99 protein-coding genes, 5 tRNA genes and 1 riboswitch (1 of these 105 cut by a window edge) are annotated in these 114,211 nt (G+C 66.2%); of the genes, 50 read left to right on the top strand and 54 right to left on the bottom strand.

The window, feature by feature from the left end; genetic code table 11:
* The 5 genes from ACFRJ8_RS16365 to ACFRJ8_RS16345 form a co-directional block, all read right to left on the bottom strand.
* Nucleotides 1-44, bottom strand: partial view of a hypothetical protein gene (locus tag ACFRJ8_RS16365; RefSeq protein ID WP_377987204.1) — the start only. 184 nt of this gene lie to the left of the window's left edge; only the first 44 of its 228 coding nucleotides appear in the window; it begins with the start codon at nt 42-44; its stop codon lies off the left edge, out of view.
* A gap of 257 nt (nt 45-301) precedes the next feature.
* On the bottom strand, nt 302-1,069 hold the full coding sequence (locus tag ACFRJ8_RS16360) for an SCO1664 family protein (protein WP_377987203.1): 768 nt from the start codon (nt 1,067-1,069) through the stop codon (nt 302-304).
* Entirely contained in the window at nt 1,069-1,623 is a 555-nt protein-coding gene (locus ACFRJ8_RS16355; protein WP_377987202.1) for a DUF3090 domain-containing protein, read from the bottom strand. Before ACFRJ8_RS16355 ends, ACFRJ8_RS16360 begins: the two co-directional genes overlap by 1 nt.
* A gap of 24 nt (nt 1,624-1,647) precedes the next feature.
* On the bottom strand, nt 1,648-2,340 hold the full coding sequence (locus ACFRJ8_RS16350; RefSeq protein WP_377987201.1) for an MSMEG_4193 family putative phosphomutase: 693 nt from the start codon (nt 2,338-2,340) through the stop codon (nt 1,648-1,650).
* Nucleotides 2,341-3,000: 660 nt separating this feature from the next.
* Nucleotides 3,001-3,168, bottom strand: a complete 168-nt coding sequence (locus ACFRJ8_RS16345) for a hypothetical protein (protein ID WP_377987200.1) — start codon at nt 3,166-3,168, stop codon at nt 3,001-3,003.
* Nucleotides 3,169-3,421: 253 nt separating this feature from the next.
* Between ACFRJ8_RS16345 and ACFRJ8_RS16340 the strand changes: the two genes are divergently transcribed.
* Entirely contained in the window at nt 3,422-4,090 is a 669-nt protein-coding gene (locus ACFRJ8_RS16340; RefSeq protein WP_377987199.1) for a hypothetical protein, read from the top strand.
* 572 nt (nt 4,091-4,662) lie between these two features.
* Here the strand turns inward: ACFRJ8_RS16340 and ACFRJ8_RS16335 are convergent.
* The 5 genes from ACFRJ8_RS16335 to ACFRJ8_RS16315 form a co-directional block, all read right to left on the bottom strand.
* Nucleotides 4,663-4,839 (bottom strand): hypothetical protein, encoded by a 177-nt coding sequence (locus ACFRJ8_RS16335; protein ID WP_377987198.1) that lies wholly within the window; start codon nt 4,837-4,839, stop codon nt 4,663-4,665.
* Nucleotides 4,836-5,201 carry a hypothetical protein gene (locus ACFRJ8_RS16330; RefSeq protein ID WP_377987197.1) on the bottom strand — a complete coding sequence of 122 codons (366 nt, stop codon included), beginning with the start codon at nt 5,199-5,201 and terminating at the stop codon, nt 4,836-4,838. Before ACFRJ8_RS16330 ends, ACFRJ8_RS16335 begins: the two co-directional genes overlap by 4 nt.
* Nucleotides 5,202-5,294: 93 nt before the next feature.
* The gene (locus ACFRJ8_RS16325; RefSeq protein ID WP_377987196.1) at nt 5,295-6,098 is read right to left on the bottom strand and encodes a hypothetical protein; all 804 of its coding nucleotides are present in this window, start codon (nt 6,096-6,098) and stop codon (nt 5,295-5,297) included.
* 11 nt (nt 6,099-6,109) lie between these two features.
* Nucleotides 6,110-7,186: a DUF3644 domain-containing protein gene (locus ACFRJ8_RS16320; RefSeq protein ID WP_377987195.1), complete on the bottom strand. Its 1,077-nt coding sequence runs from the start codon at nt 7,184-7,186 to the stop codon at nt 6,110-6,112.
* A 50-nt stretch (nt 7,187-7,236) separates the two neighbouring features.
* A complete protein-coding gene (locus ACFRJ8_RS16315) occupies nt 7,237-8,595 on the bottom strand; it encodes an HNH endonuclease family protein (RefSeq protein WP_377987194.1) in 1,359 nt (452 codons plus the stop codon).
* Nucleotides 8,596-8,843: 248 nt separating this feature from the next.
* Between ACFRJ8_RS16315 and ACFRJ8_RS16310 the strand changes: the two genes are divergently transcribed.
* The gene (locus ACFRJ8_RS16310) at nt 8,844-9,293 is read left to right on the top strand and encodes a hypothetical protein (protein WP_377987193.1); all 450 of its coding nucleotides are present in this window, start codon (nt 8,844-8,846) and stop codon (nt 9,291-9,293) included.
* 550 nt (nt 9,294-9,843) lie between these two features.
* Here the strand turns inward: ACFRJ8_RS16310 and ACFRJ8_RS16305 are convergent.
* The 7 genes from ACFRJ8_RS16305 to ACFRJ8_RS16275 form a co-directional block, all read right to left on the bottom strand.
* Nucleotides 9,844-10,611: a hypothetical protein gene (locus tag ACFRJ8_RS16305; protein WP_377987192.1), complete on the bottom strand. Its 768-nt coding sequence runs from the start codon at nt 10,609-10,611 to the stop codon at nt 9,844-9,846.
* Between the two features lie 157 nt (nt 10,612-10,768).
* Entirely contained in the window at nt 10,769-11,785 is a 1,017-nt protein-coding gene (locus ACFRJ8_RS16300) for a hypothetical protein (protein ID WP_377987191.1), read from the bottom strand.
* 2 nt (nt 11,786-11,787) lie between these two features.
* The gene (locus ACFRJ8_RS16295) at nt 11,788-11,955 is read right to left on the bottom strand and encodes a hypothetical protein (RefSeq protein ID WP_377987190.1); all 168 of its coding nucleotides are present in this window, start codon (nt 11,953-11,955) and stop codon (nt 11,788-11,790) included.
* Between the two features lie 22 nt (nt 11,956-11,977).
* Nucleotides 11,978-12,364 carry a hypothetical protein gene (locus tag ACFRJ8_RS16290; RefSeq protein WP_377987189.1) on the bottom strand — a complete coding sequence of 129 codons (387 nt, stop codon included), beginning with the start codon at nt 12,362-12,364 and terminating at the stop codon, nt 11,978-11,980.
* Nucleotides 12,365-12,709: 345 nt separating this feature from the next.
* Entirely contained in the window at nt 12,710-13,771 is a 1,062-nt protein-coding gene (locus ACFRJ8_RS16285; RefSeq protein WP_377987188.1) for an AAA family ATPase, read from the bottom strand.
* Complete coding sequence (locus ACFRJ8_RS16280) at nt 13,764-14,519, bottom strand: bifunctional DNA primase/polymerase (RefSeq protein ID WP_377987187.1); 756 nt, start codon at nt 14,517-14,519, stop codon at nt 13,764-13,766. Before ACFRJ8_RS16280 ends, ACFRJ8_RS16285 begins: the two co-directional genes overlap by 8 nt.
* A gap of 68 nt (nt 14,520-14,587) precedes the next feature.
* A complete protein-coding gene (locus tag ACFRJ8_RS16275; RefSeq protein ID WP_377987186.1) occupies nt 14,588-14,794 on the bottom strand; it encodes a helix-turn-helix transcriptional regulator in 207 nt (68 codons plus the stop codon).
* A 93-nt stretch (nt 14,795-14,887) separates the two neighbouring features.
* Here ACFRJ8_RS16275 and ACFRJ8_RS16270 point away from each other — a divergent pair, with 93 nt between their 5' ends.
* Together ACFRJ8_RS16270 and ACFRJ8_RS16265 are read left to right on the top strand one after the other, a co-directional pair.
* Nucleotides 14,888-15,352, top strand: a complete 465-nt coding sequence (locus ACFRJ8_RS16270; protein WP_377987185.1) for a helix-turn-helix domain-containing protein — start codon at nt 14,888-14,890, stop codon at nt 15,350-15,352.
* A 110-nt stretch (nt 15,353-15,462) separates the two neighbouring features.
* Nucleotides 15,463-16,560 (top strand): tyrosine-type recombinase/integrase, encoded by a 1,098-nt coding sequence (locus ACFRJ8_RS16265; protein ID WP_377987184.1) that lies wholly within the window; start codon nt 15,463-15,465, stop codon nt 16,558-16,560.
* Between the two features lie 64 nt (nt 16,561-16,624).
* On the opposite strand, the gene ACFRJ8_RS16260 is transcribed toward ACFRJ8_RS16265, so the two are convergent.
* Nucleotides 16,625-16,711 (bottom strand) — tRNA-Ser (locus tag ACFRJ8_RS16260).
* Between the two features lie 127 nt (nt 16,712-16,838).
* On the opposite strand from ACFRJ8_RS16260, the gene ACFRJ8_RS16255 reads away from it, so the two are divergent.
* From ACFRJ8_RS16255 to ACFRJ8_RS16240, 4 genes are read left to right on the top strand one after another with little or no spacing between them, the layout of a single operon-like run.
* Nucleotides 16,839-17,900, top strand: coding sequence for a dehydrogenase (locus ACFRJ8_RS16255; RefSeq protein WP_377987183.1), 1,062 nt, complete (start codon nt 16,839-16,841; stop codon nt 17,898-17,900).
* 3 nt (nt 17,901-17,903) lie between these two features.
* Complete coding sequence (locus tag ACFRJ8_RS16250) at nt 17,904-18,302, top strand: 6-pyruvoyl tetrahydropterin synthase family protein (RefSeq protein ID WP_377987182.1); 399 nt, start codon at nt 17,904-17,906, stop codon at nt 18,300-18,302.
* 9 nt (nt 18,303-18,311) lie between these two features.
* Nucleotides 18,312-19,541 (top strand): glycosyltransferase family 4 protein, encoded by a 1,230-nt coding sequence (locus ACFRJ8_RS16245; RefSeq protein ID WP_377987181.1) that lies wholly within the window; start codon nt 18,312-18,314, stop codon nt 19,539-19,541.
* A 35-nt stretch (nt 19,542-19,576) separates the two neighbouring features.
* The gene (locus ACFRJ8_RS16240; RefSeq protein WP_377987180.1) at nt 19,577-20,881 is read left to right on the top strand and encodes a DNA glycosylase AlkZ-like family protein; all 1,305 of its coding nucleotides are present in this window, start codon (nt 19,577-19,579) and stop codon (nt 20,879-20,881) included.
* Nucleotides 20,882-20,891: 10 nt separating this feature from the next.
* On the opposite strand, the gene ACFRJ8_RS16235 is transcribed toward ACFRJ8_RS16240, so the two are convergent.
* Nucleotides 20,892-21,392, bottom strand: coding sequence for a nucleoside deaminase (locus ACFRJ8_RS16235; RefSeq protein WP_377987179.1), 501 nt, complete (start codon nt 21,390-21,392; stop codon nt 20,892-20,894).
* A gap of 104 nt (nt 21,393-21,496) precedes the next feature.
* Here ACFRJ8_RS16235 and ACFRJ8_RS16230 point away from each other — a divergent pair, with 104 nt between their 5' ends.
* The 4 genes from ACFRJ8_RS16230 to ACFRJ8_RS16215 all read left to right on the top strand — a co-directional run bounded on the left by ACFRJ8_RS16230 (nt 21,497) and on the right by ACFRJ8_RS16215 (nt 24,205).
* Complete coding sequence (locus ACFRJ8_RS16230; protein WP_377987178.1) at nt 21,497-22,351, top strand: phosphatase PAP2 family protein; 855 nt, start codon at nt 21,497-21,499, stop codon at nt 22,349-22,351.
* A 12-nt stretch (nt 22,352-22,363) separates the two neighbouring features.
* Nucleotides 22,364-22,999, top strand: coding sequence for a uracil phosphoribosyltransferase (gene upp, locus ACFRJ8_RS16225; protein WP_277526546.1), 636 nt, complete (start codon nt 22,364-22,366; stop codon nt 22,997-22,999).
* A gap of 59 nt (nt 23,000-23,058) precedes the next feature.
* A complete protein-coding gene (locus ACFRJ8_RS16220; RefSeq protein WP_377987177.1) occupies nt 23,059-23,436 on the top strand; it encodes a glyoxalase superfamily protein in 378 nt (125 codons plus the stop codon).
* 88 nt (nt 23,437-23,524) lie between these two features.
* A complete protein-coding gene (locus tag ACFRJ8_RS16215; RefSeq protein WP_377987176.1) occupies nt 23,525-24,205 on the top strand; it encodes an HAD-IA family hydrolase in 681 nt (226 codons plus the stop codon).
* A gap of 55 nt (nt 24,206-24,260) precedes the next feature.
* Here ACFRJ8_RS16215 and ACFRJ8_RS16210 read toward each other — a convergent pair whose 3' ends face one another.
* The 6 genes from ACFRJ8_RS16210 to ACFRJ8_RS16185 all read right to left on the bottom strand — a co-directional run bounded on the left by ACFRJ8_RS16210 (nt 24,261) and on the right by ACFRJ8_RS16185 (nt 33,583).
* Complete coding sequence (locus ACFRJ8_RS16210) at nt 24,261-26,330, bottom strand: ArnT family glycosyltransferase (RefSeq protein WP_377987175.1); 2,070 nt, start codon at nt 26,328-26,330, stop codon at nt 24,261-24,263.
* 6 nt (nt 26,331-26,336) lie between these two features.
* A complete protein-coding gene (locus tag ACFRJ8_RS16205) occupies nt 26,337-28,424 on the bottom strand; it encodes a glycosyltransferase family 39 protein (RefSeq protein ID WP_377987174.1) in 2,088 nt (695 codons plus the stop codon).
* Nucleotides 28,425-29,885 (bottom strand): glycosyltransferase, encoded by a 1,461-nt coding sequence (locus ACFRJ8_RS16200; RefSeq protein ID WP_377987173.1) that lies wholly within the window; start codon nt 29,883-29,885, stop codon nt 28,425-28,427.
* A 163-nt stretch (nt 29,886-30,048) separates the two neighbouring features.
* Nucleotides 30,049-30,861 (bottom strand): hypothetical protein, encoded by an 813-nt coding sequence (locus tag ACFRJ8_RS16195; protein WP_377987172.1) that lies wholly within the window; start codon nt 30,859-30,861, stop codon nt 30,049-30,051.
* A gap of 4 nt (nt 30,862-30,865) precedes the next feature.
* Nucleotides 30,866-31,051: riboswitch (cyclic di-AMP (ydaO/yuaA leader) on the bottom strand.
* Between the two features lie 144 nt (nt 31,052-31,195).
* Nucleotides 31,196-32,821, bottom strand: coding sequence for an ATP-binding protein (locus ACFRJ8_RS16190; RefSeq protein WP_377987171.1), 1,626 nt, complete (start codon nt 32,819-32,821; stop codon nt 31,196-31,198).
* 21 nt (nt 32,822-32,842) lie between these two features.
* Nucleotides 32,843-33,583, bottom strand: coding sequence for a response regulator transcription factor (locus tag ACFRJ8_RS16185; RefSeq protein ID WP_377987170.1), 741 nt, complete (start codon nt 33,581-33,583; stop codon nt 32,843-32,845).
* 241 nt (nt 33,584-33,824) lie between these two features.
* On the opposite strand from ACFRJ8_RS16185, the gene ACFRJ8_RS16180 reads away from it, so the two are divergent.
* From ACFRJ8_RS16180 to ACFRJ8_RS16160, 5 genes are all read left to right on the top strand, one after another.
* Entirely contained in the window at nt 33,825-34,868 is a 1,044-nt protein-coding gene (locus ACFRJ8_RS16180; protein ID WP_377987169.1) for a hypothetical protein, read from the top strand.
* Between the two features lie 541 nt (nt 34,869-35,409).
* Nucleotides 35,410-36,273: a winged helix-turn-helix domain-containing protein gene (locus ACFRJ8_RS16175; RefSeq protein ID WP_243181814.1), complete on the top strand. Its 864-nt coding sequence runs from the start codon at nt 35,410-35,412 to the stop codon at nt 36,271-36,273.
* A 478-nt stretch (nt 36,274-36,751) separates the two neighbouring features.
* Nucleotides 36,752-36,955, top strand: a complete 204-nt coding sequence (locus tag ACFRJ8_RS16170) for a dodecin family protein (protein WP_377987168.1) — start codon at nt 36,752-36,754, stop codon at nt 36,953-36,955.
* Between the two features lie 54 nt (nt 36,956-37,009).
* The gene (locus ACFRJ8_RS16165) at nt 37,010-37,537 is read left to right on the top strand and encodes a SixA phosphatase family protein (RefSeq protein WP_377987167.1); all 528 of its coding nucleotides are present in this window, start codon (nt 37,010-37,012) and stop codon (nt 37,535-37,537) included.
* A gap of 140 nt (nt 37,538-37,677) precedes the next feature.
* Entirely contained in the window at nt 37,678-38,268 is a 591-nt protein-coding gene (locus ACFRJ8_RS16160; protein WP_377987166.1) for a hypothetical protein, read from the top strand.
* 69 nt (nt 38,269-38,337) lie between these two features.
* On the opposite strand, the gene ACFRJ8_RS16155 is transcribed toward ACFRJ8_RS16160, so the two are convergent.
* The 5 genes from ACFRJ8_RS16155 to ACFRJ8_RS16135 form a co-directional block, all read right to left on the bottom strand.
* On the bottom strand, nt 38,338-38,976 hold the full coding sequence (locus ACFRJ8_RS16155) for a hypothetical protein (protein ID WP_377987165.1): 639 nt from the start codon (nt 38,974-38,976) through the stop codon (nt 38,338-38,340).
* Between the two features lie 8 nt (nt 38,977-38,984).
* Nucleotides 38,985-39,662 carry a TetR/AcrR family transcriptional regulator gene (locus ACFRJ8_RS16150; protein WP_377987164.1) on the bottom strand — a complete coding sequence of 226 codons (678 nt, stop codon included), beginning with the start codon at nt 39,660-39,662 and terminating at the stop codon, nt 38,985-38,987.
* Nucleotides 39,659-41,731: a YhgE/Pip family protein gene (locus ACFRJ8_RS16145; RefSeq protein WP_377987163.1), complete on the bottom strand. Its 2,073-nt coding sequence runs from the start codon at nt 41,729-41,731 to the stop codon at nt 39,659-39,661. Before ACFRJ8_RS16145 ends, ACFRJ8_RS16150 begins: the two co-directional genes overlap by 4 nt.
* On the bottom strand, nt 41,728-42,483 hold the full coding sequence (locus ACFRJ8_RS16140) for an ABC transporter ATP-binding protein (RefSeq protein ID WP_377987162.1): 756 nt from the start codon (nt 42,481-42,483) through the stop codon (nt 41,728-41,730). Before ACFRJ8_RS16140 ends, ACFRJ8_RS16145 begins: the two co-directional genes overlap by 4 nt.
* 164 nt (nt 42,484-42,647) lie before the next feature.
* Complete coding sequence (locus ACFRJ8_RS16135; RefSeq protein WP_377987161.1) at nt 42,648-44,183, bottom strand: dihydrolipoyl dehydrogenase family protein; 1,536 nt, start codon at nt 44,181-44,183, stop codon at nt 42,648-42,650.
* Between the two features lie 152 nt (nt 44,184-44,335).
* On the opposite strand from ACFRJ8_RS16135, the gene ACFRJ8_RS16130 reads away from it, so the two are divergent.
* Entirely contained in the window at nt 44,336-45,079 is a 744-nt protein-coding gene (locus tag ACFRJ8_RS16130) for a FadR/GntR family transcriptional regulator (protein ID WP_377987160.1), read from the top strand.
* Nucleotides 45,080-45,206: 127 nt separating this feature from the next.
* On the opposite strand, the gene ACFRJ8_RS16125 is transcribed toward ACFRJ8_RS16130, so the two are convergent.
* Nucleotides 45,207-45,280: transfer RNA gene (locus ACFRJ8_RS16125), tRNA-Arg, on the bottom strand.
* Nucleotides 45,281-45,555: 275 nt separating this feature from the next.
* Between ACFRJ8_RS16125 and ACFRJ8_RS16120 the strand changes: the two genes are divergently transcribed.
* Nucleotides 45,556-47,391, top strand: coding sequence for a phosphoenolpyruvate carboxykinase (GTP) (locus tag ACFRJ8_RS16120; protein ID WP_377987159.1), 1,836 nt, complete (start codon nt 45,556-45,558; stop codon nt 47,389-47,391).
* 139 nt (nt 47,392-47,530) lie between these two features.
* Here the strand turns inward: ACFRJ8_RS16120 and ACFRJ8_RS16115 are convergent, their stop codons facing one another.
* From ACFRJ8_RS16115 to ACFRJ8_RS16100, 4 genes are all read right to left on the bottom strand, one after another.
* Entirely contained in the window at nt 47,531-48,691 is a 1,161-nt protein-coding gene (locus ACFRJ8_RS16115; protein WP_377987158.1) for a globin domain-containing protein, read from the bottom strand.
* A gap of 255 nt (nt 48,692-48,946) precedes the next feature.
* Entirely contained in the window at nt 48,947-49,396 is a 450-nt protein-coding gene (locus ACFRJ8_RS16110) for an RrF2 family transcriptional regulator (protein WP_377987157.1), read from the bottom strand.
* A 19-nt stretch (nt 49,397-49,415) separates the two neighbouring features.
* Nucleotides 49,416-49,901, bottom strand: a complete 486-nt coding sequence (locus ACFRJ8_RS16105) for a hypothetical protein (RefSeq protein ID WP_377987156.1) — start codon at nt 49,899-49,901, stop codon at nt 49,416-49,418.
* 2 nt (nt 49,902-49,903) lie between these two features.
* Nucleotides 49,904-51,322 carry a phosphomannomutase/phosphoglucomutase gene (locus ACFRJ8_RS16100; RefSeq protein WP_377987155.1) on the bottom strand — a complete coding sequence of 473 codons (1,419 nt, stop codon included), beginning with the start codon at nt 51,320-51,322 and terminating at the stop codon, nt 49,904-49,906.
* Nucleotides 51,323-51,436: 114 nt separating this feature from the next.
* Here ACFRJ8_RS16100 and ACFRJ8_RS16095 point away from each other — a divergent pair, with 114 nt between their 5' ends.
* Nucleotides 51,437-53,617: a RecQ family ATP-dependent DNA helicase gene (locus ACFRJ8_RS16095; RefSeq protein WP_377987154.1), complete on the top strand. Its 2,181-nt coding sequence runs from the start codon at nt 51,437-51,439 to the stop codon at nt 53,615-53,617.
* Here ACFRJ8_RS16095 and ACFRJ8_RS16090 read toward each other — a convergent pair.
* The 4 genes from ACFRJ8_RS16090 to ACFRJ8_RS16075 all read right to left on the bottom strand — a co-directional run bounded on the left by ACFRJ8_RS16090 (nt 53,562) and on the right by ACFRJ8_RS16075 (nt 59,480).
* The gene (locus tag ACFRJ8_RS16090) at nt 53,562-55,049 is read right to left on the bottom strand and encodes an MFS transporter (protein ID WP_377987153.1); all 1,488 of its coding nucleotides are present in this window, start codon (nt 55,047-55,049) and stop codon (nt 53,562-53,564) included. The genes ACFRJ8_RS16095 and ACFRJ8_RS16090 overlap by 56 nt on opposite strands.
* A gap of 22 nt (nt 55,050-55,071) precedes the next feature.
* Nucleotides 55,072-56,697: a phytoene desaturase family protein gene (locus ACFRJ8_RS16085; protein ID WP_377987152.1), complete on the bottom strand. Its 1,626-nt coding sequence runs from the start codon at nt 56,695-56,697 to the stop codon at nt 55,072-55,074.
* Between the two features lie 260 nt (nt 56,698-56,957).
* Nucleotides 56,958-57,045 (bottom strand) — tRNA-Ser (locus ACFRJ8_RS16080).
* Between the two features lie 155 nt (nt 57,046-57,200).
* Nucleotides 57,201-59,480: a prolyl oligopeptidase family protein gene (locus tag ACFRJ8_RS16075; RefSeq protein WP_377987151.1), complete on the bottom strand. Its 2,280-nt coding sequence runs from the start codon at nt 59,478-59,480 to the stop codon at nt 57,201-57,203.
* Between the two features lie 84 nt (nt 59,481-59,564).
* On the opposite strand from ACFRJ8_RS16075, the gene ACFRJ8_RS16070 reads away from it, so the two are divergent.
* On the top strand, nt 59,565-61,739 hold the full coding sequence (locus ACFRJ8_RS16070) for an FAD/NAD(P)-binding protein (RefSeq protein ID WP_377987150.1): 2,175 nt from the start codon (nt 59,565-59,567) through the stop codon (nt 61,737-61,739).
* A 415-nt stretch (nt 61,740-62,154) separates the two neighbouring features.
* On the opposite strand, the gene ACFRJ8_RS16065 is transcribed toward ACFRJ8_RS16070, so the two are convergent.
* Together ACFRJ8_RS16065 and ACFRJ8_RS16060 are read right to left on the bottom strand one after the other, a co-directional pair.
* Nucleotides 62,155-66,714 (bottom strand): ExeM/NucH family extracellular endonuclease, encoded by a 4,560-nt coding sequence (locus ACFRJ8_RS16065; protein ID WP_377987149.1) that lies wholly within the window; start codon nt 66,712-66,714, stop codon nt 62,155-62,157.
* A gap of 390 nt (nt 66,715-67,104) precedes the next feature.
* The gene (locus ACFRJ8_RS16060) at nt 67,105-67,908 is read right to left on the bottom strand and encodes a VOC family protein (RefSeq protein ID WP_377987148.1); all 804 of its coding nucleotides are present in this window, start codon (nt 67,906-67,908) and stop codon (nt 67,105-67,107) included.
* Between the two features lie 352 nt (nt 67,909-68,260).
* On the opposite strand from ACFRJ8_RS16060, the gene ACFRJ8_RS16055 reads away from it, so the two are divergent.
* Nucleotides 68,261-69,205, top strand: a complete 945-nt coding sequence (locus ACFRJ8_RS16055; protein ID WP_377987147.1) for an endonuclease domain-containing protein — start codon at nt 68,261-68,263, stop codon at nt 69,203-69,205.
* A 197-nt stretch (nt 69,206-69,402) separates the two neighbouring features.
* On the opposite strand, the gene ACFRJ8_RS16050 is transcribed toward ACFRJ8_RS16055, so the two are convergent.
* Nucleotides 69,403-69,490: transfer RNA gene (locus tag ACFRJ8_RS16050), tRNA-Ser, on the bottom strand.
* 163 nt (nt 69,491-69,653) lie between these two features.
* On the opposite strand from ACFRJ8_RS16050, the gene ACFRJ8_RS16045 reads away from it, so the two are divergent.
* The 7 genes from ACFRJ8_RS16045 to ACFRJ8_RS16015 all read left to right on the top strand — a co-directional run bounded on the left by ACFRJ8_RS16045 (nt 69,654) and on the right by ACFRJ8_RS16015 (nt 76,336).
* Nucleotides 69,654-70,637: an NAD(P)H-quinone oxidoreductase gene (locus ACFRJ8_RS16045; RefSeq protein WP_277526514.1), complete on the top strand. Its 984-nt coding sequence runs from the start codon at nt 69,654-69,656 to the stop codon at nt 70,635-70,637.
* 167 nt (nt 70,638-70,804) lie between these two features.
* On the top strand, nt 70,805-71,341 hold the full coding sequence (locus tag ACFRJ8_RS16040) for a PadR family transcriptional regulator (protein WP_377987146.1): 537 nt from the start codon (nt 70,805-70,807) through the stop codon (nt 71,339-71,341).
* Between the two features lie 193 nt (nt 71,342-71,534).
* The gene (locus tag ACFRJ8_RS16035) at nt 71,535-73,814 is read left to right on the top strand and encodes a carbon starvation CstA family protein (protein ID WP_377987339.1); all 2,280 of its coding nucleotides are present in this window, start codon (nt 71,535-71,537) and stop codon (nt 73,812-73,814) included.
* Nucleotides 73,815-73,827: 13 nt separating this feature from the next.
* Entirely contained in the window at nt 73,828-74,019 is a 192-nt protein-coding gene (locus ACFRJ8_RS16030) for a YbdD/YjiX family protein (protein ID WP_377987145.1), read from the top strand.
* 174 nt (nt 74,020-74,193) lie between these two features.
* A complete protein-coding gene (locus tag ACFRJ8_RS16025) occupies nt 74,194-74,871 on the top strand; it encodes a bacterial proteasome activator family protein (RefSeq protein WP_377987144.1) in 678 nt (225 codons plus the stop codon).
* 7 nt (nt 74,872-74,878) lie between these two features.
* Nucleotides 74,879-75,346, top strand: coding sequence for a hypothetical protein (locus ACFRJ8_RS16020; RefSeq protein ID WP_377987143.1), 468 nt, complete (start codon nt 74,879-74,881; stop codon nt 75,344-75,346).
* A gap of 144 nt (nt 75,347-75,490) precedes the next feature.
* Nucleotides 75,491-76,336, top strand: a complete 846-nt coding sequence (locus ACFRJ8_RS16015) for an aldo/keto reductase (protein ID WP_377987142.1) — start codon at nt 75,491-75,493, stop codon at nt 76,334-76,336.
* Nucleotides 76,337-76,416: 80 nt separating this feature from the next.
* On the opposite strand, the gene ACFRJ8_RS16010 is transcribed toward ACFRJ8_RS16015, so the two are convergent.
* The gene (locus tag ACFRJ8_RS16010; protein WP_377987141.1) at nt 76,417-76,662 is read right to left on the bottom strand and encodes a hypothetical protein; all 246 of its coding nucleotides are present in this window, start codon (nt 76,660-76,662) and stop codon (nt 76,417-76,419) included.
* 36 nt (nt 76,663-76,698) lie between these two features.
* Nucleotides 76,699-77,730: a hypothetical protein gene (locus ACFRJ8_RS16005; protein ID WP_377987140.1), complete on the bottom strand. Its 1,032-nt coding sequence runs from the start codon at nt 77,728-77,730 to the stop codon at nt 76,699-76,701.
* A gap of 241 nt (nt 77,731-77,971) precedes the next feature.
* On the opposite strand from ACFRJ8_RS16005, the gene ACFRJ8_RS16000 reads away from it, so the two are divergent.
* The 3 genes from ACFRJ8_RS16000 (at nt 77,972) to ACFRJ8_RS15990 (ending at nt 80,507) form a co-directional block, all read left to right on the top strand.
* A complete protein-coding gene (locus ACFRJ8_RS16000; protein ID WP_377987139.1) occupies nt 77,972-78,235 on the top strand; it encodes a DUF4190 domain-containing protein in 264 nt (87 codons plus the stop codon).
* Between the two features lie 178 nt (nt 78,236-78,413).
* Entirely contained in the window at nt 78,414-79,991 is a 1,578-nt protein-coding gene (locus tag ACFRJ8_RS15995; protein WP_377987138.1) for a cellulase family glycosylhydrolase, read from the top strand.
* A gap of 219 nt (nt 79,992-80,210) precedes the next feature.
* Nucleotides 80,211-80,507 carry a hypothetical protein gene (locus ACFRJ8_RS15990; RefSeq protein WP_377987137.1) on the top strand — a complete coding sequence of 99 codons (297 nt, stop codon included), beginning with the start codon at nt 80,211-80,213 and terminating at the stop codon, nt 80,505-80,507.
* Between the two features lie 82 nt (nt 80,508-80,589).
* Here ACFRJ8_RS15990 and ACFRJ8_RS15985 read toward each other — a convergent pair whose 3' ends face one another.
* Nucleotides 80,590-81,309, bottom strand: coding sequence for a hypothetical protein (locus ACFRJ8_RS15985; protein ID WP_377987136.1), 720 nt, complete (start codon nt 81,307-81,309; stop codon nt 80,590-80,592).
* Between the two features lie 261 nt (nt 81,310-81,570).
* On the opposite strand from ACFRJ8_RS15985, the gene ACFRJ8_RS15980 reads away from it, so the two are divergent.
* Both ACFRJ8_RS15980 and ACFRJ8_RS15975 read left to right on the top strand, forming a co-directional pair.
* A complete protein-coding gene (locus ACFRJ8_RS15980; RefSeq protein WP_377987135.1) occupies nt 81,571-81,939 on the top strand; it encodes a hypothetical protein in 369 nt (122 codons plus the stop codon).
* A gap of 535 nt (nt 81,940-82,474) precedes the next feature.
* A complete protein-coding gene (locus tag ACFRJ8_RS15975) occupies nt 82,475-82,654 on the top strand; it encodes a hypothetical protein (RefSeq protein WP_377987134.1) in 180 nt (59 codons plus the stop codon).
* A gap of 139 nt (nt 82,655-82,793) precedes the next feature.
* Here the strand turns inward: ACFRJ8_RS15975 and ACFRJ8_RS15970 are convergent.
* The 4 genes from ACFRJ8_RS15970 to tmk form a co-directional block, all read right to left on the bottom strand.
* A tRNA-Thr gene (locus ACFRJ8_RS15970) sits at nt 82,794-82,866 on the bottom strand.
* Between the two features lie 114 nt (nt 82,867-82,980).
* Entirely contained in the window at nt 82,981-84,561 is a 1,581-nt protein-coding gene (locus ACFRJ8_RS15965) for an alpha/beta hydrolase (RefSeq protein WP_377987133.1), read from the bottom strand.
* Nucleotides 84,562-84,639: 78 nt separating this feature from the next.
* Nucleotides 84,640-85,782, bottom strand: a complete 1,143-nt coding sequence (locus tag ACFRJ8_RS15960) for a DNA polymerase III subunit delta' (protein WP_377987132.1) — start codon at nt 85,780-85,782, stop codon at nt 84,640-84,642.
* Nucleotides 85,779-86,435, bottom strand: a complete 657-nt coding sequence (gene tmk / locus ACFRJ8_RS15955) for a dTMP kinase (protein WP_377987338.1) — start codon at nt 86,433-86,435, stop codon at nt 85,779-85,781. The genes ACFRJ8_RS15960 and tmk overlap by 4 nt, the downstream gene beginning before the upstream one ends.
* Before the next feature lie 124 nt (nt 86,436-86,559).
* Here tmk and ACFRJ8_RS15950 point away from each other — a divergent pair, with 124 nt between their 5' ends.
* Both ACFRJ8_RS15950 and ACFRJ8_RS15945 read left to right on the top strand, forming a co-directional pair.
* Complete coding sequence (locus ACFRJ8_RS15950) at nt 86,560-87,756, top strand: trans-sulfuration enzyme family protein (protein ID WP_377987131.1); 1,197 nt, start codon at nt 86,560-86,562, stop codon at nt 87,754-87,756.
* A gap of 9 nt (nt 87,757-87,765) precedes the next feature.
* Nucleotides 87,766-88,119, top strand: a complete 354-nt coding sequence (locus ACFRJ8_RS15945; protein ID WP_079552051.1) for a DUF2516 family protein — start codon at nt 87,766-87,768, stop codon at nt 88,117-88,119.
* 37 nt (nt 88,120-88,156) lie between these two features.
* On the opposite strand, the gene ACFRJ8_RS15940 is transcribed toward ACFRJ8_RS15945, so the two are convergent.
* A complete protein-coding gene (locus ACFRJ8_RS15940; RefSeq protein ID WP_377987130.1) occupies nt 88,157-89,005 on the bottom strand; it encodes a class I SAM-dependent methyltransferase in 849 nt (282 codons plus the stop codon).
* Nucleotides 89,006-89,161: 156 nt separating this feature from the next.
* Here ACFRJ8_RS15940 and ACFRJ8_RS15935 point away from each other — a divergent pair, with 156 nt between their 5' ends.
* Nucleotides 89,162-89,908, top strand: a complete 747-nt coding sequence (locus tag ACFRJ8_RS15935) for a phosphoglyceromutase (protein ID WP_377987129.1) — start codon at nt 89,162-89,164, stop codon at nt 89,906-89,908.
* 153 nt (nt 89,909-90,061) lie between these two features.
* On the opposite strand, the gene phoU is transcribed toward ACFRJ8_RS15935, so the two are convergent.
* The gene (gene phoU, locus ACFRJ8_RS15930; RefSeq protein WP_377987128.1) at nt 90,062-90,724 is read right to left on the bottom strand and encodes a phosphate signaling complex protein PhoU; all 663 of its coding nucleotides are present in this window, start codon (nt 90,722-90,724) and stop codon (nt 90,062-90,064) included.
* Between the two features lie 207 nt (nt 90,725-90,931).
* On the opposite strand from phoU, the gene ACFRJ8_RS15925 reads away from it, so the two are divergent.
* Entirely contained in the window at nt 90,932-92,164 is a 1,233-nt protein-coding gene (locus tag ACFRJ8_RS15925; RefSeq protein ID WP_377987337.1) for a sensor histidine kinase, read from the top strand.
* A complete protein-coding gene (locus ACFRJ8_RS15920; protein WP_090953827.1) occupies nt 92,161-92,841 on the top strand; it encodes a response regulator transcription factor in 681 nt (226 codons plus the stop codon). The genes ACFRJ8_RS15925 and ACFRJ8_RS15920 overlap by 4 nt, the downstream gene beginning before the upstream one ends.
* Nucleotides 92,842-92,960: 119 nt before the next feature.
* Here ACFRJ8_RS15920 and ACFRJ8_RS15915 read toward each other — a convergent pair whose 3' ends face one another.
* Nucleotides 92,961-93,521, bottom strand: coding sequence for a hypothetical protein (locus ACFRJ8_RS15915; RefSeq protein WP_377987336.1), 561 nt, complete (start codon nt 93,519-93,521; stop codon nt 92,961-92,963).
* A 327-nt stretch (nt 93,522-93,848) separates the two neighbouring features.
* On the opposite strand from ACFRJ8_RS15915, the gene ACFRJ8_RS15910 reads away from it, so the two are divergent.
* The 6 genes from ACFRJ8_RS15910 to rlmB all read left to right on the top strand — a co-directional run bounded on the left by ACFRJ8_RS15910 (nt 93,849) and on the right by rlmB (nt 99,060).
* Nucleotides 93,849-94,331, top strand: a complete 483-nt coding sequence (locus ACFRJ8_RS15910) for a CarD family transcriptional regulator (protein ID WP_026266570.1) — start codon at nt 93,849-93,851, stop codon at nt 94,329-94,331.
* Nucleotides 94,332-94,527: 196 nt separating this feature from the next.
* The gene (gene ispD, locus ACFRJ8_RS15905; RefSeq protein ID WP_377987127.1) at nt 94,528-95,361 is read left to right on the top strand and encodes a 2-C-methyl-D-erythritol 4-phosphate cytidylyltransferase; all 834 of its coding nucleotides are present in this window, start codon (nt 94,528-94,530) and stop codon (nt 95,359-95,361) included.
* Nucleotides 95,358-95,864 (top strand): 2-C-methyl-D-erythritol 2,4-cyclodiphosphate synthase, encoded by a 507-nt coding sequence (ispF, locus tag ACFRJ8_RS15900; RefSeq protein ID WP_377987126.1) that lies wholly within the window; start codon nt 95,358-95,360, stop codon nt 95,862-95,864. The genes ispD and ispF overlap by 4 nt, the downstream gene beginning before the upstream one ends.
* Nucleotides 95,865-95,982: 118 nt before the next feature.
* Nucleotides 95,983-96,333: a hypothetical protein gene (locus ACFRJ8_RS15895; protein WP_377987125.1), complete on the top strand. Its 351-nt coding sequence runs from the start codon at nt 95,983-95,985 to the stop codon at nt 96,331-96,333.
* A 154-nt stretch (nt 96,334-96,487) separates the two neighbouring features.
* Nucleotides 96,488-97,936 (top strand): cysteine--tRNA ligase, encoded by a 1,449-nt coding sequence (gene cysS / locus ACFRJ8_RS15890; protein WP_377987124.1) that lies wholly within the window; start codon nt 96,488-96,490, stop codon nt 97,934-97,936.
* 122 nt (nt 97,937-98,058) lie between these two features.
* Complete coding sequence (gene rlmB, locus ACFRJ8_RS15885; RefSeq protein WP_277526486.1) at nt 98,059-99,060, top strand: 23S rRNA (guanosine(2251)-2'-O)-methyltransferase RlmB; 1,002 nt, start codon at nt 98,059-98,061, stop codon at nt 99,058-99,060.
* Between the two features lie 957 nt (nt 99,061-100,017).
* Here the strand turns inward: rlmB and ACFRJ8_RS15880 are convergent.
* Nucleotides 100,018-100,821 carry a carbon-nitrogen hydrolase family protein gene (locus tag ACFRJ8_RS15880; RefSeq protein ID WP_377987123.1) on the bottom strand — a complete coding sequence of 268 codons (804 nt, stop codon included), beginning with the start codon at nt 100,819-100,821 and terminating at the stop codon, nt 100,018-100,020.
* Nucleotides 100,822-100,936: 115 nt separating this feature from the next.
* Between ACFRJ8_RS15880 and glgX the strand changes: the two genes are divergently transcribed.
* On the top strand, nt 100,937-103,051 hold the full coding sequence (gene glgX, locus ACFRJ8_RS15875) for a glycogen debranching protein GlgX (protein WP_377987122.1): 2,115 nt from the start codon (nt 100,937-100,939) through the stop codon (nt 103,049-103,051).
* A 22-nt stretch (nt 103,052-103,073) separates the two neighbouring features.
* Nucleotides 103,074-103,430 carry a barstar family protein gene (locus tag ACFRJ8_RS15870; RefSeq protein WP_377987121.1) on the top strand — a complete coding sequence of 119 codons (357 nt, stop codon included), beginning with the start codon at nt 103,074-103,076 and terminating at the stop codon, nt 103,428-103,430.
* Between the two features lie 60 nt (nt 103,431-103,490).
* Here ACFRJ8_RS15870 and glgP read toward each other — a convergent pair whose 3' ends face one another.
* Nucleotides 103,491-106,109, bottom strand: a complete 2,619-nt coding sequence (gene glgP, locus ACFRJ8_RS15865; protein WP_377987120.1) for an alpha-glucan family phosphorylase — start codon at nt 106,107-106,109, stop codon at nt 103,491-103,493.
* 150 nt (nt 106,110-106,259) lie between these two features.
* Between glgP and ACFRJ8_RS15860 the strand changes: the two genes are divergently transcribed.
* The 3 genes from ACFRJ8_RS15860 to ACFRJ8_RS15850 are packed head-to-tail and all read left to right on the top strand — an operon-like array spanning nt 106,260 to nt 113,843.
* Nucleotides 106,260-108,332, top strand: coding sequence for an alpha-1,4-glucan--maltose-1-phosphate maltosyltransferase (locus ACFRJ8_RS15860; protein ID WP_377987119.1), 2,073 nt, complete (start codon nt 106,260-106,262; stop codon nt 108,330-108,332).
* Between the two features lie 5 nt (nt 108,333-108,337).
* Entirely contained in the window at nt 108,338-110,134 is a 1,797-nt protein-coding gene (gene treS / locus ACFRJ8_RS15855; RefSeq protein ID WP_377987118.1) for a maltose alpha-D-glucosyltransferase, read from the top strand.
* Between the two features lies 1 nt (nt 110,135).
* Nucleotides 110,136-113,843 (top strand): 1,4-alpha-glucan branching enzyme, encoded by a 3,708-nt coding sequence (locus tag ACFRJ8_RS15850; protein ID WP_377987117.1) that lies wholly within the window; start codon nt 110,136-110,138, stop codon nt 113,841-113,843.
* Nucleotides 113,844-114,211: the final 368 nt, after the last annotated feature.

Genomic DNA, 114,211 nt, shown 5'->3' with positions numbered 1-114,211 from the left:
GCTCGGCCGTTCGCTTCTGACGTGGGCTTTCCTTCACCGTTCATCTGGCTGAGACTACGTCGCTGAGTACATGCCCGCAAAGGGCCTTCCACAAAGGTGCCTTAAAGTATTTCATTGCCAACGAGTGCGTTCCAGACAAAACAAAAGACCCGCTTCCCTTTGTTTGCAAGGGAAGCGGGGCCCGGCTCCTAGGAAAATCGCCAGCCGAGCTCGCGCGCAGGAATGATGAGCTCCGTCGCCACCTTAAGATTCATGCCATCAACCTGACACAGCCTGCGCGGCCCGTAGCCGTAATTCCCCCTTAGAACAGCGGCCAGGGCAACGCCGGCATCTCACCGCTCGGAGCCGGAAACCGCCCTGCCAAGCGCAGCCGAGCGCAGCGCGCGGCGAGCGATGCGATTTCTTCGGCGCTGAGCAAGTCCGCCAGGTTTCGGCCCAGCCCACCGTGCAGTCCTTCGCTGACACGAACTATGCCGTCGCGTTCCTCGGCGGTCAGAGCGTCTCCCAACCATCCCCACAGCACTGTGCGCAGCTTGTTGTCACGGTGAAAGGTGAGCCCATGGTCCACGCCGTGCCTGTGTCCGTCCGTCATGGCAAGGATGTGGTCGCCTTTGCGGTCGGCGTTGTTGACCACCATGTCGAACACCGCCATGCGTCTGAGCGCTGGCGAGTCTTCGTGAACGAGGGCCACCATCCGTCCGTTCTCATCTCGTCCCTCGAGAACGTGTTTCCAGCCCGTCTCCGGCACGTCATCCCTCGCGACCAGGTCCACCGCGCTTTGGGCGGGGTCTTGCTCCTGCCAGAGCTGCACCATTCCTTCGCCCATCGGACCATCGCGCAGCCAGGTGTGCGGCACGACGTCCCAGCCGAAGACCTGCGAGACCAGGTAGGCGGCCACCTCCCGGTGAGCCAGGGTGCCGTGGGGAAAATCCCATAGCGGACTTTCGCCTGCTATCGGCTTATAGACGACCACCACGTCGCCGATGCTGCCCAGAAATGTAGCGTTTGAAGCCGTCGTGATGCGGCCGGTGAGCGTCAGCTCGGCCGTCACTAGGTCCGGCGCTGGCATCAGACCTCGGGAAGGGTGCAGATGTGCCCGTCGGCGTCTATGGGGTAACCGCAGAGCGGGCACGTCGGCCGCCCGGCGCCTACGATCTCACGGGTGCGCTTGGCGAATGCGCGGGCGGTGCCGACGGGCATTCGCACCAGCAGCATTTCGGGCTCGTTAGCGCCGTCCTCATCAAGCGATTCGTCGTTGTCATCAGCATCGACATCGGTGATGGGGTGGGCCTCTATTACGACCTGGGCCGTGGTTGGGTCCCATCCTAAGCTCATGGCGCCGGTGCGAAACTGCTCCTGGACGGCCTCGAGCTGGTCATTGTCGACCAGTTCAATGGGAGTACTCGTGGGAACGCTGAAGGGGTTGCCCTCGACGGTGCTGAGCTGGTCGAGAATTTCGTCGATCTTCTCCGCGAGCAGGGCCGACTGCTGCTTCTCCAGGGCAATACTCACGATCTGCGTCCCTGCGCGCACCTGCAGGTAGAACGTGCGCGCCCCTGGAAGGCCAATGGTGCCAACGACGACCCGATCAGGCCAGGCAAACTCGTGAACACGTGTAGGCATGTCAGTATTCTAGGCACATGAGGTTCATGGCGCCTTTTGCCCTGCACCGCCGCCCACCGGCGCATCGCCAGAGTGGATGCCGTTCGACAGCCACGACAGATCACCCGCGTCGGTGTTGGTCGCGTGGACGCTCGGCCGACTAGCCCCGTAGCTCACGATCGATACGGAGGCGGGGCCCACGGTAATACGCTGGAACAGGTCAAGGTGCATGCCGAACGCGTCGGCGAGGATTGACTTGATGATGTCGCCGTGACTCACCGCCACCCACACGGCCCCTGGCCCGTACTCGGCTTCGAAGGCTGCATCGTGGCGCCGAATCGCTGCCACCGACCGAGCCTGCATCGCGGCCATGGATTCACCGCCGGGAAAGACGACGGCGGACGGTTGCGACTGCACAACCGGCCACAAATCCTCGGTCGCGAGATCACTGAGCGTGCGGCCCTGCCACTGGCCGTAATCGCACTCGGTGAGATCGAGATCGACCGGCGCGTACGGCGTGCCAGCCTGGCGATCGAGGATGAGCTGGGCGGTCTGCTGGCAACGCTCAAGAGGGCTCGACACCACCCCGACTACGGGCACGGCCGCGAGCCGGTCTCCGGTCAGAGCTGCCTGGTCCCGCCCGATCTGGTCCAGGCTGACGCCGACGGCCCGACCGGCCAGCAGTCCAGTGGCATTGGCTGTGGTGCGGCCGTGCCGCACGAGAATAACTGTCGCCATCCACCCAGCCTAACCACCCGCTCGATGGCGGTGTGAACCGTACCGGGTCGCGCGTCGAACAGGCAGATAAAGCACTGGCGGAACCCTTCAAGCACGCCGACGCGCTCAAAGCCGCCCAGACGGACTCGGCACGCATTGGCCAGCTCATGGCCGACGCAGCAAAACCGGAAGAACCGGCACCAAAAACGATGTGGGAGAAGGGACGCTGGCCGGTCACCGAAGCCGCCCCACTCACCCAACTGTATAAGCGCAGCAGCAGCCCTTCTCCCAGAGACTGCGCGTCTGTTGGAGTACGAAGCCCGGTTCCGGCCGGCGTACTAGCGGCCGTAATCCGGCGGCGGGCGCGGCAACGCTGGTCGGCTTTCTCGGCCGTCGGTGCTGGGCGCCGCAACAACTTTGTTACTGCGGCGCTACTGCGGAGCAAAGTTCAGGCAAAGCAAAAGGCCCTGCTTCCCTTTGTTTGCAAGGGAAGCAGGGGCCTCGTTATCTGGCGGTGACGGTGGGATTTGAACTTTCGCAGAAGCATAGGCGGCAGAGCAAAATCGTTGAAAACTCACGAATTTCGATACTCCCTAAGCGCTAAAAATGTCTGCTGATCACGCAGCATTGCGCTCAAATCGTGCTCACATTGGAGGGAAGCCTGCCGGTACCGGCAACTTGCTAGGGGTGCTGGCTCTCCGGCAGCTCATGATTGTCCGGGCAGCGCCCCGACCAGACATCAATCATGATCTCTCCGTTTGCATTCTTTTGGAAGATGCGGGTCCAGAGGACGGTGCGCACCTGCCCACACTCCTGGCAGTGCTGGTTACGGCTAATCTCTGTCTTCATGCTCGTAGGGTAACCCCGGGAAGGGCCGCATGGGTAAACCCGTATGGGCAGGGCGCAGCGGGTTCATTTTCAAGCCGTCCCGTGGACATTTTCCGCTGCCACTGATTCAGCGGGTTTCGGCCACGGAAAGGCAAGGCGGCAGAGCGAACCCGTGTAACCCGCTAAACCCGTATGGAAACGGGTTGCTAGCCCGTGTACCCGTTATACATATACGGGTACGGGTTTGTAGCGGGATGACGATTATCTTAGACGTATGGACTTTCAGGTTTTGGTGCCGGCGCTGCTGTCTTTGATGGGTGCTGTGGTGGGCGCAGTATTTATTGGGAGGTTCTTCACCCCTAGGCTTGAGTCTCGGAAGGTTGCCGCAGTGGCAGAGAGCGAAGAGGCGGCAGTCTTCGCTCAACATCTCCATCTGCTGGCTGTCGACTTCCGTCTGGCCGACACTTACGAAGCGATGGCCCGTAGAGAAACCAACCCAGAGGAAAACACTGACAAGGTGTTGGGCATGCTGGAGGGCATATCTCGGCGGGCACACGAGGCTGCCAAAATTGCAAGGGCAGGCGAACGAGTGAGGTTCTCCGACGACCAACGCAAGTACGCCAGCTTGGTTGTTGGGGCAGTGCTTGCCTTCAGTGAAGGTCAGTTCCCGGCAATCCGAAGTGGCCAGGCGTATTTTTCGCGTCCCGTAGAGGACCGATACCTAGCGAGCATGGCTGAGCTGCTGGATTTCGCATCCAAGGTTTTTCAACCGACTCAACTCGTGTGGTTGCCGCTTCGCCGGTTGGACAAGAAGCTGAAGGCATTCCTGACGTCCATACAGGACGACCTCCAACAGGCGCATATGGCCAATCTGCACAAGCTCGGCCTCCAGATTGCCGAAGAGGCAGAGGAATCCCCAGGGGAAGTCGCTCCAGCGGGCTAGATCCCAACCCCTATGTACGGGAGGTCGCTCGCCGCTTCAAAAGCTTCTACGGAGGGCTCTTTACGTACTATTTTTGATTTCCCCAGACCCGTACACAATGTGAGCACCCGAACGCTCCGGGAGGATTTAGCTGCCCAGGGGAGGGGGTGTCGACCCCATGTCGTTGCGAGCGGCAAGACGTTCGGCAGACTCGCAGTGTGCATCGTCAGACGGCAGCAGGCGTCGCATGCATCATCACGCATCGATATGAAGGCACGCGGCGTCAGAGCGCAGCAGCGGGCACGTCATCGGTGGCGCGGCGGATAGATCACGGCGATATCGGCAGAGCGCAAGCACGCGGACGCAGACGTCGGGCAACACATCAATGCAATCGGTCATCAGTGAGCGTGTAAGCGAGTGGACAGGCGAATTGACACATTCACGCACAGCGCGATCGTTGGATCGTCAGGGAGCGCATTGCGGACGCGTCAGCGACAGATGCAGCGCGTCGGCATGATGCACGATCGCATTGGTGGGCGGCTGATCTAAGCGCGTCCACCACTAACCCCCGTTGCCGGGTGTGTGGGTTGAAGTTACGGGACGAGCGTCAGACGCGAGACGCTTTCGTGGTCAAAGGCGAAGAAGCCTTCGAGCGTTGCGTGTGGCGTGGTGATGAACGCGGAGCCATCGTCGTCGATGTCGAGATCGGCATCAGGGCCGAAGGACGCGTGCACGAAGTCGGCAGCGGCGATCATCTGGTCGCGGGTCATGCCTTTGCAGCCTTGGCGGCTTCGGCGGCCTTTTCACGGCGGCATGCGGCGCGGGCCTTCTTGCCTTCAGCGCCTGACTTGGCGTGGGTGCAGTTCGTGTGTGCGGTTGGTGCGGGAGCCTTCTTGGCTGGCGCTGCCTTCGGCGCCTTCTTCGGTGCCCTCCGCGAGCCGTTCGCTTCGGCTTCGAGTTCGGCGATGGCGTCGGCCACTTCGTCGGCGGGTGCCTCAACGTCCTGGGCGATCGATTCGGCGGCGGCAGCCTCGTTGGCGAGTGCCTCGGACGGCACCTCGACCATTTCCCCGGACAGCTTCATGGCGGGAGTGGCCGGCTTGCGGTTGGCGGGCGTTCGGCGTGCGGTCATCTTGATCAGTCCTTAGTTTGTCGTTTCGTCGTTCCTGGCGGATCGACGAGATGACGCTAAGAGACTTTCGCCTGCTGTCCCAAGGAGCGATGTCTATGCCTTCCCTTCCACGTCCAATGGTCGCCGGAGGCGTCCGACGAGGTCGTCAAGACGCGGGCCCTTCATTTCTCCGATTCCGAGGGCAAACACAAGCAGCCTTCCACTTTCGGTGAAGGTCTGGTCGGCGAGCTTGGTCGAAGGGAATTCGAGCCCCATGCTTTCAGTGGCCAACGTCTTTCCCATTGTGAGCCTCTTTTCTCCATCGCCAAGGTCGATAAGCTCCCGGTGAAGGGCCATACTGTCCCATGTCAAAGCAGGTTCGCCGACAGTCATCCCTTCCACATCGACTTCGTCGATACGGTTTACCAGAGCCAGCAATTCGAACTGTGTCCAGCTCAAGGACTCCGCAGTCTTGACGAGCCAATGGGCGCTAACATCGCTAATTTCAGGGCGGCAAGCGATGTAGGCAAACAGGTTGCCCATGTACGGAATCTTCTGTTCCTGAGGTTCCTTTTGAGCAGCCAGGAGTACTGCTTCAAAAACTTCCTGGCCAACCGGAGGAATATTGCCCCGCGCTCGCCAGAAGTCGTCCTCACGTATAGTCGCACCGTTAGCTTGAAGCACCCGGACTCTTTCCTGAGCATGCCCAACCACGGCGCTCACCCTGCGCCGGTCCCTGTAACCTAGCGCACGGGTCAGAAGCGATCGTAAGGTCTCCTCGGCTAGCACTCCAGCCATGCCCGCTGTTGCTGCCATTGCAGGATCCACGGCTGCTATCGATGCGCTTGTGAAAGCACCGAATAGGTTACTAGCCCCACTGATAATCTCGTCGGGCAGGGCCTGTTCTTGGTTCTCCAAAGACTTCTCCCTCACTTAGCCGTGTCTGCGTTGGTCTTGGCCTTGGCGTCCCGGCCCGTCACGGCCTTGAAACCCTCTGGGGTGGAGCACTTCTTGATCAAGTACTTTTGGTAGGCCGGCGTGTAGGTGTAGTCCTTATGGGCGGCGTCATAAACTACGAAGTCATGTCGAGTCTTCTCCGGTGCGGGGTCGCCGTTCGGGGGGCGAAACTTACCGACCTGATGAGCAGCCGTGAAGTGGTTCATATTGAAGACATACGGGATCGCGGCATGGACGTTCTTCCGAATGACTCCTGCTTTCATGTGTCCCAAGTTGGACACGGGAATCTGCTTTGACTGTGTGATCAGTACTCCCTTAGCGGCTGCATCTTCGATGGACTGCTGCGCGCTCTCGTCCAGGTCGTCCATGTTGATGAACTGGAGGGAGAGATCTCCCTTTCTGTTCCCCTTTTCGAGGACGACGCTCAAACGCAGGCAGTACCCAGGATCTCTGGATACTGCGTTGTTGAGTGTCTTGTCGTATTCAGCCAGAAAGGTTCGGAGGTCAGCGGGAAGGGAGTTGGTCAGCTTCACGATCGAGTCTTTGCCGTGGTCGGTGAAACCTCCGACGAATACCGGGAAACGCAGGACAGTTGCGAGCGAATCACCCTGACCCCCTACGCCTACGATGCCCTCCTCATAGTTAAGGAGTAGCGCGTGGCATTGACCGCTGATTACGGTGGACAGGGCGTCGTTGCTGCCGCTGTGCCTGTGCTCGATTTTGTTCCTCAACCGGATGAAGAACTCGAGATTTGCGCGAACGGCGGATCCGTCATTCCATTTTTCTTTTACGAACCAGTCAAGCGAAGGCGTTTGGTGCTCTCCATCGATCTTCTTGAACCAGCCTTTGTGCGTGGGGTCGGGCACACGATAGTCCTTCCGCGCCTTTGTCCACTCGGCTTGCAAAAGGTAGAGCCAAGCAAGGTGCATATGGACAACGAAAGCTTCAAGGCTGCGCTCCCCGGTTGGGTCGTTGAACAACTTGACTGCCAAAACAGCTTCTTCTTTGGACGCATCGAGCATCCGCCGCCAGCGAGTGAGTGGCGCCATGGTTTCCCCTTGTTAGTGCAATCGACGGATGCTATCGGACAGGAAGTCGTCTACGCACCTCTGCCGCGGTTGTGCGCCTGGCACAGCAATCGGCCGTTTGCCAGGGTTGTCTGACCCCCGTCAGCCCATCGGACGATGTGATCAGCATCTGCCTCCCGGAAGTTGGCGAAAACCACCTCGCAACGGACGCCGTCCTGCTCATGCTCACACCGCCGCCCGGCCCGTTCCCATAGGCCGATCTTCTGAGCCTCATTGAAGGTCCGGTTGTTGTCCTTGGTCGTCATGGTCGGGTACTTCTGCACAATGAAGCTCATGAGGATGTCGTGCCGCTCTCTGATCCGGCCCTCTGCGTAACCAGCGTTGCTCAACGCGGCAGAGAAATTGACCCAGGGGGTTTCGTTCTTGAGACGCTCACGCTGCGACTCAAAGTCACTGACAACTTCAACGAAGCGGAAGTTCGAGGGTTTGCTGTAGACCTTCTCGACCTCCTGCCACGCGCGGAAGAATGTCAAAATGAGAAAGGCGCTCTTGAGCTGTGGAAGTAACACTGGCTGGCCTTCGACGGACACTGTACAGGCATTCTGGAACTGATGAAGTCTAGTCTTGAAGGTTTCCTTCTCCGTAGCCAGAAGCGATGCCATCTTCTCGCGGTAGAGGTTTTCCAGCGAAGACCAATGCTTATTTGTGCCCGGGTAAAGGTGCTCGTGCAGCAGCACATCGCAAAGGTTCCTGTGTGCCTTCCGTACGTTGCGGATATTGACCCTCTTGAAGAAGTCGTGGTGCGAGCTAGGTTCGTCTTCGTCTTCGTCGTCGTCAGTCGTCGCCGACGGCGAGCTTGTGAGTTCGGTGACGAAGTCGCAAACGTTGCCACCGAGAGCCGCGCGGACTTCCGTCTTCGTCAGACTCTTGCCGCCCTGCAGCTTGATGAAGACGTCCATGGCTGTCTTCTCGTCTATCCCCTCTATCTCAACTATTTGAGGTTCGTAGTCCTCGAAATTCTCACGGTCACGGACGTCTAGTTGCTGATAAGTTCCTACATCCTCGGGGAGGAGTTTGAACTTGCGCTTGCGGTACTCCTCGGGGACTCCTGGAAGATCAGGTATTGCGGCAAGCCCCCTATAAAAATGGTCGATAGCCGTGAGGCGTTGCCGTCCATCGATAGGTACCCGGATGCCATTTGCATTAGTCCAGAGGATTATGAGGCCGATGGGATAATTCTGAAGAATGCTGAGAGCAAGAAGGCCCATTTCATCAGTCGTCCAAACGACGTTGCGTTGCCAAGGGGGAACCTCAGTATCTGCTGCAGAAATCGGTGTGACCCTGTCCTCGGGTTCCGGGTGCATCCTGTTCATTAGTTTCTTGAGTGCCTTGAACTCGACAGGACGTGGGCCATTCGAAATGTGCGGCATTGGTCGTCATCCCTCTTTACGCGGCACCTTTGGTGCAAATTTAACTTGGATAGACCCGGAGTATAGCTTCCCGGCGCCATCGTGTTTGGGCTTGGAGAGCCCACGCTGCGTGTCTTCACTGAAGAAATGTCACGGACTTGCATTAAGTTATGAGCATGATCCCGGATGACTATCTCAACTTAACTCCCGTTCTTCTGACGGGCCTATTTGCGTTCATCGGAACGTGGGCTGGCAGCAGGTTCTCTCACGTGAACGAGCACAACCAGTGGCTTCGCAACGAGAAGATGGCTGCCAGTTCTGAATTTTTGGCAGCGACAGAACGCCTTGTGAATTCAGAACTGCAGAGCCGTAGTCCAAGAGTGCTTGCGAACGCAGTTCAGGAAGCTCGCAATCTCAGTCATGCTCGGCTCACTCTCGTATGCCCGATGGATGTCGCCTCGTCCGCTCTTAAATTGCGGGAATCCGTTGTGGATGTTGCCACGTTACTGGCGGAGAGATCCAGGATCGGCCCCGACGAGGCATGGGACGAGCAGGTGAACGGGGCCTTTGCGAAGGCTTATCGATCAAAGATTCAGTTCGTCCTCGAATCAAGCAAGGATCTGAACAGTGGAATTTTCAAGGGACTTGGGCCATTCCGCGCAATCACGATGTCTATGCTGCGATGGAAGGTCCGGCTTTGGGAAAAGAAGCTCGTTTAGAGGATCTGCTGCTGGCGGAGACGAAGGCGCTCCCGCCTGGCCGCACGTTTCCCGAGTATCAAACGGTGGAGTGCGGGGTCCTGTGGCACCCGCATCATCTGTTCGATAGTGATCCCTGGGTCTTGGTCGAGATACTCGAGTTCCGGAGGGAAGTTCCAGGGGCGGCCGTCACTTGGACGAATGGGCCGGGGCTTTGGAAGCTGTCCCGCTAGTCGTGAATGTGCTCGAGCTCGTTTGGCGGCGTTGCGACATTCTCGCAGGGTGCAAGTTACAGCCCGAGTTTCGGGGAGAGGTTCCCCACAGAACTGACACCTGCCATCGCTACGTCCATCAAATGCAATCGTTCCCATGCGGCGACATTAGGAACAAAACCTGAGACGGAGCGTTCGGGAGAGCGCATCGCACAGGCGCGTCTGTGAGCGTCCCAAAATCGTTCGATGATCAATCACCCACGAGCGCACACGCTGGCGTCTGCTGGATCTGCTACAGGCGCTGTCGCAGCGTTTCCGCCTGTAATGATCGATTGCAGAGGTGATCCGAGGGCGGAGCACTAGGGAGTCACTCGATCTCGTTGCTCTTGCAGACGATCTCGTTTCCCTTGTAAACGATCACTTCGCTTTTGCAGTCGGTTCAGTTTTCGGCGCAGAAGCTGAAGCTGCACTTTTAGAGGAGCCACTGTGGCGACGGCGTGCATCAGGGCTGCTACGGCGTACCGCTTCCCGATGAATTGCCGGAGTGTATCGAAGATTTGACCGCCAGTTTCGGGGTCGAGTACGAGCTTTTGGAGAGCCCAGGAACGGCGGGCGTTCATCCTGACAGGGTTAACGAAGTCGCCAAGCTTCCTGGACTCAGCGAATGCGTGGGTATCGACCTTGGCCCTTCGTGCCTGAGAGTGAAGCTGGTAGGAGATATGAAAATCCGAACTCTTCAGTTTTCCGTGGTGCCACGCGAGAAGATATTCACCTGTGTCCGTAAGGATACGGTCTACATCCGTGCGGCAGGTCGCCGATGATTCCCAGCTATGGGAAGCAGCTTTGCGGCGCAACATTATGGCCACCGCCATCTCGTGCATCCACCAGGCCAGATACCGGTTCTTCCTAGCCAAACTGAGTTCCAGCACCTGTCTGCTAGTGAGTTCGTAGTAGGCGTATCGGGGCAGTAGAGGCGGCGTGCCAAAATCGTCAACCCACTTGGAGAGAGTCCGTAGCCAATCCTCCATAGCCTGCCGGTGTCTTTCCTTGCGAGCGGCGTTTCTGGTCAACAGTTGACCCAGGCAAAAGACAAGAACAGAAACGACGGCAGCAATGGCGGCTGGCATGGGAAATTCTGTCCCCGTTGCGAGCGCATCAGAAGGGGCCACGGAAGTGAGCATCACGCCCCTGATTCAACCACGGCTGAGTGACGTATCGCGTCCGGCTATCCACCACGAAACCCCGTACCTGCAAGTGGCACGGGGTATCGCGGTTTATAGACGGCTATGAGGACATTGCTCGGGCTCCTGCCTCACCCCAGGAGGCGCGTCGGACCTTGCGCTCAGTCTTCTCACCCGAGGGGGCATTTGTGTACTCAACCTGAGGCCGCACACCGATGACTTCGAAGTACCTGTCCCGGCCCGCTTCCTGTGCACGAAACTTGGCGTGATCGGTGACAGCGACCGCGAGATTAGCGGCGTCGAACGCGGCTCTGACCTCGGAGGCGGAAGGCACCCACGGTTCGGCCTTGGTCGCCAGCCACACCAGATAGTCCCAGGCGTTGGCAAGGTTCCCGCTGCTGTGGCTGCTCGGGACGGCCGATGTGCTGTGTTTGAAAGGCGCAGTTCCTCCCGCTACAAGCCAAGCTTCAAAGTTCCTGACGCCGGACAGTGAATCCTTGGCTGCCCGTGGACTGGATGCCTTCTCCCGCTTGTTGAGCCAGTAGTCGGAGAGTTCCAATGAATTGCGGATGTGTCCGACAGCAGTGATCTTGAAATTCTGTCCGTCGCCCAGACTCGGGGCAGTGAAGGCGTGCTGAAGACCGCGGATTTCGACATAGCGGGCGACGAGTTCCCCGGTTGCCCGCCAAGCCGAGAGCACCTGAGGGTCGTCGGCTGCAAGAACCTGTTCTGCCGTTCGAATGTTGCCGAGGGTTTCATGGTTTGCCCGTACGTTGTCCATCAGGGTGGTGAGTTCTGCCCGCAAGTATCCGAGCGCGGCGTCGGAGTTGTCCCTGATCAAATCGCGCTTCAGCTCCTGAACGGCTTTCAAGGCATCCTTGAGCATCTGTGCGCGAACTCCGGCATTCAGCCTTTCGGCCCTAATTTCTTCGTTGTGGAAATGAGGCTCCTTGGGGAAGTCCTCACCGGCCAGCGCCGCTTCGACGTAGTCCGTGGCGGAGATCGGGGCTTCGGGCTTGATGGTTCGGTTTCTTTTGATCTCTTCGTTGATGCGTTGCTCGGCCGTGGTGTGGTCGTCGAAGCCGGGGACGTGGGCATAGGCCTTTGCGGTGATGGTCATGATTACTGCTCCTTCTTCGCGGGGTACATGGATTCATAGAGATCGCGACCCTTTTGGATGCCACCTTCAGACTTGCGTTCCTTGGCCGTCTGGCGGCGCTCGGCGCCATCCTTAGCCTTCTTCTCAAACGTGCCGTCGCGGTAGGCGGCCATTGCTTCTCGGACATTCATTTGGTGCTCCTTTGTTTTGGGACTATTGGGTGTGGATGACGGGGGCAATATGGCGGTGCCTGCTGACGAACTGGCGTGAGGTGTCCGTCAAACGTGGGATGGCGGAGTAAAGCGCTGATGCGGCGTAGAGCTGACCTGTGCCCTTATCGATCACCAGAAGGTCCAGGTGTCGAGGATTCAGTTGCAGACGGCCGATAACCTCGAAACCGGGTTGCTGCACCAAGGACCAGCTGGCTTCCGGGAGCCGATGGAAGATGTCGGCAGTCAGAATCTCGCCGTTCAGGGAAAGCGTGAGAGTGCGGTCGTCGCGGACGTAAACGGTTGGACCGTTGACGTAGCCGTATGCAAAGACGATGGACGGGCGTTTGAATGCCCCGGCAGAGAAGTCGACCTCGATGATCTGGCTCACGATGCGGCTCCCGTCAGGATCAGCTGTGGCAGGGATTCAGAAGCATCGGTACTGCGGACGGGGCGCCCGTTCAAAAGCCCGAGGATTTCAACGACACCGTCCAAGCGCACCCAGGCGAGAGGCGTATCGATTCGCGCTGCTGTATCGAGCTGGGCGTACACGTCAGACGTCAGCGGGATGCTGCCCAACATGCCTGTCACCATGCCTTTGATAAGCGGCGACAGAGTCACAGGTGGGACTGACGCACCCTTCACGACACTGACGCGTGATCGTGGCCTGGGAGGCGCGTAGGGGGTTAGTTGGTCATTCATCGTGGTGCCTTTCGGGATGGATTGCATAGGTGGTTTAGTTGGGAATTGAGTAGCTCATGCCGCCGCCGCGTCCCTTACGCCGGTCTTCTTTGAGGGCGCTCGATTCGACGGCAAGTTTGATGGCAGAGGCGATGTCCTTGTTGTCCCCAGCGAGGGAGTCACGAATTTGCGTGAGGGAACTGCCGGGATTAACCGATACGTAGTCGAGGATGTCCTCAATCAGATCCACTGCGCGGGCATCCTTCCGATTCCCTTCTCCGAGGGTAAGGTGGCGACTCGCAGGGTCGTAAGAGAGCTGAGATTCTGGCACGTCGACGTCTCGCCCGAACGCAGAAAAGAACCTGGGTGAGGTTGGGTCATCCGAGGACTGGCGGATCAGTTTCCATGTTGCGTCGGGCCAGTCGAGGATTCGGGAATCGCCTCGAGATCGTTCGCCGCTGTGGCCCATGTGGTGGACGATCACGGCTTCCGAGATTCCAGCCTCGTACAGCAGCGCATCGAAGGCTGTCAGGAATCGGCCGGCCTGGGTGTTCTCGTCGAGGCCGAGGGCGTCGAGGACCGGACGCAGGCAGTCAAATACCAGTACATCGATGCCCTTCAGAGCCTCAGCCCACTTCGCCCGGATCGCATCATCCAAAATATTGAACGAAGCAACGCGACCACGCATGGATACGACGCTGACGCGACTGGTGTTTCTGATGCCTTGATCCCTCAGCCACGAACTGAGGGTGCGCGGGTCTAGCTCGTTGTCGAGAATGGCCACACGCTTGACGCGTTCAGTCTTGAACTGCCCCAGGAACAGGCCGCCATCAGCAAGGCACCTAACGACGTTCCCTACAAGAGTGGTTTTCCCGGACTTGTACTGCGCTGCGAGAACGATGCGCGATCCTTCAGCCATAAGCTCAGCAACGCGATACTTGACGTCCTCAGGCGAGACGGCCAGGAAAGCCTTGAGAGTTTGAACTTCAGGGAGAACAAACTCTTCGGCGGATTCATCCCTGATCCTGCGTCGCGCTTCCTCGTTTACAAGGGTTCGCCTGACGGCTTCCTCTACCCGGTCTTCGAAGTCGGTATCGACTATGGCGGTTTCAGCCACGTCGGCCACCGAACACGGAGGAGACGGTCTTTTCGATCTCTTGGTCGTCCAGGCCGATCATGCGGGCTTCATGACGAATCGCGCGGAGTGCGCTCTTCTGCTTGCGGGTGGTCATTTCAGCGGCACGGCACACGCACCAGTGCAGAACGTCGTTGCGGGTTCCCTCTTGGGCGTTTGCGAGCTTGAACACGATGCCGCCGAGGGAATGATTCTCGGTGCCGGTCACGCCGTCTGTACGTGCCCTTTGCGGCTCTGTCGTCGCGAGCATGGCGACGAGCCAATCGGGAAGGTCACGCGGTGGGACATTGACCAACACCTCATAGCCCGGTGTGGGGGGAGCATTTACGAAACCTCCCACGCCCCGGACGTCAAGATTCGGGGCAAGCTTGCTAACGCTGTTCCTGATGACCACACCCTCGATTGCACGGAAATAGAAGTGGTGACCACGAGGCGTCTTGACCGCGTACGTGCAGAGACGTCGGGTTCCTTCGTGCTTTTCCAACAGGTCGGCGAATGCCTTCAGCGCTGCTGGCGTGTCAGGGTCGATGACAACTATCCCGTTGCGCTCGCAGTCGATTCCGAATCCTTCGCCTGGGCGGAGTTTGATCTGGCTCGCTGGCGTGAGGTCAGTAGTACGCCAAGAGGGCACAGTCGGAATCTTGTTCCGGGTGATGAACCCGAGAGGGTCTAGCTTCGAGCGACCTGACGCACTCGTCTTATGTTTGTTGGGTGACGCCTTCACGGTCACGCTTTCCTTTCACGGCTGAGCTCGATACAGGCCGGGTATCTTGTCAGAGGTGCCCGGCATTTCGGCAGTTAGTGGACGTTCGCCTGAGTGTCGGTTCGCTGGAAGCGCCGGGACGCCTCGTACGTTTCGATGTCCTGCAGCTCATACCTGATCCGACCTCCGATCTTGGTGAAGATCGGACCGGTGCCCTGATAGCGCATGGTGGCCAGATTCTGCTTCGCCACACCCCATCGTTCCGCGACCTCGAGGGCCGTCAAGAAAGTCTTGTCTGACACGGATGTTCCATCTTTGGTAAGTTTTTGCTGTATGTTTAGTAGTACGGGTACATTCAAACATTGAAAATAAATTCTGGCAAACATGGAGATCCAATGGCTGGCAAAGAGATAACTGAAGGCGCAACCGGGCGGCAGGTTCGTGAAAACATCAAGCGAATTCGTGAGGCAAGGGATATGTCCTGGGCCCAGATGTCTCGCTTTCTGGAGCGAGCCGGTCGCCCGATAGCTGCACTCGGGCTGCGACGAATCGAAGACGGAAGCCGCCGTGCAGACGTAGATGATCTGATGGCCATCGCCATCGTTCTCGACGTGACGCCCAATGACCTGCTGCTGCCCCCCGCGGGATCGGGAGCAGGGGACGTGACGGGGATGGTGAGCCGCGACGCTGACCTAATTTGGGCATGGGCCGGAGGTCGCGCTCAACTTGATTCGGAGGAGCCTTGGGCCGGTTTCCGGTCGGGAAGAACGGATGACCCACTAGCGTCTACCGAGGTTCGTCTCGTCCTGTCGAAAGAGGATTTCAAGCTTGCGATTCGCGAGGCGTTGCGCGATGAGTAGCAGAGACCCGTACAGATTGCGTCAGGGCATCCGAAGGACGATTGCATTGGTGGGTGGGCATGATCACCCACGCGGGCGAACGTCGAGTGCAGCAGAGCCGGTGACGTGACATGGCTACCATCTCCAAAGATGAGGCACGCGGTACTTACACGGTCCGCTACCGGAAGCCTGACCGCACGACATCGATGAAGCGCGGGTTCAAAACAAAGCGGGACGCCGAGCTGTGGAAGTCGCAGAACGTCGTAGAGCAGGCGCGGGGCGAGTTCATCAACGTCTCTGCGGGCAAGGTGACAATCGCCATTCTCGGCGAGGAATGGCTGCAGAACCTCACCCACATCAAGCCGTCAACGCTCCGGCCCACTGAAAGCGCATGGAGGGTCCACGTTGAACCGAGGTGGGGCAAGACCCCCATCGCCGACATCCGGCACTCCGATGTGCAGGCCTGGGTGGCCAAGCTGAGCGCTGAAAAATCGGCCACGCTCGTCATCCGCTGTTACGGCATTCTCGCCAAGATTCTGGACATTGCCGTGAAGGACCGACGCCTGTCCTCGAATGTCGCACGCGGAGTGAAAATGCCCCGCAAGGTCAAGAGGGAGCACGTTTACCTGAGTCATCAGCAGGTGCACGATCTCGCCGCCGAGGCGAAGCACGGCACTCTCGTTCTCGTTCTTGCCTACACCGGCCTGCGCTGGGGCGAAGTTACGGCACTCCGGGTCAAAGACGTGAATCCCATGCGCCGCCGTCTCAACGTAGTTCTGAACGCCGTCGAAGTCGGCAGCAAGATTGAAGTTGGAACTCCTAAGACGCACAAGAGGCGCACCGTGCCGTTCCCGGCGTTTCTGGCTGATGCGCTCGCCGCGCAGATGGCCGGGAAACATCCTGATGACCTGTTGTTCCCGGGGGAGGATGGCAAGTACATGAAACGCGGCGGTACAAGCCAGACAAGCAGGGGCTGGTTCGTCTACGCCTTACGCCGCGCTGGGCTTGAACGGATGACGGTTCACGACCTCCGCCACACCGCCGCATCCCTAGCGATCTCAGCGGGCGCGAACGTGAAAAGTGTCCAGGCAATGCTTGGTCATGCCTCCGCAACAATGACGCTGGACACGTACGCCGACCTGTTCCCGGATGACCTGGACGCTGTGGCCGTCGCACTCGATGCGGCTGCATCACAACAGGTTGCGCTCAAAGTGCGCTCACGGGACTGAATTACAAAAAGCGAAGGCGCCTACTTCGCTGTGTTATCAACGATGTAGACGCCTTCTCAGTTCGCGGTGACGGTGGGATTTGAACCCACGTTGGCTTTTACACCAAACAACATTTCGAGTGTTGCACCTTCGGCCGCTCGGACACGTCACCAACCTGACTAGGGTACCGGAGCAAGGCGCCCATCTACAAAACGAGCCACCACGGCTTCCGCACAACGCCGCGCCCGCGCGTGGCACGCTTCCCCACGAACAGGGTGGGCACTAGATTCGTAAGCACAATGACTAATTTTGAACGGCACGCCACCGCCTATTGGACCGTCGGCCCGCAACAGGGCGAGCTCCGCAGCGAGGACCTGCCCGCCCCCGGCCCCGGCGAGGCGCTCGTCCGGACCCTGTATTCAGGCATCAGCAAGGGCACCGAACTGGTGGTCCACCACGCCAGCGTCCCGGCGTGCGTCGCCGATGCCATGGCCGCCCCAAACCAGGAAGGGGACTTCCCCTACCCGGTGAAATTCGGCTACCTCACCGTAGGGGTGGTCGAGGCCGGCCCGGAGGGCTGGGCGGGCCAGACCGTCTTCTGCCTCTACCCGCACCAAGACCGCTTCATCGTCCCGGTCGAATCACTCACCGTGGTTCCCGACGGCGTCCCAGCCCGCCGCGCGGTGCTCACCGGCACGGTGGAAACCGCCGTCAACGGCATCTGGGAGGCCGGGCCCCGGCTGGGCGACAGGGTTGCCGTGATCGGGGCCGGACTGGTGGGCGGCATGGTGGCCAAGCTCCTGGCCGGTTTTCCGCTCGCTCGGCTGCAGCTGATCGACGTCGACCCCGCCAAGCGCGCGTTCGCGGACGCCCTAGGCGTCGACTTCAGCCACCCCGACGACGCCCTCCCGGACTGCGACATCGTGATCCACTGCTCGGCCTCGCAGGAAGGCCTGCAGCGGAGCCTGCAGTTGGTGGGCGACGACGGCGACATCATCGAAATGTCCTGGTACGCCGACCGGACGATCTCGCTGCCGCTGGGGGAGGACTTCCATGCCCGCCGCCTGTCCATCCGGGCCAGCCAGGTGGGGATGGTGGCCCGCGCCCGCCGGCACCGCCGCACAAACGCCGACCGCCTCGCGCTGGCCGTGTCCCTGCTGCAGGACCCGGTCTTCGACGTCTTCCTCACCGGATCCTCAACTTTCGAGGAGCTCCCCGGCGCCGTCCAGCAGCTCGCCGACGGGACCCTGGACGCCCTGTGCCACGTCATTGAGTATCCGTCCGCCGGAGACCCGCCCTCCGAAGCCCGGCCCGCCCAAGCCTCATCCACCCAAGCCCAGCCCACCGAAGCCACGAGGTAGCCCGTGTTCAGTCTTACCGTCCGCCGTAACTTCATGATCGCCCACAGCCTGCCGCGCGAAGCCTTCGGCCCCGCCCAGGGCCTGCACGGGGCCACGTTCGTCACGGAGGTGACCTTCCGCCGTCGTGAGCTCAATGACGACGCGATCGTGCTGGACATCGGCGCGGCGGGGGACGTGCTGGACGAGGTCCTCGAGGGGCTGAACTACAAGAACCTCGACGAGCACCCCGACTTCGCCGGCAAGCTGAGCACCACCGAAGCCCTGGCCCAGTACATCGCCGACGCCGTCGCCGCGCAGATCCGCGTCGGCAACGACGGGCGCGAGCTCGCCGGGCTGGACGTCACCTTGCGCGAGACCCCCGATGCCTGGGCAAGCTTCTCGCTGGACTTCGACGCCTGCTAAGCACCGCAGATGCCTCCGGCCAGCCTTCGCCTCCGGTTCGTGGTGCCGGGCAACGTCCGGCACAACTCCGGCGGCAACGTCTACAACGCGGCGCTCGCACGGGAACTGGCGGCCCTCGGCGCCGCTGTGGAGATCTGCCCGCTCGACGGCGACTGGCCAGGCGGCAGCGCGGGGGACCGGCGGCGCCTGGCCAGGCTGCTGCAGCAGGCTCCCTCCGCAGACGGCTCGGCAGCCGGCGCCGCCATCGCGGGGTCCGTAACCTTGGTCGACAGCCTCCTCGCCTGCGGTGCGCCCGATGAACTGGAGGCTGCCGCCGCGGCAGGGCGTCAGGTCTGGATCCTGCTGCACATGCCCCTCCGGGATCGTGCGGAGCACGAACGCAGGGCCCTGCAGGCCGCGGCCGGTGTCATCTGCACTAGCGGCTCCGCCGCGGCGGGCATCCGCGCCCGGCACGGCCTGGACGGCATCAGGGTGGCCCTTCCCGGCACCGCACCCGCCCCGCTGGCAGCCGGAAGCCTGTCTACCGGCGTTCCGCACTTGGTCGCCGTGGCGGCGCTGCTGCCGAACAAGGACCAGTCGCTCCTGCTGGACGCGCTCGCCCGGCTCACGGATTTGCCCTGGACGGTGTCCCTGATCGGCTCGGACACCGCGGACCCTGTTTATGCCGCGCAGCTCCGGGACTCCGTGGAACAGCTGGGCCTGGCCGGGAGGGTCAGCATCCCGGGTGAACTCCGTGGGGCGGCGCTGGAGGCCGAATGGGATGCGGCCGATCTCAGCCTGCTGATTTCCCGGGCGGAAACCTACGGCCTGGTGGTCATCGAATCGCTGGCCCGCGGCATTCCCGTGGTGGTGCGCGAGGGCACCGGAGCCGTCGAGGCGCTCGCCGCCGGCAGCCTGCCCGCCACGCCGGTGCCGGGCAACCTGCCCCGCACGCCGGTGCCGGACCTGCCGGTGCCGGACCTGCTGCTGCCGGGCGCCGCCGTCGGGCTCGGAAAAGACCCCGCCCCGCTGGCGGAACTGCTCCGCCGCTGGCTGGGCGACGCCGGACTCAGGAAACGCTGGCGGGGCACGGCAGCGCACGCCCGGGGCCGGTTGCCCGGCTGGGACGCTACCGCCCGGACCGTTCTGGAGTTCCTATCGACGGCGGCCCCAGCAACCACCGCAACCCCGGAAACCCCCGCTACCCCCGAAACCGGCGAATCCGGGAAACCGGCGGCGCAGGTTGATACGGCTTCTTGATACCGCTGACAGAGAAGCTGTTGGAGAATGAGCCCATGAGCACCCACCCTGTCGCCACGCAATCGCCGTCGGTAGAAGAGCCCGTCAACCTGCCTGAGCCGCAGAGCCTGACCTCGGAGCGGCTCCGGGCGTGGGCCTGGCACCGGCAGGGCCTGGACGGCTCGCTGGCCGGCTGCACGGCGGAGCAGGTTCTGGCCCGGGCAGGCTGGGCCCGGTCCGTGGGCGGCGCCAACCCGTACCTCACGCTCTTCGCCCGGGCCGGCATCCGCCGCGAACAGGTGGACACCGACGTCCTCGCCCACCGGATCCTCGAACTGCCCGTCGCCCGCGGCTGCACCTACGTCCTGGGCAGGGAGGACTTCGCTTGGGCGCTCAAGCTGGGCAAGGACGCCGCCGAGGCCATCCGGGTGCTCGGCCGGCTGGGCGTGGAACGGGGCGAAATCACGCTCCTGGAGGAGCAGGTGCTGCACGTGCTGGCCGAGGCGGAGGGGCCGATGGATCCGCGGCAACTCAAGGAGGAACTGGGCGATTCGGTCCGGAACCTAGGCGAGGAAGGCAAGAAAAAGGGCGCCACCACCACGCTGCCCACCGCCCTGGGGATCCTGCAGTCGCAGGGCAAGATCCGCCGCGTCCCGGCCAACGGCCGCCTGGACCAGCAGCGCTACGCCTACGAGCCCTGGGGCCTGGCGCCCAGCGGCCTAGACGACGACGCCGCGCGCACCGAGCTGATCCGCCGCTACCTGGGCTGGACCGGGGGAGCCACCTTCAAGCAATCACAGTGGTTCACCGGGTTCACGGTGGCGCAAAGCAAGGCGGCCCTCGCCGCCGCCGGCGCCGTCGAGGTGCCCACGGCGCTGGCCCCGTCACAGGCCGAGACCGACCCGCTGTGGATGCTGCCCCCGGACGTCGGCCGCCTCGCCGCATTCGAGGAGCCGGCGGGTGAACAGATCCAGCTGCTCGCGGGAACGGACTCCCTGTTCCTGCTGCGCCGCAACGCGGCGGACCTGCTGGCGGAGGAAGACCAGCACAAACAGGCGCTGGGATCGCTCGCGCTGCAGGCGGATCTCCCGGACCACCCCATCCTTGACCGCGGCCGGATCATCGGGCTGTGGCAGTACGAACCGGCCCAGGAGAGGATCGTGCCCTGGCTGTTCCACGGCCCCACGCCCGCCGTAACGCAGCGGATCGCCGAGGTGGAAGCCTGGATCCGCGAGGACCTCGGTGATTTCCGCGCCTTCAGCCTGGACTCTCCGGCCTCCCGGCAGAAGCGGATCGATGCGCTCGCGGCATCTGCAGCAGCCTCCGCGGCAGGGTCATCGGCCGCCGGTACGGCCGGCTAGCAGGAACGGATCAGGCGCGGTGCCCGGCGAAGAAATCCCGCAGGAGTGCGGCGCACTCCCGCTCCCGGACGCCCGCAATGACTTCCACCCAATGGTTGAGCCGTCGCTCACGGAGGATGTCGAACACGGAACCCGCGGCGCCGGCCTTCTCATCCCAGGCACCGAACACCACCCGCGGAATCCTGGCGAGGACGATCGCTCCCGCGCACATCGAGCACGGTTCCAGCGTCACCACCAAGGTGCAGTCCTCCAGCCGCCAGCCGTCGTCGAGTTTGCCTTCCTGGGCACGGTGCGTCCGCAAGCGCGCGGCGGCCTGCCGGATGGCAACCATCTCGGCGTGGGCCGTCGGGTCCCCAAGGGCCTCACGCTCGTTTCGCCCGGCGCCCAGCACGGAACCGTCCGGTCCGATCACGACGGCGCCGATCGGCACATCCGCGGTGGCCAGTGCATTCCGGGCCTCGGCCAGGGCAAGGCTCATCCATTCGGCATGGCGCGGCTCAGGGGCAGTCATGGCTCAATGATAGTTTCGATCCTAAGCATGCTGTGCAGCTCCGCTGTGCAGCCATGCAGTCAATGAAGTTGTAGTTAATGAAGTCAAGTAGTCGGGAGACGGCCGTGACCACCGGAACAGAGACCTGGCTGGCGCGGCGCTGGGGCAAATGGGTGGTGCCCTACGCGGCCCTGTGGATCACCATGCTGATCGGCGGCGTGGTGGTGGTGATCCTGGCGCTGGTGAGTGCCGAGGTTTACGACAACGTGGTGGACGACGCCGGCCTCGCGAACCTGGACAAGCCGGCACTGGCGTTCATGGAACAGTTGCGCAGCCCCGGCCTGGACGCCTTTATCACCGGGTTCACCAACATCGGCGGCGGCATCGGGATGCCCATCCTGGGCAGCATCCTGACGGCGCTGCTGATCTACACCTCCCGGAGCTGGCGGCCGCTGATCCTGATCGGCGGCGCGGCCGCCGCGTCGGTGACTGCCACGACCCTGGGCAAGAAAATGATCGGCCGCGTCCGCCCCGACCATGCCGACGCCGTGCCGCCGTACGAGACCTCGCCGTCGTTCCCGAGCGGTCACACGCTGAACACCACGGTGGTGATCGCGCTCGTGGTGTACCTGGCCTGCCTGCAGATCAAACGGACCAGTGCCCGGATCGGCCTGATCGCCGCGGGTGTGATCTTCATCGTCGCGATGGGCCTCAGCAGGGTCTATCTGGGCCATCACTGGCTGACCGACGTGATCGTCGGGTGGGTCATCGGGCTCGCCTGGGTGGGGATTGTGATCATGGCGCACCGGTTCTTCCATGCGCTGCGGCGCCGGGAACACGCCGGGGAGGCGCCGACCTTCGAGCATCCCGCCCATCTCCATAACGGTGCCGCCGGCGCCGTTGCCGGCGGCCCCGCGCAGACCAACGCGGACGACGCCGATACCCCCGGCCCTGCGGGACGGCCCTCCGCCTCCGGGTGATAGTTTTGACCAATGCGCACTCTCGTTGTGGACCACCCGCTGGTCGCCCATAAGCTCACCGTTCTGCGGGACAAGAACACCCCGTCCCCGGTCTTCCGCCAGCTCACCGAGGAGCTTGTCACCCTCCTGGCCTACGAAGCCACGCGGGACGTCCGCACCGAACCGAAGACCATCGAGACGCCCGTCAGCACCACCATCGGCACTTACTTCACCAAGCCGACCCCTCTGGTGGTCCCGATTCTGCGGGCCGGCCTGGGCATGCTCGAGGGCATGACCAAGCTGGTACCCACCGCCGAGGTCGGCTTCTTGGGCATGGCCCGCGACGAAGAGACCCTGGACATCATCACGTACGCCGAGCGCCTCCCGGAGGACCTCACGGACCGGCAGATCTTCGTCCTCGATCCCATGCTGGCCACCGGCGGAACCCTGCGTGAGGCCATCAAGTTCCTCTTTAAGCGCGGCGCCTCCGACATCACGTGCATCTGCCTCCTCGCTGCCCCGGAGGGCCTGGCCAAGCTGGAGGAAGAGCTCTCCGACTCCAACGTGACAATCGTCCTGGCCTCGATCGACGAGAAGCTCAACGAGAAGTCGTACATCGTGCCCGGCCTGGGCGACGCCGGAGACCGCCTGTACGGCATCGCCGGCTAGGACCAGTTCCGCCCGGGAGTCCCTTCCGCATTGCCGCGGTCCGCGCTAGCGTGTGCGGAATGGATTGGAAACTTGAACTCGTGTTTGTGCCGGTGTCCGATGTGGACCGGGCCAAGGATTTCTATGTCAACAAAGTGGGCTTCAACGCCGACTACGACGAGCGGCCCATGGACGGCATCCGGTTCGTCCAGCTGACTCCGCCCGGCTCCGGCTGCTCGATTGCCATCGGCGAAGGCCTCAACGACGCCCCGCCCGGTACGGCTCCATCCCTGCAGCTGGTGGTCAGCGACATCCAGGCCGCGCACAAGCAGCTCAAGGACAACGGCGTGGACGTCAGCGACGTTGACGTCCAGGACTGGGGGCACTTCGTCTATTTCGCGGACCCCGACGGCAACAAATGGGCCGTGCAGTACATCCCCCACCGGCCCAACGGCTGATCCCATCCGACGGTCCGAGGCGGCTTCGCCCCGGACCGACGGGAGGTCCGGCCAGCGGTTGGACCGGGCCATGCGGCAGGATGGAGACATGAGCCTTCCAGCCCGTTCCAGTACTGCCACCCTGACCGCCCGCGCCGTCCTGTTCGACATGGACGGCACGCTGGTGGATTCCACCAGCATCGTGGAGCAGGTCTGGACCACGTTTGCCGGGCGCTACGGCCTCGATATCGGCGAGATCCTGCGCTCCTCCCATGGGGTCCAGGCCATGGACACGGTCCGCAGGTTTGCCCCGGCCGGTTCCGACGTCCACGCCCTCGCGGCCGAGCTGGGCCGGATGGAGCTGGCCGAGACCCGCGGCATTGTCCCGGTGCCGGGCGCACTGGAGCTGCTGGCCAGCCTGCCGCCGGATGCCGTGGCGCTGGTGACGAGCGCTTCAAGGGACCTGGCCGAGGTCCGGATGGCAGCTGCGGGGATCCGCGTCCCGGCCGTCTCGGTCATGTCCGAGGACGTCAGCCAAGGCAAACCCCATCCCGAGGGATACCTCCGGGCGGCGTCCCTGCTGGGTGTGGCCCCGGCCGATGCGGTGATCTTCGAGGACGCCCCGGCGGGCATCGCTGCGGGCATTGCCGCCGGCATCCGGACCGTGGCGGTAGGGCCCAACGCCGGCGAACTGCCGGACGATGTCCTTCACATTTCCGACTACGCCGAGGTCACCGTGACCACGCACGTCACCGGCGCCGGAGTGCGCACCCTGTTGTTCACCTTCTAGGCCCGGCCAGGGCCTGGCCCCTTCCGAGGTCCCGGCCCCCTAACCCGCCGCCCGCCTAACCGGCCAGTAGATACACGCTGGTCCCGCCCACGGTCTGCGCGGTGAAATGGCCCTGCACCCACGCGGCGATCTGCGCGGCGTCGTCGGATCCGCTCTCGCCCTGCATCATGCGCCCGGCGATGAAGTAGTGGATCTTGCCGTCGGCCACGTACTGCTGGAACTGTGCCAGGGTGGGCGCAGGGTCGGTGCCGTTGAACCCGCCCACGGCCATCACGGGCAGCTGCGTTGCCAGCTGGTAGCCGGCGGCATTGTTGGACCCGACGACGGCGGCGGCCCAGGTGTAGGCGCCCGCGTCCGTCCGCAGCGCGGTCACCAGGGCCGCCGACGGCGTGCTCGCCCCCAGCAGCCCGCCCATTCCGCCGGCCCCGCCCGCTCCCGGGCCGCGGCCAGTGCCGGTGCCGTTGACCGCCGTTGCACCGCCGAGGCCACCGCCGGTTGCGCCGCCGAGGGACGGCGGCAGCCCGGCCCCGCCCCGGCCGGACACGGCCGGCCCGGCACTGACAATCGAGCCGCTGTGCGCCGTGGACGCAGTGGAGAGTGAGTACGCCAGCGGTCCGGCGAGGGCCGCGACGACGGCGAGCGTCGCCGTCGTCCGCGCCATGATCCCGGGCACCTTCGTCCCAGGTCCCTTGACCCATTTGATCCCCGGGGCAGCGGCGGCCAGCACCAGGGCCGCGGCGGCGAGGGAACCGAGGAGCGCCACCCAGCGCAACCACGGCAAGTACCCCGCGGTGCGGCCGAGGAGTACGGCGGCCATGGCGCCTGCCGCCACGATCGCGACGGCGAGGACGGCGGCCGCCACGGGCTGGTACCGCCGCTGCCAGAGCAGGACGCCGCCGAGTCCGGCGAGCCCGGCGATCCCGGGAGCCAGCGCCACCATGTAATACGGGTGGATGATCCCGGCCATGAAACTGAACGTCAGGCCGGTGACAGCTACCCAGGAGCCCCAGATGACCACCGAGGCCCGCACTGCGTCGGTGCGCGGCGCGCGGCGACCCAGCCAGAGCAGCCCTGCTCCGAGCAGCAGCACCGAGGGCAGCAGCCAGGCGATCTGGCCGCCGAACTCGCTGTTGAAGAGCCGGAACAGTCCGGGCGTGCCCCAGCCGTTGCTGCCGCCCACGCTCCCGGTTTCATCGCCGTTCAGCCGGCCCAGGCCGTTGTAGCCGAGGGTTAGCTCCAGGATGGAGTTGTTTTGCGAGCCGCCGATGTATGGGCGGTTGGCCGCGGGAATCAGTTCGACGGCGGCCAGCCACCACCCGGCCGCGACGGCCATCGCCGCGCCTGCGCCGAGCAGGTGAAGGATCCGCCGGCCTGCCGTGGGCGGCGCCGCGAGCAGGTAGGCCACGGCGAAACCGGGGACCACCAGCAGGACCTGCAGCTGTTTGGTGAGGAACCCGAAGCCCAGGAGCACCCCGGCGAACAGCAGCCAGCGCAGGCGCGCATCCTCGATGGAACGCAACACGGCGTAGGCGGCCGCGGTCATCAACAACACCAGCAGGGCGTCGGGGTTGTTGAACCGGAACATCAGCACGGCCACCGGGGTCAGCGCCATGACCGCACCGGCCAGGAGCCCCGCGCGGTGGGCCAGGCGGGCGTCGGCCGTAGCGGGGGCCGCGGCCCGGCGGACGGCAAAATAGAGGAGCCAGACCGTGCCGACCCCCATGAGCGCCTGCGGCACGAGGACGCTCCAGGAGCTCAGCCCGAAGATCCGCACTGACAGCCCCATCACCCACAGTGACGCCGGCGGCTTGTCCACGGTGATGGCGTTGGCGGCGTCGGACGAGCCAAAGAACCAGGCCGCCCAGTCCTGCGATCCGGCCTGGGCCGCCGCCGAGTAGAAGGCGTTCGCCCAGCCGGAGGCGCCGAGGTTCCACAGGTACAGCACGGCCGTGGCCAGCAGCAGGGCCGCGAGTTCCAGCTTCGGCCGTAGCAGCCGGGCGGCCGGGACGGCGCGGGTGCCGCCGGCAGCAGGGGACTCCCGAGGCCGGCGACGTTCCGGGACGTGCGGCTGCGGCGGGCATGGCGTGCTGGCCGGCGCCGAAGTTGGGCTCAGGGTGTCAGTCATGGCGGCCTATGCTCCCAGCTTGTAGACGGTGGTGTTGCCCACGGTCTGGGCCTGGTAGTTGGCCGCGACCCAGGTGGCGACCTCGGAGTTGCCGCCGCGGCCCCCGCCCATGCCGCCCATGCCGCCGGAGATGAAGTAGCCGATCTCGCCGCGGTCCACCATCGCCTGGAACTGCGCGAGCGTCGGGTAGGGGTCGCCGCCGTTCCAGCCGCCGAGTGCGATCACGCTGGTGCCGGTGGCGAGTTCCAGACTCGCGGCCTGGGTGGCGCCGGAGACAATCGCGGACCACTTGGCGTCGGAGGACTTCAGCAGCGCTGTCAGCTCCGCCGAGGTCGTTTCCCCGCCGGGGCCGCCACCGGCCGCGCCGCCATCAGCACCGTCACTGCCGGCCCGGCCTGCTGCCCCGAAGCCGCCGCCCATCGCCGACGCGGTGGGACCGGACGTGGGGATCGAACCGGAATGCGGCTGGGCCACAGTCGCCAGCGTCCAGGCGGTGCTCCCGAGCCCGCCTGCGAGCAGCGCGAGGATCACAACCCCCGCCGTGGCGGCCTTGCGGAACCGCGCCGGCAGGGCAGCCAGGCTGTCTGCCCGCAGGAGCAAGGCCGTGGCCGCGAGCACGCCCAGGACCACTACGATCACCCGGAGCCCGGGAAGCCAGGCCGGATCGCGGCCCAGAAGCACGGCGGACCACACCGAGGTGGCCAGTACTGTCACGGCCAGGACAACCCGCGCCGGCCAGTAGGCCCGGCCCCGCCACAGTTCCAGGGAGCCGATGCCCGCCAAGGCAGCGATCGCGGGGGCCAGCGCCACGGCATAGTACGGATGCACGGTGCCGCTCATGAAGCTGAAAATCCCGGCCGTGATCACCAGCCAACCGCCCCACAGCAGGAGCGCCGCACGGGTTTTTGAAGTCCGGACCTCGCGCTGGGTGAACCACAGCCCGGCCGCCAGCAGGATCAGGGCCGCCGGCAGCAGCCAGGACACCTCGCCGCCGAAACTGGTCCCGAACATCCGGGTGATCCCGGCCGTGCCGCCGAAACCTACGTTTCCGTTGCCGCCCGGGCCGCCGGCGTTCCCGCCAAAGTTCCCGCCCAGGTTGCCTCCGGCGGGCATGCCCCCGCCGGACCCGGTGATCCGGCCCAGGCCGTTGTAGCCGAACGTGAGTTCCAGGAAGCTGTTGGTCTCCGAGCCCGCCATGTAAGGGCGGACCGAGGTGGGGGTCAGTTGGAAGAGCACAAGGTAGCTTCCAGCCACCACGGCAATCCCGGCGGCCGCGGCCAGCAGGTGCAGGAGCCGGCGGCCCAGCGTGGTGGGCGCCGCCCACAGGTAGGCCAGCGCCAACCCGGGAACGATCAGGAAGCCCTGCAGCATCTTGGACAGGAAGGCCAGGCCGATCACGGCGCCCGCCGCGGCGAGCCACTTCCACCCGGCCTTCTCGATGGCGCGCGTGGTGAGGTAGGCGGCCAGCACCAGGCACAGGGTAAGCATCGCGTCCGGGTTGTTGAACCGGAACATCAGGGCGGCCACCGGTGTTAGCGCCAAGGCGCCGCCGGCAAGCAGGCCCGCAGCCGGTCCTGTCACCCGCTTGACGGTCAAGTAGAGAAGCCCGACGGCGGCCACTCCCATGAGTGCCTGGGGAATGAGCATGCTCAGTGCCGAGAAGCCGAAGATCCGTCCGGCGAGGGCAGGAATCCAGAGGGCGGCCGGCGGCTTGTCCACCGTGATGGCATTGCCGGCGTCGAGGGAACCGAACAGCAGCGCGGTCCAGTCCTTGGTCCCGGCCTGGATCGCCGCGGCGTAGAAGGAGTTGGCGTAGCCGGTGGCTTCCAGGTTCCACAGGTACAACGCCGCGGTGACAATCAGCAGCAGCGCCGCCGAGGGCCGCACCCAGCGGGCCTGCGGCCCGAACAGCAGGCGGTTCCGGCGGCTCTGGGTTGTTGCAGGAGGGTGGGTTGCGGACAAGTGGGCTGCGGGCGGGCGGGGCGCCGTCCCGGCGTCCCCTGCTACCGTGCCGGGCGTTTCCTGTGCTGCCGGCGGGCTGCCGGCCGGAGAGCCGGACTGGGCTCCGGTGGTGGGGCTGATGGTTGCCGTCATTTACTTGGCCTTTTCTGTGCGGGGGAGGGAAGCATCGGGGGCGCCGGGCGCCGGAACAGCATTCGTGGCGCCGGGCACGGGAACGGTGCGGCTGGGCCTGTGGCGGAAGACCACCAGCCGGAAGAGCAGGAATTTCACGGCTGTGGCGGCCAGGTTGGCGACGGTGACTGTGAGCAGTTCAAGCCAGCGGTCGGGTGCCGCTCCCGACGCGGCGTGCACCAGGGCCAGGGCGCCCGAAGTCAGGGCCAGCCCGATCCCGAAGACCAGCAGTCCCTCGAAATGGTGGCGTGCCGCCTGGCTGCTGCCCTGGATTCCGAACGTGAAGCGACGGTTGGCCGCAGTGTTGGCCACGGCGGTGGTGAGCAACGCGAGGAAATTTGCCAGCTGCGGGTCCATGATCCCGCGGCAGAGCAGGAAAATCGCCAGATAGGCCAGGGTGGAGGCGACGCCGATGCTGCCGAAGCGTACGAGCTGCCCGAAGAGGCTTCCGCCGGAGCTTTGTTCCTGGGTCCTTGAGGCGGCTGGCAGCGGTCCGCGGGCCAGGGCGGCGCGCAGTTCGGGCACCGGGACCCGGCCCGAAACCAGGTCCCGGCTCAACCGGGCCATTCCGCGCAAATCGGCGAGGGCAGTCTGGACGATGTCCACGCTGGAATCGGGGTCGTCGGTCCAGTCCACCGGGACTTCGTGGACGCGCAGGCCGCACTTTTCTGCCAAGACCAGCAGCTCGGTGTCGAAGAACCAGGCGTTGTCCAGCGTGTGGGGGAGCAGCTGCCGTGCCACGTCCGCCCGGATCGCCTTGAAACCGCACTGCGCATCGCTGAAGTGGGCGCCCATAAGGGACTGCAGCAGCAAGTTGTAGCTGCGCGAGATGAATTCGCGCTTGGGTCCGCGGACCACGCGCGAGTTGCGGGTTAGCCGCGTCCCGATAGCTAGGTCGGAGTGCCCCGAAATGAGCGGCGCGAGGAGCGGCCCGAGGGCGGCCAGATCAGTGGACAGATCCACGTCCATGTACGCCAGGACCGGCGACGGCGAGGCAAGCCACACTTTGCGAAGCGCGTTTCCGCGGCCTTTTTCGGCCATATGGACCACCTTCACTTCGCGCAGCTCGCGGGCTACGCGTTCCGCCGCCTTGAGCGTTCCGTCGGTGCTGGCGTTGTCCGCCACAGTGATTCGGAAGGAGTGCGGGAAGGCGCCGAGAAGGTACGCATGGAGCCGGCGCAGGCAGGCTTCGAGATCCCGTTCTTCGTTGAAGACCGGAATGGTGATGTCCAGCACGGGTGTGCTGGTACGCGTGTCAATGGCTGAGCGCCGGCCGCCGGGTCCGGCAAGTGGCCCGGCCGACGGGGCCGGGACGGGCGCGTCGGTCAGGGCGAGCCCCGACCGTGCAGCCGGTGCCGCCGGGCCGGCCGGCGTCGCCGTGGAGCGGGGCAGGGTTCCTGTGGCCTGGTCTGTGGATGTCATGGCTCAACTTTCCCGGCGGCCCATATGTGGGCTTTATGGTCAGGCTGTGCGGGTGCTGTGGAAGTCCGGCCAGTGCGGCAGGTCCGGCCGGGGAGACGCAAAAAGGGAGGCCCCGGATCCATGTGGATCCGGGGCCTCCCTTGGTGGGCCGGCTAGTGCCGGTTTAGTACCAGTTGTGCGCGTAGTGGAAGTTCAGTGCGCCGCAGGGGGAGCCGTAGCGTTCCTTGACGTAGTTCAGGCCCCAGTTGATCTGGGTCCGGTAGTTGGTCCTGTAATCGGCGCCTGCGCTCGCCATCTTCGAGGCGGGCAGGGACTGGACCACGCCGTAGGCGCCGCTGCTGGCGTTGGTGGCAGTCGTCTTCCAGTCCGATTCCTTGGTCCAGAGCTTATGCAGGCACTGCATCTGGTTAGGTGCCCAGCCATAGCGGCCCAGCTGGGCCGCGGCGTAGGCCTGGGCGCCGGCGGGATCGTCGATGGCGACCGGGGCCTTGGCGGGAGCGGGGGCCTTGGCGGGTACGGCTGCGCGAACCGGGGCCTTGGCGGGTGCGGGAGCCTTGGCGGGAGCGGCCGCATGAGCCGGGGTCTTGGCGGGAGCCGCTGCAGCCGGGGCGGTTGCTTTGGCGGGCTTAGCCGCCGGGGCCTTGGCTGCCACGCTGTGGTCCGCTTGAATAGTGGGCGCAACGATCTCGACCCGTTCGAAGTTGAGCTTGGCCAGCGGGTCGGCGCTAGTGGCCGTTTGGCTGCCAACCTTCGTCGTGTGGGCGCCCGGTTCTGCCGCCTGGGCGGCAGCGCCGCCCCCCACCAGCATGGCGCAGGCGGCGGTGATGACGGCGGCGCGGCGGCCGGTGATGCCGAGCCCGGTGGCCAGCCTGGACAGGGCGGATGCCTGCGTGGCCGGTTCGGCGCGGTGGCGCGACTTGGTGGAGCTGGAAGGGGAATCGCCGTCAGGGCGCGGCTGTACCTGGAATTCAGTCATGATGATGGCCTCTCAACGCCGGCGAAGTTAGCTGTCGGGTTCGGATGAGGTCATCCGGCCGCACGGAACATCACGTGTCGGCTTCACCCCGAGGGCGCATGAAATGCAGAATGCCCGGGAACTCTGGGTCCCCCGCCTCTGCCTGCTCTAGCGGAATCCGGGAAGCGGCAGAGTTTGGCGTCCATCCGGATATGCGGCACCAATGGCAGCGCACTCCTAAGACGCTACAGGACCCAAACGCTTAAGTCACATTTTGGTAACAGGAGTCACAGCGGCGGGGTGTCGGCTTGCGCCGGATACCCGGGGGATACCGACGTGCGGTTCGTGTGGCTGGCTACGCCGACGGCGGCGCCGCGGGCAGCCGCACGGCGAACTCCGTGCGGCCCGGCCGGGAGGTGACTTCGACGGTCCCTCCGTGGGCGTCCACGATGGACTGGACAATGGACAGACCCAACCCGCTCGTGCCCTCGGAGGTCGGCGCTGCAGTGGCCGTGCCCGAACCCCGGCTGCTGGCGGCCGGGCTGCCGGAAGCAGCACGGGAATCCGCGCCGGAAACCGAGCGTGCGGCGGCCCCGGACCGGGCCCCCGCCGTTACGACGGTTGAGTTAGCTGCGGCGTTGGCTGCGGGATTAGTGCGCGCCGCGTCGGCCCGGGCGAAGCGGGCGAAGACCTTGCCGACGAATTCCGGAGCGATGCCGTTGCCGTTGTCCGTCACGGTGACCACGGCGCTGCCGTCCGCCGAACGCATGACGCCTGTGACCACCTTGGTCCCGGGAGCCGTGTGTTTGCGTGCATTGGACAGGAGGTTGGCGAGGACCTGGTGCAGCTGGGTCGCGTCACCGCGCACCACCACGGGCTCCTCCGGAAGTTCCAACTGCCAGATGCGGTCCGGTGCCATGACTTTCTCGTCGCTCACCGTCTCGATGGCCAGCTGCGTGAGATCGACGTCGGAGATCTTGAGCGGCTGCCCCTCGTCCAGGCGCGCCAGCAGCAACAGGTCCTCCACCAACGTGGTCATCCGCTCGGACTGGCTTTGCACTCGGGCGAGGGATCTCGCGCCGTCGGGGGTGAAATGCTCGGTCATCCGCATCAGCTCCGTGTAGCCGCGGATGGCTGTAAGCGGGGTGCGCAGTTCGTGGGACGCGTCGGCGACGAACTGCCGCACTTTCATCTCGCTCTCCTGCCGGGCCTCGAGGGCACTGGAGACGTTGTCCAGCATCTTGTTCAGCGCATAGCCCACGCTGCCCACTTCTGTTCCGCGATGGGCCGCCGACGCCGGGACGCGTACCCCCAGCGCCACCTCGCCGGCGTCCAGCGGGAGGCGGGAGACCTGGGTGGCCACCTCGGAGAGCTGTTCCAGCGGCTTCATGGTCCGCCGGATCAGGGCCGTGCCAGCGAGCCCGATCAGCACGAGTCCGCCGGCGGAGACCACCACCATGGTCCAGATCAGCGAGGTCAGCGTGCTGTCCTTTTCTGCCAGCGGAAGTCCGGTGACAATCACGTCGCCATAGGGTGCCCGTACGGCGGTGAGCCGGTACGCGCCGGCCGAGAGGGTCCGGTCCACGGGCACACCGTTCGGGGTGAGCGCCAGGAGGACCGCGTTGTCGTCGGGGGAGAGGCTTTTGCGAGTGGCGTCCCCGGCCAGGAAGCCGGCTCTGCTGACCTCACCGTCCTCTATGCGGGCGTTCAGCGTTCCGACGCCCTGCCCCCGGGCTTCGAGGGGGTCGGGGCGGCCGGACGGGTTGCCGGACGCGGGACGGCCGAAGTCGCTTGAGCGGCGGGAAGCATTGCTGAGCTGGTCATCGAGCTGCCGCGTGAGGAACAGGTCCATCGAGGCATAGCTGAACAGCCCGATAGCGCCGCAGATGGCCACCAGCAGCGCCATGGCGACGAGGACCAGCCGGGTGCGCAAATGCCACGTGGACGGGTTGCGCCAGTCGCGTCCGGGGACGCGGGTCATGCCGGAAAGCGTGGGCACGGATCAGTCCGCCGGCTTCAGGACGTAGCCGGCGCCGCGGACCGTGTGGATCATGGGCGCGTGGTTGACGTCGACCTTCTTGCGGAGGTAGGAAATGTACAGTTCCACGATGTTGGCCTGCCCGCCGAAGTCATAGTCCCAGACACGGTCCAGGATCTGGGCCTTGCTGATGACTCGTTTGGGGTTTTCCATGAGGTAGCGCAGCAGCTCGAACTGTGTGGCGGTCAGATGCAGCTCCTCACCGGCCCTGGTGACTTCGCGGGTGTCGACATTGAGCACAAGGTCTCCCACTACGAGTTCGGCGGTGTCCATCGCGGCCACGCCTGAGCGCTGGACCAGCCGGTGCAGGCGCAGCAGCACCTCTTCCATGCTGAACGGCTTGGTGACGTAGTCATCGCCGCCGGCCGCGAGGCCGGTAATGCGGTCCTGGACGGCATCCTTGGCCGTGAGGAACAGCGCCGGCACCTCCGGTGCGAACGCGCGGATCCTGCTGAGCAGCTCGACGCCGTCGAACCCGGGCAACATCACGTCCAGCACCAGCACGTCGGGGCGGAAGTCCTTGGCAAGCCTGACGGCTCCGGGCCCGTCTTCCGCCACGGCCACGGACCAGCCGGCCATCCGCAGGCCCATGCTCATGAGTTCGGAGAGGCTGGGCTCGTCGTCTACCACCAGCGCACGGATGGGGGAGCCGTTCGGATGCGTGAGCTGGGGAAGGTTGTTAGTCATGGAGTGCGAAGTGGCCATGGGACAACTCTCCGATCTGCCGGTTAGGCGGGGCTTTGGGGACCCTGTGCGGCACCTGTGAATCCCAGCCTAGCGAGCTGGATGCCCTTACGGGTCCATGGAGGGTGCAACGGCTTCCCTCAATCCGGTTTTCCCGTCCTGCCCGAAGGTCACAGGCCCGCCTTTCGGCCCGCACAGCCGAGCCACAGGATCGCTCAGCACTCTGGGGTGGACATCGATCCGCACCCTAAGGAGACACACCATGAGCGGTCAGCATCCCGGAGCCGGTTCCGGACCAGCCCCCAAGCCCACCCCCGAATCAGCCCCCAACGCAACAGCGGCAGCAACGGTGCCTACGCCCGTGACCACCCCCCAGACGGCTGTGCAGTACAACGCAGGGCAGTACAACGCCGGACACAATGAGGCCGGGCAATACAGCGCAGGACACCCTGAAGCAGGGCAGTACAACGCCGGAACCTCAGAAGCAGGACACCCTGACGCCGGCAGCAATGACGCCGGACAGTTCGGCGCCGGGCAGCCGGCAGCCGGGGCTGCCTCCGGCTGGGGCGCGCCCCCAGTTTCGACAGTGCCGGCACCGGCAACCGCTTGGGGCATGCCCCGACAGGAGTCGCAAGCGACGGCGGCCGCCTCCGGCTGGGGCGCGCCAGGAGGCGCCGCCAGGACGGGCTCGGCTGCAAGGCCTTGGACCCTCACCCGGGGGCTCGCCGTCGCCGGGGCCGCAGCTGTCCTGGCAGTCGGCGCCGGGGTGGGGGTCTACGCCCTTACCTCAAGTTCAGCGGCAGCCAATGGTGCCGCCGGCACGGCCGCCGGTGGGGCGGCGGGCGGCGGGGTGGGCGGCCAGGGTGTTGCCCCGGGCGTGCCCGGTTCTGCACAGGGCGGATTCGCGGGAGGCGGCATGTCGGGCCAGGGGGGTCCCGGCGACTTTGCTGCCGGTGGAATGGGCGGCGGGCTTTCCGCGGCAGTCCACGCCGAATACGTCGTGCTGCAAGGATCCGAGTACACCACCATGGCCGAGCAGTTGGGCACCGTGAGCGAGATCAGTTCGTCTTCCGTCACGGTCAAGAGCAGTGACGGGTTTACGCGGAGCTATGCGTTGAGCGCCGATGTGGTGGTGAGTAATCTGCAACAGAGGCGCCAGCAGGCCGGCGGTACGGGCACCCAGCTGAGCGTCGCGGACATCGTCGCGGGCGGCACAGTGCGAATCGTGGCGGCCAAGGACGGGTCCGGCTACACGGCGTCGTCGGTCATGGTTGTGGCGGCGACCGCCACCGGCCAGTCCAACTGACGCCACCGCAGCCGCTATTGCCGCCAGCCAGGCCGCAATGGCGGCTGCCCACTCCGTGGACGGCCCCGAAGGCAACGGCGGACGGGCCCGGTTTCGCCTGCTTGCCGTGCTGTGAATGATTTCAATCGAATGGCAGGCGGGCCCGAATAATATTCGGCATAATCCATTTTCCGACCTTCCGGTCAGCAAAACACTTGTTATTTTTTTGCAGACTTAGAATTGTGACTTGCGCTACAATTTCACGATCTGTCTCACTATGTGGAACCTGAGATCCTTTGTTACTTGCACGTTCGCATTGTTACGTTGCACACTTCAATTGTGAACAAGAACTCAACAGCACCTGCAGCCGCAGCTTCCTGGATCAGCACACCCGCTGGTACCGAGATGCGCTGTTGTCGAATGCACGCCTAACTTTTACACCCCTGAGAGTTTCTAGGCATTCGCCCCTAGCCCAGAGTCGGGCGCCCCTCCCCAATTTCATTGCGGGGAAAGAAGCATTCGAGCCGCGATGACGGCCATTTCACATTGAGGTAAGCATTCCATGTCAGTTGCATCCGGATACGTCCACATCTCCGTCCGTAACGCCAGCAAGGCCGGCCAGGCCTCCGGTATCCGCCAGGGCTTTGGCGGCCGCTCCGCGTTCGCACCCGCCGGCTCCGCCGGCAGCTTCCCCGCCCCCGGATATGCAGCGCAGGGCTACAACCCTGACTCCTACGGCCAGCTCCGCGCCGTTCCGCCCGCCCCCGCCACGGCGCCCACCCCTGTGATTGCCCCCGGTGCCGGCAGTCCCGTCCGCCCGGCCCCCAGCGACAACGTGGCCCGCGGCTTCGTGCTGTACATGGGGATCGACGAGGAAACCGCAGCTGCGGCCGGCACGTCCATCGCCAAGCTTGCCCAGGAAATCCGAGCCTACGCACAGTCGCTCGTTGCCGGCGCCGAAAGCTACGCCGCCGTCGCCGTCGCGCCGGCCAGCGCCCCGGGTTCCGCGCTCGACGTCGTCCGCTCGACTTTCGGTGACCCCACCGCAGGGGCCCGCCAACGCACCGAGACCGCACGCCTGCAGCAGCCGCAGGATCCGCGGCCTTCCGGAGTGCTGATCGACCTCGCCCGCCGTGAGGTGCACCTCGACGGCGAATCCCTGAACCTGACATTCAAGGAGTTTGAGCTCCTGAACTACCTCGTGGAGAACGGCACCCGCACCGTGGGTCGCGACGAGCTCCTCGAAGGCCTGTGGCGGAACGCCGAGGAGGTCCCGAACGAGCGGACCATCGACGTCCACATCCGCCGCCTGCGTTCCAAGCTCGGCCGCCTCGCCAACACCGTGCGCACCGTGCGCGGCCAGGGCTACCGGTTCTACGAGCACCCCGAAGTAGTGGTCTGGGCCGCTCCGGAATACTCGATCTAGCTCTTAGCCCACGCAAAGCGTCCGTCCCTCTCATGGGGACGGGCGCTTTCGCTGTCTCCGGAAGCTTCAGCGGCTTTCCGCCGTGCCTTAGACACCTCCTTCGTTCCTCAGTGGGCGATGCGGCACTACGCGGAAAACCGCTTTCGCTTCCAGCCGGGCAGTCACGCTCGCCGCTTTCGCATTGGGCGCTTTGGGTGGGTTTGCTGACGGGCATGTGCCTCCGCGGCTGGTTTATCTTGTAGGTGCCTCCGTAACTTGTGGCGGCGAGGCCGGATCTTGGGGCCGCGGCGTGGCGGGCACCGCGGGGGGCCCACTGCCGCGAGAGCCCCGACTCGAGCTTGCGAGAGTTGGGAGCGGCTGGGGACGGGCACGGCCCCAAATCCGGCGAGCCGCCGTTGTGGGGTCGCTGTCGGACTCTTTTGCGTTTCTTGGGTCCGGCGTAGTCTCGGACCGTTGAGCCGACAATTGGGAGGAAGACATGTCTGTTGCACGGATTACTACCCTGAGCGCGAACTCCAAGACCTCGTTTGATGCCGCCATCAAGGAGGGCGTCGACCGGGCGAACAAGTCCCTGCGAAATGTCACGGGGGCGTGGGTGAAGGAGCAAAAGGTTGAAATCAGCGACGGCGCCGTGGTTGCCTGGCACGTCGTGCTGGAAGTGACCTTTGTCCTTGAGGACTGAGCGGCCGCTGGTGGCGTGGGCGTCTGGGAAGAGCCGCCGCACTAGGATTGGGGCATGAGCGCGCATCACATCAAACGGCTGGTGATCATGCGGCACGCCAAGTCCGACTGGCCCGGCGGGGTTGCCGACCACGAAAGGCCGCTCGAAGAGCGCGGCCACAAAGATGCGCCTGTCGCTGGAAAGTGGCTGCTAAAGCACGGCGTGGTCCCTGATTTCATCCTCTGCTCCAGCGCGCTCCGGACCCGCCAGACCTGCACCTGGGTGTGCCACGCCCTGGGGGACAAGGCGCCGACGCCCAAGCTTGAGGATGGCCTGTACGCCTCGTCCGCATTGCGCATGTTGACGGTGATCAACCACGTCCCGGACACCGTGACCACGCTCATGGTGATTTCGCACATGCCCGGGGTGCAGGACCTCGCCATGCATCTCGCGTCGCGCGATTCCGACCACGACGCCTATATGGATGCTGCCACGCGCTTTCCGACCAGCGCCCTGACCGTCCTAGAGACGGAAAAGTCCTGGTCCGAGCTGGACGGGCAGGACGCCAAACTGACCCACTTCAAAGTTCCCCGCGCCAAGTAGCCGCAGGTCCGCCCGGACATGGGTTGCTGAGACCATAGCTACCGGCCCAGTTCTGCGGTTTACTGTTGCTGTTTGCTGATGTGGTTTTTCCAGTGGTTTTCGGGGCAGGTTTAGTCACCTAAGAGAAAAGGCGGATCACCGTGGATTCAGGGCAGCTCATAGGAATTATCGTCGGCATCGTCGTAGTGCTCGCGATCGTGGCAGTCGCAGTCATGGTCAGCCGCAAGCGCAAGGTGGCTGCGGACCGGAACCGCGCAACTGAGATGCGTGAACAGGCCAAGGCCGATGAATTCGCTGCGCGGGAACGTGATGCCAAAGCGGTGCGTGCCGAGGCCGACGCGCAGGAGGCCGACCTCGAAGCCGAGCGCTTGCGGGAGGAAGCCCGCAGCCGCAAAGAAGAGGCAGAAAACGTCCGCTCCGGCGCGCAGGAGCAACTGCGCAAAGCCGACGAAGTGGATCCTGACGTGGTGACCTCCGAACGCGAAGGCGAAGCCAAGGAAATGCCGACCCGCGCAGATTTGCGCTCCGAGAGGGCCGCCGGGCAGCCAGGGACCGGCACGCCCGCCTCCGGCGACCAAGTGTCCGGCGACCAGCGCAGCCGGGACGGCGCGACGCGGGCCGACACCGCACAGGGCCCGGATACAGCACAGCGGCCGGATACGGCACAGGGCCCGGATACTGCACAGGGCCCGGACACGACCCCTCGGGAAGACAGGCCTCGAAACCTCTGACCCGAAACCCCTGAGCGCGAATCTCTGAGCGCGAACCCCTGAGTGACACGAGTGGGCGGGGCGCCGGCCTTAGCGCCGTGCGGTGGTCCGGGCCGGAGACTTGGCAGCGGGCGCCTTTACCGGCGGCTTGGCCGGTGCCTTGGCTGGTGACTTTGCCGCGGGCCTGGCCACCGTCCGCGGAGCCGCCGGCCGCGCCGCGGTTCCCCTCGGCGTCGGACGCGGCGCGGACGGGCGCGGACCCGCGGACCTGTTCCCCGTGCCACGTGCGGAAGGCGCCGGACGGCGCTGCGGGGTCCGGCCCGGGGCACGACGGCCACTGCTCCTGCCGGGCAGGACCGTGCCGGCGAACAGCAACAGCAACGTGACGGCCCCGGCTACCGCGGCCAGATAGAAGTACAAATCCGGATGCTCGGAATCGACGCGCGTGGACAGGGCGTCGGGATCGGGGTTGAAGGCCAGTCCCCACTGGCGCAGGAATGCGATCCCGAACGCGATGAAGAGGATACTGCCGACACCGCTCGCGGCCAGGGTCTTGTGCCGGCGCCTGACCACCACCTCCGCAACGCAGGCCACATAGGCTGTGGCGGCGGCCCCGACAAACCACACCAGCACCCACTCGTGCAGGGTGATTCCGGTCAGGACCAGAAGTGCCAGGGCAGCGAGGAACGCTCCGATGGCGACTTTCCCGCTGGTGCCCATGTGACGCATGTGAACAATCATGCCTGAGCGGGCGGCTGCTTCACGACGTAGCCGCGCATGGAGGCCATAATTGCGGCAACACTTTGCTCCCTGGTCCGCTCCGGGTTGTACGTCTGGCGGTCCAGGCCCACCACGAAGCAAGCCCCAAAAATTGCCGTTTCGAGGCTGCCCCGGGATACGGCGGGGTCCACGGGATAGGCGGTGGCGACACCGTCGATGGCGGAGCCGATCACGGCCAGCAGGCGCGCGCGGAGCTCGGCAAACGTGTCCTGCCATTCACTGGGCGTCCGCCAGTTTTCGCTGACCCAAAGCCGGGCAAAGGACGGGTACTCGGCCATGAAGTCCATGGCCTGGCCGATCATCTCCTCCATGGCCGCCAGAGGATCGGCAGAGTCGTCCCGGACGCTCAGGAGCCGTGCCATAAGGATGTCCACACCGTGGCGCAGCAGCTGGGCAATCAGGTCCGACTTGCTCCCGAAGTTGTAATACACCGTGCCCTTGGACACCCCGGCCGCCGTGGCGATCTCGTCTACCGTCACGCCGGCCGCGCCGCGCTCCCCGATCAGTTCCATGGACGCATCGAACAGTTTCTGCTTCGTGGCGTTGGTGCGGGCGGGCCGGAGCTTTTTCTCCGCGTCCCCGGGACCGGCCGGGCTGGGCTCTGCCGGGCTGCCGCCGCGTTGGCTGGTGGTCATACGGCGATCTCCGGTTTCAGTGTCTTGAGGGTCCAGTACTTGTTCTTCCGGACGGCAACGGTTGACATTGCCAGTCCCAGCAAAGTGTAGCCAACCAGTCCCAGCATGGTGGGCAGGATGATAGCGAGATCGGCGCCGTAGATCAGGTGCCGCATGCCGCTGACCACGTAGCCCATCGGCAGGATCTGGTGCACCACGTGCAGCGGCTCCGGTGTGGTCTGCCACGGGAACGTGCCGCCGGAGGACACCAGTTGCAGCACCAGCAGGATGAGCACCACGAGTTTGCCAGGCGAGCCCAGCAGCGCCACCACACCCTGGATGATTGCACTGAACGCCATCGCGGCCGCCAGCATGAGGAACCACATGAGCACCGGGTGGGCCGGGTCCAGTCCGAGCCCCACGTCCACCACCAGGGTCAGCAGGCTCGCCTGGACGGCGGACACCGCCAGGAACGGAAGCCAGCCGCCGGCGGCAATTTTCCAGGCCGGTGCGTTGGAGGCCAGCGCGCGCTGGGTGACCGGGCGCATGGCCTGCACCAACATGAAGATGCCGATCCACAGGGCCAGCGTCAGGAAGAACGGCGCCAGCCCGGCGCCGTATGAACCGGCCTTGGCCTGCGAGACATTGCTAACGGCGACCGGGTCCGCCATGACCCTGGAGAGGCTGTCCTTCTGGGCGTCGTCGGGGTTGGGGACCTTGCCGGCGCCCTGGGCAAGTTCTGTGGCGAGCGTTCCGGCGCCGTCGGAGGCCGTCGCTGCGCCACTCTCCAGCTGTGCCGCGCCGTCGTCGAGTTTCTGGGCACCCTGCACGAGTTTGCCGGCGCCGTCGACGGCGTTCTGCTGGCCGGCAGCGAGGGCCGCCGAGCCTGCGGCTAGCTGGTCCGCCCCGGCCGAGGCCTTGGCGACGGCGCCGCTGAGGGCGGGCGCGGCGCCGGCCAGTTGGGAGGCGCCGGCGCTGACGGCGGCGGAACCGTCGGCCAGCTTCTGGACCTGCGCGGCGGCGGCCTGCAGTTTGGCGGCGGAGGCAGAAGCCTCAGCAGAGCCCGCAGGCGGCGCAGTGGTGGCGTCGACGTCGGCCACCACCTTGTCGGCCTGCTCCTGGCTGAGGACGCCGGCGGCGACCAGGCGGGTTGTGGACGCTACGACCCTGGCCCGTTGGGCCTGCTGCGCGGCTTGTTGTGCAGCCGCGACTTGTCCGGGAATGGCCTGCACTGTGTTGTTAAATGCGGCGTTGAGCGCGGCGTTGCCCGCGGCCACCTGGGCCGCGCCGTCCGCCAGCTGTTGTGCGTCGGCGGGCAGCGCTGCGGTCTTGTCCTTGAGCAGGGTGAGGCCGCTGCTGAGCTGACCGGCCCCGGTGCTGAGCGAGGTGGCGCCGTCCCGGAGCTTGACCTCGCCGTTGTAAAGCTCGGTGGCGCCGGATTTGAGCTCGCCGGTGCCCTGGTGCAGGGCCACGGTGCCGTCGTGGAGCCGGGCCACGCCGTCGGCCAGTTGGCCTGCTCCATCGGAGGCCTTGAGCATCTGCGTATGGATGGTGCCGAATCCGGTGAGGAGCTGGTTGGCGGTCTCCTCGCCCACCTCCTTGGCGACCGTCGTGTGCACCGCGGTGGTCAGTTTGTCCACGATGGTGCTCAGGAGATAGTTGTTGGCGTCGTTGGTGGTGACATTGAGCATGGCCTGGTTGGCGGCGTCGAAGCTTCCGGGGGAGACCAGGTTCGCGGAAAAGTCCTGCGGGATTTTCAGGGCGAAGGCGTAGGTGCCGTTGCTGACGCCCTGGTCCGCTTCCTCCGTGCTGGCGACCGTCTTCCAGTTGAAGACGTGGCCGTCCACCAGGCTCTCGGCCACCTTCCGGCCGGCCTCCAGCCGCGTGCCGTCGGCGGACGCGGCACCCGAGTCCTGGACCACCAGGGCCGCATCGATCTGGTTCAGCTTGCCGTACGGATCCCAGTTGGCGTAGAGGTACACGGCGCCGTAAAGCAGCGGAACGAGCGCCAGGGCCAGGATGGTCAGCTTGGGCAGCAGCCCGCCGGTCATGCGTTTGAGCTCGGAGCGGGCCAGCCGCAGCACAGTCACTTTGAGTCCTCGGTTTCGGGGGAGGGGGATTCGGGCAAGAAAGTTTGGGGAGGCCCGGCTAAGTGAGCCGGGGCTCTGTCGGCATTGGCGCCGGCAGCATCGGGTTCGGCCGGTGCGGGTTCGGCCGGTGCGACGGCGTTGCCGATCGAGGCGGCGGGTCCGGTCCAGCCGTCCGGAATGCGGGTGACGGTGGCGACGACGGCGAGCGGCCGCCCGGCGTCGCGCGCCAGATCCTGCAATCGCGGCAGCCAGTCGGCAGCATCGCCGCTGTGCCGGTCGGGGGAGTCCACCACGAGGAGATCGGTGTCCGGATTGGCGAGGGCGAGCTCCGTGAGGAGCCCGGTCCGCCGGCCCGCTGGCAGCTGCTCGGTCCAAAGTCCGGCGATGTCTTCGAAATTGTTGAGCCTCAGCCAGGGCGTGCTGCGCGCGGCGCCGCGGTGGCGGCGCGGCACCAGGGCCAGATCCTCGGTGACGAGGTCGCGGACGCTCAGGTGCTGTTCGGGCTCGTTGACGCCCGGGGAATCGACCACGCTGCTTGCCTGCCGGAGCACCTTGATCCGGGCGTTTCCGTCCCAGCTCACCGTCCCGGCGGAGGGCTTCATGCGTCCGCTGAGGGCCAGGGCGAGAGCGGTGCGCTGGTCCTGGCGGACACCTTCGACGAGCAGGAGGTCCCCGCGTGCGGCCTCCAGCGAGGTGGGCGGCAGCAGGTCATCCCGCCGGCCGGTCACGGAGAGCTGTTGTACGCAGAGCAAGGTGGGCCTTTCGCAGAAACGATGTCCACTCAAGGCTAACTAAACTGACCAGTCAGTTCAAATAGGATGCGTGCGATGTGATGAACCAGACGTGCCGGCAGCGATGCAGCAGAGGCCGGGGCTGCTCGGTGCCGCGGCCGCGATGCCGGTGCGTCTCCGGCAGTTCAGAGGCCGTACTCCTCCAGCAGGCGGAGCCAGACTTCGCTGATTGTCGGATAGGAGGGCACCGCGTGCCACAGCCGGTCCAGTGGAACCTCCCCCACCACGGCAATGGTGGCCGCGTGCAGGAGTTCAGCCACATCCGGCCCGGCGAACGTGGCGCCCAGCAGCACCTGGCGGTCCTCGTCGATCACCAGCTGCGCCCATCCTTCGTAGTGTTCGGCGTGCAGGGCGGAGCCGGCTACCTGGATGGGAAGCTCCACGGCGGAGGCCCGGAAGCCGTCTTTCTCCGCCTGCGCCATGGTCCGGCCGACATTCGCCAGTTCCGGGTCGGTGAACACCACATTCGGCACCGCGTGCTCATACGCCGTCTGGGCAAAGCGGCTCCACGGGGCCGGCTCGCCGGTGAGTTCGCCCTTGGCCCGGGCGGCAATGGCATCTCCGGTGGCCCGGGCACCGTACTTGCCCTGGTGGGTCAGCATGGCCCGCCCGGCGGCGTCGCCAACAGCGTAGAGCCACGGATTGCCGGAAACCTCGTTGTCGCTCGCGCGGTGGACTAGTCCGGTGGAATCGGTGGTCAGCCGCAGGGTCTGGCCCTCGGGCGCCGCGAGCCCGACGCTGTCCAGGCCGAGCCCGTCGAGGGCGGGGTGCCGGCCTGTGGTGACCAGCAGCTTGTCCGCCGTGACCGTAGCTCCGCGGGCCGGGCCCTCGTCTGGGCCTGCGGCAGGGCCGGCGCCGGGACCATCCTGGGGGTCCGCTTGGGGGTCGCCGTCGAGCACGACTGTGAAGGAGCCGTCGTCGTTCCCGCGCACGCTCCGGGTTCCGGTATGCAGGCGGAGGTCGACGCCGTCGGCGCGCAACCCGGCCGCGACCAGGTCGGCGGCCTGCTCCGGGAAAGCGCCCAAGAGGCTGCCGCGGGCCACAAGGGTGACGGACGCGCCGAGGCGGGCGTAAGCCTGGGCGAGTTCGACGCCGGCCACCCCGCCGCCCAGGACCGCAAGCCGCGCCGGGACCGTGCGGGCGGACGTGGCCTCCCTGGTGGTCCAGTACTCAACGTCGTGAAGCCCCTCCACCGGCGGCTGATTGGGGGTGGATCCCGTGGCGACCACCACGGCCTGTCGGGCCGTCAGTGCGTAGCTGTTGCCGTCCAGCCCTGCCACTTCGACTTGCCGCGGGGCGGTGATCCAACCGTGGCCGCGGATCAGCTCGATCCCGGTGTCCTCCACCCACTTGACCTGGCTGTCGTCCTGCCAGTTCGAGGTGAAGTAGTCCCGTCGCTTCAGGACGGCTTCCGGATCCAAGGTGCGGGTGACAGCTTCCTGGGCGCCCGGGACTGTCTGTGCGCCGTGCAGTGCGGTGCCTGGACGCAGGAGCGCTTTCGAAGGCATGCAGGCCCAGTAAGAGCACTCGCCGCCTACCAGTTCCGCCTCGATGAGCACCGCTGTCAGGCCGCCCTGGACCACGCGATCCGCCACGTTCTCGCCCACGGCGCCCGCACCGATCACAATGACATCGAATTCCCGCAGAAGCTGTGCTGTCATGGCACCAGCCTACGCCGGGCCCATTGCCGGATCCGGGCGGGCGCCCCGGGCTCCGGCGATGCTGGGTCCCGGCGAAACATGCCTGCCGGAACGCTTTGCAGGAGGGGGGACGGTCGCTACTGTTGGGACCATACTTGGGGGAGGAGGCGGCCATGGCCGCACGCAACATGACAACAGGCACGGCCATGCCGCTGGCGAGGTTCAGTGCCCAGGCCCGGCTCCGGGCGCTGCAGTCGGACATCCTGGAGCTGATCCTGGAGCGTGACCTTGTTCCCGGGGACCCGTTGCCGACCGAGAACGAGCTCACTGCGTCACTCGGCGTCGGCCGCAACACCCTGCGGGAGTCCCTGAAGGCGCTCCAGGCCCTGGGCGTCATTGAGATCCGCCACGGTTTCGGCATGTTCGTGGCGCCAAACAATTTTGAGGCCCTGACCGACGGGCTCACCTTCCGGGCCAGGCTGTCCCTGCGCCACCACGGTGAGGAAGCCCTGCAGCTCGTGGAGGTCCGGCAAGCACTCGAATCCGGCCTAGTCGGCGCTGCCATGGACCGGATCAGCGCAGAGCAGTTGGCCGCCGTGGAGGAATCCGTGCACCAGATGCAAGAGCTGGCCGCTGCCGGGGAGCCGTTCATTGAGGCCGACGCGGAGTTCCACCGCAGGCTATTCGAGCCGCTGAACAACGATCTCTTGATCAGCCTGATGGATGTCTTCTGGAAGGTTTATCGCCGGATCCATCTCGAACTCGGAGGTCCGTACGCCGTCGACCTCGTGGCGACGGCTGCGCAGCACAGGGGGATCTATGAGGCTGTCGCCTCCGCGGACAAAGCCCTGGCAGCCGAACGGCTCAGCACCCATTTCGACGCCATCCGCGACATCATCGCCCAGACCACGGGCTGACCCCAGTCGCTGGGCAGCGGCGGGCCGCCGGCTGTGTACCTCTGGCTGCGTACTCTGCGAGTGCCGGGGGCTGCGCTTAAAGCAGAAGATCCGCTCCGGCGAACCGGAGCGGATCTTCTTTCTTCTGTGCGCCCAAAGGGATTCGAACCCCTGACCTTCTGTTCCGTAGACAGACGCTCTATCCAGCTGAGCTATGGGCGCATTCTCGGCTCTTGGAGAACTTCTCGCTCCCGAACCTCGAATTACTTTACGCGAGGCCGGGCCTAGTTACAAATCGAAGCGGGTGTAATTTGGCCGACTAGACCGGTCTATGTGACCTTAGTCACAAAACGAGTGCATTGCGGCTGACTATTTCCTTGAATTTCCGCGGTTTTTGATTTGTACCGGTCTAGTCATCCCATGTCCGGGACCGGAATGGACACCCTGCCGAGCCCTAGCATTTAGGCACACCACTGAACCCGAGGAAGGGAACCGTAATGGGAGATCTGGCGCGATTGCCGTTGCTTGAAAAAGCACCCACCACACATGCCGGGCTGCTGGCATGGGTAGAAGAGGTGGCTGAACTGACTCAGCCGGACCGGATCTACTGGGTTGACGGGTCGGATGCGGAAAACACGCGGCTCACTGACGAGCTCGTTGCCGCTGGCACCCTGACCCGGCTGAACGAGGACCTCTTCCCCAAGTCCTTCGCGGCGTTCTCGGATCCCGCCGACGTGGCCCGCGTCGAAGAGCAGACCTTCATCTGCTCCGAGAAGGAACACGACGCCGGCTTCACCAATAACTGGATGGCCCCGGCGCAGATGAAGGAAAAGCTGCGCGGCCTGTTCGCCGGCTCCATGCGCGGCCGCACCATGTACGTGATCCCCTTCGTGATGGGCCACCTCGACGCCGAGGACCCGAAGTTCGGCGTCGAAATCACCGACAGTGCCTACGTGGTCGCCTCCATGCGCATCATGGCCACCATCGGCACCAAGGTCCTGGACAAGATCACCGCGACCAACGCGTTCTTCGTCCCCGCGTTGCACTCCCTGGGCGCCCCGCTGGCCCCCGGCCAGGCTGATGTCCCGTGGCCCTGCAACCCGGATAAGTGGATTGTCCACTTCCCGGAGGAGCGTTCCATCTGGTCCTTCGGCTCCGGCTACGGTGGCAACGCCCTGCTGGGCAAGAAGTGTTACGCCCTTCGCATCGCCTCGGTAATGGCACGCGACGAAGGCTGGCTTGCCGAGCACATGCTCATCCTCAAGCTGACCTCGCCGGAGAAGAAGAACTACTACATCTCCGCCGCCTTCCCCTCGGCCTGCGGCAAGACCAACCTCGCCCTGCTGGATCCGACCATCGAGGGCTGGAAGGTCGAAACCCTCGGAGACGACATCACCTGGATGCGGTTCGGCAAGGAAGGCGAGCTCCGCGCCGTCAACCCTGAGGCCGGCCTGTTCGGCGTGGCTCCGGGCACCGGCTGGGGCACCAACCCCAACGCGATGCGCGCCATCGCCAAGGGCCACAGCATCTTCACCAACGTCGCCCTCACGGACGACGGGGGCGTGTGGTGGGAGGGTATGACCGAGGACGTGCCCGCGCACCTGACCGACTGGCAGGGTAACTCCTGGACCCCCGATTCGGACAAGCCCGCTGCCCACCCGAACTCCCGCTTCTGCACGCCGATCGACCAGATCGACATGCTGGCCGAGGAGTACTACAACCCGGACGGCGTGGAGCTTTCCGCGATCCTGTTCGGCGGCCGCCGCAAGACCACCATCCCGCTGGTCACCGAGGCGCGCAGCTGGTCCAACGGCATCTTCATGGGCTCGACGCTGTCCTCCGAGACCACTGCCGCGGCTGCCGGAGCCGTCGGCGTTGTCCGCCGGGATCCGATGGCGATGCTGCCCTTCATCGGCTACGACGCAGGCGATTACCTGAACCACTGGGTCAACCTGTCTGCCAAGGCCAACCCGGAGCGACTGCCCAAGATCTTCCTGGTCAACTGGTTCCGCCGCAATTCCGAGGGCGGCTTCGCGTGGCCCGGATTTGGTGACAACTCCCGTGTCCTGAAGTGGGCGATCGAACGCCTCGAGGGCAAGGCCGACGCCGTGGAGACCCCCATCGGGTTCGTCCCCACCGCCGACGCGATCGACCTCACCGGCCTGGACATGACCCCCGCCCAGGTTGAAGAGGCCGTCCGGGTTGATCCGGCCGAGTGGGCCACCGAGCTGGCCTCTATCGAGGATTGGTTCGCCAACTTCGGCAGTTCGCTCCCCGATGCACTGCAGGCCGAGCTGGAAGGGCTGAAGGCCCGCATGGCCGTCCAGCAGTAGATACAGGTCAGCAACAACGACGGCGGCCCCGCACTTTTCAAAGGTGCGGGGCCGCCGTTTCGCGTTGCGGCGTTCGATTGCTCCGCAACGGCCGTTTTGAGGGGCCAAAAGGGCCGTGGCGGAGCAATCGATGAGGTTCTTAGCCGGCGAGCCAGATGTCCGGGCCGAAGACCTCATAGTGGATTTTCGTGGCCGGGATGCCAGCGTTGATGGCCTCGCTGCGGATGTTCTTCATGAACGGCAGCGGACCGCACAGGTACAGCGACGCGTTGGCCGGGAGGTCCACCTCGCGCAGGGACATGAAACCTGCGTTGGAGCCGGCCTGCGGTTCTTCGAGCCAGAGTTGCAGGTCGGCGCCGCCGAGGCGTTCGACGTCGTCCGTCATTTGGGAGCGCAGCGCCCAGCTGTCCAGCGTGCTTTCCGCGTGCAGGACCAGGACCTGGCGGTCCGAGCCGGACTCGGCCAGGGAGCGCAGAATGGACGCCGTGGGCGTGCAGCCGATGCCAGCCGAGGCCAGGACCACGGGGCCGTCGCCGTCCTTGAGCGTGATCTCGCCGTAGGGGTTGGAGATTTCGAGGACGTCGCCCACCTGGACGCTGTTGTGCAGCACGGGGGAGACCTCGCCGCCGTCGTCGAGCTTGGTGGTGAAGCTGCGGCTGGTGCCGCCGTCGCCGGAGAGGGAGTACTGGCGGACCTGGCGCAGTCCGTCCGGGAGCGTGACCTTGACGCTGACGTACTGGCCGGGCAGCGCGGCGGTGATGGGGGTGTGGTCGGCCGGTTCGAGGGTGAAGGTCATGGAACCGGTGCCGGCCGGGGTCTTCGCGGCCACCTTCCAGGGTGTCCACATCTTGCCGTTGGCTTGGGCGGCGTAGAGGCCCTTCTCGAGCTTGATCAGGGCGTCGGCCATGAGCCAGTAGACCTCGGTCCAGGCTTCGGCGATTTCCGGGGTGATGACCTCGGCGAGGTCCTCGGCGATCGCGGCGAAGAGGTGTTCGTAGACCACCTGGTACTGCGGTTCGGTGATGCCGAGGGAGGCGTGGCGGTGGGCGATCCGGGACAGCACGGTCTCCGGCAGGGTGTCCGGGTTGTTCACTAGGTGGCTGGCGAAAGCGGCGATGCTTCCGGCCAGGGCCTGCTGCTGATTGCCAGAGCGCTGGTTGGAGCGGCTGAATAGGCCATCGAGCAGTTCGGGGTGGGCGGCGAAGAGGCGGGCGTAGAACTTGGGGGTGATGTCCCCGATGCGGGAACCGACCAGCGGCAGGGTGGCCTCGATGACGGGGAAGGATTTGTCCGAGAGCATACTGACTCCTGAGGTAGTGGCCCGGGGTCTTCAACCGGACCGCGATACAAATACTGTCATTAGAAATGCAAGTATTTATGCCTAAGTTCTACACGTGGTAGAAAAGTGGAGCAAATCGGCCGGTTGGGTTCGGTGGAGAGCGCGGGAGCCCGGCGGGTTTCGGACGAGGTCGAAGGGAACGCTGAGGAGCAGCCGAGCGCGATGGGGTCGGCTGGGTCGGCGGGGGAACAAGCGTCCGGGCCGACTATCCCGGGCCTAGAGCCCTGGGCGCAAGCCGATCGCCTCAAAGACGGGTGCCATCTGCCGCGGTGTCGGCAGCGCGGCGATCACGATCCCGTCGAGTTCGCGATAAAAGGCTTCGCGGGCCCGGGCGAGCCCGGCCCGGAGGCGGCACTCGGTGATGAGTGGGCACGTTCCGCCCGCGGCGATGCAGTCGGCCGGGTCCAGACGGGTGTCGAGTTGCCGCAGCAGCTGACCCACTGTGGCGGTCCGGCCGGCGATGCTCAGCCGGGAACCGCCGTTGCGGCCGCGTTCGACGTCGATCATGCCCAGGGCGCGCAGCCTCGCCATCGCCTTGCTGACATGGTTGTACGGCGTGCCGACGGCGTCGGCGATGCTCTGCGTGGTCAGGAGCCCGCCGTCCGGAACGGCGGCGAGCACCAGCAAAGCGCGCAGGCTCACATCGGCGAACGCATTGATTTTCATATCCCAGCCTAAGGGAGGTCTAGTCCACCCAAACGGCGGGCTCGTTGGTATCGGCGGCCAGCTGGCCGAACTCGAGTTCGTGCGTTCCTGCATTCGCGGCGTAGGGCAGGACCGCGGCGAACAGGGAGCCGTCCTGGTGCTCTGCGGCAACGTGGATGGCGTCCGAGTCTTCCTCGAGCAGCGTGATGTCACAGACGACGGCGGCGGCCCGGAACTCCTCCCGATGCTGCCGGAGCAGCTCGTGGAGGTCTCTGATCATAGCGTCCGCGTCGAAGTCTGCGTCCGATCCGTCGCTCGCATCCGCCGGGGTTACGGCAACCAGCCGGACTTCGCCGTCATTCTGGACCACCAGGGCGAAAGGCAGGAAGCCGCCGTTGCGCTCCAGCTGCTCCTGCGCGGCGCCGACCCCGGTGCCCAGCAGGTTCTCCAGATCCGTGGCGCTGGCGTCCGGCACGGACTCGCGCCAGGAGCCGGCGTTCGAGGATTCTTCCGGGTGTACGGCCACGGCTAGCCCCGGACCAGCGCCAGGACGCGGTCGCGGACGCGTTCCATGGTGGCAGTGTCCGTGGCTTCGACGTTGAGGCGCAGGAACGGCTCGGTGTTGGACGGGCGCAGGTTGAACCAGTAGCTGCCGTCGGCGGCGATAAACGTGCTGCCGTCGAGGTAGTCGACCTCGACGTCGTCGTCGTGGAAATCATTGCGGACCCGCTCCACTGCGGCGGTCTTGTCCTCAATTTCCGAGTTGATCTCGCCGGAGGACTGGTACGGCTCGTATTCGAGGCCGAGCTCGGAGAGCGGACCGTCCTGTTCGCCCAGGGCGGCCAGGACGTGCATGGCCGCCAGCATACCGGTGTCCGCATTCCAGAAGTCGCGGAAGTAGAAGTGGGCCGAGTGCTCCCCGCCGAAGATGGCTCCCTCTGCGGCCATCACGGCCTTGATGAAAGAGTGCCCCACGCGGGTGCGGACGGGACGGCCGCCGAGGCGCTCCACCAGCTCCGGGACCGCACGGGAGGTGAGCAGGTTGTGGATGACGGTGGGCGTGTCTTCGCCGAGGCCCTGGGCACGGGCGATCTCGCGGCGGGACACCATGCCGGTGATGGCCGACGGCGAGACGGGCTCGCCCTTTTCGTCAATCACGAAGCAGCGATCCGCGTCGCCGTCGAAGGCCAGACCGATGTCCGCGCCATGCTCGACGACGGCGGCCTGCAGGTCGCGCAGGTTTTCCGGCTCCAGCGGGTTGGCCGGGTGGTTCGGGAATGATCCGTCGAGCTCGAAGTACAGCGGCACGATCTCCAAAGGGAGCATGGGCAGCAGGGCATCGCCCAGCACGGCCGGGGTTGTGAGGCCGGCCATGCCGTTGCCGGCATCCACCACAACCTTCAGCGGCCGTGAACCGCGCAGGTCCACCAGGCTGCGCAGGTATTCCGCATAGCCCTTGAGGACGTCCTGCACGCCCACCAGGCCGCGGGTGCCGGCGGCGGGGATGGTGCCGGCGTTGAGGTATTCCTCGGCGCGGGCCTGGATTTCCATGAGTCCGGTTTCGGAGGAGATCGGCACGGCACCGGCCTTGGCCATCTTGATGCCGTTGTATTCGGCCGGGTTGTGGCTCGCGGTGAACGTGGCGCCGGCGGCGTTGAGGGCGCCGCACGCGTAGTAGAGCTCGTCGGTGGAGATCAGGTCAAGTAGCTGGACGTTGGCTCCGCGCGTGGCCGCGCCGTTGGCAAAGGCTTTGGCGAACTCGGGCGAGGAGGGCCGCATGTCCCCGCCCACCAGCACTGTCTGCCCCTCGAGTTCCAGGACGTCGACGAAGGCGGCACCGACGGCTTCAACGATCTCCGCGGTGATGGATTGCCCCACGATTCCGCGCACGTCATAGGCTTTGAACGAGGTCGAGAGGTCAAAAGTCTTTGTCTTGTCCGTAGTCACGCGTCCTATCTTACGTTGCGGCCCTGACGCCGCGGCCGGTGTCCACACCCTGGGATTGTGCACATAGCGGGCCCCGACTTCATGGCTGTCGGAGGGGGCTGGGATACTGAAGCAATGGCCAGTAACCAGAACGCCCTTTCCAGCACCGCCCTCGCCAACCCCACAGCCTCCACCCGGGAACAGGCCCAGACCGTGCTGCGCGAGCTCGTGGGCCACCCCGAGGCGCAGTTCCATGACGGCCAGTTCGAGGCCATTGAGGCCCTGGTCGACGGCGGCAGGCGGGCCCTGGTGGTGCAGCGCACCGGCTGGGGGAAGTCGGCCGTGTATTTCGTCGCCTCCCTGCTGCTGCGCCGCCGCGGCGCCGGCCCCACCCTGATTGTGTCCCCGCTGCTGGCGCTCATGCGCGACCAGGTCGCCGCCGCGGCGCGGGCCGGGGTGCGGGCGGTGGCCATCAACTCGGCGAACCAGTTGGAGTGGGACACCGTCCGCGAGCAGCTCGCCGCCGATGAAGTGGACGTCCTGTTGGTTTCGCCGGAACGCCTCACCAACCCGTCTTTCCGGGAGAACCAGCTCCCCGAGCTCGTGCGCCGGACCGGGCTGCTGGTCATTGACGAGGCCCACTGCATCTCGGACTGGGGCCACGACTTCCGCCCCGATTACCGGCGCATCGCGGATCTCATCACGCAGCTGCCGGACACCGTGCCGGTGCTCGCCACCACCGCCACGGCCAATTCCCGGGTGGTGCATGACATCGAGGAGCAGCTCGGCAAGGACGTGCTCACCATCCGGGGCGCCCTGGGCCGGGATTCGCTCCGCCTGGGGGTCCTGACCCTGCCCGATTCCCGTGAACGGCTGGGCTGGCTGCTGACCCACCTGCAGGATTTGCAGGGCAGCGGCATCATTTACACCCTGACCGTCTCGGCGGCTGAGGACACTGCCCGCCTCCTGGCCGAAGCGGGGCACGAGGTGCTCGCCTACACCGGCCGCACGGACCCCGCGGACCGGGAACGCGCCGAGCAGCTCCTGAAAGACAACCAGGTCAAGGCGCTCGTGGCCACGTCCGCGCTTGGCATGGGCTTCGACAAGCCGGACCTCGGCTTCGTGGTGCACCTTGGCGCACCGTCCTCGCCGGTGGCGTACTACCAGCAGGTGGGCCGCGCCGGGCGTGGCGCGGCGAACGCCGACGTCCTGCTGCTGCCCGGATCGGAGGACCGCGACATCTGGCAGTACTTTGCCACCGCGTCCATGCCGTCCGAGGAAAAAGCCGCCGCCGTCCTGACAGCCCTGGCCGAGGCCGGAACCGCGGTGTCCACGGTGGCGCTTGAGGCCCGGGTGGACCTGCGCCGCACCCCGCTGGAGCTGCTGTTGAAGGTCCTGGCCGTGGACGGCGCCGTCGAACGCGTCGGCGGCGGCTGGCGCTCCACGGGACAGCCGTGGAATTACGACGCCGAGCGGTACAGCCGAATCGCCGAGGCCCGGGTGGATGAGCAGGACTCGATGGTCATCTACCAGGACACTGCCGGCTGCCGGATGGAATACATCACCTCGGTGCTGGACGACGAAACTGCCCGCGCCTGCGGCCGCTGTGACAACTGCGCCGGCCGCTGGTTCCGGGCTGACATCGCCGAGGACGCCACGGAGGCTGCCGGGCAGACCCTCCGCCGGGCCGGCGTCGTGCTTGAACCGCGGCTGCAGTGGCCCAGCGGCATGGACCGCCTGGGCGTGCCGGTCAAGGGAAAGATCAAGCCGGATGAAGCACTCGCCGACGGCCGGGTGCTGGCGCGCCTGACAGACCTTGGCTGGGGCGGTGCCCTGCGCGAGGCGTTCGCCGCCGGTGCGCCGGACCGGGCCGTGGACCCTGGCATGCTGCAGGCATGCGTCCAGGTGCTCCGGGAATGGGGCACGGCAGATGCCCGGACCCCGGGCTGGAGCGGGGCCGGCCGGCCGGCCGCGATCATCAGCCTGCCCTCCCGCGGGAAGCCGCTGCTGGTGGACTCCCTGGCCCGCGGGATCTCCGAGATCGGCCGCATCCCGTATCTTGGCCAGCTGCAGCTCAACCACGGCGGACCTACCGGCGGCCGCGGCGGGAACAGCGCCTATAGGCTCGCCGGAGTCTGGGACCGCCTGGTGGTGGGCCCGGAGCTGGAGGAGGCCCTGGCGGGAATCCGTGGCCAGAGCGTCATGCTTGTGGACGACCTCGTGGACAGCCGCTGGACCCTGACCATCTCCGGGCGGGCCCTCAGGCTCGCGGGGGCCGGCGCCGTTCTGCCGTTGGTGCTGGGCCAGGCCGGCTGACCTCCGCGCCGGCGTGGCGGGGGAGGGCCAGGCTGTCCAGCGTGCTCAGCAGCATCAGGACCGTGATGGCCACGAACGCTGCCCGGTACGGCGCCGCCGGATCGCCTGTGGCGAGACCGGCCGCGACACCGGTGGCTCCTGCGGCCTGGCTGCTTGCCTCGAAGACCCGCAGCAGGAGCGCGCCGACAGCGATTCCTGCCGCGGTGGAGAGCTGCACGAGCGTGGCGGAGACGGCGTTGGCGGACGGCAGCTGGGCCGGGGCGACGTCGGCGTACTGGACGGATGCGTAGGCCGAGAATCCGATCGAGCGGAACGCTCCGCTGGCCACCAGCACGGCGACAATCAGCGGTTCCGGCGTGGCGGCGCTGAGCAGTGCGCATAGCGCAAATGTGGCCGCGGAGGCCAGCGACGCGAACACCAGAACGGGTTTGAAACCGAAGCGCCGGATCAGGGGCGTGGTGGCGGGCTTAATCCCGATGTTTCCCACGAACACGGCGGACACCATCGCCCCGGCGCGCAGCGGGTCCCAGCCGAAGCCGGCCTGGAACATCAGCGGCAGCAGGAACGGGACGGCGCTGATGGTCAGGCGGTACACAAATCCGCCCGTCGCCGTCGCGCGGAACGTCCGTGCGCCGAAGACGGACAAATTGAACAGCGGTGTGCTGGTCCGTCGCATCCAGGCCGCGGCGGCGGTCAGGAACAGCAGGCCCGCCACGATCCCCGCGGCTGCCAGCAGCCCGGCGTCCCGGCCGCCGATCAGTTCCAGACCGACCAGCAGGGAGCCCACCCCGAGCGTAGTCAGGGCCAGGCCGATCCAGTCGAGGCGCCGCGTGCTGTCGCCGCCCACTGCGGGGACCAGGCGCAGCGCGGCCAGGAACGCCGCCAGGCCCAGGGGGAGGTTGACCAGGAAGATCCAGTGCCAGGACAGGTACGTGGTGAGCGCTCCGCCCACGAGCGGGGCAAGGACCGGGGCAAGCAGACCAGGCCATACCAGGAAGGCGGTGGCCCGCAGCAGGTCCTTTTTCGGGGTTCCGCGAAGCACCACCAGCGTGCCCACGGGGACCATCATGGCGCCGCCGGCACCCTGCAGGACGCGGCTCAGGGTTAGCATGGTGAGGTCCTGGCTGAGCGCGCAGAGCAGCGACGCGGCCGTGAAGATCGCGATGGCGGGGCAGAAAACCCGGCGCGCACCGAGCCGCTCCGCGAGCCAGCTGCTGAGCGGGATGCCCATCGCCACCGTCATCAGGTACGCCGTCATGGTGATGTTGACGTCGGCGGCCGGCACGGAGAAATCCGCGGCGATGCTGGGTATGGCCGTGGTCAGGACGGTCCCGTCGAGGAATTCCATGAAGAACGTTGCGGCCACCAAGAGCGCCAGCCGCGGGCTCCAGCTGCCCCCGGCCGGGACGGCGCTGCGCGGGGAGGCCTTCATTCGCGTTTCTCCGAGTTCCGGTTCACCCATTGCGGCGGGGTGGTTCCGATTCCAGCACGGCCATGGCGGCGTTGTGACCGCCGATGGCACTGACGGCGCCGCCGCGGCGGGCGCCGGAGCCACAGAGCAGGATCTGCGGATCGTCCGTCGCGACGCCCCAGCGGCGCGCCGGGGTGTCCAGCGGTTCGCCGTCCTCCACAAACGGCCAGTCGAGGCCGCCGTGGAAAATGTTGCCCCGCGGCATGCCGACGGCGCGCTCAATGTCCAAGGTGGTCTTGGTTTCGATGCAGGGCTGCCCGTCCGGATCCGCCAGGAGCAGGTCCTCAATCGGCTCCGCCAGCACGGAGTTCAGCGAGGCCAGGACGGCCGCCTGCAGTTCGGCGCGGCGGTCCTCGTTGTTCTCGGCCGTGACCAGCCGGTCCGGGACGTGCAGGCCAAAGACGGTCAGCGTCTGGGCGCCGGCTGCCTGCAGTTCCGGGGACAGGATGCTGGGGTCCGTCAGCGAATGGCAGTAGATTTCGCACGGCAGCGGCGAGGGCACTGATCCGGCGGTGGCCGTGCCGTAGGCGGTGTCGAGCTGGGACCACGTCTCGTTGATGTGGAATGTCCCGCCGAAGGCGGCCTCCGGGCTGACGGACCCATCCAGCAGCCGGGGGAGCCGCTTGAGCAGCAGATTGACCTTGACCTGGGCGCCCTCGCGGCGATGGTTCGGGTTGCCGGCGGCGTCGGAAGTGGCGTCGGCGGCAGGCCGGCTGCGCAATCGGTCGAGGACGGCCGGCGCCACATTGGACAGCACCCACCGGGCGGAAGACGAGTGGTCTTGGCCATCGTGGCGGTAGTCCACGACGCCGCCGGGCCGGACCGCAGTGACGTCCGCGGAGGTCAGGATGGTCGCGCCGGCGTCGCGGGCGGCCCGCTCCAGCTCGCCGGACACCGCGCCCATGCCGCCGACCGGCACGTCCCAGTCGCCCGTCCCGCCGCCGATCAGGTGGTAGAGGAAGCAGATGTTTTGTTGCAGGTCCTCGTCGTCGGCCCGGGCGAAGGTCCCGATCAGCGCATCCGTCAGCACCACGCCGCGGACCAGATCGTTGCCCAGTTCCGTGCTGATGGCCTGCCCGATGGGATGTTCGATCATGGCCTCCCACGCCTCGGCGGCGCCGGCCCGGGCGGCGAGGGACCGCGCTTCGGACCGCGGAAGCAGCGGCGAGGTCATGGTGGGCCAGAGCGCCTCGGTGAGCTGCCGGCAGGCGGCGTAGAAAGCGGTGAAGGCCTGGAATTCGCCGTCGGGCGCCCCGACTGCCGCGAAGGACGCCGCGGTGGCGGCCTCGTCCCCGTTGTCCACCAGCAGGGCCCGGCTGCCGTCCGCGGGGTCCGGGGTGTAGGAGGAATAGCGCCGCCGCGCCAGCGTGATGCGCAGGCCGAGGTCCTTGATGATCTGCTGGGGCAGGAGGCTGACGAGGTACGAGTAGCGCGAGAGGCGGGCGTCGACGCCGTCGAACGCGTGCGCGGATACCGCGGCGCCGCCGGGGTGCTCCAGCTTTTCGAGGACCAGGACCTCACGCCCGGCCTTGGCCAGATACGCGGCCGCGGCCAGGCCGTTGTGGCCGCCGCCGACGATGATGGCGTCAAATTCCTTGTTGCTCGACATGGGCCTATCCTGCCATCCGGATCCGCCGGCGGGCGCGAGGCGTCCGGCCACCGGACGGGAGCCGGGCTGGCTGCCGGCCGGTGCCGGTGCCAGCGGCGTCGCAGCGCCTCTCAAGCGTCTCCCGGGCAGATCAGGGCGGATGAACGACGCCGGTCCGCCCTGATCTGCCCGGGAGCAGGCTCGGCGCGGGCGAGGCCAGGCTCCGGAGCCGGAGTGCCCGGGAACGCAAAAGGCCCCGGTCCAAGGACCGGGGCCAAACGCGGAGACGGGGGGATTTGAACCCCCGGTGGAGTTGTGCCCCACACTTCATTAGCAGTGAAGCCCATTCGGCCGCTCTGGCACGTCTCCAATTGCTATTAACTAGCCAACCAAGGATACGCAGAAGGTGCCACGCAGTGCAAAACGGCCCGCCCGGGACTTCGCGGGGTCACTCCCGGCCCATGACGGGCGCCGGATCGGCGCGCCGTGACCCCGTGTTGCGTGCCGCTTCCGGGGCTTCTGGATCAGGCCTCCCGGCCGGCCAGGGCACGCCACAGGAAATGCTGGCTGCGGCTCTGCAGGGCAGCAGCCTGCCGGTTGTCTGAGGCACCCGCGTGGCCGCCCTCGAGGGCTTCGTGGAACCAGACATTGGGGATGCCCATGGCCTGCATGCGGGCCGCCATCTTCCGTGCCTGGACCGGGCCTACCCGGTCATCCGAGGTGGCCGTCCAGATAAAGGTCTCCGGGTAGTCCACGCCGTCTTTGAGCAGGTGGTACGGGGAGAACGTCCTCAGGAATTCCCACTGCTCCGGGACATCGGGGTCACCGTATTCGCCGATCCAGGAATAGCCGGCCGACAGTTTGGTGTACCGGCGCATGTCCAGGAGCGGGACCCCGCAGGACACGGCGCCGAACAGGTCCGGGTACTGGGTGAGCATGTTGCCCACCAACAGTCCGCCGTTGGAGCCGCCCACGCAGCCGAGCCGCTCTCGGGACGTGACACCGCGGGAGATCAGGTCCTTCGCCACGGCGGCGAAGTCCTCGTAGGCGCGGTGGCGGTTGTCCTGCAGCGCGGCGCGGTGCCAGGCCGGCCCGTATTCGCCGCCGCCGCGGATGTTCGCCACCACGTAGACGCCGCCGCGGCGGTGGGGGGCCTCACCCTCGGCGCCGCTGGACTCCGCGGTCCGCCGCTGCAGCCAGGCCCGGCCGATCGCGCCGCTGTACGCAGGAGTCCGCGAAATCTCGAAGCCGCCGTAGCCGGACAGCTGGGTGGGGTTCTGGCCGTCCAGTACCAGGTCCTTGGCGGCAACCTGGAAGTACGGCACCTTCGTCCCGTCGCTGGAGACGGCGAAGTGCTGCTGGACTTCATAGTCGGCCTCGTTGAAGAACGACGGCGAGGTCCGGATCACCTCGTGCGTGCTAGTTACGGAGCGGCCGTCGCGTGCGAGGGTCCCGCGGGTCAGGGTGGTGGGCGTCGTGAAGCCGGTGGCCACGAGCCAGAAGTCGTTCCCTGCTCCCGGGGCCTCGCCCTCGGCCACTGAGGCGGCGACGCCGGTGCCGTCGTCGTCCGAGCCTTCGGCGTCGTCTTCGTCATCCACCGCGAAGGCATTGACGTCGTGCAGGGGCGGGCAGGCGTCCAGCATGGTGGCCTCCCACGCGGCGTCCGTCCCCGGGCGCCGCGGATCCAGGACGTGGATTTCCGAGGAAACATCCCGGAGCAGATTCAGCAGCAGGAAGTCCCGCGTCCAGCTCCAGGACTGCAGTGAGGTGTGCGGATCGGGCGTGAAGAGCACGGCGAGGTCCCGGGAGCCGGCGAGGAAGTCCTCGAAGCCGGCCGCGAGCAGGGAACCCGCCGGGTGCGTGGTGCCATTGACCGTCCAGTCACGCTGCGGGCGGAATAGGAGCCACTCGCGGTGCGAGCTCAGGTTCACGTCTGCGGGCACGTCAATCTGTACCCACCCGCCGTTACGCAGCACGGAGGTGTTCTTTTCAAAGAAGCTGATCCAGTCGACGGCGAATGTGCGTTCGAAGCCCGGAGTGGAGTCATGGGCCACGATCGCCATCATGTGGTCCTCGGGAATCTCGAAAATCTGCTCGGCCTGCGCCAGGGAAGCGCCCCGGTGCAGCTTCACGCCGGTCCGGGCATAGGACGAGGTGGTCCGTGGCAGGTCCTGGGCGGTGGTGGCGACGAGCAGGGTGTCCCCGTCCAGCCAGGAGGCGTTGCCCTTGCCGGTCGGGAGGTCGAAGCCGCCGTCGGCCGGGTCCACGAAGCCGCGGGCCTCGACGTCGAACTCCCGGTGGCGGTTCGCGTCCCCGCCGTCGGGCGAGAAGGCCAGCAGGGCCCGCCGGTGCGGTTCACCCGGGGCCGGACGGAGGAAGTTGGCGCCGTGGAAGACCCAGTCCTGGCCCTCGGCAGCGGCGAGGGCGTCGACGTCCAGCAGGACATCCCACGCGGGAGTCCCTGCCCGGTAGCTGTCCCAGCTGGTTCGCCGCCACAGGCCCTTGGGGTTGTCCCGGTCCTTCCAAAAGTTGTAATACCACTCGCCGTGCTTGCCCACCATGGGGATCCGGTCGGTGGAGTCGAGGACCTCCAGGATGCTGCCTTCCAGGGCGGCGTATTCGGCATCCTCGAGGAGCTCTTCGGTGCGGGCATTCTGCTCACGGACCCACGCCAGCTGCTCCTGGCCGTAGATGTCCTCCAGCCAGATGTTCTCGTCGACGGGTTCGGGGGATGTTCCTGCCGCCGGGAGGGCGCCGCTGGCTTGGCCGGACGCGGATGGGTGATCAGCTTCTGTGGTGGTCATTTGTCAATCCAAGAACATCGGTGCGGCAGTAGCAAGTCACGCCGGCGTCAAGCCAGCGGCCAGGTTGCCGATACGCTGGATGCCGTGGGCATATCGCGAAGCATCCGGACGGCAGTGATAGGCGCCGGTCCCCGGGGCACGAGCGTGCTGGAACGGCTCCTGGCCAATTGGGCCTCGGCCGGGTCCGCGGGAACCCTGCACATCGACGTGATCGACCCTTACCCGGCGGGCCCGGGGCACGTCTGGCAGCCCGGGCAGTCGCGGCTGTACCTGATGAACACACAATCCTTCTATCCCACCGTGGTTCCCGAGGACCCGGAACTCGCGCCGCCACTTGCCGGGCACACGTTCGACCAGTGGCGCGAACTCCAGCAAAGCCACCCGCGGCCAGCACTCACTGACGAGGAACGCGGCGAGGTGTCCGGGCTCAGTGAGGCGGACTTCCCCAGCCGGGCCCTGTACGGCCGTTACCTGCGGTCCACCCTCGAGGAACTGCTCACCGTGCTGCCGGCCGGCGTCAGCGTGGACTTCCACCAGGCGAGGGCGACGTCCGTCCGTCATGCCGCCTCAGAGCCGGTCAATCCGGTGGCCGGCGCCCCGGACGAATCTTCGGTGCGGTTCAACGTCGTGCTCGACGACGGGACGGTGCTGACCGTCGACTCCGTGGTCTTGGCCATGGGCCATCTGGACGCGCGGCTGAACGCCGAACAGCGGGAGCTGCTCTCCGCTGCGGAGGAACTCGGACTCCTGTACGTCCCGCCGGCGGCACCCGCCGACGTCGACTGGTCCGTGGTGCCGGGCGGAAAACCTGTCTTGGTGCGCGGCATGGGCCTGAACTTCTTCGACGTGATGGGACAGCTGACGGAAGGGCGCGGCGGCCGGTTCGTTGCCGGGGAAAGCAACGCTGAACTGACGTACCTGCCATCCGGCCGCGAGCCGCTCATCATCGCCGCCTCGCGCCGCGGAACCCCGTACCGGGCGAAGGCGACGCTCGCCGGCTACTACCCGGGCGAGGTCCAGCTGCGGTACTGCACCGAGGACGCGATCGCGAAGTTCGCCGAATCCGGAATCCGGCCCTCATTCGACTTCGACCTCTGGCCGCTGCTGCACCGGGACGCGATCTGGGCCTACTACTCGACCCTCGCGCGCTCGCAGCCTGATGCCATCCTGACCGGGCCGGCCGAGTTCCTGCGCGCCCTGGAGGAGGCCCTGCGGCCGCACGCTCATTCGACCGCGAAGTGGGAGAACGCCGCGGAATCAGTGATTTCCGTCCATGTCCGGGCAGCCCACCGTCTGGACCTGCTCGGTCTCGCCGCGCCCCTGGCCCGGCGAACGTTTGGCTCCCGGACTGAACTGGACGCCGCCGTCGTGGACTACCTGCTCGACGACGCCCGGCGCTCGGCACTTGGCGAGGACGACCCCGTGAAGATGGCGATCGGCGCGCTGCACCACGGCCGGGCGGTACTCAAAACGGCAGTGGCCGACAGCGGCATCACGGACGAATCCTGGGTCGCGGGCCTCCGCGGCTGGTTCGAATCCTTCGTGGAAGGCCTGGCGAGCGGGCCGCCGGCGTTGCGGGCCGCGCAGCTCGCGGCGCTGGCTCGGGCCGGAGTCGTACGCTTCGTGGGCCCGGACCCCAAGTTCGGCGTGGACCGCCGGGCCCGGACGTTCACCGCGGCGTCGCCCTGGGTGGGCGGCCAAACGGATGAGACCGTGGGCGAGGGGTCAGAGGATGCCGGGATGTACGGTGTCGGACTGGACCGTGTCGGCGTGGGCACTGTCGGTGCTGTTGCCGGGGGTTCCGCTGGCGGCGCCGTGGGCGGCGCCGGTCTGCGGAGCGCGGCTGTTCGGGGTCCGGGCTCGGCGAGGGCGCGGACCGAGAGCGCCGTGCCGGGTGCGGTGTCCGCGGCGGCGATGATTGAGGCGCTGGCACCGGCCAACCGGGTCGCCGTCAATTCCTCGCCTCTGCTGGAACAGTTGCTCGCCGAGGGAATGGTGCGGCCGCGCCTCATGATGACCGTGGAGGGAACCCCGGTGGAGACTTCCGGGCTGGACGTCGTCCCGCACCCGTATCGGCCGCTGGGCGCCAACGGGTCCGTGACGCCGGGACTGTACGTGCTGGGGCTCCAGCTCTCCGCCACGCAATGGGGCACGGCCATCGCCGCCGAGGCCCGGCCGAAATCGGGCCCCGTCTACCGCAGCGGCCAGCGCACCCTCCGCGACGCCGACGAGATCGCCCGCGACATCCTGGCCCACTAGCCCGCCCTCACCCGCCTCTCAAAAATGGGCATGCCCCGTGGTTAGCCCGCGTCGCAAAATGGACATGCCCTCCCTTGGGGCCGGGCAGTGGACAGAAGGTGCTTATGTCCGGTGCTGCGGGCCAAGAATGGACATGCCCAGTGGTTCGCGCGCCTCGGAAAATGGGCATGCCCAGTGGTCCGCCCGCCTCCGAAAAATGGACATGCCCTCCCTTGGGGCCGGACAGTGGACAGAAGGTGCTTATGTCCGGTGCTGCGGGCCAAGAATGGACATGCCCTCCGGAGTACCCGCAGCTGAAAAATGGACATGCCCTCCCTTGGGGCCGGGCAATGGACACATGGTGCTTATGTCCACTGCTGCGGGCCAAGGGAGGGCATGTGCCGTGGTGTGCGGCTAGGCAGTCCGGGCTAAGGCATCAGCCCTTGAGGCATTTCCGGTAGGCAGCCATGGCCGTCCCGTAGTTCACCTGACCCACGACGTCGGCGGGCCTTGTCGGCTTGACCGGAGGCGTGCACTTCGGCGGGACGGGGACGCTGGCTGCGACCAACACGGACGCTTTCACCACGGTGCCGGATTCGACGGCGGTGAGCACCAAAGTGCCCGTGCCGGCGGCGGCCCCGGCCGGAACCTTCACAGCCACGTTGGCGGCGCCGGCGCTCACCGGTACCGTGCCAAGGGGCGTCACGGTACCCGCAGCATCGGTGAACTCGGCACGCAGCGAGGCGTTCACCGGGCTGCCCAGCGAGGTGAGATCCAGCTTCGAAACCGCCAGGGTGATGGATTCCCCGCCCTTGACCTCGGCCGCCGTCGTGTTCACCACGGCCACGGAGCGTCGGGCAAAGTCGGGAGAGACCGGGTTGTGGGTCTGCAAGTACTTGATCCAGGCATCGCGATCCACCAGCCCTGAGTCCTTGGTGCCTGCGCCTTCCTTGAAGATGCGGAAGTTGTCGCCACCGGTGGCCAGGAAGTTGAACGTCCCGATCCGGTAGGACTTCGCCGGGTCAATCACTGCACCGTTGACCCGGATCGAGGTGATCCGGTCACCGGCGGCGCGGGCGGCGTCGTAGGTGTAGTTCACGTTCTTGGACAGGCCCAGCTGCTGGTACGCGCGGCTGGGGACCGTGCCGTCCGTGTTGGTCTGCCACTGCTGCTCCAGCAGGGTCTTGAACTGGGCGCCGGTGAGGGACGTGGTCCACAGGTTGTTCACGAACGGCAGCACCGCGTTGGCCTCGGCGTAGGTGATGGTGCCGTCGGGCGCGTAGTACAGCTCATTGCGCAGACCGCCCGGGTTGACGACGCCGATTTCGGCGGCACCGAGTTCCGGCGCCTTCAGCGCATCCACAAGGGAGTCCGCCACCAGGTTGCCGAGGGTGGACTCGCTGGCCCGGTCATCGCGCACGGCCGGGGAACCGGCGAACGCCGTGGTGATATCCGCGGTGACCTTCCCGACCGGCTGGTTGCCGACCACGGCGGCGTCGGCCAGGGCCTTGTCCACGATGGTCTTCACAGCCGCGACCCGCGGGTACTGCGCCACCAGATCGGCTGCCGGTTGCGCGGCGCTGGTGGTGCGCTGGACGTTGCCGGCCTTGTAGCCGGTCACCGACATGGTCTTGGTGTCGATCGTCAGCTGGATCTGGCCGATGAACTCGCCGTAGTTTCCGGTCTGGACGATCGGGCGGGTCTTGCCGGTGGGCTGTCCCGCCGAATCCAGAACGGGCGCGTCCCAGGAGTACTGCTTGTGGGTGTGGCCGTTGAAGATCGCGGCAACATCCGGGGTGACCTTCTGGACCATCTTGGCGAAGGGGCCACCGGCGGCGATCTCCTGCTCCAAAGTGGCGCCGTCGGGCGCGCCTGACCCGGCGCCGTCGTGGTTCTCCACGATGATGAGGTCCGCCAGTTTGTCCGCCTTGATCTTCGCCGCGACCCGGTTGATGGCGTCGACGGGATCGCCGAACTCAAGGTCCGCGACGCCCGAGGGCGTGACCAGGGAGGGCACTTCCTGCGTGACGGTGCCGATCACGGCCACCTTGACGCCGTTCATGTCCAGGACCGCGTATTCCGGCAGGACCGGGGTGGTGGTTCCTTTCGCATAGACGTTGGCGCCCAGGTACGGGAACTTGGCGTTGGTCCCGCCGGCGGTGACGCGGTCGCGCAGGTCAGCCCAGCCGCCGTCGAACTCGTGGTTGCCCACCGCGGAGGTGCGCAGGTCCAGTGCGTTAAGCACGTCGATGGTCGGCTGGTCCTTGGCCACTGCCGAAGCGAACAAGGAGGCGCCGATGTTGTCGCCGGCCGAAATGAACGCCGTGGCGCCCGGGGCGGCGGCGGCGCGCAGCTTCTCGATGGTCCCCGCGAAGAACACAGTGTTGGAGTCGATGCGGCCGTGGAAGTCGTTGATGCCCAGGAAGTTCAGCTCCACGCTGGCCGGGGTGACGGGCAAGTTCAGGCCCACCACCACCGGATCGTGGTCGCTGGCGCGGAACTGGTCCGGGGCGTAGTAGTCGGTGACGTTGTTGTTGTAGCGGCTGTACTCCAGGGCCACGGACTCCACCGAGTTGATGTTCCAGATGTCCGCGCCGGTGACGACGGCGTTGGCCGCCGGCGAGGCGAGGATGTGGTCCAGCGAGCCCACGAGGCCCCCGAACAGGTAGGAATGTTTGGCGGAACCGTCGGCGTTCTTCGCCTTCTCGTCCTGGTTGACGTACCCGGCGCCGGTGAGGACGTTGATCGGGTCCTCCTTGGCGTAGGAGTTGAAGTCACCGATCAGGAAAACTTTGTCGGTTCCCTTGGACTTCTGCAGTTCGTCGGAGAACGCCAGCAGCGACTTGGCCTGGGCGGTGCGGGCGAGGTTTGAGGCGCCCTGGCCCTTGTCGGTGTCATCCGGGGTGGCGGCGGAGCCCTTGGACTTGAAGTGGTTGGCGATCGCAATGAACTTCTTGTCATCGGCGGCGCCCACGGGCTTGAAGACCTGGGCCATCGGCTTGCGGGCGCTGGCGAAAGCGACCGTGTCGTTGTGGATGATGGACTCGCCGACCGGTTCGGCGGCGGCCCTCTTGTAGATGAAGGCGGTGCGGATCATGTCCTCGTCGGCCAGCGGGGGAGCGTTGGCGGGCGTGCGGACGTAGTCCCAGATCCCCGGCGTGGCGATGTTCAGCGCATCCACCAGCTTGGCGAGCGCGTCGTCCCGGGTCTTGCCGAACTGGGCCGAGTTTTCGACCTCCATCAGGGTGACGACGTCGGCCCCGGACTTGGAGATGGCGGCGACGATCTTGTCCTGCTGCCGCTTGAGGTTCTCCGCGTTCGCGGCGCCGCGGACGTCGCAGCCGCCCTTGACGGTGATGGGGTTGCCGTCCCGGTCCGGGTAGAAGGTGCAGCCCGCCACCTGGTCGCCCGTGGTGGGGAAGTAGTTGAGCACGTTGAAGGAGGCGAGCTTCAGGTTCCCGCCCACGGCGGCCGGGGTGTCCGCGCGGGTGGCGCCGAAGCTTGCCGGCTGCACGGTGTCCGCATTGGCGGCCGTCAGTTGGGTCAGGGGCTGGAACTTCCAGGCGCTGTTCGCGTAGCTGAGCACCACGTTGGTTTTGAACGTCACTGGTGCACCGACCCGGACGTGATCGGCCGTGGTCAAGTACGGGAGCACCTGGGCCTTGGTGGCGGCATCCTTGAGGAAGTTCGTGGTGGCGCCGTCGTCGAGCTTGATGCCGCGGGCGGCGTTCGCCGCGACCGTGGCAGTGTACTCCGCGGAGCCGAAGGGCGCGACGGCGGTGGGCTGTTCCAGCGCGGTGGTGCCGCCGGCCAGGCCGATCTCGCCGTACTGGTTCAGCGAGAAGTTGTCCGCCACGGTGACCGGACCCTGCGGGGTGAGGAGCATGCCTTCGAGGGACTCACGGAAGGCCTCGTCGGCGGGGAGGGCGAAGCCGGTGGCCTTGACCTCGGGGGCGGCCTCGGTGAGCTTCTTCAGATCGGCCGGCGCAGCGACGTTCAGCTGGGTCATGCCGAAGAACTCGCTGACTGCGCCGGTGAGTTCGACGTAGTCGCCGATCCTGACGGAGCCGACTGTGGACGGCGAGTAGACGAACACAGCGTCCGACGCCGCGTGGTTGGCCGGGGTGAGATCGCCGCCCGTGCCGGGGGTCTGGACGTAGTAGCCGGCGAAGCCGCCGGTGGGGAACGTGGCAGTGACCCTGCCGCGCGTGGTGACCGCTGATCCGGCCAGCGGGCTCGCGGCGCCGTTGCCCTGGATTTCGGCGATGGTCTTGACGGCCGGGGGAGTCCCGGGGTCCGGATCCACGGGCGGGTCGACAGGAGCAGGGGCGGTGCCATTGGCGGCCTTCGGCGTGATGGCCGCGTTGAGCGTGGCGTCAGCGAAGTTGTTGTTGGTGTCCGCGCCGTTGCTGCGGTTCAGGCTCTTGACGTCGGTATTGCCCGACGGCGCGGCGGCCGCCCGGGACTCGAACGTGTTGGAGGTGCCGTAGCCGAGCAGGTCGGCCACGTTGGCCGGTTCAATGACCGAGCCCGTCGGCAGCGGGTTGAGCGCACCGGCCTGCCTGGCCAGCACGATCGTGCCGCCGGCCCCGGCCGGGTTGAAGCCGGTTGCGGTGGCATCGGCGGCCGGCAGGTCCGCGCCGGAAGTGCCGTTGCTGCCGCCCTTGAGCAGGTAGTAGCCCTTTGCGGGGATACTCCCGGTCAGGGCAGCCACCGAGCTCGGCGCCCCGAGCCCGGTGCCGGAGCGGTACTGGACGGACCAGCCCTCAAGCGAGACCGGCTCATCGGAGCCGTTGTAGAGCTCGACGAACTTGTTCTTGAAGGCAGCGCCGGCGCTGCCGCCGCTGAGGTAGGCCTCGTTGATGACCACCGGTGAGGTTCCGGTTGCTGCCGGGGTGGCCTCTACGGCATTGGCCGGCACTGCCGCCAGCGGAGCCGCTATGAGCGCCGCCGACAAGCCTGTGCCAAGCACTGTTTTCCAGGGTGTTAATTTCATCCGCTCTAACTCTCATTAGGGTGCCCCGGGTAAGGGGCAGTGCAGTTAAAAGGCAGGGTGCAGTACGTCCGCAGGGTGCAGCGGACAGTGGCCGGCCTGAACTCCTGGTCAAGTCGAGCCGGGCCCATCCAAACAGGGGTGAATGAACAACGCATGGATTAGACGTGCATTCGGCGGGACGTCCCCCAGCGAGACGCGCCGCAGCCTTCCCGGAGCGGCTCGAAAGCCCCGGGCAACGGTGACTGGTGTTGCAGGTGAGCGGTGGCCGGGTGCCTACACCGGACGCTCCACAGCAGAATACCGGCCAGTAGCCCTTGGGAAAGGGCCAGGCCGGTATTTCTTACAACAATTTTTGTAATTGGGTGGGAGAAGCCTCCCGGGTCCGCTCCGCTAGGCGTCTGTGGCGGGCTGATCGCCCTGCCCGGTGTCGGCTACGATCTTGAACATGGCGCCGGTGGGGTCGGTCAGCGTGGCGAGCCGGCCGAACGGGGTGTCGTCAGGACCGTCGATCACCTTGGCGCCCAGGGAGAGGGCCTGTGCGATCGTGGCGTCGGTGTCCGCAACGGCGAAGTAGACCTGCCAGTTGGACGGGATCTCTGCCGGGAGGTAGGCGGAAGCGTCCATGATCCCGGCTTTGGCCGCCGGACCTGCGCCCAGTGTGGTGTAGCGGAATTCCGGCGTGTCGGACATGACGTCGGTGTCCCAGCCAAACACGTCCTGATAGAACTTGACGGCGGTGGCGTAGTCCTTGGTGTGGAGCTCGTGCCAGGCCGGGGCGCCGGGCTCAGCCGCCAGCTCGTAGCCCTTCATTTCAGCCGGCTGCCATACGCCGACCGACGCGCCGGTGGCATCGGCGATCATCGCCATGCTGCCCTGCTCGGGGACGTCCATGGGCTGCATGTAGACCTGGCCGCCGTGCTCCGTCGCGGCCTTGACAGTGGCGGCCGCGTCCTCTGAGCGCAGGTACGTGGACCACATGTCCGGCCAGGCAGACTGATCAGCCTGCTTCTGCATCAGGCCGGCCACGGACTTGCCGTCCTTCCAGGCCGTGATGTAGCCGCCGTATTTTGCTTCGTCGCCGGTCTGGTAGGTCCAACCGAACAGCGCCGCGTAGAACGACTTGGCCTTCTCGGCATCGGATGTCATGAGGTCGATCCAGCACGGTGCGCCGTTGGAGTGGTCGGGTGTAGGCATGAGGCTCCTGCTCTCTGTGGCGGTTCGGGCATCGTTGCGCGGCCGCTGGGCTCTGTGTTTGATGAAGACTGTGCTTGGTAAAGACTGTGTTTGATGAAGACGGTGTTTGATGAAGACTGTGTTTCATGGAGAAGTGGGGTGGAGACACAGAGAGACTATGACGGGGCACCGACACTTTCAATGGGCCCGGCAGGGAGCACTGCCGTCTCGAGGGCAGATCAGGGCGCATGCCGGGAACGGATTCGCCCTGACCTGCCCGCACGACGGAAATGACCCTGCTAGCGTTCGGACCAGAGCGCCGGCCTGTGGATAACCGGGAACGCGCGGATGCGCAATGTGGCCTAATGGTCCAATGGCCACGGCTAAACCCCTGCCTCCCGAACTGTCGGAAGGTTCCTTCACGATCGGCGAGGCCCGCCTCCACGGCCTATCACCGGGACGGATCAAGGCTCGCGATCTCCACGTACCCAGCCGCGGCATCAGGGTCCCGGCAAACCAGGGGCAGTCCCTGCTCGCCCGGGCCCGGCCGTACACGCAGCTCGGGCCGCCGGATGCCGTAAGTTTCTATTCCGCGGCCCAGATCCACGCTTTCCGCATGCCAGACGCGCGGGGGACCCGCCTTCCGCCGTCGGCCCGCCTGCTTCACCTGACCCGCAATGGATCCGCTGCTCCCCGCAGAAAGGGGGTGGTTGGTCACCGCGCGACGTTGGACCCTTCCGACGTCGTACTCCGTGCAGGGGTGCCTGTTACGAGCGAGGCCCGGACCCTGCTGGACCTGGCCGGGACCGGCCACCTGACCCTTGAGGACCTCGTGGTCATTGCCGACGGCCTGGTGTGTGAACATCTCCGTTGGCCACACACGAAAACTGCGCAGCTTCCCCTGACCGAGCTCCGGGACTACACAGCACGCCAGCGCCGCGCGGCCGGTCTTCCATTGCTCCGGAAGGCACTCACGCTGGTGCGGGTGGGCGTCGATTCACCGCCCGAGACACGGTTGCGCCTGCTCTTTGGCCGCTCCGGATTGCCGCGCTTCGAGCCGGATTTCGTGCTGATCGACGAGCAGGGACTCCCTTTGTGGGTGGACCTTGGGTGCCCGGACTACAAGCTTGCGGTTGAGTACGACGGGGGACACCACCTGACGCCGGCCCAGCATCAGGCGGACGCACTCCGCACCGAACGCACTGTTGGTGCGGGGTGGCGGCAACTTGTGCTCAACAACCTAGATGTTCGGGCCGGGGAGGCCTGGGTGCTGGTGCGTGTGCGCCAGGCGTTGCGGGCACAGGGGTGGTCCGGCTGACAGGCTCCGTGCTCCTGGCTCAGGCAGGCAGACGGCTGTGGGGCAGATCAGGGCGAATGCCGGCCTCGAACCCGCCCTGATCTGCCCGCCAGGACGTCCACCCCCGCGAAACGACCACGCGGGACCATGGGGCAGCGGCCACAGCGCAAAAATGCCCCCGTTTCCGGCATGAAATGCGGGAACGGGGGCATTGTTCGCGGAAGGTAAGAGATTCGAACTCTTGGTACGGGGTCACCGCACACTGGTTTTCAAGACCAGCTCCATCGGCCGCTCGGACAACCTTCCCTAACGAGTAGTCTTTCATAGGCAGTCGGCTGCAACAAAAACCATAAACACGGTGCGTTTGCGGACGCGTGCTGCTCCCCGCCATATTCTGGGGAGTGATGTTGATAGGACCTGGCGATCGCGGCCAACGTGCGCGGAGCCAGTTAGGAATCGGGAGTGCTCCATGAAGGCTGTCTATATTTCAGAGCCCGGCGGACCCGAGGTCCTGGAAGTCCGTGAGGTTCAGGCCCCGGTGGCCGGCCCCGGCGAGGTGCTGATCGACGTCGTGGCCGCGGGCCTTAACCGTGCCGATGTCCAACAGCGCAAAGGGTTCTACCCGCCGCCCCCGGGTGCCTCCGAGGTCCCCGGGCTGGAGGTCTCCGGCCGGATTGCAGGGTTCGGCCCGGGGGTAACCAAGGCATTTTCCGTGGGGGACAAGGTGGTGGCGCTGCTTGCCGGCGGCGGTTATGCCCAGCAAGTGGCCGTTCCTGCCGGGCAGGTCTTGAGGATCCCCGACGGCGTGGATCTGGTCACGGCGGCAGCGTTGCCCGAGGTGGCCGCCACGGTCTATTCCAACCTGATCATGACGGCGCAGCTGCAGCCGGGCGAAACTGTCCTCATCCATGGGGCCACAGGCGGTATTGGCACCATGGCCATCCAGCTGGCCAAGGCGGTTGGCGCCCGGGTGGCGACGACGGCGGGCAACGCGGAAAAGGTCGGCACCGCCAAGGCCTTCCTCGGGGCGGACATCGCCATCAACTACGCGGAGGAAGACTTCCCGGCGAGCCTGCGCGCGCAGAACGGCGGCAAAGGCGCGGATGTGATCCTCGACGTCGTCGGGGCCAAGTACCTCGAGCAGAACATCGATGCGCTCGCCGACTACGGACGACTCGTGGTGATCGGGCTGCAGGGCGGTGCGAGGGCGGAACTGGACCTTGGGCAGCTGCTGCGGAAGCGGGCCGCCATCATCGCCACCGCGCTGCGACCCCGCCCGGTTGAGGAAAAGACCGTGATCATGAACGCCGTCCGCGACGCCGTGTGGCCGATGCTCACCGACGGCAGGATCAGGCCCCTCGTGGCCAAGACCTTCCCGCTGGCCCAGGTGGCCGCCGCGCACACCTACTTCGATTCCGGCGACCACGTGGGCAAGGTCCTGCTGGTCATGTAGTAAGGCACCGGCTGACTTAAACCGCTGGCCGGGAGCCACTTATTCCGTCCGGAGCATGCGTTGTTTTGCGGCAAGGGCAGTAAAAGCGATAGCGTAGGTCCATACGCGGTATACACGCGTCTTGGGGCGCGTGTATGCTGTGTGATTTCGTGACCTCCGGGAGCGCCATGTCTATCCGTCACAGTCTCCTCGCCCTCTTGCAGGACCGCCCGCGCTACGGCTACCAGCTCAGGACCGAATTCGAGGACCGCACGGGTGCCTCCTGGCCGCTGAACATCGGGCAGGTCTACACCACCCTTGACCGGCTGGAACGCGACGGGCTGGTCCGCAACGACGGCGGCGACGGCGACGGGCACGTCATCTACAGCATCACCCCGGCCGGCCAGGCAGAAGTCCGTGACTGGTTCGCGGCCCCGGTATCCCGCGCGAATCCGCCCCGAAATGAACTGGCTATCAAGCTCGCCGTCGGCCTCACGATCCCCGGGACCGACGTCGGCGCCATCATCCAGGCCCAGCGGGCCGTGTCCATCCGGGCGCTGCAGGAGTACACAAAGTCCCGCCGCGACACGGCCGCGCTCCAGCGCCCGGCCGACACCGCGAGGCTCCTGGTGCTGGACTCCCTCATCTTCCAGACCGAAGCGGAAGTGCGCTGGCTGGATCTCTGCGAGGCCCGCCTCATGCAGCTCAGCAACTTCCAGGGATAGCCTGGCACGCCGCTCGTCGCGCGAACCATGCCGCCGGGCGCAGGACGGCCGCCAAGGGGCGGCAGCATTGGTAGGGTGCGGGGGGCAGTTCTGTACCGGTGGACTGCCCAGCTGGGTTTCTCAAGGAGGAGACATGGGCACAATGCCAGATGGCACACAACGCGACAGCTCGAACGGCAGTATGCACGGCGGCATGCACGCCACCGCACAACTCGACGACGGGATCGTTCCGGATCCGTCCCTCCCACCGACGTCGGTGGATGAGTCTGTCCGCGACTCCGCGGACCGCACCTGGACGCCCGCCAAGATCGCGCTGTGGGCGGCCATCGCTCTGCTGGGCGGCGTCGCGTGGTTCATGCTCGCAATCATCCGCGGCGAGACCGTCAACGCCATCTGGTTTGTGTTCGCGTCGGTCTGCACGTACCTGATCGGCTACCGCTTCTACTCCAAAGTCATTGAGCGCTACCTGGCCAAGCCCAACGACCGCCGCGCCACCCCGGCCGAATACAAGGCCGACGGCAAGGACTACGTCCGCACGGACCGCAACGTCCTGTTCGGCCACCACTTCGCCGCCATCGCCGGCGCCGGACCCCTGGTGGGCCCGGTCATCGCGGCCCAGATGGGCTACCTGCCCGGCACGATCTGGATCATCATCGGCGTCGTCCTGGCCGGCGCCGTCCAGGACTACCTCGTCCTGTTCTTCTCCATGCGCCGCGGCGGCCGGTCGCTGGGACAGATGGCCCGCGAGGAACTCGGCGTGATCGGCGGCACCGCCGCCCTCGTTGCGACCCTGCTCATCATGGTGATCATCGTCGCCATCCTTGCCCTCGTGGTGGTCAACGCCCTGGGCGAAAGCCCGTGGGGTGTCTTCTCGGTTGGCATGACCATCCCGATCGCCCTCTTCATGGGCGTGTACCTGCGCTTCATCCGGCCGGGCAAGGTCATGGAGGTCTCCCTGATCGGCTTCGTGCTGCTCATGGCCGCCATCATCGGCGGCGGTGCCGTGGCAGGCACCGAGTGGGGTGCCGCGTTCTTCCACCTGGACAAGGTCACCATCGCGTGGGGCCTCATCATCTACGGCTTCATCGCAGCCATCCTCCCCGTCTGGCTCCTCCTGGCCCCCCGCGACTACCTCTCCACCTTCATGAAGATCGGCGTGATCGTGATGCTGGCCCTGGCCATCATCGTGGTCCGCCCCGAGATCACGGTGCCGGCGTTCAGCGAGTACGCCGGCCGTGACAACGGTCCGGTCTTCTCCGGCGCCTTGTTCCCGTTCCTGTTCGTCACGATCGCCTGCGGCGCTCTCTCCGGGTTCCACGCCCTGATCGCCTCCGGCACCACACCGAAACTGATCGAGAAGGAACGCCAGACGCGCCTGATCGGCTACGGCGGCATGCTCATGGAATCCTTCGTGGCAATCATGGCCCTCGTGGCCGCGATCTCCATTGACCGCGGCATCTACTTCGCCATGAACGCCCCCGTGGCGCTGACCGGCGGAACGGTCGAGACCGCGGCCGCATGGGTCAACAGCCTGGGCCTGTCCGGCGTCAACATCACGGCCGGCGATCTCGCGCAGACGGCCAAGGACGTGGGGGAGCAAAGCATCGTGTCCCGCTCCGGCGGCGCGCCCACCCTCGCCGTCGGCCTTGCCCACATCATGCAGCAGTTCATCGGCGGCACCGCGATGATGGCGTTCTGGTACCACTTCGCCATCATGTTCGAGGCGCTGTTCATCCTCACCGCGGTCGACGCCGGCACCCGAGTTGCCCGCTTCATGCTCCAGGACTCGATCGGCAACTTCGTCCCGAAGTTCAAGGAGCACTCCTGGCGCCCGGGCGCGTGGCTCTGCACGGCCGTCATGGTGGCGGCCTGGGGCGCCGTCCTGATCATGGGCGTCACCGACCCGCTGGGCGGCATCAACACCCTGTTCCCGCTGTTCGGCATCGCCAACCAGCTGCTGGCGGCGATCGCACTCTCGGTCTGCCTGGCCATTGCAGCCAAGCGCACCGCCCTGAAGTACCTGTGGATCGTGGCGGTGCCGCTGGCGTTCGCCGCCGTCGTGACCATCACGGCGAGCTTCTACAAGATCTTCTCGCCCGTTCCGGCGGTGGGCTACTTCGCCAACAACGCAGCCTTCGCCAAGGCCCTCGCGGACGGCAAGACCTCGTTTGGAACCGCCAAGACGCAGGCCGCCATGGAAGCCGTGGTCCGCAACACCATGGTCCAGGGATGGCTGTCGATCATCTTCGTGGTGCTGAGCATCATCGTCATCATCACGGCAGTGATGGCAACCATCAAGGCCCTGCGGAACACGGCGGCGGGGCTCCCCAACGCCGAGAACGAAGACCCCGCGCGGGCCTCCCGTGTCTTCGCTCCGGCAGGGTTTGTTCCCACGGCGGCGGAGCGCGACCTCATGACCGAGTGGAACCAGCACCCGGCCGGAGAGCGGCTCGAAAAGTCCGGGCACCACTGATGCGGAGCCGGCCGTGAACGCGGTACTTGCCGGGTTCCGCGGGTTTGCCGGGTACCTCGGCGGAGTGCTGGGCGCCGATGCCTACAAGAAGTACCTGGAGCACCATGAGGCCTCTGGACACACCGGCCCGCCCCTGACGGAGCGGGAGTTTTGGCGTGACAGAACCGACCGGCAGGACACGAGTCCCCAGGGACGGTGCTGCTGAACCGTGTTTCTGAGTAGGCTCTGCTGAGCCGTGTTTCTGAGTAGGCGCTGCTGAGCAGGCGTCCGGCAGGGGCCGGGGGAGGGGCGGTGTTGGGCACGAGGGTGTCCGACGCCGTCCCTTCCGCTTCGGGCGGATGCCGGGGCCGCGCCGCCTCGCGCGTGAGAGTATGAAGCCATGAGCGATCAGCACGACACTCAGCCCGGCGCCCAAACGGCCGACGACGTCCCCGTCGAAGGCACGCCCCTGGACGACACCGGACCCGGCACGCCGTTGGCATCACCGGCTGCGGCGGCGGCCGGCCACACCGGTGGACCCGGTTCGGGCCCCAGACCGCCCCGGGGAAGCGAACTTCAGGACCTCGTGGACCAGCCCGCGAAGGTCATGCGGATCGGCACCATGGTCAAACAGTTGCTGGACGAGGTGAAGTCCGCGCCCCTGGACGACAAGGCCCGCGTCCGGCTCGCCGAAATCCACGACCGTTCCATCAAGGAACTCGAGGACGGGCTGGCCCCGGAGCTCGTTGCGGAGCTTGAACGGATCAACCTTCCCTTTTCGGAGAACGCCACCCCCTCCGACGCGGAACTGAGGATAGCCCAGGCCCAGCTGGTCGGCTGGCTTGAGGGACTCTTCCACGGCATCCAGACGGCCATCGCGGCCCAGCACGCCGCCAGGGAACACGCGTACGCCCAGATGCAGCTGCGCCAGCTGCCGCCCGGAACAGTGATCGCGCCGGGTGTCATCATCGGGGAGGACGGCGAACCGGTCCGGGCCGCGGCGCCGCGCCGCGGCGCCGATTCCTCGGAGGCCCCTGAACCCGTGGACCCGGACCACGGCCCGGGCCAGTACCTTTAGCGCGACCTTGGGGTTCTTCAGCGCAGCACGGCAAGGCCGCAGGGACGACGCCGAACTCGGCAAGGGCCTCTGGCGGCGCGCCCATGACCGCTTCAACCGCGGCCTTGACCGGTACCACCAGGTCCTCGAGGGGGTCGAGGACGAGGCGCTGTACGGCGAACTCGTCGACATCGCCAACCAGCTCTCCGCTCTCGCGCCCAGGGTGCGGCAGGTCTGCGTGGAGGCCCAGCGCCGGTTTCCTAGCAATGGATTGGATATCCCGGGACCGCTGGCAGGGGTTCACCGGGCACTGTCGACGGCAGGCAATTCGTTGGCCATGACGGCTGAGGCGGCCGCGATGCTCCGGCTCGCCGTTGGGCCGGTCCCGGCGGGGGCTGCCTCGGTGCGGCGGCGCGCCGATTCCGTTCTGGAACAGGTCCACGACGCCGAGCGGCGGCTTGCGGAGGCTGACGGCACCAGGGCGGCGCCGGCCTGAGCCCTTCCGCTCATTGGCGCCCGGCGGTGGCTTGGCTCCGGCTTTGCCGGTAGCCCTGACATTCTCCCTATTCCCGGTTACGCGCCTAGCTTAGCTGGGCTCTGACGCTGGCCGGACGGCGCTGATGTTGGCAGGATGCTTAGTATGACTTTTTCACCGGAACTGACTTTCAATGACGGCAACACCATCCCGCAGCTCGGCTACGGGGTGTGGCAGGTTGAAGATGACGTGGCCGAAAAGGTGGTTGTGCAGGCGTTCGAGGCCGGCTTCCGCCACATCGACACGGCAAAGATCTACGGCAACGAAGCAGGGGTGGGCCGCGCCATTGAGCGTTCCGGCCTCAAGCCCGAGGAAATTTTCATCACCACCAAGCTGTGGAACGCGGATCAGGGCTACGAGTCCACCCTGAAGGCGTTCGAGGAGTCCATGGAACGGCTGGGCCTCGAAACCCTGGACCTGTACCTGATCCACTGGATGCAGCCGAAGCAGGACAAATACGTCGACACCTGGAAGGCCCTCATCGAGCTCCAGAAGCAGGGCCGGGTCAAGACCATTGGCGTCTCCAACTTCACCAAGGAGGGCATGCAGCGCCTGATCGATGAGACTGGCGTGGTTCCGGCCATCAACCAGGTCGAGCTGCACCCGTTCTTCAACCAGGCCGACCTGCGCGAATTCAACGCGTCCAAGGGCATCCTCACTCAGGCCTGGTCGCCGCTGGGCCAGGGCGGGGAGCTTCTCGAGAGCGCCGTCATTTCCGAAATAGCCGCCAAGCACGGCGCCACCCCGGCCCAGGTTGTCATCGCGTGGCATCTTGCCATCGGCAACGTGGTCATCCCGAAGTCGGTCACCGAGTCCCGGATCCGCGAGAACTACGCGGCTCTGGGCGTAACCCTCGACGAGACCGACATCCAGGCCATCAACGGACTGGACCGTTCCGCCGAAGACGCCGGCCGAATCGGCCCGGACCCGGCTGTCTCCGACTTCGCCTAAGCAACAGTCCCACGACGCCGGCAGCCAGCCGACGTTCGCACAGGGCCTTCACCCGCACGGGTGGAGGCCCTTTTTGCTGCCTAGGCGGCGGCCCGGTGCTCTTTCGCCGGGATCGCATCGACGACGGCCCAACCGTCTTCGCCCGCGATGCACCGGCTGGCGAAGCGGTCCGCCGCGGCAAGGTCATCGAAGCTCTCGGTGCGGATCCGGCCGCAGTCGGTGTCCAGGTACGTGACCGCGAAATACAGTGCGCCATCGTGTGCACCGTTGAGATCCGGTTCGAAACTTTGCTTGAAACTGGGCTGGAATTTCTGGTTGTTCTCCATGATTCCAGTGTGCAACCCACCTCCGACACTAAGACTTCACTCCTCCGGCGTGTTGCCAAGCCGCAGTACCCGTTCCCGCGCCAGGACTTCCTTGCGGCGTTCCCGATCCGCGGCCCGGGCCGTTTGCTGCGCCAGGGCCGCCGCCAGTTCGGCACGTTTCCGTGCACCCTTGAGCCCGGTCTCTGCGGCATCCAGACGCCGCCTGAGGTCGCGCGCCTCATCCGTCAACCGGGTGGTTTCGGCCGCCGCCTCCGCCAGCTCGGCGGCCGCGCGGCGGGCTTCTTCGTCGGCCTCCGCGGCGGCCTCCTCGGCCGCCTCCAGGCCGGCCCGCGCGCGTTCCACCGCGGACGGCGTGGGCGCCGTTCGTGCTTTCCCAACGGCCCGGAGGCGGGGCTGTTCCGGTGGCTTTCCGGCGCTAGTACTGCCGCGTGCAGTCCGTGACGCGGGTTCGGTCCCGCGGGCGCCTGCCGCCGGCTCGGTCCCGCGAACGGCGGCCGTTCCCCGCACGGTTGCTGTACCGGCTACCGTGGGCGCGTGGCTCCCGGGGACAGCCACGGCGCCGGCGAGATCGACGACGTCCACCCCGTCCGCCGAGAGTGCCCGGAGCAGCCAGCCGCTCTGCACAGCAGCAGCGGCCCCGGGGTCGGCGGTGGCGGCACGCAGGGTCTGCTCCACTTCCGTCGCCACGGCCGCGCTGATGGCCCGTCCCTGCTCGGCTGCGAGGGCTTGTGCCGTCTTTACCGCGCCGGCCAGACGCTGGCGCCGCTCCTGGGCGAGGCGGCGGAGGTCGGCGGCATCCAGCGCGTCCTGCGCGGCCTGCATCGATGTTCCCAGGCCGGCCAGCTCGCGCAGGATTTCGGGGTTGTGCACCGCGAGTATGTTCACCGCCCACGCAGCCACCGACGGCTTGGGCAGGGCTCTGACATCGGCCGCCAGGGCACGCTGCTCGGCCGCAGTGAGGCCAACGGTGCTGAGGTCTTTGGCCGCAGCCGTTCTTGCCGCCACGAACTCGCCGTACGGCAATGCATACAGCGGCCCTGCAATGCCCTCAAGTTCGCGCGTTCCCATGGAAGCATCATAGGAGTCCGCCCCCGCCAGGAACGCAGCCCGGGCCGTTCCATTTCCTGAGCTGGCGGACGCCCGGAAAGAGACTATACGCAGGTCAGGCCCGTGCGGCTACGTCGAGGCGCGGAAGGAAATATTGACCAAAGTGGTTCTTTCCTGCCTGCGGCTTGGTACTTTTTGAGAGCCGATCCGTATTGTGCGGGCCGGGGGGACCCACAATGACGCATCGAAAGGCTTCACAACCATGAGCTCACCCCAGTACCAGGGCTACGCGCCCGCGCCCGTTGCCGCGAAGACCAACGGACTTGCCATCGCGGCGCTGGTCTCTTCCTTTTTCATCAGCCTGCTCGGCATTATCCTGGGCCACATCGCCCTGAACCAGATCAAGACCACCGGAGAGAGCGGCCGCGGCCTGGCCATCGCCGCCCTGGTCATCGGCTACGCGTCGATCGCCTTTGCGGTCATCCTTATCGTTGTTGTCATGGGCTCGGCGGCGGCAAACCGCTAAGACCCGGGCAAGAGGCCCCCTCCGGCACCGGCCGGGAGGGGCCTCTTGCATCCCGGCAGCAGCCCCGCACTGCGAGGACCGTATCGGCTCGAAGGCAGCACCCGCACGCCACTCTCATGGAGGAATTGTGAAACCGTTTTCGAATCCGCCACGCCACGCCGGCGTAAGACGGCATGCCGTGACCGCCGCGCTTCTTGGCTTCGCTGTGGCCGCCGGACTGGCCCTCACCGGCGTCGCCGTGGTGGCACCGCCCCAAGCCATTGCCGCGACAACGACTCCGGCGCCCACCGGCTGGCTGCACACCTCCGGCGGGACGATCCTGGACTCGAACAATGCCCCGTACACGATCAAAGCCGCGTCCTGGTTCGGCATGGAAACCCCTGACTGCATGCCGCACGGCCTCTGGGGGACCCTGACCATCGACGACGCCCTGGCCAACATCAAGTCGATGGGATTCAACACCGTCCGCCTGCCTTTCTCCAACGAGTGCCTGGCTGCGGCGTCCATCAAGGGCAACCTGAATTACTGGGCCAACCGCGCCTACGCGCTTGAGGGCAAAACGCCCTTGGTCCTGATGGACACCGTCATCGCCCGCGCCAAGGCCAACGGCCTCAAAATCATCCTGGACCGGCACCGGCCCTCGTCCGCCGACCAGTCCCCGCTCTGGTACACCTCCGCCTATCCGGAGTCGAAGTGGATCGCCGACTGGAAGATGCTCGCCACCCGTTACAAGAACGATCCCACCGTCATCGGTGCTGACCTTCACAATGAGCCCGCCGGGGCAGCGACCTGGGGCGGGGCCGCCGCCACCGACTGGCAGGCTGCGTCCACTCGTGGCGGCAACGCCGTCCTTGCCTCCAACCCCAATCTGCTGATCATCATTGAAGGCATTGAAAACCAAGGCAACGGCACCTCCACCTGGTGGGGCGGCGGCCTGGCCGACGTCAAGAACAAACCGGTCACCCTGGCCACGCCCAACCGCGTGGTCTATTCCCCGCACGACTACCCGGCGTCGCTGTATGCCCAGAAATGGTTCAGCGACCCCAACTACCCCAACAACCTGCCAGCCGTGTGGGATGCCAACTGGGGATACCTGCAGAAGCAGGGCATCGCCCCGGTTTTGCTCGGCGAATTCGGGACCGCGCTGCAGACCACATCCGACAAGCAGTGGATGGCGAAGATCGTCTCCTACCTCGGGACCAATGCCATGAGCTTCGCGTACTGGTCGTTCAATCCGAACAGCGGAATCACCGGAGGCCTTGTCCAGGCGGACTGGCGCACCCCGGAGACCGCCAAACTGACCGCCCTCGCGCCCATCCTGAAGGGCACGCCGTCGCCGGCGCCAACGGCATCGCCGACGCCGACCGCCTCGCCGACGGTATCGCCGTCGCCCACCGCCACCGCGTCGCCGTCGCCGACGGCGTCTCCCGCGCCGACAGCGTCTCCCGCGCCGACGACAGGCGGGCCGATCAGCGCGGTCTGGAAACTCGGCAGTTCGTGGACCGGTGGCTACGTGGCCAATATCGAGGTCACCGGGCTCCGGGCGGCCTCCAGCTGGAGCGTGAGCTGGCCCGACCCGAACGTCACCCGGGTGGCCAACTCCTGGGGCATCAGCTGCACGGTGGTCCCCAAGGTCTCGGTGACCTGCAGCGGCGCGGACTGGGCCACCAAGATCGCCGCCGGCCAGAGACTGTCCGTGGGCCTGCAGGTGGATTCGCTCAAAGCCCCCGTCAACCCGGTGCTGACGCTGAAGTAGCCGGGTAAGGGCGCGGCGTGTCCTTTGACTCGGCGCCTGCTTGGGGGAAGTGGCCTGCTCCTGAACTATCGACGGCGGTCCAGGCGGCGGTCCGCGGGGGGCTCACGATGCCGCCAACCCGCGACGTATTGACGCCTGCCCGGCGCCGGCGTAGACCGTGCCGTATCAAACCAATCGCAGGCCGTTGCCTTGCGGCCTGCCGCCTGTGAGGAGAAGAAAATGGCCGTCGCAGTCATCATGGAATTCGCCGGTGCCACGCTGGAGCAGTACGACCAAGTCATAGGCAAGATGGGCCTTACGCCGGGAGGGCCCGCGCCGGCCGGGGCGCTCGGGCACTGGGTGGCCGCCACCGACGACGGGATCCTCGTCACGGACCTGTGGCAGTCGAGGGAGCTCTACGACGCCTTCGCGAAGGACCAGATCGGCCCGTACACCGCCGAGGTCGGCATCCCCTCGCCACCTACCGTGAAGTATCTGGACGTCCACAACTACTTCACCCCTGGGTCCAGCGCCTGACCGCAGGAAACGGGACCAGGATCCGGTACCCGCCAGGGCCGCGGCGTCACGGGAAATCCAATGGATGAAACCGGCCACGGCCTCAGTGCCCGCCGAGGATCTCTACAAGGGCGAACGAGAGGCCGAATCCGACGGCGATCGCGATGCCGGTGGCGGCGCCGGAGTCCCGGAGCCCCTCCGGCACCATGCGGGTCGTTACGTTCGTCAGGATGCCGCCGGCAGCGAAGGCCAGCGCGAAGGCCACCACCTCGGGCCGGGCTGCCTGCAGCAGCACCGTGAAGAGGGCCACCGACGCGGCGCATAAGAACGTCATGGCCAGCCAGGCGGACATGACGTGACGGGTGGTCATGCCTGACTTGCGCAGCGGTCCGGTGTCGGCCATGGCCTCGGGCACGCCGCAGAGGAAGACAGCGGCAAGCACCGCGGCACTGATGCCGTAGCCGCTGAGTAGCGCCCCGGTGATAACAACCGCTTCGGCGACCACGGACAGCCCGATCACAAGGAACCTGGGCTCGTGGACGGGTTGTTCGGACAGCCGCCGGCCGCGCACGGCACCCGTCACCACCCACGCCGTCGCCACGGCCCCGCCGATCAGTCCCACCCCTACATAACCGCTTCCGCCGGCCAGCCGCCCGGCCTCGGCGACGAGCTTGTAGGCGACGGCCGAGAGCAGGGCGCCGGCGCCGATCCCGGTCAGGATGCCGAGCAGGACGCTGTTGCCAACGCGCCACCGCAGGGCGAGCAATCCACCCAGGAAGTAGGAGGACCCGGCAAGCAGACCCCAGCCAAATGCCTGCAGCATGGGCGCCCCTTTCGGCTTAGGCACTAAAGCACCGCGCCTAGGCATCATCCCGAACGGCCGCCGGGATGGCAAGGGCCGCGCGCGAGGCGCCGCGGGCTGGAAGCTGTGCCCGGCCCCGGTGAAAGGTTGACCCCAGTTCCTCTGCCAGCCGCTCGACCAGCCCTTTTGTCCGCCGCGACGGACATGGGTCCACGCGCCGGTGGCTCCCGACGAGGAGGCCACCGGAGTAGCCTGACAGCAGAAGCGAGAAAGGCATGGACCATGCGCATTCTTCAGACATCCACCGACGCCCTCAACGTCACACGGATCGACAGGATCGCCTACCTCAACGCTGACGAGCGGACATTTCTGACCACAACCACCGGCCGGCCGGACTTTGCCACCCCCGGGCAAGGTGAGGTCATCGCCGACATGGGGCGGGACGTTCCTGTGACCTTGGCCTATATCGATGACCAGCTCGAAGGGAGCCTCATCATTCAGCGCCTCACTGACCTGATTGCAAACTACGACTGGCCCGTGATCAGATTTTCCGACGTTCGGGAAGACGCCCGGAAAAAGGTCGCCGAAATCCGGTATAGGGAGGCCGAGGATAACGCGGAGCCAGACCGTACCGACCCCCACGAGGACTGATCCGGGCAACGGCAACCGCCCGCCGCACATGAGGTCACGACCCTGCGTCAGTTCCGCCTGCGTCGTTCTCCTAGCTGGCACAGCAGGGGACTATGTCCCTATGAATAAGCGCATGTCCTGTGTCGTTGCAACGGTGGCCGCCTTGTTGAGCGGATGCGCTGTACCGGCTCCACCTGCGGCCGGGCCGACCAGCACTGCTCCCCAAACGGCTTTGGGGCCCGAACTGACCGGCAGCGGGACCGTCTTGCAGAAAGGCGCCAACCCGCCGGTGTTCTGCCTAGGGGCCATGACGTCTTCCTATCCGCCACAAGCATGCGGCGGCCCTGTGCTCAGGAACTGGGACTGGTCCGCCCTGACCGGGTACGAAAGGGCAGCTGGCGTCACTTGGGGGAGCTACACGGTGACGGGAACCTGGGACAACGGTGAATTCGTCCAAACCCGTGAGCCGGCTCCAGTCTCGCCCACCGAGACAGGTATTCCTGACGCTGCGCGGCCCGTCACGGGGAAGCCGGGAGCGAGCAACAAGGCGCGGCTCATGCAGATCCAACACGATCTTCAATCTGCAGGGGGCCAGCCCATCCTCATATCGGGAATCCAGAACGGTTACCTCGTCATATTGGTTGCGTACGACGACGGCACCATCCAGCGAGAACTGGACAGCAAGTACGGCGCTGACATCATTCTGGTCCGATCCGCACTCAGACCACTTGAGTAGCAACGGCGCAGCGTTCTGACGAATACCCCGGGATGCGTCGAAATCGTAGGGAACAGATAGATCGACGCTGTTGTCAACGAAAACGAAAGAAACCCCTGGAAATCATTGATTTCCAGGGGTTTCCTTGGCTTGCCGTCCGAGCTTCCTGCCAGAATCGAACTGGCGACCTTCTCATTACGAGTGAGACGCTCTACCAACTGAGCTAAGGAAGCAACCACATGAATGCCCGGCGAACCGGGCGGATCATGCAAGAGACAACTGTAATAGAGTCCCTGCGTCCGGGTCAAAATGAGCGGCTGAGTCCGCCATGAGGCTCCCCGGCGGACCTAGCAGACGGTGTTGTCCGCCGGGACTTTGCCGTCCACCAGGTAGTCATCGACGGCGTTGCCGATGCAGCTGTTGGAACGGCCGTAGGCCGTGTGGCCCTCACCCTTCCAGGTCAGCAGTGAGGCGTTCCCGAGCTGCTTGCGCAGGGCGCTGGCCCATTCCACCGGGGTGGCCGGATCGCCGGTGGTTCCAACAACAACAATCGGTGCCGAGCCGCTGTACTCCGCGGGGGCCGGGGTGCGGAGGTTTTTGTACGGCCAGTCCTTGCAGTTGCTGGCGCCGTAGGCAAAGTAGTAACCCAGGGTGGGCGATGCCTTGCGGAGCTCTTGGTCCTCGGCGCGCATAGAAGCGGTGTCGGACACCATCGGATAGTCCAGGCAGTTGATGGCGTTGAAGGCGAAAGTGCTATTCGACGAGTAAGTACCGCTGGGGTCCCGGTCGGCGCCGAAGTCGGCCAGCTGCAGCATGCCTGTGCCGTCGCCGCTGAGGGCCGTCGCGAGCGCACGGGTGAGAATCGGCCAATTGTCATTGTTGTATAGCGGGATAATGAGGCCGCTGACAAATGTCGAGCCGGAGACCTTCCGGCCGTCCTTCGCCGGCAGCGGGTTCGCCTCGGCCGCTGTGATGGCGTTATGGATCTGCTGGACGCCTGCCTCGACGCTTCCCGTGAGCGGGCACCCGGAAGTCTGCTGGCACTTGGCAACATAGGAGTGGAGGGCCTTTTCGAAGGCCACGGCCTGGTCGCTGGTCAGTTCCTCTTGGCTCAGCGACGGGTCCATGGCGCCGTCAAGGACCAGCCGGCCTACGTTGTCCGGAAACAGCGACGCGTAAGTGGAGCCCAGGCGGGTTCCGTAGGAGTATCCGAGGTAGTTCAGCTTCGCGTCGTTGGCCACCCCGCGCAGGATGTCGAGGTCCTTCGCGGCGCTGACGGTGTCGATGTGGGCCAGGACCGGGCCGGTCTTCTCCACACACTTGGCCGCGATGGCCTTGTTGTCGGCGAGGGCCTCGTTCAGTCCGGCGTCGGTGTCCAGGGCGTAGCTCTTGGCGCGGGACGCGTCCCGTTCCTTGTCCGTGAGGCAGGTGACCGGGGCGGAACGCTTCACACCGCGGGGGTCGAAGCCCACAATGTCATAGGCGGACCGGACCTTGTCCGAAATGTTGGTGTTGGCCGCGTCCCTGACGAAGTCGTAACCCGAACCGCCGGGGCCGCCCGGGTTGACCAGCAGGGTGCCCTTCTTGTCGCCTGTCGTGGGGAGCTTGATGGCCGCAATTTCAATACGGTCGCCGTCGGGCTTGCCGTAGTCCAGCGGAACCTTGATCTTGGCGCACTGGAAGTCGCCCCCTTCGCACGGCTTCCAGTCGACCTGCTGGGAGTAGTAACTGCGCAGCTCCGCCGGCGCCGCATCGACAATTGACGGGTCCGCCTGGCCCGGTGCCCCCTTCGCGGCACTCGACCCGCCGTTGCCACCGCCGAAGAGGGAGCATGAGGCCAGTGTGATGGCCAGGGCCATGGCGCCGACGGCCCGCACGCCGATCGCCAGGGATCGGGATCTTGCGGGCTGGGGTCGAGCAGGCTTCATGCGGTTCTCCTTGGAGGATTGGAACGGAGCAAAGATGTTGTTGGTGCGGCTGTGACCGTCAAATGGCGGTCGGGACCGTCAAATAAGGCTGGCAGCCATGGATTCGATCGTCAGCAGCGGAGCCACATTTGTGGTGGTGATCCGCGTGCGGGCTTTGTTGACGGCGTCCATGCGGGCAAGAGTCACTTCGGCGGTGGAACGGGAGGCGAAGTCTTCGAGTTCGCTTCTGAGTTCAACGTTGACGAGTTCCACTGCGTTCCCCATCTGGATGATCAGGACATCCCGGTAAAAGGACAGCAGGTCCGTCAAAGTGCGGTCAAGGGAATCGGTGACGGAACGCTTGGCCCGGCGCTTCTGGTCGTCCTCGAGTTGCTTGACCTGGCTCCGCATGGCCGGCGGCAATGTGCCGCTTTCGGGCGCCCCGAGGGTGGCCAGCAGCGCGGTTTTCTCGGCCGCGTCGCGCTCGTCATTGGAGCTGTTGGCTTCCTCGGTGGCGATCTTGACCAGCTTCTCGGCCATCATCACCGCCGCCGTGACGCCGCGAAGGGACAACGGAAACCGCACAGTCTCAAGGCGGCGCTCCCGGGCCTCCGGGTCCCGGGCCAAGCGGCGGGCGATCCCGACGTGGCTTTGCGCGGCTCGGGCGGCGCGCTCGGCTACCGTCGGGTCCACGCCGTCGCGCTTGACCAGCAGGGCCGCGACGGCGGCGGCCGGCGGAAGCCGCAGTGCCACCGCCCGGCAGCGGGAGCGGATCGTCACGAGGACGTCGGCGGGGGAGGGTGCGCAGAGCATCCAGACGGTGCGGGGAGTGGGTTCTTCGATGGCCTTGAGCAGCACGTTGGTGGTCCGCTCGGCCATCCGGTCCGCGTCCTCCACCACGATGATCCGCCACCGGGCGGACGACGGCCGGTTCCCGGCGGTGGACACGAGATCGCGTGCCTCATCGATGGTGATGGTGACCTTCTCCGTCCGCACGAACGCGACGTCGGAATGAGTTTCGCCCAGGATGGTCAGGCATGCCGCGCATTCGCCGCAGCCCCGCAGGCTGACGTCCTCCTGGTCACAGTTCAGGGCGGCGGCGAAGGCCTTCGCGGCGTTGGAACGGCCGGAGCCCGGCGGGCCGGTGAAAAGCCATGCATGCGTCAGCCCTTCACCCTCGGCAGCCTGGCGCAGCTGGGCCACGACGGCGTCTTGGCCCTGGAGATCGTCCCAGACGCTCATGCTGTGGTGCTTTGGGTGACGGCCAGCAGGGATTCGACGCGCTCGAAGATCCGGGCGGCGAGTTCGGCGACGGGCAGGCGGGCGGGCAGAACCAGGTAGGCCTCGGGCCGGGCCGCGGCCAGGTCCAGGAAGGCCGACCGGATCTTGGAGTGGAATTCGTCGGCCTCGGACTCGAGGCGGTCTTCGGCGGCCTCGCCGGCTGTGCGGCGTTGCCGGCCAACGGCGGGCTCGACGTCGAGAAGTACCGTCAGGTTCGGCTGCAAGTCGGAGGTGGCCCAGGCGTTGATGTCCCGGACCGCCTCGGTCCCGAGGCCGCGGCCGGCGCCCTGGTAGGCGACCGAAGAGTCGATGTACCGGTCCGTGAGCACGATCTCGCCGCGTTCCAGGGCGGGCCGGATGACCTGGCTCGCGTGCGCGGCACGGGACGCCGCGAAAATAAGGGCCTCGGTATGGGCGTCAATGTGGCCGTGGCCGTGATCCAGCACGAGCGAACGCAGCTTCTCGCCGATCGCCGTGCCGCCCGGTTCTCTGGTCCGCAGCACTGTGAAGCCGCCGGATTCCAGCGCTTTGGCGAGTTCAGCCGCCTGCGTGGACTTGCCGGCGCCGTCTCCGCCCTCGAAGGCAATAAACAGTCCGGGCAAGAGTCTGGGCAACGGTTGGCGGGACGCTCCGGGGCTCTGGGTAGTCACTGTTCAAGAGTACCGACAATCACCGACACCTCAGGTGTGCGGCGTAACGGCTTGGGTACCCTGCGGGGCGCCCACGTACCCTGTCTCCATGAGTCTTTCTGAAGAGCAGGCCGCCACGCTTTCGCCGGATTCCCTGGTTGTGGCGGCAGGGCGCCCGCCCCGCACCCGCGACGAACCGGTCAACCCGCCGCTTGTGCTGTCCTCGACCTACTTCGGCACCGGACCGCTGGGCGACGGCGACCGCGGCTACGGCCGGTATTCCAATCCCACGTGGGACCCCTTCGAAGAGGCGCTGGCCCAGCTGGAAGGCGCGGACCTGCCGGGCCTGCTTTACGCCTCGGGACTCGCCGCCGTGAGCTCGGCCCTGTCCCTGGTGCCCGCCCAGGGCGTGCTCGTGATGCCGTCGCACAGCTACGCGGGTTCGGTCACCATGGCCACCGAACTGGCGGCCAAGGGCTTCCTCGAATTGCGGACCGTGGACATCGCGGACACCGACGCCGTCGTGGCCGCACTGGCCCCGGCCGACGGCCGCGCTGCCAGCATGCTGTGGCTGGAAAGTCCCACCAACCCCATGCTCGGCGTCGCTGACATGCGTGCCCTGACCGCCGCGGCGCATGAGGCCGGCGCTATCGTCGTCACGGACAACACCTTTTCCACGCCCTTGGTGCAGCAGCCCCTGAGCCTGGGCTCCGACGTCGTGCTGCATTCGGTGACCAAATACCTCTCCGGCCATTCCGACGTCGTTCTTGGTGCGCTGGTGACCTCCGACGCCGGTCTCCGCGCCGCCCTGCTGCACCACCGCACCATCCACGGCGGGATCGCCGGGCCGTTCGAGGCGTGGCTGGCGCTGCGCGGGCTCCGGACTCTGGCGCTGCGGATCGAGCGTTCACAGGCGTCGGCCCAGGTCCTGGCCGAAAGGCTCGACGGCCATCCGCGGGTTGCCGGCATCCGCTTCCCCGGGCTGGCCTCGGATCCCGGCCACGTGCGGGCCAAGGAGCAGATGAAGGGGTTCGGGTCCATTCTGTGTATTGAAGTGGCTCCGGTAGTTGGGCAGGACAGTGGCTGCAGCGGCGCGGAAGCCGCGGACCGGATGATCTGCGCCCTGCGCCTCTGGCTCCCCGCCACGTCCCTGGGTGGGGTGGAATCCCTGATCGAACGCCGGCGCCGGCACACGGCCGAGCCGGAGAGCGTGCCGGACAATCTGGTCCGGATGAGCGTGGGCATTGAGAACGTCGAAGACCTTTGGGCCGATTTGGAACAGGCATTGCGCACTCTGGACGGCTAGGCTGGGGGAGTGGACGGACGCATACTCATTTACTTTGTCGAATCCGGGGTTTACCTGGTCCTGGCCGTCGTGGCCTTTGCCCTGGAGGCATGGGCGTTTTTCGACTGCCTCCGGCACAAGGCCAACGCGTTCGAGGCCGTATCGAAGCGGACCAAGACCTTCTGGCTGGCCCTGACCGGCGGCGCGTTCGCCGTGGGCCTCTTCTCACTGCTCTCGCAGCTGGGCAGCGGCGGCGGCGCCAGTTCGCTCGGCATTTTCGGACTAGCTGCCGTGACGGCCGCGTCCGTGTACCTCGCCGACGTCCGTCCCGCGGTCAAAGACGCCGGCCGCGGCCGCAACATGGGCCCCTACGGCCCCTGGTGACCGGGGCCCCTTAAGCACAGCCGGCCACGCTCGCAACCTAACTTCCCGGCGCCACGGCTTCCCAGCCGACCGTCACTTCGCCCAGCCGCCAGCGGGACGGGCCGTCCTGGATGGGCCAGCCGGCGTCGAGCAGCGCACGGCACATTGCGGTAAAGCGCTGCCGGCTCCCGAATGACGCCAGCGGCGCCGCATCCAGCCAGGCCTTGTCCATCGCCTGCAGGTAGGCATGAATTTTCTCGCCGGGCACGTTGCGGTGAATCAGCGCTTTCGGCAGTCTTTCAGCCACGTCGGAGGGCAGCGCGAAGGCGCCGAACCGCATGGACAGACTCAGGCTCAGCGGCCGCTCGACGTCGAGCGCCACCCAGGCGGCGCGCCGCCCGATTTCATCGCACGTGCCGTCGATGAACAGCCCGCCCGGCGCGAGACGGTCCTGCACCAGCCGCCAGATGCCCGCCACGTCGGCTTCCTCGTACTGCCGCAGCACGTTGAAGGCGCGGACCAGAACGGGATTTCCGGTCACCGGCAGTTCGAAGCCGCCCAGCTGGAACATCAGGCCGGGCCGTTCAAGTGCCTGGGCCTGCCGGACGCGCTCCGGTTCGATTTCGACGCCCACTACCTGCATGTCCGCGCGGACCGCGGCGAGGCGTTCGAAGAGTTCGACGGCGGTGGCCGGCGAGGCGCCGTAGCCGAGGTCGACGGCGAGGGGATGGGCGGCGGCGCGCAGCCGCCAGGCCTGCGGCCCGGTCAGCCACCGGTCCACGCGGCGCATCCGGTTGGGGTTCGTAGTTCCACGGGTCACGTTGCCCACGGGCCTGCCGCCACGCGCGCCGCTTCTCGTTCCGCCCTGGTTCCGGGGGGACAGCACCCGTTCAGCCTTCTGCACCACCGGCCAAGCCTATCCTCCAGCGCGGCTCACCTCCTGCCCAAGGTGAGCCGCGCGACAGACCGGAGGGGAGCTTTACCGCGGTGAAGCGCGCTGCGGTGAAGCGCGCGCCGTGTAACGCACGGCACCGCCGCCAACCGCTCGGCTAGGATAAAAACCATGACTTACAAGCTGATTCTGCTGCGCCACGGCCACAGCGACTGGAATGCCAAGAACCTCTTCACCGGCTGGGTGGACGTCGACCTCAACGACCAGGGCCGTGCCGAGGCGGTGCGCGGCGGCGAGCTTCTCGTGGAGAACAACATCCTCCCGGACATCCTCTACACCTCGCGGTTGAAGCGGGCCATCAACACGGCGAACATGGCCCTCGAAAAGGCCGACCGCGGCTGGATCGACGTCAAGCGTGACTGGCGGCTCAACGAGCGCCACTACGGCGCGCTGCAGGGCAAGGACAAGGCCCAGACCCTCGCCGAATTCGGCGAGGAGCAGTTCATGCTGTGGCGCCGGTCCTACGACACCCCGCCGCCGCCCTTGGCCGACGATTCCGAGTTCTCCCAGGTGGGGGACCCGCGCTACGCGGACCTCGGCGACGCCATCCCGCGGACCGAATGCCTCAAGGATGTCCTGATCCGGCTCATGCCGTACTGGGAATCGGACATCAAGGAAGACCTCAAGGCTGGGAAGACCGTCCTGGTCACAGCCCACGGCAACTCGCTCCGCGCCCTCGTCAAGCACCTCGACGGAATCAGCGACGAGGCCATCGCCGGCCTGAACATCCCCACCGGCATCCCGCTGGTCTACGACCTGGATGAGGACTTCAAGCCCCTGAACCCGGGCGGCACCTACCTCGACCCCGAGGCCGCGGCCGAGGCCATTCAGGCAGTCGCCAACCAGGGCAAGAAGTAAGCGGCACCCGCAGCACAAAATCAAGCGCTAAGCGCAAGTGCGGTAAAAACGACGGCGTCCGGCCACCCCCAAGGTGACCGGACGCCGTCGTTGTGTCAGCACGATTGTGTCAGCGCAGATGCCAAGCGCAGTTACGCCAGAGCGAAGCCGGCGTCAAATGTGTTCGATGCTGTTCGGCTGCCACGCGCCGGTGACCAGGTACGTGACCTTCTGGGCCACCGAAACGCCGTGGTCGGCGAAGCGCTCAAAGTAGCGGCTCGCCAGGGCAACGTCCACCGTGGTGGCCGGCGACTCCTGCCAGTCGCTGCGCGCGATCGCCTTGAAAACGCTCAGGTGCAGGTCGTTGACGGCGCTGTTGGCCTTCATGATGTCCCGGGCCACGGCAAGGTCGCGGGTTGCCAGCAGTTCCGTGAGCTTCTGGGCGATCAGCAGGTCCTGTTCCGCGAAACTCTTGAAAGTCTCGCGCAACTGGTCCGGGACCACTGACGCCGGGTAGCGCAGGCGCGCCAGCTGGGCCAGATGGCGGGCGAGGTCGCCCATGCGCTCCAGCGAGGCGCTCATCCGGAGCGAACCAACCAGCATGCGCAGATCGCTCGCCACCGGACCCTGAAGGGCAAGGATGTCGATGGCGCGCTCGTCGAGGCTGTTCTGCAGGAAGTCGATGCGGGCATCGGCGGCAATCACGTCCTCGGCGAGGTCGATATCGGCACCCTCGAAGGCTGTCGTGGCCTTGTCGATGGCCTCTGTGACCAGCGTTGAGATCTCGACGAGCTGTTCCCGTACCTGGGCGAGCTCCTCCTGAAAAACCTTACGCACGTGTGCGTCCTTTCCTCGGAAATATTGCCTGCAATCAAAGTGGCGGGCCTATTTCGGTTCACCTACCGGCGCTCCAACGCTCAACTCTTTCAGTGTCCGGTGAACTGTTACGCCCCAATAGATGAACGTTAGCTGAACCGGGCCCCGAATCGCAGGAGATTTCGGTTTCGGCCCCATGGCAGAGCATAAGCTGGAGCCGTGGATCCAATGCTCATCGGCGTGATCGCCGGCCTGATCGGCCTTTCGTTTGGCATGTTCGGCGTACTCGCGTTCCGGGTGAGTGAGCAGCAGCGGCACATTGTCGACGTCGACGTCGAGGACCCCTCGCTACCCGAGGGCGCCGCGGAGGTGCTTGCCGTCCTCGGCCGCGCTTTTGTGGTGGTGGATGCGATCGACGGCGTGGTCCGCGCCAGCCCTGCCGCCTACGCCTATGGCCTGGTCCGCGGGCACACCGTGGTGCACCAGCAGCTGCTGGAACTGACGGCCAAGGTGCGGCGGGACGGTGTCATCCTTGAAAAGCAACTGGAGCTGCCGCGCGGCCCGCTCGGCCAGGGAACGATTATTGTCCAGGTCCGCGCCGCCGTCATTACGGAGGAATACATCCTGCTGCTGGCCGATGACCGGACCGAACTCACCCGCACCGAGGAAGTCCGCAACGACTTTGTCGCGAACGTCTCCCACGAACTGAAGACACCCGTCGGGGCGATCTCCCTTCTGGCTGAGGCACTCGAATCGTCCGCTGACGACCCCGAGGCGGTCAAGCGGTTCGCCAAGCGCATGCACAAAGAATCCACCCGCCTGGCGGCCCTGGTGCAGGACATCATCGAACTCTCCCGGCTCCAGGGCGCCAACGTTGCGCAGCAGGGCCGCCCGGTGGACATCAACACTGTGGTCAGCGAGGCCGTGGACCGCTCCCAGTTGCCGGCCGAGAGCAAGAACATCCGGCTTGTGGTTGGCCGGCACGCTGATGCCATGGTGTACGGCGACCAGGATCTCCTCGTGACCGCCCTGCGCAACCTGATCGACAACGCCATCCGGTACTCGCCGGAGAACACCAAGGTTGGAGTGGGCATCCGGGTCAAGGACGGCCTTGTGGCGGTCTCGGTGACGGATCAGGGCGATGGGCTCAGCGCCGAGGACCAGGAGCGTGTCTTCGAGCGCTTCTACCGGGTGGATGCCGCCCGCTCCCGTCAGACCGGGGGCACGGGACTCGGCCTGAGCATCGTCAAGCACGTCATTTCCAACCACGGCGGCGAGGTGACCCTGTGGTCCCAGCCTGGCCAGGGTTCCACGTTCACCATTCGACTTCCCGAGATGGAAGGGCAGGACGACGGCGACGCCTCCGACGCGGGCAAGCCCGCTGCCCACACTTCCGGTCGGGACCCCAGACCACAACGACGTGACGCCGCCGGCGTCCATGAGCAAGGAGCAACCGCTTGAGCCGGATTCTGATTGTCGAGGACGAGGAGTCCTTCAGCGACCCCCTGTCCTATCTGTTGGGTAAAGAAGGGTTTGAGGTCGAGGTGGTGGACAACGGACTGGACGCCATCACCGAATTCGACCGCAACGGTGCCGACCTCGTACTCCTGGACCTGCAGCTGCCGGGCCAGTCAGGCACGGAGGTCTGCCGCCAACTCCGGCAGCGCTCCGGGGTGCCCGTGATCATGCTGACGGCCAAGGACTCGGAAATCGACAAGGTAGTGGGGCTGGAGCTGGGCGCCGACGACTACGTCACCAAGCCGTACTCCTCGCGGGAGCTCGTGGCCCGGGTCCGCGCCGTCCTGCGGCGCCAGAGCGAACCGGAGGAACTCGTCTCCAGCACGGTGCAGGCCGGTCCTGTCCGGATGGACATTGAACGCCACGTGGTCAGCGTCGGGGGCGAGCAGGTCGCCTTGCCGCTCAAAGAGTTCGAGCTGCTGGAGATGCTGCTGCGGAACTCGGGCCGGGTCCTGACCCGCGGTCAGCTGATCGACAGAGTGTGGGGCTCCGACTATGTGGGGGACACCAAGACCCTCGACGTCCACGTCAAGCGGCTGCGCAGCAAGATCGAGCCGGATGCCTCCGCGCCGCGGTACCTGATTACCGTCCGCGGGCTGGGGTACAAGTTCGAGCCCTAAAGCCGGACCAAGCTGCCCGGCCTGGCCGGGCAGCTGTATGTCCAGGACAGCTGCATCTAACGCAAAAGGAGGGACACCCGCGGGTGCCCCTCCTTTTGCGTTAGATCCAGCTGCTGTTGCTAGTGGCCTGCGGTACTGCTCGGCGTGGGCGTCTCGGCAGGTGCCGTCTCAGGCGACGTTGCCGCGTCTGTGGAGGTGGGCTCCGGCGTCGGCAGGTACGCCTTGTAGTCGGTGATCGTGCCGTCCATGACCGGAACCTTGAACTTGGCGTCCTGGCTGGTGCCGTCCTCGGAGATGGTCACCTCGGCCATGGATCCCGGCTTGGCGCTGACGGCGCTCAGGATCGCCGGAGCGGTGGAGTCGTTGAGCATGGTGTAGGACTTCTGCTTGACCGGAACTTCGGCCTGGGACCCCGCCGCGCCCTTGATGGTCAGCACAACGTCCTTGGAGGAGGTGTTGTACACGGCGCCGATCACGCGGCCCGGCTTGTCCTCGCCGTCGGCGATGATGATGAAGTTGCGCAGCTCCAGCGCTCCGAGGTCAGTACGGGTTCCGTCGGATGCCGAGTACTGCTCCGAGGTCTGCTGGGGGTTGATGTAGCCACAGCCGGTCACGGACAGCAGGCCAATGCCAAGTGCAGCCGTAGCCATTGCCAGCTTGCCGCGCTGGCCCCGGTTCATCGCAGTGAAACGCACGTCACGCACTCCTTGAGAGTCTTGGAACATTATTCAGCCATAGCCTATCCGCAATCGTCCTCAAACAAGGACTCGGCGCCTACACATAAGCGCACGTACGCGTGCCGCTCCCGGGAGCAGGAGCCCGCTTGGTCGGAGCCGGAAACCTCTTGGCAGTTAAGGCCAAAGGCACTATTATCCGCATTCGTCAAGGGGTTTGAGGGGGTGGATTGGGGCCATTTTCCCCGGATTCATGCGGTTCCGGGCACCTTTGGATGCCAGTTGTATGCCTTAATCGTGATAAACTGGTCTGCGGGAAAGGGGAATGTCCACATGGTTTTTGAGGTCGGCGAGACAGTAGTTTACCCTCACCACGGTGCAGCGAAAATTGAAGAAATCAAGATGCGCACTGTCAAGGGCGAAGAGAAGATGTATCTCAAGCTCAAGGTGGCTCAGGGTGATCTGACCATTGAAGTTCCAGCAGAAAACGTTGACCTGGTTGGGGTTCGGGACGTAGTGGGCAAAGAAGGTTTGGAGCACGTGTTCGATGTGCTGCGGGCCGAGTTCACTGAAGAACCCACCAACTGGTCGCGTCGTTACAAGGCAAACCTGGAAAAGCTTGCTTCCGGTGACGTCATCAAGGTAGCTGAGGTCGTCCGCGATCTCTGGCGCCGTGATCACGACCGGGGTCTCTCCGCTGGAGAGAAGCGCATGCTGGCCAAGGCCCGCCAGATCCTGATTTCGGAACTGGCACTGGCTGAAAAGACCGATGAAGAGAAGGCTGCAAGCGTTCTCGACGAGGTTCTGGCTTCCTAGCACAGGGCCGGCCCCAGCAGGGCCGGCGCAGATAAGAATCGAACCCCGGTGGCCTCAGGCCGCCGGGGCTTCTTTTTTGGTTTTTTCCGTTGCTCTATCACTTGGAGTCCCTCTGAGCGCGGCAAATCACATTGTGGCAGCCACAACTGATAGCGCAACGGGATAGTCGAAGGCGCGGGGACGTAGTCTTGTGCGCATGGATACTGCACCGACGAATACGTCACCGGCCGGTTACGCCACCGCGGTCATTGTGGTGGCCGCCGGCTCCGGCCAGCGCCTGGGCTACGGCATGCCGAAAGCAAAAGTGCCGCTTGGCGGGGAAAGTATCCTCACCCATGCCCTGCGTGGCGTGGCCGCCGCCGGGATCGCGCAGCAGATCTGCGTTGCGATCCCCCCGGGGGACACCGAGCTGCGGGCGCTGTGCGAGGCCTTCGCGCAAGAGCTTGCGGCCGGGCACGCCCGCACCGCGGAGTCCCCTTACGGCGGGCAGGTCCCGGTCGTCACAGTGGTCGACGGCGGTGCGAACCGCGCCGATTCAGTCCGCGCCGCGATGGCAGCCCTCCTGCCTGATACCGAATCGGTTCTGGTCCACGATGCCGCCCGGGCATTGGTGCCAGAGGCCGTCTTTCACCGGGTGGCGGCAGCGCTTGGCGCCGGTGCCTCGGCCGTCATTCCGGTGATTCCGGTGGTCGACACGGTCAAGACCGTCGAACCGACCACCGGCGACGGCGCAGCGGTGGCCCCCGAGCTGGTCACCGGGACGGCGCCGCGGGAGTCGCTCCGCGCCGTGCAGACGCCGCAGGGATTCGCCTTCACCACCCTCAAACGCGCCCACGAGGCTGCCGCCGGGTTCGACGCCGGCCAGGCCGCCCTCGTCACGGACGACGCGATGCTGGTGGAGCTGATCGGTGTCCCCGTCCACGCCGTGCGCGGCGCAAGCCAGTCCCTGAAGATCACCACGCCCCTGGACCTGATCCTGGCCGAAGGCCTCCTCGAGGGGCCCCTAGGTGTGCGCTGGGTGGAGGGATGAGCATGTCCACCAACGCGCCGCTGATCCCCAGGACCGGAATCGGGATCGATGTCCACGCCTACGCCGCCGACGACAAGCCGCAGCCGTTGTGGCTCGGCGGCCTCTTCTGGGAGGGGGAGCGGGGACTCTCCGGTCACTCCGATGGCGACCCCGTGGCGCACGCTGCGGCCGACGCGCTTTTCTCGGCGTGCGGGATCGGGGACCTCGGCACGCATTTCGGTACGGACCGGCCCGAGTATGCCGGGGCGTCTGGCGTGACCCTGCTGGCCGAGGCCGCCAGGATTGTTCGCGCCCACGGGTTCGAAATCGGCAATATCGCCGTTCAGTTCGTGGCCAACCGGCCCAAATTCGGCCCGCGGCGGGAGGAATCCCAGCGGGTCCTCAGCGCAGCTGCCGCGGCGCCGGTCAGCGTCACAGCCACCACCAGCGACGGACTCGGATTTACGGGCCGGGGCGAGGGGATCTCGGCCGTAGCAACAGCGCTCGTCTACCCGGCCGGCTAGTCACCGCAGCTTAAGTCCCCGCAGCCTAAACACTTTAAACACTGCTGGCCCCGGTCCCCTACGCTTGAGAGGGAAGACCGACTGTGACCTCCCGTTCCGAATCGCCAGGAGACCCGCCGTGAAAAAGCTGCTGACCGCCGTCGTACTCGTGGCAGGGACCATGCTGAGCGGCTGTGCCGGCTCGGCGACGGCACCCAGCGCCACACCGAAGATGAGTGTCGAGGAAAGCTGCAAGTTCCTCAACACCGACACCTTCGCGCCCTCCGGGAGCGCGAAGGAGCAGGCCGGCCAGATTGGCCAGCACTACCAGGAAGTTGCGGACAAGGTGGCGCCGGAAGTGGGCGCCCCCATCCAGCAGATGGCCGACATCATGAAACAGGTTGCGGCGAGCCCCACGGGAACCAAGACCGCCGAACAGACAGCCCAGCTCACCGAGCAGATCAACAAGATTGGGCAATACTGCAAGTAGGTTGCCGGATCGGAGGCTCCCCGACTGCGGTCTCCCCGACTCCGGGCTTGCCGGCCGCGGGTAAAGCCGCCGGTGAGCTGCGGGTAAAGCCGCCGGTGAGCCGCGGGCAAAGCCGCCGGTAAAGCCGCGGAGCGCCATCGGCTAATCTGGAGCGGTGACCCTGCGCTTTTACGACACTGCATCCGCCGAAGTCCGTGACTTCGTCCCCCTGGTACCTGGCAACGTGAGCCTGTACTACTGCGGAGCCACCGTGCAGGGCATGCCACATGTCGGCCACATTCGCTCGGCCATCGCCTTCGACCAGCTGACCCGCTGGCTGCAGTACCGCGGCTTCCGCGTGACGGCGGTCCGCAACGTCACCGACATCGATGACAAGATCCTCGCCAAGTCCGCCGCATCCTTCGGCCCCGACTTTGAAGACGAGCCCGGGGCGCTGCGCAATGAGGAATGGTGGGCACTGGCCTACCGCTATGAGCAGGAATTCCTCAAGGCCTACGACACCCTGGGCGTCTCCCGCCCCACCTATGAGCCCCGCGCCACCGGCCACATCCCGGAAATGCACGCCCTCATCCAGCAGCTGATTGACCGCGGCCACGCCTACCCGGCCCTCGACGACTCCGGCGACGTCTACTTCGACGTGCGTTCCTGGTCCAAGTACGGCACGCTGACGCGCCAAAAACTCGACGACATGCAGGGCGCCCCCGACGCCGACCCGCGCGGCAAGAAGGACCCCCGCGACTTCGCGCTGTGGAAGGGCTACAAGGAGGGGGAGCCGACGACGGCGAGCTGGGCCTCCCCGTGGGGCCCCGGCCGCCCGGGCTGGCACCTCGAATGCTCCGCGATGGTCACCAAGTACCTCGGCGCCGAGTTCGACATCCACGGCGGCGGACTGGACCTTCGCTTCCCGCACCACGAGAACGAAATGGCGCAGTCCCAGGCGGCTGGCCACGGCTTCGCAAACTTCTGGATGCACAACGGCATGGTCACCTACGCCGGCGAGAAGATGTCCAAGTCCATCGGCAACACCGTCAGCCCGGCGGAGATGCTCGAACTCGCCCCGCCGCGGGTTGTCCGGTACTACCTCGGGCAGGCGCAGTACCGCTCGGTCCTGGACTACCAGCCGACGTCCCTGCCGGAGGCCGCCGCCGCCGTCGAGCGGATTGACGGCTTCCTCACCCGCGCCGGCCGGATCCTACCCGACGCGGGAACGGATACGTCCGCCGCTTCCGTTCCGGAGGCTTTTGCGTCGGCCATGGACGATGACCTGAACGTCCCGCAGGCGCTGGCAGCGCTCCACGAAACCGTGCGCGCCGGCAACACAGCCCTCACTGACGGGGACCTCGACGCCGCGGGGCAGGCCCTCGCCAGCGTCACCGCCATGGTGGACGTCCTCGGCCTCAACGCCACCGCGACACCGGCGGCCGACGAACAGGCCAACACCGCCCTCGGCGTCCTGGTCGAGGCGCAGCTGGCGGCGCGTGCCGGCGCCCGGGCCGCCAAGGACTGGGCAGCGTCCGACGCCATCCGGGACACCCTGACCGCAGCCGGCGTCGTGGTCGAGGATGGCCCGGACGGGGCGAGCTGGAGCCTCAAGCGCGGCTGAACCTCGTTGCTGGCGGCCGGTGAATTGGGCCGCCGCCGCCCCTTCCGGTCGAGGATTTAACTCGAGTCAGTAGACTGGAGGTCAGACTTATCAACGAATCGCGTACTTAAAGGGTGAAACTCATGGCCAACAACGGTCGCCGCTCGGTCAAATTGAAGAAGGGCCCCTCCGTCGGAACCGGCGGTCACGGCCGTAAGGCACTTGAGGGCAAGGGCCCCACTCCGAAGGCTGAGGACCGCCCCTACCACAAGGCGTTCAAGAACAAACAGCTCTCGGAACGCTCCGAGGCCAAGCGTGCCAGCGGAAGCCGCACCACCAGCGCCGCCGCCCGCACCGGCCGCTCCGGTCCCAAGGGCCGCGCCACGGAAGAGGTTGTCACCGGGCGCAACTCGGTGGTCGAAGCCCTTCGCGCCGGCATCCCGGCCAAGGCCCTGCACGTGGCCGTCCGCATCGAAATGGACGACCGCGTCAAGGAATCCCTGAAGCTCGCCGCCGAACGCGGCATCCCGCTGATGGAAACCGGCAAGCCCGAGCTGGACCGCATGACCGACGACGCCATCCACCAGGGCCTCGTGCTGCAGATCCCGCCGTACGAATACCAGGACGCCTACGAGCTCGCCGAAGAGACCCTCGAGTCCTGGAAGAAGGGCCACGTATCCAACGCGCCGCTCTTCGTTGCCCTCGACGGCATCACCGATCCCCGCAACCTGGGCGCGATCATCCGCTCCGTCTCGGCCTTCAGCGGCCACGGCGTCATCGTCCCGGAGCGCCGCTCCGTTGGCGTCACCGCCTCGGCCTGGAAGACCAGCGCCGGCGCGGCCGTCCGCGTCCCCGTCGCACGCGCGGCCAACCTGAACAACACGCTCAAGGCCTTCAAGAACATGGGCATCTACGTCCTGGGCCTCGACGGCGACGGCGACGTCTCGCTGCCCGCACTCGCCCTGGCTACCGAACCGGTGTGCATCGTCGTAGGGTCCGAGGGCAAGGGCCTGAGCCGCCTGGTCCGCGAAAACTGCGACCAGATCGTCTCGATCCCGATCGACTCCGCCATGGAATCCCTGAACGCCTCCATGGCAGTCGGCATCTCCCTCTACGAAATCTCCCGCCAGCGCGCCGCTAAGTAGTCCTGCGCCGGTTCTCGCATCGGCCGTCGCCGGAGGCGTGATCGGATTCCGCCGGCACCGCAGTTTTGCCGTCGCTTAGACACCTCCCATCGACGCTTTCGGCCGCGGGCGGCCTCAAGCCTCTCTGGTCGGCGATGCGCTCCTTAGCAAAACTCCGGCTCCGGCGATGAGGTTATGTCACCTTTCGCGCAATACGGAAACGCTCCTTCACACCTTGTGGGGGAGCGTTTCCTTTTAACACGATCAGTGGGCAGCGACTGCCTTGCTGCCCTGGTCGGCGATGTGCTCCTCAGCAGGACTCCGTTTCCGGCTCAGACGCTCCGTCACCTTCCTGCGACGCGCATTTCCTTCTGCGACGCGCTGTTGTCTTCACGCGACCCGAATACCCCTAGCGCCAGGGCATTTGCGCGTCGCCGGGGTGAATAGGCCGCGGAAGTCGTTGTGATGCCGAAGTACCTCGACGCAATACGCACGTTCCTTCTGCGACCCTGCGACACGCATTTCCTTCTGCGACGCGCTGTTGTCTTCACGCGACCCGAATACCCCTAGCGCCAGGGCATTTGCGCGTCGCCAGGCTGAATAAGCCGCGGCAGTCGTTGTGAATACCGACGTGCTCGTCGCAGGACGCACGTTCCTTCCTGCGACCCTGCGACGCGCATTTCCTTCTGCGACGCGCTGTTGTCTTCCCGCGACCCGAATACCTCTAGCGCCAGGGCATTTGCGCGTCGCCAGACTGGATGAGCCGCGGCAGTCGGGTGAATCACGAAGTGCTCGACGCGGGGTGGGCTGAATTCGAGCGGGCGCCGGGGTCCTGCAAAGGAGCGCATCGCCGACCATAGCTTTCGGAGGCCGCCCGCGGCCGGAGGAAGCGTCGGGAGGTGTCTAAGCGACGGCAGGGCGCCGGTGTCCGCGGTTGGTGACCAGAGGGACCTGACCACGGCGAACGGCAGGTGCCGCTTAGAACCTATGCCGGTTGGCTAGGACCGGGAGTTTGGTGCGGGCTTCCTTGACGGCGGCGGTGTCGAGGTCGGCGAACAACAGGCCCGGGGCGCCGTCGAGCTCGTCCAGGATGTCGCCCATGGGGGAGACCACCACGGAGTGCCCGACGCCGGTGGGGGCCGAACCCTTGACCGGGAGGCCCTGGCTGGCGGGGTCGCCCTGGCCACAGGCGAGGACAAAGGTGGTGGAGTCCAGGGCGCGGGCGCGGGCCAGGAGCTTCCACTGGTCGGCTTTGCCGGGCCCTGATCCCCAGGAAGCGCACACGATGTTTACGTCGGCGCCGCGATCCGCGTTTTCCGTGAACAGGTCCGGGAAGCGGACGTCGTAGCAGGTGGCGAGGCCGAACGTCACGCCGTCGAGCTCGAAGGTGACGGGGGCCGTGCCGGCGTCAACAGTGTCCGACTCGGCGAAACCGAAGGCATCGAAGAGGTGGATTTTGTCGTAGCTGGCCTCGAGGCCGGGGCCGGTGGCCAGCAGGGTGTTGCGCACCTTGGCGCGGTTGCCGGCAGTGCCAGGGGTGAACATGCCCGCGATGATCACGATGCCAAGCTCCGCGGCGAGAGCGCGCACGCGTGCAGCCCACGGACCGTCCAGCGGCTCGGCGATGTCCAGGAGCGAATTGCCGAAGGCCCGCATGGTCGCTTCAGGGAACACCACCAGGTCCGCGCCGCCGGCCTTCGCCTGGCGCGCGTAGGCGTCCACGAGGGTCAGGTTCGCGGCCAGATCGCGGCCGGTGATGATTTGGGCTAGTGCAACGCGCACATTTACCTCCAACTCGGCGCTTCATTACAGTATGCAGTGCGGCGGTCCGTACACTGCAAAACGTCATGAAAACGAAAACGGGGGCCACTTGTCCGGCCCGGCTAAGCTTTAAGCAATGGTTATGTCTTACATAGATACCGCTTCTACCGTAGACGCTTCGCGGGCGTTTCCGCTGGGGATCAGCACTCCGCACACCGGATCACCGGCAGTGGACGATCCCCGAGGTGAGTGCGCCAACGTGGCCGTCTACGCGCCCGGTGTGACCACCCTGGAGATCGCATACCAGGCGCCGGGGGGCACCTGGCAGGTAAAAACCCTGCCCAATTACACCGACGGCGTGCACCACGGCATTGTGGAAGGCATTCCCGCCGGTTCGCGCTACGGCTTCCGGGCTTCGCAGAAACACGAGGCCCTCCCGCTGTCCATGCCTGCCACGGATTTTGATGCCGTCGACGAACAGCCGTTGTTGATGGACCCCTATGGCCGGGGCGTCGACGAGCGTGAGGGCCTGATCGCCAGCGTCCGGGTTGGCGACGACTTTGACTGGGGGCTGGACCGCAGCCCGCGCGTCCCATGGCGCAACACGATCGTCTACGAAGCCCATGTAAAGGGCCAGACGAAGCTGCACCCGGACATTCCGGAGGAACTGCAGGGGACGTACGCCGGGATGGCGCACCCGGCCATGATCGAGCACCTGGTCTCCCTGGGCGTCACGGCGATCCAGCTGCTGCCCGTCCATTTCCATGTGGACGAGCCGCATCTGCAGCAGCTCGGGCTGACGAACTACTGGGGCTACAACACAGCCGCCTTCTTCGCCCCGCACCCCGGCTACGCCACCGCGGCCGCCCAGGCCGCCGGCGCCCGCGCGGTCCAGGACGAGTTCAAGGGCATGGTCAAGCTGCTGCACGCAGCCGGGCTCGAGGTCATCCTCGACGTCGTGTACAACCACACCGCCGAGGGCGGCACGGACGGTCCCACCCTGAGCTTCCGCGGCCTGGGCGAGATGCAGTACTACCGCAACGACGGCCACGGCAAGTATGTGGACACCACAGGCTGCGGCAACAGCCTGAACTTTTCCGAACCCCGCGTGGTGCAGCTGGTGCTGGACTCCCTGCGCTACTGGGTGAGCGAGTTCCACATCGACGGCTTCCGCTTCGACCTTGCCGTCACGATGTGCCGGAACAGCGCCAACGAATTCGACCCGCGGCACCCCTTCCTCGTCGCGGTGGGCGCCGATCCTGTTCTGTCCGGGGTCAAGCTGATTGCCGAACCCTGGGACGTCGGCTACGGCGGCTGGCAGACCGGCCGGTTTCCGGCCGGGTGGGTGGACTGGAACGACCACTTCCGCGACGCTGTCCGCAGCTTCTGGCTCGCCGACCGCGCCGCGATCGACGGCGGCGGCAGCGGCGGCCCGGTGGCCCGCCTCGCGGACGCCCTCTCTGGTTCTGCCCAGCTGTTCGAATCCTCGGGCCGGACCCGGCTTGCCTCGCTGAACTTGATCACAGCCCACGATGGCTTCACCCTGGCCGACCTGACCGCGTACGACCGCAAGCACAACGAGGCCAACGGCGAGCAGAACCGGGACGGCCACGGCGACAACCGCAGCTACAATCACGGCTTCGAGGGCCCCACCGAGGACGGCGACATCCTCGCCAAGCGCGCCCAAAGCCGGCGTAACCTGATGGCCTGCCTGATGATTTCCCAGGGCGTACCCATGATCACCGCCGGGGACGAGATCGGCCGGACCCAGCACGGCAACAACAACGCCTACTGCCAGGACAATGCGCTGACTTGGATTGACTGGACCAGCACCACGGAATCCCATGCGATGTTGCGCACCACCAAGCGCGTCATCCGGCTGCGCAAGGAGTTCCTGGCCAGTCAGCCGCATGATTACCCGGCGCGTGACAAGCAGTCCTACTTCCACTGGTTCGATGTGGACGGCAAGCCCATGTCAGCCGACACGTGGCATGACCCCGGCCACCGGGTGATCCAGCTCCTGCTCGGCTCCGACGATGGGCACGTGGACGGCCTCGTGGTGGTCAACGGCGGCGCCGACGACGTCAAGGTCACCTTGCCACAGCTGAGGAACGAGGACGGAACCGGGCACCGGCTCTTCGAGCTTCGCGTGACCACCTCCGAACTGCACGACCGGCGTCAGGGCGCCCGCGTTGCCTCCGGTGAACGGGACCTCGTCCAGGCCAACACGATCAATATCTACCGCACCTAATTATTTCGAGATTAAGGACCCCATGAAGATTTACTCGGCTGAGACCTGGACCATCGAAGAACTCACGGCGCAAATCGACGACGCCGGCCGCCGCGCCTTGGTGGTCCCCGCCGCTGAAACCAAGCAGGCGGTCCTTGACACGTTCGGCCAACTCCTGGACTTCCCCGATGAGTACGGCACAGACCTGGACGCCCTGCACGATTCGCTGCACGACGTCGCCGATGCCGTGACGGACGAGGGCGAGGCCCCCGTCACCTTCATCTGGCAGGTTCCAGCCGCCTTCCGCGCGGACCTCTCCTTCGCTGTCATCTGCGAAACGCTGCAGGACGCCGAAGGCTACGCCGGCAAGAGCCTTGACGTCATCGCCGTCTGCCTCTAGGAGGCCGGGCGCAGACGGCGCCAGCCGCTGAGATCAGCGCTGACAATTAGGCACTGACGGTCAGGCGTTGACGATCAGGCCGAGCTCCGCCTTGGACGCCAGCGCCTCGTTCTTGGGGAGCACGCGCACGGTGTAGCCGAAGGACCCCGAACGGTCGATCACCAGCGTGCCGCTGAACAGATGCCGGCCCTTGCCGAGGTCCTCGGCGGCCTTCAGCTCCGCGACCGTGATGTCCGTCAGCTCGTCTGTGTCCCCGGCACGGCCGTAGGCCACTTCAACGTAGACGTCGTCCGGGGAGAGCTCACGCAGGGCAACGTACGCATTGACCTGCAGCAGATCGCCGATCTGCGGGTCCTCGGAAACCCCCACAGAGTCGACGTGTTCCACCTGGATCTGCGGCCACGCGGCCCGGATCCGGGAAGTCCACGCCGCCAATGCCTTGGCCTGCGCGTAGTTATCCGCCACGGCGTGACGTCCGGCGATCGCGGCTGGCCGGTACAGCACGTTGACGTAGTCCCGGAGCATCCGTTCCGCGGAGACCGCCGGGCCAAGGTGGGACATGGTGTGCTTGATCATGGAGACCCAGTGCGTGGGAACCTTCTGCGGGCCGGGCTGGGACGGTCCGGCAGCTCCGGCCGCGTCGGACACGGTCAGCCCGTAGAACCGCGGTGCCACCTGCGTTTCGAGCAGCTCGTACAGTGCCGCCGCCTCGATGTCGTCACGTTCTTCCGGGGAGGCGTCGTTGTTGGCGGTCGGGATCGCCCAGCCGTTCTCGCCGTCGTACATCTCATCCCACCAGCCGTCCATGACGGAGAGGTTCAGCGAACCGTTCAGGGCAGCCTTCATGCCGGACGTTCCGCAAGCCTCCAGCGGGCGCAGCGGGTTGTTCAGCCACACATCGCAGCCGGGGAACAGGGTCCGGGCCATGGCGATGTCGTAGTTGGGCAGGAACGCAATCCGGTGCCGCACGGCGGGATCGTCGGTGAACCGGACCAGGTCCTGGATCATTTTCTTGCCGGCGTCGTCGGCCGGGTGGGACTTGCCGGCGATGACCAGCTGGATGGGGTGCGTCTTGTGCAGCAGCAGCGCCTTGAGGCGCTCGGGGTCCCGTAGCATCAGGGTCAGCCGCTTGTACGTCGGCACGCGGCGGGCAAAGCCAATGGTCAGGATGTCCGGGTCCAGGACGGAGTCCGTCCAGGCCAGCTCGGCGTCGGCCGCGCCGCGCTTCTTCCAGGCGGCCCGGAGCCGGCGCCGGACATCTTCCACCAGGGACACCCGCATCTCGCGCCGCAATGCCCAGAGGTCCTCGTCGGTGACGTTGTAGGCCAGGTCCCAGCGGCCCTGTGCCTCTGACTCGGCGCCGAACTGGTCCCGCGCCAACGCGGCGATCCGGGGATCAACCCAGGTGGGGACATGCACGCCGTTGGTGACGGAGGTGATGGGGATTTCGGAGTGGTCGAAGCCCGGCCACAGGGCGGAGAACATTCCGCGGGAGACTACACCGTGCAGTTTGGCCACACCGTTGGCCCGCTGGGCCAGCCGCAGTCCCATGACGGCCATGTTGAACACGAACGGGTTGCCATCGGCGAAGTCTTCCCGGCCCAGGTCCAGGATCTTTGCCACCGGGACGTCCGGGGCGAGGCCGGCCTCGAAGAAGTGCTGGATCTGGGAGATCTCGAAGCGGTCGATCCCGGCGGGGACCGGCGTGTGGGTGGTGAAGACCGTGGACGCCCGCCCGGCGGCCAGGGCTTCGTCCCAGCTCAACGGCGCCGTGCCGGACATCAGTTCCTGGATCCGCTCGACGCCAAGGAACCCGGCGTGGCCCTCGTTTGTGTGGAACACCTCCGGCGCGGGGACGCCCGTGAGCCGCTGGAACTCGCGCAGCGCCTTGACCCCGCCCATTCCCAGCAGGAGTTCCTGCTGGAGCCGGTGGTCACCGCCGCCGCCGTAGAGGCGGTCGGTGATGCCGCGGGCGGCTTCGTCATTGCCCGGAACGTTGGAGTCCAGAAGCAGCAGCGGAACGCGCCCGACGTCGGCCCGCCACACGTGCGCCAGCAGGCGGCGGCCGTGGGGGAGGGGCAGGGAGATCTGGATCGGTTTGCCGTTGCCGTCCGGGGCGGCCTCGCGCAGGAGCGTCAGGGGCAGCCCGTCCGGGTCAAGGACCGGGTACGTTTCCTGCTGCCAGGCGTCCCGCGAGAGCGACTGCTTAAAGTAGCCGGCCTGGTAGAGGAGGCCGACGCCGATCAGCGGCACGCCAAGGTCCGAGGCCGCTTTCAGGTGGTCGCCAGCCAGGATGCCAAGGCCGCCGGAGTACTGGGGCAGGACCTCGGTGATGCCGAACTCGGGCGAGAAGTACGCGATGCACGCCGGGGCGCCGTCGCCCAGGCTCTGGTACCAGCGAGGCTGTTCCAGGTACCGGTCGAGGTCGTCGGCTGCGGCATGGACCCGCTGCACTACGTCCTGGTCCGCCGCGAGGCGCTGCAGCTCTTCCCGGCTTACCAGGCCCAGGAAAGTCACGGGGTCGTGGGCGCTCTCCGCCCAGATCCCGGGGTTGAGCCCCTCAAAAAGCTCCCGGGTGGGCCGGTGCCAGGACCACCGGAGATTGGTGGCGAGCCGGGCCAGCGGCCGGATCGACTCCGGGAGAACGGTTCGGACAGTAAATCTGCGGATTGCCTTCACCAGCGAAACACTAACGGACAAGTCGTTGCCCCGGAACGACTTTAAGATTCTTTCCTGTAAATGACGGATATCGGTCGGCCAGAACCGGAAACGTCCCAAAATCGTTCGAGGCCTTAGCATTCTGGCCGTTTTGTAGATAACGTCGAGCCTGTGACGAATAACTCGCGAACCAGCGCCGTGTCCAAGCAAAAGCCCAAGGCCCTGATCACGGATGGCCTGCGATTTGGCCGCTTTCCGATCACCGCCGTGCAGCCTTCGGTAGAGGGCGGAAAGTTCCCCGCCAAAGCCGTCGAGGGCCAAACCATTGTCGTGGGAGCCACCGCGTTCCGGGAGGGACACGATCAGCTCGGCGTCAGCGCCGTCTTGCTCGACCCCCGCGGCAAAGAGCGGCAGCGGGTCCGCCTCGCCCCGCCGCGCGGACCGCGCGGGATGGGCACGGACCGCTGGGAAGGCCTCCTGACCCCTCCCGCCACCGGCAACTGGTCCTTCGTCATCGAGGCCTGGCACGACCGCTACGGCACCTGGCACCACAACGCAGAGGTCAAGGTGGAAGCCGGCATCGATGTCGAGCTGATGCTGGCCGAAGGCGCAGCACTGCTGGCGGAGGCCTCCGAGGACGCCTCGCGTCCCTCCGGTGACCGCAGAACCCTGCGGATGGCCGTCGTCGTCCTCTCCGATACTTCCCGGTCACCCGAGGAGCGCCTCGCCGCCGGCTTCGGCGCCGACGTCGTTGCCGTGGTCGATCGCCAGCCCATCCGGGAACTTGTGACGGTTTCCGAGCCCTACCCGCTGCTGGTGGAGCGCGCGCTGGCCGGGTCCGGCTCCTGGTACGAATTCTTTCCACGTTCCGAAGGCGCCGTGCGCAACCACGAGACGGGGGAATGGACCTCAGGTAACTTCCGCACGGCAGCGCGGCGCCTCGACGCAGTCGCCGCCATGGGTTTTGACATCATCTATATGCCGCCGATCCACCCGATCGGTGTCCAGCACCGCAAGGGACCGAACAACACCCTGATCGCCGGGCCGCACGATCCCGGCTCGCCGTGGGCCATCGGGTCCCATGAGGGCGGCCATGACGCCATCCACCCGGATCTGGGCACCTTCGAGGACTTCGACGCCTTCGTGGCCCGGGCCGGCGAACTGGGGCTGGAAGTGGCCTTGGACCTGGCGCTGCAGGCCGCGCCGGATCACCCGTGGGTGCAAAGTAACCCGGAATGGTTCACCACCCGGGTCGATGGCTCTATTGCGTACGCGGAGAATCCGCCGAAGAAATACCAGGACATTTTCCCGCTGAATTTCGACAACGACCCCGCCGGGCTGTCCAACGAAATTTTCCGGATCGTGATGCTCTGGGTCAGCCACGGCGTCAAGATCTTCCGGGTGGATAATCCGCACACCAAACCCGTGTGGTTCTGGGAATGGCTGATCGCCAAGGTCAATAAGAAGCACCCCGACGTCGTGTTCCTGGCCGAGGCTTTCACCCGCCCGGCCATGATGCACGCTCTTGGCCGGGCCGGCTTCCAGCAGTCCTACACGTACTTCACCTGGCGGAACACCAAGGAGGAACTGGAGACGTACTTCCAGGAGGTCAGCCACGAATCGGCGGCCTACTTCCGGCCGAATTTCTTCGTCAACACCCCGGACATCCTCACCGAATACCTGCAGTTCGGCGGCCCGGCGGCCTTCAAGATCCGTGCCGCCCTGGCCGCGACGGCGAGCCCCATCTGGGGCGTCTACGCCGGCTTTGAGCTCTACGAACACGTGGCACGTCCCGGCGCCGAGGAGTACATCGACAACGAGAAGTTTGAGTACAAGTCCCGCGACTGGGACGCGGCGGCCGAATCCGGACGCACCCTGGCTCCGTACCTGACCCGGCTCAACGCGATCCGCCGCGAGCACCCGGCCCTCGGGGACCTGCAGAACCTGACGGTTCACGAGAGCTCGGACACTTCCACCGTGGTGTATTCCAAGCACAAGACCCTCCCGGACGGGACCAAGGACACCTTGATCGTCGTCGTCAACGTGGACCCGCACGGCACCCGGGAGAGCACCGTATCCCTGGACCTGCCGGCGCTGGAACTGGACCCGGAGAACTTCACGCACAATGGCCGTTTCATGGTTGATGACCTGCTGACCGGCGAGAGTTGGGAATGGGGGGAGTACAACTACGTCCGTCTGGACCCGCACGTCGAGCCCGTTCACGTTCTTAGCATCCGGAGGTAGTGCCAGTGAGTTTCAGCCCGCAGAACCCCAGCCAGCACTTCAGCCCGAGGGGGAGCTTTGAACTGAACGCTCCAGGGCTCCAGCATGATCCCCTCTGGTACCGCAAGGCGGTCTTTTACGAGGTGCTCGTCCGGGGCTTCGCCGACGGAAACGGAGACGGCTCGGGAGACTTCCACGGCCTGATCGACAAACTGGACTACCTGCAGTGGCTGGGGGTGGACTGCCTCTGGCTCCCGCCGTTCTTCCAGTCACCGCTGCGCGACGGCGGCTACGACATCTCGGACTACAACTCCGTGCTGGACGAGTTTGGCACCATCAGCGACTTCAAACGGCTCGTGGCGGAGGCGCACGCCCGGGGCGTCCGGGTGATCATCGACCTCCCGCTGAACCACACCTCTGACCAGCACCCGTGGTTCCAGGAGTCGCGCAAGGACCCCGACGGTCCGTTCGGCGACTTCTATGTCTGGAGCGACACGGACGAGAAGTATGAAGACGCCCGCATCATCTTCGTGGACACGGAGGAATCTAACTGGACCTTCGACCCCATCCGCCGGCAGTTCTTCTGGCACCGGTTCTTCAGCCACCAGCCCGACCTCAACTTCGAGAACCCCAAGGTCATTGATGCGCTCTTCGACGTCGTGCGGTTCTGGCTGGACCAGGGGATCGACGGCTTCCGGGCCGACGCCATCCCGTACCTGTTCGAGGAGGAGGGCACCAACTGCGAGAACCTGCCCCAGACCCACGAATTCCTGCGGCAGTTGCGCCGGATGGTCGATGAAAGCTACCCGGGCCGGGTCATCATTGCCGAGGCCAACCAGCCTCCCGCGGAGGTGGTGGAGTACTTCGGCACCGAAGAGGAACCGGAGTGCCACATGGCGTTCCACTTCCCGATCATGCCGCGCCTCTACTATGCGCTGCGTGACCAGAAGGCGGCGCCCATCATCGAGACGATGAAGGACACGCCGGACATCCCCGAAGGCGCCCAATGGGGCACGTTCTTGCGCAACCACGACGAACTGACCCTGGAGATGGTCACCTCCGACGAGCGCGCCGCGATGCTCGGCTGGTACGCGCCGGATCCGCGCATGCGCGCCAACATCGGCATCCGACGCAGGCTGGCCCCGCTGCTGGATAACTCCCGCTCCGAAATTGAGCTCATCAATGCCCTGCTGCTGTCCCTGCCGGGCAGCCCTTTTCTGTACTACGGGGACGAGATCGGCATGGGGGACAACATCTGGCTCGAGGACCGCGACGCCGTCCGCACCCCGATGCAATGGAACCCGGACCGCAACGCCGGGTTCTCCGCCGCCGACCCCGGCAAGCTGTACCTGCCGGTGATCCAGTCGCTGGTCTACAACTACAGCATGGCGAATGTGGAGGCCGAGGCCGCCCATTCCGGTTCACTCTTGCGCTGGACCCGGCAGATCCTGAGCGTCCGCAAGAACCACCCCGCCTTCGGGCTGGGCGGATTCAAGCATGTGGAGGCTGACCACGACGTCGTTCTTGCCTACCTGCGTGAACTCCCGGAAGGCAACGCCGCCGGCGCGGACGCCGAGACCATCCTGTGCGCCTTCAACCTCTCCCAGCATCCCGTGGCGACCACGCTGCGCGTGCCAGGCTTCGCCGGCAGGGGCCTCCGGGACGTCTTCGGCGGCCAGGCGTTCCCGGGCATCGGCGAGGACGGAGCCCTGACGCTGACCCTGGGCAGCCACGATTTCTTCTGGCTGCGGATCCGGTCCGCCGCCTCCAACCCGACATCACCGTTCACGCAGGCGATGCCCGTCCTGTCCATTGAGGGTTGAGATGACTCGACCAGCACTTGCCCCGGCCTTGAGCGGACTGCTTGGCGCCTGGCTGCCGCGCCAGCGATGGTTCCCCGTCAAGACTGCCGAGTTCACCTTCGAGCCGGCGGGCGGCCTGCGTCTGGAGGCCGCCGCGGGCGAGGGCGCAACGGGCGGGACGGCGTTTGAGGTGTTGCTTGTTGCGGTGTCATACCCCACGCCCAGTGGCAGCCGGACCGACATCGTCCAGGTGCCGCTCAGTTTCCGGCCGGAACCCCTGCCGGGGGCAGAGCGCGCCTTGATCGGCGAACTTCCCGGCACCCGTGCTGATGCCGCGCACCGGTGGGTCTACGACGGCGTCCATGACGCCTCCTTCGTCTCCGCCTGGCTCGAGCTCATGCGCCACGGCGGGAGTACGCCGTCGGGCAATGCCACCGGCCACCTCGTGGAGTCCGGCTACCGCCTGCCGTCCGCAACGGGCAAGGTCAAGGTGCTCGCCGGCGAGCAATCGAACAGTTCAGTGATAGTGGACGACGGCGGCTCGGCAGCCATCGTGAAGTTCTTCCGCGTGCTCTCGGAAGGCCAGAACCCCGAGGTTGAAATCGGTGCGGCGCTGACCGCTGGGCGCACCGAGGAGGTCCCGGCAACCCTTGGCTGGGTAACCGGTGAGTGGGAGACTCCGGCGGCCGCCCTCGGGACGGAACCGTCCGGCGCCGCCCGACCTGCCCGCGGCGAGCTCGCTGTCGCGCACGAATTCCTCGCCGGCGGGCTCGATGCCTGGGGGCTCGCCGTGGACGCGGCCAGCCGGGGGATCGGGTTCACTGCCGAAGCCCACGCGCTGGGCGCCGCGACCGCCACCGTGCACCGGAGGCTTGCCGAGGCACTGGGCACGGCCGCCGAGTCTGCTCCGGGGCAGGACATCGCTCCGGGAGTAGCCCAGCGTGTCCGCGAGTCCTGGGCCCAGGCGTCCAACGCCGTCGGGCCGTACGAGGAAGCGCTGAACGGTCTCCTTGGCCGGCTCGAAGGTACGAGTGCCGGACCGCTACAGCGGATCCACGGCGACCTCCACCTCGGGCAGATCCTGCAGGTTCCGGGCAGTACCGTCGGGGCCGCGCCGCGCTGGGCCATCCTCGATTTCGAGGGCGAGCCTTTGCGCCCCATCTCGGAACGCAACTTCCCCGACGTCCCCCTCCGCGATGTCGTGGGCATGCTGCGGTCCTTCGACTACGCCGCCGGCGCCGCCGTCCGCGAAAATCCCGGTGCGGTGGTGCCGGGGACCTGGGTGGACGAGTGCGCTGAGGCTTTCCTGGCCGGCTACGCCGAAGTCATCCCCGGCAGCATCGACCGCGACTCGCCGCTTTTTGTGGCGCTGTGGCTCGACAAAGCCCTCTACGAAGTTATCTACGAATTAAGGAACAGGCCGGACTGGCTCCCCATTCCGGTAAATGCATCGCGTCGTCTCCTCGGCAGTACAGGTTCCGGCGTCGCCGCCGAAGCCGCAGCGGAAGGTATAAAAATGACAGGATCAGCACGTATCGATCGGCCCGGCGCACCACTGCCCGTGGACGGTGAGACCCTTGCGAGGGTCTCCAGCGGCGAACACCACGCGCCCCACTCGGTCCTGGGTGCCCACCTTGATGACCATGGCCACGTCACGATCCGGACGGTCAAGCACCTTGCGGAAGAAGTTTCTGTCGTGACGTCGGCAGGCGCCACGCCCATGACGCACGAATCGGGCGGCGTGTGGGTGGCCGTGATGGAACCGCTCGAGCACGGCCACGTGCCGGATTACCGGCTCGAAGTGACGTACAAGGACCACGAGCCGCAGGTCATGGACGAGCCCTACCGCTACCTGCCGACCATTGGCGAAGTGGACCTGCACCTGATCGGCGAGGGCCGGCACGAACGACTGTGGGATGTACTGGGCGCGCATGTCCAGCACTACAAGTCCTCGCTGGGAGACGTCGACGGCGTGTCCTTCGCAGTCTGGGCCCCGAACGCCCAGGCAGTGCGCGTCAAGGGCGACTTCAACGGCTGGGACGGCCGTGAACACTCCATGCGCTCCCTGGGTTCCACCGGCGTGTGGGAGGTCTTCATCCCAGGGGTTGTAGCAGGGGCGTGCTACAAGTTTGAACTGCGGACACGGCACGGATATTGGGTGGAAAAGGCGGACCCGCTGGCCTTCGGGACCGAGGTCCCCCCGCTGACGGCATCCCGCGTGGTTGAGCCTTCCTATGTCTTCAAAGATGCCGAGTGGATGGACGCCCGCGCTGCCAGCGATCCGCACAACTCGCCCATGAGCGTCTATGAGGTCCACCTCGGCTCGTGGCGGGTGGGACTGGGCTACAAGGAACTGGCCAAGGAACTGGTCGAATACGTCAAGTGGCTGGGCTTCACCCACGTGGAATTCATGCCCGTGGCCGAGCACCCCTTCGGCGGTTCGTGGGGCTACCAGGTCACCTCCTACTTCGCGCCGACCTCGCGCTTCGGGCACCCGGACGAGTTCCGGCACCTCGTCGACGAACTCCACCAGGCTGGCATTGGCGTCCTCCTGGACTGGGTCCCGGCGCACTTCCCTAAGGACGAATGGGCTCTGGCCCGGTTCGATGGCGAAGCCCTGTACGAGCACGCCGATCCGAACCTGGGCGAACACCCGGACTGGGGCACGCTGATCTTCGACTTCGGCCGCACAGAGGTGCGCAACTTCCTGGTGGCCAATGCGTTGTACTGGCTCGAGGAGTTCCACATTGACGGACTGCGCGTGGACGCCGTCGCCTCCATGCTGTACCTGGACTACTCGCGCGAAGAGGGGCAATGGCAGCCGAACCGCTATGGCGGCCGCGAAAACCTTGAGGCGATCTCCTTCCTCCAGGAGGTCAACGCCACGGTCTACAAGACCCACCCTGGCGCGGTCATGATCGCCGAGGAATCCACGGCGTTCCCGGGCGTCACCGCACCCACGAGCGTGGGCGGCCTGGGCTTCGGGCTCAAGTGGAATATGGGCTGGATGCATGACTCGCTCAAGTACATGTCCGAGGACCCGTACAACCGCCGGTGGCACCACGGCACCATCACGTTCTCGATGGTCTATGCCTTCACGGAAAACTTCCTCCTGCCGATCAGTCACGACGAAGTTGTGCACGGTAAGGGCTCCATGCTGCGCAAGATGCCCGGCGACCGGTGGCAGCAGCTGGCCAACCTGCGGGCGTTCCTGGGCTACCAGTGGGCTCACCCGGGCAAGCAGCTGATCTTCATGGGCACGGAATTCGGCCAGGAAGCGGAATGGTCGGAGCAGTACGGCCTGGACTGGTGGCTGGCGGACATCCCGGCACACAAGGGCATGCAGCTCCTGACCAAGGACCTCAACGAGCTGTACCGTTCCACGCCGGCCCTGTATGAGCAGGACAACCGGCCCGAAGGCTTCCAGTGGATCAACGGGGGAGACTCGGATCGCAACGTGCTGACGTTCATTCGCCGCGACGCGGACGGCAACCCGCTGGTCTGTGCTGTGAACTTCTCCGGCGGCCCGCACGCGGACTACCTCCTGGGTGTCCCGGCGGCCGGCGAATGGCAGGAAGTGCTCAACACCGACGCCGCCAGCTACGGCGGTTCCGGGGTGGAGAACGCCGGCACCCTGATTGCGACGAAGGACGCACTCGACGGGCAGCCGGCCGCACTCGCCGTGACCCTGCCTCCGCTCGGGGCGGCGTACTTCAAGCCGCTGGGCTAGGCGCAGCGCCCGGGTAACCGGGCGGGTAGCACCGAAGCATGCCCGTGAGAGGCCCGGAATCCGCGTGATTCCGGGCTTTTTTGCACCCTCTTCGAGGTGGCTTTGTCAGCCACGCGAAGTGGTGGTAGAGTTTATTTCCGCGCTGCTCCCCGGAGTTGAACGGCCACAAAAACCCAGAAGCCAATGGCAAGCTGAGTTTGGAACGCCGATTTGACTAGGGTGAAGCGGCCGGGTAAGTTTGAAAAGTTGCTCCGGAGCGATCCTCGACCGAAATGGTTGTGGTGGTGCCGGGTGTGTCTGTTGTTTGAGAACTCAATAGTGTGCCAAGTTTGTTGATACCAATTTATTGTATTGAATTGGTTGAATTG

It is taken from the genome of Arthrobacter sp. NPDC056886, from assembly GCF_042788715.1.
Taxonomy (GTDB): Bacteria; Actinomycetota; Actinomycetes; order Actinomycetales; family Micrococcaceae; genus Arthrobacter.
Note: the sequence above shows the minus strand (reverse complement) of the source record. Positions and strands in the feature narration are given on the sequence as shown.

Bases quoted from the DNA above. Each gene is read 5' to 3' on its own strand.
- ACFRJ8_RS16360 (WP_377987203.1), bottom strand. From the start codon at position 1,069: ATGCCAGCGCCGGACCTAGTGACGGCCGAGCTGACGCTCACCGGCCGC.
- ACFRJ8_RS16355 (WP_377987202.1), bottom strand. From the start codon at position 1,623: ATGCCTACACGTGTTCACGAGTTTGCCTGGCCTGATCGGGTCGTCGTT.
- ACFRJ8_RS16350 (WP_377987201.1), bottom strand. From the start codon at position 2,340: ATGGCGACAGTTATTCTCGTGCGGCACGGCCGCACCACAGCCAATGCC.
- ACFRJ8_RS16345 (WP_377987200.1), bottom strand. From the start codon at position 3,168: ATGAAGACAGAGATTAGCCGTAACCAGCACTGCCAGGAGTGTGGGCAG.
- ACFRJ8_RS16340 (WP_377987199.1), top strand. From the start codon at position 3,422: ATGGACTTTCAGGTTTTGGTGCCGGCGCTGCTGTCTTTGATGGGTGCT.
- ACFRJ8_RS16335 (WP_377987198.1), bottom strand. From the start codon at position 4,839: ATGACCCGCGACCAGATGATCGCCGCTGCCGACTTCGTGCACGCGTCC.
- ACFRJ8_RS16330 (WP_377987197.1), bottom strand. From the start codon at position 5,201: ATGACCGCACGCCGAACGCCCGCCAACCGCAAGCCGGCCACTCCCGCC.
- ACFRJ8_RS16320 (WP_377987195.1), bottom strand. From the start codon at position 7,186: ATGGCGCCACTCACTCGCTGGCGGCGGATGCTCGATGCGTCCAAAGAA.
- ACFRJ8_RS16315 (WP_377987194.1), bottom strand. From the start codon at position 8,595: ATGCCGCACATTTCGAATGGCCCACGTCCTGTCGAGTTCAAGGCACTC.
- ACFRJ8_RS16305 (WP_377987192.1), bottom strand. From the start codon at position 10,611: ATGCCAGCCGCCATTGCTGCCGTCGTTTCTGTTCTTGTCTTTTGCCTG.
- ACFRJ8_RS16300 (WP_377987191.1), bottom strand. From the start codon at position 11,785: ATGACCATCACCGCAAAGGCCTATGCCCACGTCCCCGGCTTCGACGAC.
- ACFRJ8_RS16295 (WP_377987190.1), bottom strand. From the start codon at position 11,955: ATGAATGTCCGAGAAGCAATGGCCGCCTACCGCGACGGCACGTTTGAG.
- ACFRJ8_RS16270 (WP_377987185.1), top strand. From the start codon at position 14,888: ATGGCTGGCAAAGAGATAACTGAAGGCGCAACCGGGCGGCAGGTTCGT.
- ACFRJ8_RS16265 (WP_377987184.1), top strand. From the start codon at position 15,463: ATGGCTACCATCTCCAAAGATGAGGCACGCGGTACTTACACGGTCCGC.
- ACFRJ8_RS16255 (WP_377987183.1), top strand. From the start codon at position 16,839: ATGACTAATTTTGAACGGCACGCCACCGCCTATTGGACCGTCGGCCCG.
- ACFRJ8_RS16245 (WP_377987181.1), top strand. From the start codon at position 18,312: ATGCCTCCGGCCAGCCTTCGCCTCCGGTTCGTGGTGCCGGGCAACGTC.
- ACFRJ8_RS16240 (WP_377987180.1), top strand. From the start codon at position 19,577: ATGAGCACCCACCCTGTCGCCACGCAATCGCCGTCGGTAGAAGAGCCC.
- ACFRJ8_RS16235 (WP_377987179.1), bottom strand. From the start codon at position 21,392: ATGACTGCCCCTGAGCCGCGCCATGCCGAATGGATGAGCCTTGCCCTG.
- upp (WP_277526546.1), top strand. From the start codon at position 22,364: ATGCGCACTCTCGTTGTGGACCACCCGCTGGTCGCCCATAAGCTCACC.
- ACFRJ8_RS16220 (WP_377987177.1), top strand. From the start codon at position 23,059: ATGGATTGGAAACTTGAACTCGTGTTTGTGCCGGTGTCCGATGTGGAC.
- ACFRJ8_RS16215 (WP_377987176.1), top strand. From the start codon at position 23,525: ATGAGCCTTCCAGCCCGTTCCAGTACTGCCACCCTGACCGCCCGCGCC.
- ACFRJ8_RS16210 (WP_377987175.1), bottom strand. From the start codon at position 26,330: ATGACTGACACCCTGAGCCCAACTTCGGCGCCGGCCAGCACGCCATGC.
- ACFRJ8_RS16205 (WP_377987174.1), bottom strand. From the start codon at position 28,424: ATGACGGCAACCATCAGCCCCACCACCGGAGCCCAGTCCGGCTCTCCG.
- ACFRJ8_RS16200 (WP_377987173.1), bottom strand. From the start codon at position 29,885: ATGACATCCACAGACCAGGCCACAGGAACCCTGCCCCGCTCCACGGCG.
- ACFRJ8_RS16195 (WP_377987172.1), bottom strand. From the start codon at position 30,861: ATGACTGAATTCCAGGTACAGCCGCGCCCTGACGGCGATTCCCCTTCC.
- ACFRJ8_RS16190 (WP_377987171.1), bottom strand. From the start codon at position 32,821: ATGACCCGCGTCCCCGGACGCGACTGGCGCAACCCGTCCACGTGGCAT.
- ACFRJ8_RS16185 (WP_377987170.1), bottom strand. From the start codon at position 33,583: ATGGCCACTTCGCACTCCATGACTAACAACCTTCCCCAGCTCACGCAT.
- ACFRJ8_RS16180 (WP_377987169.1), top strand. From the start codon at position 33,825: ATGAGCGGTCAGCATCCCGGAGCCGGTTCCGGACCAGCCCCCAAGCCC.
- ACFRJ8_RS16175 (WP_243181814.1), top strand. From the start codon at position 35,410: ATGTCAGTTGCATCCGGATACGTCCACATCTCCGTCCGTAACGCCAGC.
- ACFRJ8_RS16170 (WP_377987168.1), top strand. From the start codon at position 36,752: ATGTCTGTTGCACGGATTACTACCCTGAGCGCGAACTCCAAGACCTCG.
- ACFRJ8_RS16165 (WP_377987167.1), top strand. From the start codon at position 37,010: ATGAGCGCGCATCACATCAAACGGCTGGTGATCATGCGGCACGCCAAG.
- ACFRJ8_RS16155 (WP_377987165.1), bottom strand. From the start codon at position 38,976: ATGCGTCACATGGGCACCAGCGGGAAAGTCGCCATCGGAGCGTTCCTC.
- ACFRJ8_RS16150 (WP_377987164.1), bottom strand. From the start codon at position 39,662: ATGACCACCAGCCAACGCGGCGGCAGCCCGGCAGAGCCCAGCCCGGCC.
- ACFRJ8_RS16135 (WP_377987161.1), bottom strand. From the start codon at position 44,183: ATGACAGCACAGCTTCTGCGGGAATTCGATGTCATTGTGATCGGTGCG.
- ACFRJ8_RS16130 (WP_377987160.1), top strand. From the start codon at position 44,336: ATGGCCGCACGCAACATGACAACAGGCACGGCCATGCCGCTGGCGAGG.
- ACFRJ8_RS16120 (WP_377987159.1), top strand. From the start codon at position 45,556: ATGGGAGATCTGGCGCGATTGCCGTTGCTTGAAAAAGCACCCACCACA.
- ACFRJ8_RS16115 (WP_377987158.1), bottom strand. From the start codon at position 48,691: ATGCTCTCGGACAAATCCTTCCCCGTCATCGAGGCCACCCTGCCGCTG.
- ACFRJ8_RS16110 (WP_377987157.1), bottom strand. From the start codon at position 49,396: ATGAAAATCAATGCGTTCGCCGATGTGAGCCTGCGCGCTTTGCTGGTG.
- ACFRJ8_RS16095 (WP_377987154.1), top strand. From the start codon at position 51,437: ATGGCCAGTAACCAGAACGCCCTTTCCAGCACCGCCCTCGCCAACCCC.
- ACFRJ8_RS16090 (WP_377987153.1), bottom strand. From the start codon at position 55,049: ATGAAGGCCTCCCCGCGCAGCGCCGTCCCGGCCGGGGGCAGCTGGAGC.
- ACFRJ8_RS16085 (WP_377987152.1), bottom strand. From the start codon at position 56,697: ATGTCGAGCAACAAGGAATTTGACGCCATCATCGTCGGCGGCGGCCAC.
- ACFRJ8_RS16075 (WP_377987151.1), bottom strand. From the start codon at position 59,480: ATGACCACCACAGAAGCTGATCACCCATCCGCGTCCGGCCAAGCCAGC.
- ACFRJ8_RS16065 (WP_377987149.1), bottom strand. From the start codon at position 66,714: ATGAAATTAACACCCTGGAAAACAGTGCTTGGCACAGGCTTGTCGGCG.
- ACFRJ8_RS16060 (WP_377987148.1), bottom strand. From the start codon at position 67,908: ATGCCTACACCCGACCACTCCAACGGCGCACCGTGCTGGATCGACCTC.
- ACFRJ8_RS16055 (WP_377987147.1), top strand. From the start codon at position 68,261: ATGGCCACGGCTAAACCCCTGCCTCCCGAACTGTCGGAAGGTTCCTTC.
- ACFRJ8_RS16045 (WP_277526514.1), top strand. From the start codon at position 69,654: ATGAAGGCTGTCTATATTTCAGAGCCCGGCGGACCCGAGGTCCTGGAA.
- ACFRJ8_RS16040 (WP_377987146.1), top strand. From the start codon at position 70,805: ATGTCTATCCGTCACAGTCTCCTCGCCCTCTTGCAGGACCGCCCGCGC.
- ACFRJ8_RS16035 (WP_377987339.1), top strand. From the start codon at position 71,535: ATGCACGCCACCGCACAACTCGACGACGGGATCGTTCCGGATCCGTCC.
- ACFRJ8_RS16025 (WP_377987144.1), top strand. From the start codon at position 74,194: ATGAGCGATCAGCACGACACTCAGCCCGGCGCCCAAACGGCCGACGAC.
- ACFRJ8_RS16015 (WP_377987142.1), top strand. From the start codon at position 75,491: ATGACTTTTTCACCGGAACTGACTTTCAATGACGGCAACACCATCCCG.
- ACFRJ8_RS16010 (WP_377987141.1), bottom strand. From the start codon at position 76,662: ATGGAGAACAACCAGAAATTCCAGCCCAGTTTCAAGCAAAGTTTCGAA.
- ACFRJ8_RS16005 (WP_377987140.1), bottom strand. From the start codon at position 77,730: ATGGGAACGCGCGAACTTGAGGGCATTGCAGGGCCGCTGTATGCATTG.
- ACFRJ8_RS16000 (WP_377987139.1), top strand. From the start codon at position 77,972: ATGAGCTCACCCCAGTACCAGGGCTACGCGCCCGCGCCCGTTGCCGCG.
- ACFRJ8_RS15990 (WP_377987137.1), top strand. From the start codon at position 80,211: ATGGCCGTCGCAGTCATCATGGAATTCGCCGGTGCCACGCTGGAGCAG.
- ACFRJ8_RS15985 (WP_377987136.1), bottom strand. From the start codon at position 81,309: ATGCTGCAGGCATTTGGCTGGGGTCTGCTTGCCGGGTCCTCCTACTTC.
- ACFRJ8_RS15980 (WP_377987135.1), top strand. From the start codon at position 81,571: ATGCGCATTCTTCAGACATCCACCGACGCCCTCAACGTCACACGGATC.
- ACFRJ8_RS15975 (WP_377987134.1), top strand. From the start codon at position 82,475: ATGCAGATCCAACACGATCTTCAATCTGCAGGGGGCCAGCCCATCCTC.
- ACFRJ8_RS15965 (WP_377987133.1), bottom strand. From the start codon at position 84,561: ATGAAGCCTGCTCGACCCCAGCCCGCAAGATCCCGATCCCTGGCGATC.
- ACFRJ8_RS15960 (WP_377987132.1), bottom strand. From the start codon at position 85,782: ATGAGCGTCTGGGACGATCTCCAGGGCCAAGACGCCGTCGTGGCCCAG.
- ACFRJ8_RS15950 (WP_377987131.1), top strand. From the start codon at position 86,560: ATGAGTCTTTCTGAAGAGCAGGCCGCCACGCTTTCGCCGGATTCCCTG.
- ACFRJ8_RS15935 (WP_377987129.1), top strand. From the start codon at position 89,162: ATGACTTACAAGCTGATTCTGCTGCGCCACGGCCACAGCGACTGGAAT.
- ACFRJ8_RS15925 (WP_377987337.1), top strand. From the start codon at position 90,932: ATGCTCATCGGCGTGATCGCCGGCCTGATCGGCCTTTCGTTTGGCATG.
- ACFRJ8_RS15915 (WP_377987336.1), bottom strand. From the start codon at position 93,521: ATGAACCGGGGCCAGCGCGGCAAGCTGGCAATGGCTACGGCTGCACTT.
- ACFRJ8_RS15910 (WP_026266570.1), top strand. From the start codon at position 93,849: ATGGTTTTTGAGGTCGGCGAGACAGTAGTTTACCCTCACCACGGTGCA.
- ispD (WP_377987127.1), top strand. From the start codon at position 94,528: ATGGATACTGCACCGACGAATACGTCACCGGCCGGTTACGCCACCGCG.
- ispF (WP_377987126.1), top strand. From the start codon at position 95,358: ATGAGCATGTCCACCAACGCGCCGCTGATCCCCAGGACCGGAATCGGG.
- rlmB (WP_277526486.1), top strand. From the start codon at position 98,059: ATGGCCAACAACGGTCGCCGCTCGGTCAAATTGAAGAAGGGCCCCTCC.
- glgX (WP_377987122.1), top strand. From the start codon at position 100,937: ATGGTTATGTCTTACATAGATACCGCTTCTACCGTAGACGCTTCGCGG.
- ACFRJ8_RS15870 (WP_377987121.1), top strand. From the start codon at position 103,074: ATGAAGATTTACTCGGCTGAGACCTGGACCATCGAAGAACTCACGGCG.
- ACFRJ8_RS15850 (WP_377987117.1), top strand. From the start codon at position 110,136: ATGACTCGACCAGCACTTGCCCCGGCCTTGAGCGGACTGCTTGGCGCC.